Genomic DNA, 109,563 nt, shown 5'->3' on the forward strand with positions numbered 1-109,563 from the left:
TCTTGGTGAAGGCGGCGAGCCCTGCGCGGAACACCGCCGAGGTCGGGAACATCGCGCTGGGCTCGAACGCCCAGGCGGTCGAGATGTTGATGATGGCGCCGCCCTTCTGCGCCTGCATCAGCGGCGTTACCAGCCGGGTCGGACGGATCACATTCAAGAGGTAAGTGTCGAGGCCGGTGTGCCATTGCTCGTCGGTGATCTCGGTGATGGGGGCACGCGGCCCGTGCCCGGCGCTGTTGACGAGAACGTCGATCCGTCCCCACTTCGCCATCGCAGCCTCGACGAGGCGCTTCAGGTCGTCGTTCGACTGGTTCGAGCCGGTAACGCCGAGCCCGCCGAGCTCGGCCGCCAGCGCCTCGCCTTTGCCCGAGGACGACAGGATCGCGACGCCAAACCCGTCCGCCGCCAGCCGCCGCGCAGCCCCCGCCCCCATGCCGCTGCCGCCGGCGGTGACGAGCGCAACCTTCTCTACTGCCATGATCCGATGATCCCTTCAGTTGAGGCGAGCCGCAGGCTCGGCCTATCATGAGGCCTTCTACAGCCAGACCCGTCGGCAGGTCCATGGCCCAAGGCATCCATCATCCAGCCACCATCATGAGCGGCTTGAAAATGAGTGATTTGCAGATCCGCAATTTGCGTCCCGACGAAATCGCCCTCGCCGTCGACTGGGCCGCGGCGGAGGGCTGGAATCCGGGGCTGGCGGATGCCGCCTGCTTCGCGATCCCCGACGCCCGAGGCTTCTTCGTCGGCGAGATCGAGGGCGAGCCGGTCGCGACCGTCTCCTGCGTCAATTACGACGACCGCTTCGCCTTCCTTGGCTTCTACATCGTGCGCGAGCGCTTTCGCGGCGCGGGCCATGGCCTGCGCATCTGGAATGCCGCGATCGCGCATGCAGGCGCGCGCGTGATCGGCCTCGACGGCGTGGTGGCGCAGCAGGAGAATTACAAGAAGTCGGGTTTCCAGCTCGCTTACGCCAATATCCGCTATGGCGGCACCGTCGCGGGATCGGTGAAGCCGCCCGCCGATGTCGTTGCGCTCGACAAGGTCCCGTTTGCGCTGGTGGAAGCCGATGACGCCCGTGTATTCCCCGCCGCGCGCAGCGCCTTCCTGCGCGCCTGGATCAACACGCGAGGTCATGTCGGCCGCGCGTTGCTGCGCGAGGGCAGGCTCGCTGCATGGGGCGTGATCCGCCCCTGCCGGACGGGCTACAAGATCGGCCCGCTCGTAGCCGACGATCGCGCCGCCGCGGATGACGTCGTGCAGGCCCTAATGGGAAGCGCGGGCGCCGGCGAGGTCTTCCTCGACGTCCCCGCCGTCAATCCCGCCGCGATCGCGCTCGCCGAGGCGCTCGGCCTCGAGCCGGTGTTCGAGACGGCGCGGATGTATACGGGGCCGATCCCGCCGCTGCGGCTCGACCGCGTCTTCGGCGTCACCAGCTTCGAGCTGGGTTAGCTCAGTAGCACCGCATGATGTTGACGGTGTGCTCGCTGCCGCCGCGGCCGGGCACCGTCACCTGCTCGGTCGGGCAGCTCGGCACGTAGGGCCGATTGGACGGCACGACGTTCGGCGGATAGCGATGCGTCCAGTCCCAGGGCACATCATACGTGTAGGTGTAGCGCACATCGGCGGAGAGCGACTGGTTCACATCGGCGAAGGGCTGGCTGTAGCCGGCGCCGTCGTAGAAGTAGCTGCCGCCGCCCGGCCAATAGACCCAGGGAGCGCTGCGGCGGTGGAACCTGGCGCCCGGCCCAACGTGCGGACGTGCCGCAGCCGGCGGGGCAGCAACGGCGGCGACGCCGGACGCCGTGGCGCCAGCAGCTCTGGCAGGATTGTCACTGGAGCTAAGCAGCAGCGCAGCTGCGCTGAGCGAGGCGAACAACGCCCCATATGATCTGGCAATCATGATACGCACCACACTCGTTTGGCTTCGCGATAGCGGCTCCCCGGAAGGAGGCTAGGCCGGGCTGTCGCCCACCCGCAAACGTATAATTAATTATTGGTTAAGGCACGCGAATAACCGGGAACAAGAGTGCGGCAGAACGCCCGGAATTCCCCTCTCATTTCAATGGCTTCGTGCGTCAGTGGCCCTGCAGCTTGCGAAGCCAGTCGAGCATGTCCTGCGGGCTTGCGCTGCCCTGTGTCACGATCGCGGTGTTGCCGCCGCTGCGGCGAGTGACCGTCGTGCGCCCGGGCTCCTTCTCGATCTTGACCTCGGCCTCCGCCGGATCACCGCTCTGCGTGATCACCGAGGTGCCGTTCTCGTCCTGGACCACGGTGGTGTGACCGTCGCCGGCGCCGGCCGGCGCCATTGCAACCACGGTCATGAATCCCAGTCCGGATGCGAGCAGAAGCAGCTTCATCTTACACCTCCATCATCGGCCGAACTGGAACATCGCCAGCCAGTTGAAACGCCCGAACTGCCTCACCGCTCCCGTGTTCATGTCGCCGATCTGGAGCAGGAGCGCATTGGTGGAATTGCCGATCTGGGTGATCTCGGCGGTGTTGCTCACCCCGGATTGACCGATCGCCGCATTGGTGGTGCCGCCGACCTGGATCACATTGGCATAGTTGTGCGTGCCGTTCTGGATGATGGTCGCGTCCACCGTGCCGGTCCCGCCGATCTGGATCACCCGCGCGATGTTGATGCGGCTGTTCTCCTCGATCGTGACAGGCTGAACATTGTCGCCGAACTGCACGACCGTTTGGATGCTTACGTTCCGGTTGGTCACGCTGCGCTGGACGGTCCCGGCGCATGCCTGCGTTGCCGCACCGACGGCGGCGAGCATCGCCGCCAGGACCAAAGCCCGCCTCAGCACCTGTCTGCCGCCTCGCATCGCGCTTCCTCGTTCGCTGTCGACACTGGCGAGATCGCTCGCGCATCAGGGACCGGTCTGGACGATGGTCGAGGCGTTGACGGTGCCGAACTGCGCCACCGTGCCCGCATTCATCGTGCCGAGCTGCGATATCAGGCTGGTCGCCGACTGACCGGCCTGGCCGACATAGGCGAAGTTGTTGACGCCGGCCTGCCCGATCGATGCGGAATTCGTTCCGCCGAACTGCAGCACGCCGGTGGCGTTGTTGGTGCCGTTCTGGGTGACCGTCGCGCTGGTCGTGCCCCCGATCATGAACACGCCCGCCATGTTGAGCTGGCTGTTCTGGTTCAGCACGACGGGCGGCCCGCCGACCGACACGATGGTCTTGATGTCGGCCGTCTGCGCTTGCGCCGAAAGGGCGCCGGCCAGGTACAGAGCGAGCGTTGCGGCACATGCGCCGCCAAAATGACGTTTCATGACATGCCTCACCACTTCGGATCAGCTCACGGAGCCTGCTGGAGGACAGTCGATCCGTTCAGGATCCCGAGCTGTCCGACGCCGGCGGTGTTGTTCGCGCCGATCTGGCCGATCAGGCTCGAATTGGAGCCGCCAACCTGGCCGGCCAGTGCGGTATTGGTTGCGGTCGCAGTGGTGCCGCCCTGCCCGATCACGGAGGTGTTGACGGTGAGCAGCGAGCCCGTCTGCAAGGTCGTCGCGGCATTGGTGGCGCCGAACTGCATCGTGGTGGCGTTGTTGCTGGTGCCGCCGCTCTGCGAAATGAACGAAGAGTTGGTCGTGCCGAATTGCAGCACGCTGGCCGAGTTGCCGGCCCGGGCATCGGCTGCCGTCAGTGCACCGAATGCTGCGAGAGTTGCAATGAAATAGGTGATCCGCATGTCCTGTCCTCCGCGAGAATGAGCCGGCGTCGCAATTGACCGTCCTGCCCGGTAGCGGTGCTCTAGAGAGTGGCCCGGACGCACCAACCTGGTGCGTCCGACCCAAACCAACCGTGGCTCAGTTCGCCGTCTGCGAGACGGTGCTGCCGTTGATGCCGAACACGCTGAGCTGGCCGACGGCGGCGGAGTTGTTCTGGAGCGCGGCCGGCCCGAACGAGTTCTGGGTGATCGCGCTGCCGTTGTTGCCGAGCGCCACCTGGCCGGTGGCCGCCGTGTTCTGCACGCCGATCTGGTTCACGGTGCTGCCGTTGTTGAGCGAGGCAGCACTGGTGCCCTGCATCGTCGTCGCACCGTTGATGATGCCGAGCTGGCTGGTCGACGAGGTCGAGTTGGTGAGTCCCTGCTGCGAAACGCTCGAAGAGTTCACGACGCCGACCTGCACGGTGGTGGAGGTGTTGGCGGCCTGAGCTGCGGAGGACAGAGCGAACACGGCAACGGAAGCAAAAAACAATTTACGCATGGAGTATCCCTTTCTGGCCAAGTTGTCTGACTGGTTTCGGATGCCTTCCCGGAAACAGGCCGACATCGTAGGGGTGAGACTGAACCGATCGCGGCCGGCGCGACAGACTGCAGTTCATGCTAGTCGCTACGGACTAGACGCTGCGTGTCGTCTCGGCTTGGCGCCCCATGCTGTCGACCAGCCGCACCACCTCGATCGGCGTACGCAGCTGCAGCTTTCGCATCATCCTGGCACGATGAACCTTCGCCGTCACTTCGCTCACGCCGAGTCTCGCGGCGATCTGCTTGGCGACGAGCCCTTCCGCCATCAGCAGCATGATCTCGCGCTCTCTGGCCGTCAGCGTCTCGACGCGCTGGCGGGCTTCACGGACGCTATCCTCGCGTTGCAGCCGCCTGCGGTCGCGCTCGATGCCGTGCCTGATCGCATCGAGGATCTCCTGCTCGCGAAACGGCTTTGGCAGAAACTCGACCGCGCCGCGCTTCATCGCCTCGACCGAGACGCGGACGTCGGAGTAGCCGCTGATGAAGACGATCGGAATGGATACGCCCGTCTCGGCCAGCCGGCGCTGAAGCTCGAGCCCGGTCGGCGACGTGCCGGGAAACCTCACGTCGAGCACGAGGCATGACGGCCCTTGCGAAACGGTCTCGGTGAGGAACTCGTCGGTCGAGGCGAACAACTTCACCTGATGCCCGGTCTCCTCGCAGAGACTTCCGATCGCGGCTCGAATCTGGGCTTCGTCGTCAACGACATAAACTGTGGCTTGGTCCGAACTCATGGCAATGGGCTCCCCGGCTTGGGGCTCGATGAAAAGGCAGCGAGCTATCCATTCTTCTTGCAAGCGAGATCAAGGTGCTTGGATGATTCGCGCAGATCGAGCGAAGCGCGTCGGTCCGCCGGTTCGAAGTCATAGGGCCAACGCGCGCCGGAGGCGAGTGAAGGCGTTCACATATCGGGCTTCGTGATGGAAGGGCGTCCATCTTGCCGCCGGCGGCATCGGGGAGCAACGACATCGAGAATGCGGCAATGCTGCGTCGTGGTCTCGCCGGCTGCATCATGGCACGCCACCCATGTGACGACTCGACGCCAGCTGCTGCCGCTCCGGCCGGATCAGACGGGACGTTCAGTCAGCTTATCGAGTTCGATACCGCGCGCCTCATATCGATACGCTCCGTATGCATCCTGATCAAATCACGAAAAGTAGCACCCCACCTGCTTTACCACTGGATGATGCGCCACGCCCGACCGTCAGCCCGGCGAGGACGACATACTGACATTCGATACAACCTTAGACGTTTTACAACCATAGCGAGTTTGCCACTTCTTCCCGATTACCCGAAGTCAATTCAATCGGCGAGTTTTGATATGCGATTTGTGCCAGCATTTGCCTTGCTCGGAGCTTCATGCGGCCTCGCTGCGATCCTCTACGCCGCTCCGGGCACGATCGCCGGCGCTGCCGGGAGCGCGGCGGACACGGCGACTCGCGCCTATGAGCAGACCAGGCGGCTGCTCGTGCCCGGCGGCCGCGAAGCGCCGACCTTCGGATCGGATGCCCCCTTGTTCCGCTATGCCTCGATCCAGCGCGGCAGCATCGAGCAGACCGTCACCGTCACCGGCGCCCTGCAGCCGGTCAAGACGATCGAGGTGGGATCGCAACTGTCGGGGCAGCTCGCCCGCGTCTATGTCGACTTCAACGACGCCGTCGCCAAGGATCAGCCGCTCGCTCTGATCGATCCGCGCAGCTTCGCGGCCAAGGTCGACGAGGCCCGGGCGTCGCTGGCCGTCGCCAATGCCCTGGTCGACATCGCCAGGGCCAAGCTCGACCGGGCCAGGATCGATCTGCAGAACGCGAGGGGCAGCCGCGACGTGCTCGCGGCCAAGCTCGAGAGCGCGCAGGCGGTGAAGTCCTCGGCTCAGAAGACGCTGCAGCGCAAGCTGGCGCTGCAGTCGCAGAACGTGGTGGCGACGACCGCGGTCGACGACGCGCAGACTGAGTTCACCGCGCGCCTCGCCCAGGAACGTGAAGCCGAGATCCTGATGTCCCTCAACTCCTATTCGGTGGAGGGTGCACAGGCCGACGTCCGCCGCATCGAGGCGGAGTTGCAGCAAGCGCGCATGGCGGTGCCGGAGAAAGCCGCCGTTCTCGCGGCAGCCCAGGCCGATCTCGACCGCACCATGATCCGTTCACCGATCGACGGCGTCGTGGTCGGCAGGTTCGTCAACGAGGGGCAGACGCTCGCGGTCGGACTTGAAGCGCGCACCACCTTCATGGTGGCGCACCGCCTGGAGGACATGGAGATTCACGCGCAGGTCGATGAAGCCGATATCGGCCGCATCGCACCCGGGCAGCGCGCGCATTTCACCGTCGACGCCTACCCGGACCGCCGCTTCGAGGCCGTGGTGCGCCAGGTGCGCAAGGCGCCGCAGACCCAGCAGAACGTCGTCACCTACACCGTGGTGCTGGCGACCGCCAACCTCGACGGCGCGCTGCTGCCGGGAATGACTGCCCTGGTGAAGATCGTCATCGAACGCCAGGACGACGTGCTGAAAGTGCCGCTTGCAGCGCTGCGATTCCAGCCGACCGGCACGCGGCCGGACGCCGGACGCAGCGGCGTGTGGGTGCGCACCGCCAGCGGCGCGCTGCAGCGCGTCGCCGTCACGGTCGGCGCCGCCGGCACCGAGCAGGTCGCGCTCCGGAGCGGAGACCTCGTCGAGGGCAGCGAGGTCGCGGTCGGCCAGGCCATTCGCCCGGCGGGCATGGAAATTCTCGGAATCAGGTTTGGGTCATGACCGCCGCTGCGCCCCTCATCAGCCTCCAGTCGGTCAGCAGGACCTATCGCACCGAGGGCGTCGCGGTGGCCGCGGTGCGCAATGTCAGCTTCGACATCGCGCAAGGCGAGATCGTCGCCGTGATGGGACCGTCCGGCTCCGGTAAGTCGACGCTGATGAACATGATCGGATTGCTCGACCTGCCGAGCGCGGGCGCGGTCTATCTTCAGGGCGCCAACGTTGCCGATCTCACGGAAGATCGCCGGTCGTCCCTGCGCGCTCGCAGCATCGGCTTCGTGTTCCAATCCTACAATCTGCTCGCCCGCCACGATGCCATCGAGAACGTCGCATTGCCGCTGGTCTATTGCGGCATCGCGCGCAAGGAACGCATGGCGCGCGCGGAAGCGAGCCTTCAGGCGGTCGGCATGCTGCACCGGGCCCATCACTTCCCGCGGCAACTCTCCGGCGGCGAGCAGCAGCGCGTCGCGATCGCGCGCGCACTGATCGCCTCCCCCCTGATCGTGCTCGCCGACGAGCCGACCGGCGCGCTCGACAGCCGCACCGGTGCCGAGATCCTGTCCCTGTTCGCCGCGCTCAACCGGATCGGCCAGACCATCGTCATGATCACCCACGATCCCGGCATCGCGGCCCAGTGCCGGCGCACGATCCACCTGCATGACGGCGAGCTCGTCGGCGACGAAACGCAGGCCCCTGCTCTGCCGAAACAGAGCGCTGTGTCATGACGATGCTGCAGGGCTTCCAGATCGCATTGCACGCCCTGCGCCTCAATCCGCTGCGCAGCTTCCTCACCATGCTCGGCATCGTGATCGGCGTCGCCTCGATCGTGACGGTGTTCGCGATCGGGGCCGGCGCGCAGCTCCGCCTCCAGGAGCAGATCCGTTCGATCGGGGCCAACGTGCTAATGATCACCCCCGGCGCGGTCTACCAGGGCGGCGTGCGTCTCAAGGACGGCAGCAAGCTGACGATGACCGAGAGCGACGTGCAGGCCATTCTCGAGCAGATCCCGGAAATCCAGGCCGCAGCCGGCTCCATCGCGGGAACGGCGCAGGTCATCCACGAGGGCAAGAACTGGAACACGACGATCAACGGCACGACCACCGGCCACTTCATGGTGCGCGACTGGCAGCTCGCGGCCGGGCGCTATTTCTCCGCCACCGAGGAAGCCGGCGCCGGCAAGGTCGTGATCCTCGGAAGCACGGTCGCGCGCGAGCTGTTCGCACCCGGCGACGATCCGATCGGCGCGCAGATCAGGATCATGAAGGTCCCGCTCGAGGTGGTCGGCGTGCTCGACCGCAAGGGACCGGCTCAGGACGACGTCGCCTTCGTGCCGCTCACCACGGCCAAGCTGCGCTTCCTCGGCAGCGCCAGCAAGATCAACCGCGACGCGGTCGCCTACATCATCGCCAAGGTGGCCGCAGACGGTCAGATGGCGGGCGCGCGCGCGGAGATCGCGAACCTGCTGCGGCAGCGCCACCGCATCCCCGCCGGCCAGGACGACGACTTCAAGGTCCAGGATCCCGCCGCCGCCATGGAGGCGCAGCAGGGCGCGATCCGCACCGTCGCGCTGCTGCTCGTCGCCATCGCCTCGGTTTCGCTGCTCGTCGGCGGCATCAGCATCATGAACGTCATGATCGTGTCGGTCACCGAGCGCACGCGGGAGATCGGCATCCGCCGGGCGCTCGGCGGGCGAATGCGCGACATCCGTCTGCAGTTTCTCTGCGAAGCGCTCGTCCTCTGCCTGCTCGGCGGCGCCATCGGCGTCACCGGCGGCATCACGCTCTCGATGACGGTCGCCCGCATGGCCGGTTGGGTCACCTCGATCGACGGCCAGGCGATCGGCCTGTCTCTCGTCTTCTCGATCGCGACCGGCCTCGTCTTTGGCTTCTATCCAGCCCACAAGGCGTCCAAGCTGAGCCCGATCCAGGCGCTCAAGACGGAGTGAGAGCATGCCGGGATGTTCGCAAAGGCCAGGGAGGCATCAGCCATGAGCTCGGATCCGAAGGACTTGATCGCACCGACGCCGCGCGAACGGGAGCTGATGACGCTGATCGCGCGGGGGATGCAGAACAAGAACATCGCCTACGAGCTCAACATCTCGGAGAACACGGTGCGGGCGCATATCGGCAACATCATGCGCAAGTACCGGCTTCAGAACAGAACGCAGATCGCGATCGCCTTTGCCCTGCACACCGCACCATCGTCGCTCCGCCGTGATCTCGCCAAGACCGAACTCTATCCGGCCGCGACGAAGCCGGCGCAGGCGCTTGCACCGAATCCACCGGCGGCGCAGACCGCGCCGGATTGAATGGTTGCAGCTACCATCCCTTGCGTTGCCCGACGGGCAAAACATTCAATCTATGGGTCAACGCGCGCGGCCTAAAATATTCCACTTTACCGAAATTCGGAAATCACATATGTGTCGCGCAACCCGGCCCAAGGAAGAGGGGCGTATCGCGATCGTCACGAACGCGGGCCGGGGGGCGGTGGACGCTGATGGCGTTGGCGCGAAAGGGTTTGCAGGGCGGAGAGCCGTGAGCAAAGACCTCGCGCATACGACCGGTGTCATCGGCGTACGGCAAAATCGTGTGGTCCTGGCGCCCGGGGTCTGTGCGCCAAGTCTTGCGGTGATGTGAGCGGCCCAACCGGGCCCACGCATCAGCCATCCGCAAGGCGACGGGGGCAATAGTGCATCGCTCCCCGGGGAGAGCACGACATAAGCCGTAAAGCCACTGCGCAGGGAAGGCCGGATGTTTGGCTTCACCTGTATGCCGCTGTGCAAATTCTTCGTTGCCACTTTCGCACAGTGGACCGTGGGTGCCCGGCCGGCACCCGGTCTTCCCTGCGCCCTCTTTCAATTATGAGGGTGAGCAAGAAGCAAAGCTCGGGCGAGTCCGCCGCGAGGATGCGAAGGCGTGTCCGCGACCGAAATGCGAATTGAAGAACGCGCTGCCCACCACACACTCCGTCATTGCGAGCGCAGCGAAGCAATCCAGAGTCTTTCCGCGGAGGGATTCTGGATTGCTTCGCTGCGCTCGCAATGACGGTGTTGAGACAGCGGTGTCACAATGCAGTAGTCTCGTGCGCTGGACACGAGCGTGAAACGAAGCTGCGAGCCGCGACCGCGGCCCATTTGCCTTACATCCCGATGTCGAACACGTTCGGCAATTGGCCCGCCAGAGGCAGTGCGGTGGCGCCGAGGAAGGTCGCCACCATCGCCATCAGGCGACGGTTGTTCTGGCGCTTGCCGCGCATCTGGCCGGCGATCCACTCCAGCATCTCGCTGTTGACCTTGGAAGCATAGGACGGCGCCCAGCTCTCGATCTCGGTGTCGGCCGACAGCGCGACGCTGCGCGGCGGCACCTTCAGGCCCGAGGCGCTCGCGGCATAATGGGCGACCGCCTTGGCAAGCAGGTCGTCGAACCGGCCGCCATCGGTGCGCTCGGTCGCGGCCTCGTTGATCTCGAACAGAACTTCGGCCTCGGCGCGGCTGACCGGCTGGTCGTTGACGGCGGTGGCGGTGAGGATGCGCATGCACCAGGCGGTGTCATCGGCGTCGAGCGAGCGGGAGAAATGCACCCGTCCCTTGGTGGTCGGGCCTTCGCCCGTGATCACACCGTCGCGCACGACGGAAAGGGCATGAGCTGCAGTATCGCGGCAGGACGGCACGAGGGACGACGGCTCGGTAGGCTTAGGCGCAGCGGCGGACATAGTTCACTTCCAGACTTCTTCTGATCGACCAGCATTTCCATGCCGGCGTAAAGGGGTGGTTAACGATTCGATACGGGGATCGCGACTTTTCTAGATGGTTGCCAATTGGTCGCTATCAGGACCAATCTGGTTCTAGAACGCGCCGGGCGAGCGTGATGAAAGTCATAAAAGGCATTATCGGGGCGAGCGAGACCGTGTGACCCCGGGTGGAGCTGTTTCGCCGCAGCTGCCGCTGTAACAATAAGGTTGCTAGAAAATCGGCCCTTCAAAGAAGGAATTCACATTTTGCTTGAGCCGGTTCAGTTGGCGTTCACTTAGGCCGGCGAAGCCCTTATAATGGATGTGACGGCCGGAGACGAATTCTCGATTAGATTCAATGAGATGAGGTAAGATCATGACACTTCCGATCGGCGCCACCGCCCCTGACTTCGAAGCCGAAACCACCGAAGGGAAGATCAAATTCCACGACTGGATCGGCGACAGCTGGGCCCTCTTGTTCTCACACCCGAAGGATTTCACGCCGGTTTGCACCACCGAGCTCGGCGCCCTCGCCAAGCTGAAGCCGGAATTCGACAAGCGCGGGGTGAAGCTGATGGGCCTCTCGGTCGATCCGGTCGACCGTCATGCCAAATGGTCGGAAGACATCATGGAGACCCAAGGCGCCGCGCCAAACTACCCGATGATCGGCGACACCGATTTCAACGTCTCCAAGCTCTACGGCATGCTGCCGGCCTCGACCTCTGGCGATCCCCTCACCCGCACGCCGGCCGACAACCAAACCGTCCGCAACGTCTTCATCATCGGCCCGGACAAGAAGATCAAGCTGGTGCTGGTCTATCCGATGACGACGGGCCGGAACTTCCAGGAGATCCTGCGCGTCATCGACTCGCTCCAGCTGACCGCCAAGCATCGCGTCGCCACCCCGGCCGACTGGTCGCAGGGCGACGACGTCATCATCGCGGGCTCGGTCTCCAACGACGAGGCCAAGACGATCTATCCGCAGGGGTGGAAGGAGCCGAAGCCCTACATCCGCATCGTCCCGCAGCCCAGATGACTTTTGGCGGTCGCGGATAGCGGCCGCAAAAATCATCCCGGGGCGATGCGTCAGCATCGAACCCGGGATCTCGAGATCCCGGGGGTGGTCCTTAGGACCATCCCGGGATGACGACCCAGAATCACGCCGCGTGCACGCGGTCGAGGAAGCTCTCGACCTCGGCCTTCAGATGCAGGCTCTCGCCCGACAGCGCCTGGGCGGAAGCAAACATCCGGCTCGACGTTTCACCCGTCTCGCTGGCGCCCTTGGCGGCGTGACGGACATTGACCGCGACATCGGCCGTGCCTGACACCGCGGCGCGCACGCTGGCCACGATGTTGTGCGTCGCGCTTTTCTGTTGCTCGACCGCCGCCGAGATCGAGCCTGCGATGCCGCTGATGCGCTCGATGGTCTGGCTGATCGCCTTGATGGCTGCAACCGATTCCTCGGTCGCAAGCTGCATGCTCTCGATCTGGTTCGAGATCTCGTCGGTCGCCTTCGCGGTCTGGCCGGCGAGCGTCTTGACCTCCTGAGCCACCACCGCGAAGCCGCGGCCGGCATCGCCCGCGCGCGCAGCCTCGATGGTCGCATTCAGCGCCAGCAGATTGGTCTGCTCGGCGATCGAGGTGATCAGCTTGACGACGTCGCCGATGCGCGAGCCGGCCTCCGAGAGCTGCGCGATGCGCTGGTCCGTCGCTTCGGCCTGCCGCACCGCCTCGGCGGAGATCTCGTTCGATTCCTGCACCCGGCGGGTGATCTCGGAGATGGATTGAGACAGCTCGTCGGAAGCGGACGCGGCCGAACGCACATGCTCGGAGGCGCTTTCGGAAGCTCCCGCCGACTGCGCCGACAGATCTGCCGTGGAGCGCGCGGCGTCGGTCAGTTGTCGCGCGGCGCGCTCGAACTCGCCGGACGATGCCAGCACCTTGTCGAGAATGCCGCCGACGCTGCCGCGGAACCCCTCGACGAAGTTGCGCAGCTCGGCCTTGCGCTGCTCGGCTGCGGCAGCGGTTGCCGCCGCCTGCTCGGTGCGTAGGCGCGCCCGCTCCTGCGAGTTGCTCTTGAACACCGCGAGCGTGCGGGCGATCTCGCCGATCTCGTCGGCACGGTCCTCGCATTCGATCGCGACGTCGCCCTGGCCGTTGGCAAGCGCGGTGAGCGAATGCGTCACCGAGGTCAGCGGCCGCGTGATGCGGCGGACGACCAGCAGGGTCAGGACCAGCACCAGAAGCGCGGCAAGGCCGGCAGCGGCAGCCATGCTCTCCATCGCCTGGGACAGCATGCCCTCGAACTGCGTCATGGGGATGCCGACATAGAGAATGCCGGCGACCTTGCCGGTGCCATCGGCGATCGGGAAATAGGCCGTCATGAACGTCTTGCCGAACAGCGTCGCCGGCCCCTTATAGGCCTCGCCACGGCGCAGCGGGGCCTGCCCCGGATGATCGGCGGCAAGCTGGGTCCCGACGGCGCGGTCGCCGTTTTCCTTTTTCACGTTGGTCGAGCGGCGGATGAACTGTCCGCTCGCCGCGTCGAACACGAACAGCGTCGCGTTGCCGCCGACATAGGACACCGCCCTGTCGACGATGGCGTGATCCCTGAAGTCGGGCATTTTGGGGATCTCGGCGCGGACCACCGCGCCGTCCCGGATCGTGATCTTGGCCTCGGGAACGGTCTCCGCAAAGGCCTGCGCCAGCGTGCGCAGATTGACCTCGATGTCGCGCAGGGCGCGGTCGTTGAAGGCGGATGTCAGCGACCAATAGCCGGCGCCGACAACGAGCGCCGTGTTCATTGCGATCAGCAGCACCGCGCACAGGACCGCCTTGGTGCCGAGCTTGAAACGCGGCAGGAACTTCGCCGTTAGAAGATTGGACATGGATGGAATGACCCCCGTAATTCCTGCATATTGGTGCAATTGACTTACAGCCGCATTAACGACGGGTTCCCACCGCGGCGAGCGGCATGGTTTGCAATTGGTAAACGAGGCCTTCCCTGACCCGGCCCCAGTCAGCCGTCCATCATCGTCTGGTTTCGCGACGATCTCCGCCTGTCCGACCAACACGCCCTCCACGCCGCCACGTCCGGAGCGCCGGTGCTTTGCCTCTACGTACTGGACGAGGCGGCGGGGCGAGCGCCGGGCGGCGCGGCACGCTGGTGGCTGGCGCAGTCGCTGCGGGCGCTCGGCGCCGAGATCGGCGCGCGCGGCGGCTCGCTTGTCCTGCGCAGAGGACCGGCGGCCAAGGTGATCCCTGAGGTGGTGCGACAGAGCGGGTGCCCGCGCCGTCTATTGGAACGAGATCGCGCAGGCGCCTCATCAGGCGGTTAATCCAGGGCGAGAAGTTCGATCCTGACGGAGCCTATGTTCGACGCTGGGTTCCGGAACTGAAGGCCCTGCCGGCCAAGCTGATCCACCGGCCCTGGCAGGCAACGCCGATCGAGCTTGCGAGTGCGGGCATCATCGGCAAGACCTATCCGCAGCCGATCGTCGATCATGCCGAGGCACGCGAACGCGCGCTGGCCGCCTACGCAGAAATTCGCAAAGGTTGAGCGTCGCTTTGACACAATTTCGAAACCCGCTATCGTCATCGCTCCATACAAACCGTGGGGGACGATATGGACGACGAGAAGCCGATCACCGAACAGGCGATGGAGACGATCACCACTGCCGTGGAAACGACGAAGGACGCGGCAGTCACCGCAGTCAAGCAGGTGAAGAAAGCCGCCAAGAAGGTCGCGAAGAAAGTAGCGCCGAAGAAGGCGGCCAAGAAGAAAGCCAAGAAGGCTGCGAAGAAGACGACGAAGAAGGCCGCAAAGAAGTCGTCCAAGAAGGCCGCGAAAAAGTCTGCGAAAAAGGTAGCCAAGAAGGCCGGCAAGTCGAAGAAGAAGGCCAAGAAGGCCAAGCGCTGATCGCACCGGAAGACGTCTCCGGGTGCGGGCGCGCCCGGAGACAGCCCGCACCTATCCTCGCCGCTTGCTCGGCGTTGAAGCACTTCCGCGTTTCCGGCGAGCCGAACTGCGTGCCGTCAGGACCGCCAATTGACCACAAAGACCGCCGCGGCGCAGAGCGCCATGCCTGCAATGGCAATCGCGTCCAGCGTTTCTCCGAACAGCAGATAGGCCATCAGGGCCGTGACGGCCGGAACCAAATAGAACAGGCTTGCGACCGAGGTCGCCGCGGCGTGGCGGATCAGCCAGTACAACAGCCCGATCGATCCGATCGAGAGCGCGACGGCGAGCCAGGCGAGTGCAAGCACGAACTCCCGCGTCCAGTGCACCACGCGATCCTCGAACAGGAAGGCGCCGACCGCGAAGAAGATGGTGACTGCCACATACTGCACGAGATTGCCGGACCGCCAGTCGATGTGATTGCAGTAGCGGCGCTGATAGAGCGTGCCGAGCGTGATGCTGACCAGCGAGACCACCGAGGCGAGCCAGCCGAGCCCGGCTTCGCCGGTCATCGGGCGGTTGTGCAGGATCAGCACCACCCCACCGAGGCCGAGCACGAGCCCGGCCCATTGCAGCGGCGTGACCCGTTCGCCGAGCCAGCGATTGGCGATGGTCGAGGTCAGAATCGGCTGCAGACCTGGAATCAGCGCCGACAGGCCGGCCGGAATCGAATGCGCGATCGCAATCGCGGTGCCGCCGAGATAGAAGCCGTGGACGAGGATGCCAGCGACCGCGCTGTGCGCGATGCCGGCGCTATCAGGCCATTTCGGCCGCGCGATGCCTGCGATGATTGCCATCAGCCCCACCACGATCGCCATGCGAATGGCGAGATAGGTCAAGGGATCGGCATTGTTGACGACGTATTTGGTCCCGATGAATCCGGTGCTCCAGAGCAGCACGAACAGGATCGGCGCGGCGTGGGCGGCCAGGGTTTCTTGATTATGGTTCATTGCCGCCCTCATTGCCCGACCCTCGGCCATGCGGCAATGCGAATTTCGTGGTGACGATATGCTGCGCTGCGACGGAGGATCGCGGTGCGTCTCAGCCGCTCACCATTCTTCCGGGCAGGGATTGACGATCTTCCAGAGCTCGACGCCGTTCTTGATCTTCTTCATGTCGGTGGTGAGCCCGCCATTGCGGCGAATCCAGTCCTTCACCGTGTCGGGGTAGTAGGACATGAGATCGGAGGTACCCTCGGCGCTGGTGACCTTGATGCCGAAGGTGAACGCCTTGTCGTAATAGGCCTGGTGGAAGCCGAGGCTCGCGCGCGGCGTCACGCAGATCTTGTTCATCGGCACGATGCCAAGCACGAGCGTGCAGGCCGAATTGCAGATGCCGTCGATGATGACCCGCTCGCCCTTTTCGCGCACCCGCTTGTACTTGGCCTTGTACTCCTCGACATAGCCGCCGTGGTCGCGCGTGATGTGCAGCTCGGCGCGCGCGGGCGTGGCGGCGGCGAAGCAGAGCAACAGCAGACTCGGAAGCGTGATGCGCATGGCGAGATGACGACGAAGGCCTTCAGGAATGTACCGGACTCGAGGGGCCCGCAAATGATCCCCCGGGGCCGGCGGCAGAATTCTTAACCGAATAGTCTTTGGTCATACTTGTGTGGGGAATTCGTTAAGCATCCCGAAAAGGCCAAAAATGGGCAGCTTTGGCCGCATGTCCGGCAATTCTGTCACACCCACCCGGAAATCTGCGGGATTGGCCGTGATTTCGGGCCTCCGGAGCGATGCTTGGCCGCTCGAAATTGCTATAACAGGCTGACCTATTCGAGCGGGTTCCGGAGAATCGAGATGAGCAAGTTGACGCGTGTCGCCGCGGTTGCGGCCTTGACGGCTGCGGTCTTGGCCCCCGCCCTCGCGGAGGCGAACGGCCGCCACCGCTACCACCGCTCCTACGCCAACCCGCTGCCCTACCCGATCAGCTACCTGCACAATTACGGCCCGGGTATCACCCCCGGCACCTTCGCCTACTATGACGGCCCGGCGACCAACCACTGCTACCGCAGCGCGGCCGCCTATATCGGTCAGGACGGCCGGCGGCACCCCTGCTACTGAGGGGCCGCGGCCGCTGCTGCTCCTCTGTTTGGCCAGCGGCAAATTCGCCGGGATGATGGAAGCCTTGGGCACGTGCGCAGGATGTTCGTCGGATCATGGCCGGCTCGAGATGTTTGCACTTTCATGTTGATGGTACCGGTCAAGTCACGACAAGTGGCCTTATCCGCTGACCTCATCTTTTGATGCTGCAGGCCAGTGATCATTGCGCAAGACATGACCTCGCAAAAGCGAAGGGGCCTCGAGGGGCCCCTTCAAACGTTACCAGCGGCGATAGCCGTAGTACCCATAAGGGCGCGGACCGTAATAGCGCGGCGCGTAATACCGCGGGCCGTAATATGGCCGCGGCCTGTAGTAGCCATAGTAGCTTGGCCGCCACCAGCACCGTCCCCAGGCGTCGCAAACCATGCGGACCTGCTCGATGCCGGAGACCTGCGGTGTCGCAGGCGCAGGCGCGATGGGCATGGCGGATGCCGTCGATGACGCAACGAGAGCGCCGAATAGGGACGTAGCCAATCGGCCAGTATTGAGTTTCATGATGTCTTCCTCCGCTTGCGCGATGCAGGATATCGAGGTCGTTCTGATCAAATTGTGGCCGAACCGAAATGTAATACAGATGAACAAACCTTCGGCGAGCTGACCGGGACATCACGGCTCGGCAGCCGCTGAATGCCAGTCATCCATATCTGTCGATCTCGCCGGAGAAGGTCTTCTTCATCATCTCGAAATCGAGTGATCCCACCGCGAAGCGGGGGGAGTGGCGTCGTTCTGGACATCGGTGACGACGACTTGAGCTGCGGCGGCGGTGGGCGCGGCGAAACCACCGTGCGGAGTTCGCGGGCTTCATCCACACGCTCTCAATGTTGAGATCAATCTGGGTGGCGCTGACCCGGATTGGCCACGGCGACGGTGATCTCTCCGATTGGCGTCGACTGCGCGCTCAGGCCGCGCAGACGCACAACCAGGGGGACCGCCTCTCACCGAACTACGAGATCGAGAAGCAATTGCTGCGGTCGGGCGCGCGGCGGCAAACCGGCGTCCCGGCAACCTGATGCACGCGCCGCCGGCCCATCGTCGGCGATCCGCCGCCCGCGCCGCTTTAGAACATATATGGAACAAAGAAGACTGGCGCGCTCGGAAGGATTCGAACCTCCGACCCTCGGAATCGAAATCCGATGCTCTATCCAGCTGAGCTACGAGCGCCCTGGCCCGAGTAGCGGGCCACCGAGATCCGCCGGCCGGCGCTGGCGAGGAGCCAGCACACCCGACGGCGGTCGGATTGGTTTGAATTAGCAGAGAGGCCGGCCAATAAAAAGCCCTTGCCACCTCGATCGAGGCAGCCGAAGGCGCTGTTACCAGGTCGTGTTGAAGAGGCCGAAATGCGGCTGCTGAGCGACCAGCATCATGGGGCGGCCCGGCTGATGCGCCGGATAGGTCCTGACGATCTTACGCTTGGGCTGGGCCTGGACCGGAGAAGTTTGAGCTTGGGGCGTCTGCGGCTGGATGGCCTCGGACTTCCTGGCTGCGGCGGTCCCGGCCCTCGGCTCTGGCGTGAACTGGGCGAAGGTCTCGCGCACCCGCGTCTTGGCCGACATTTCGGCAAAAGCCGGCGACAGGCTCTCCTGTACCGGCGGCTGGGGAGCCGCAACTGCGGCAGTCTGAACCGCGGGTGCGGCAATCGTCGGCTGGCTCGTGTCGAGGACGACGCGCTCAGGCAGATGACGATCGGACCGGATTCGGATCAGCGGCTGGTCGTTGCTTGCGGTCGCAACGGCCTGCGCTACGGGCGCCGCCGGGAAAACGAAATCCGCCGCGAACAGCAGTGTGAGCAAAGCTCCACCGACAAAGATGAGATACCTAAAGATGGGCATTGGCCGCGCTCCGCCCCCCGCATCCCCGCGTGGGCTCTGCTCGCCTCAACAGGCGATCTTCCAATTGGTTCCTGGCCCAGCCGTTCGGTTCAAATGGTGATGCATGGTTTTCGGCCAAGGACCGCAGAAGGTAACTTTTCAGCTACCGGGACAGGCCGCCTTCAAGCGCGGCGTGCTGCAACCGGGGAACATTTTGCCTGATCGGCATTCACGTTAACGAAGCCGATTGGGATACGCACGAAGGTCTTGCGGCTCTTCATGCTGACCGGATCCGCCAGCACGCGGCTGCGGTCGGTCAGATGACTTCCGTCGCGCCGCGTGAAGGCACAGACGATCTCGACATCTTTTACGGCATAGTCGTTGTCGTTTCGCAGCGTGAACGTCACCAGGGCTTTGGAGCCGAGGCCGCCGCGACGCCAGGTCTGTGATGAAATCCTGAGACGACCAAGTCCTGCTGTCGCCGGCACCTGAGCTTCGGACACAGGCGAGGCCACTTTGGACGCATCGCCGGAGGGAGGCGCTTCAACAGCCGCCAGCTCAGGCCTCACCGGCTCAGCACTGTTGCCCTTGGAGAGAGGTAGCAGCATCCAAATGCCGCAACCGACGATGATTGCCGCCAGCAGCCATAGAAGGCTTCGGCCAAATGAGACGCTCGCAATCGTCACGGCCCGCGCCAGTCGTTCGCCGGTGCCGGCCAAGCGCCCCAATCCGAGTCGGTCGAGCCTCGCATTCATGGTTGCACACCGATCGCGACCGCAAGCAGCATCGAAGATGGATTTAGTCACAGCTTACCTTAATTCGGGCGACGAACTAAGGTTCCCCCAACGTCATGCGAGTCGGCAACGGCGGTGGTGACCACCGGCGATACTGCTAGCATGCGCCGTAGCATCGAATAGACCCGTTGGGAGATTATGAAATGCCGTTCGCCGTCGCTTGGGATCACGTCCATCTGCGCAGCCCCGATCCGGAGGCCACCGCGGCCTGGCTGCGGGACATCCTTGGTGGCGAGATCGTGCACGCGCCAGGACGAATCGACGTGAACCTCGGCGGAGCCAGCATCTTCATCGCGCCGCTCGAGGGCGACAGCGCCGTCAGCCCGCCACCTCCGCACCCACATCAGGGCCTTGACCATTTCGGCTTGACGGTGAAGGACATCGACGCGGTCGCCACCGAGATCAAGGCCAAGGGTGTCACGTTCACGCGCGAGCCGACGACCATTCGTCCCGGCGTACGCATCTGCTTCATCCGCGGGCCCGAAGGCATCTCGATCGAGCTGCTCGAGCGCGACAAGAAATATACCTGACGCGACGGGGCGCCCCGCCGTCCAGGCACCGAGCCGGGGACGACGTCACGCCCGAAGGCTAAGTCATGCTACCGGGCATAAAGCAGCGGATGGTGACACCCATGTAGCCGTAGATCGGCCAGACCATGGTGCGTCCCACCCGGTTCGGCTCCGAGATCACGGCCTCCGCGGGCACGTCGACCCAGACGAGCTCCTGCTGCTGGCCATCGAGCGCATAGCCATAGCGCGGGACGCGGACGCGATAATGCCCGTCCTTGCTGTCCCAGTCAGAGTCCGAGAGCGCCGAACCGTCGGCATCGGAGCAGCAAGGCCCCTTGCCGCTGCGCAGACTGTCGAACCAAGCCTTCAATTCGGGATTGGTGTTGGCGAACTGCCCGCGGTCGCGCGCGTGCCCCGAGGGGGCTGCGAGCGCGATCAAAGCCAACGCCGGCGCCAGCCTCGTCAGGTTTGCCCGGCGTATCGCATCGCCAATCCGCCGTTGTTCGCTTTTGCAATTCGTGGGACGCGCACTGTACAGACGCGGCTCATTGCCGCCGGAATCGATCCAGTTGGTCACGTTCGTCTTGCTCCAGCACCCAGCGGCCAGTGCAGCAATGGTTATGCATTTCGCGGGCCAACTCTGATTCGCAACGTCGGGCCTCGCCTCACCATCAGAGCGTCACGACGGTGTCATGGACAAATTGGAACAACTACGGCTCGCAGGCCGCCGCGACCGGCAAACTGCCTCGTTGCGCGCAGGGATGGGCTTTGGCATAAAAGCGGGACCGGTTGCGCCATTGGGCGATGGCGGCCGGCCTACGGGACGTTATGAAAAACGGCCTCTATTCAATTCATGTCACCCTGCTCGATGGTCGAGTCGGCAAGGGCAGCGGCGTGATTCTCTTCCGCGACGGCAAGATTCTCGGCGGCGATGCCTACCTCTATTACACCGGCAGCTACACGGTGAAGGACAACAACAGCTTCAAGGGCGAGGTGCTGGTGCAGCGGCACACCTCGCCTCGAGGCGATGACAATCCGCTGTTCGGCGGCCCTGCCCCGGTCGGCATCGGCGTCACCGGCACGTTCACGGACACGCGCGGACAGATGACCGGCACCGCGCTGGTCGGCAAGGCCAGCCAGATCTTCGGCGCGACGCTGCACAAGCTTGCAGACGTCGATTAGCTATTCCGCGGCCTGTTCGAGCGGCGCCACACGCGGCAGGATCATCTGGATGCGCGTACCGCCACCCGGTTCGGAATCGAGATCGAGCCGGCCACCGAGCCGGTTGGTGACGATGCTGTAGACGATGTGCAGCCCGAGGCCGGTGCCGCCTTGGTCGCGCCGCGTGGTGAAAAACGGATCGAAGGCGCGGCGACGGACGTCGAGCGACATGCCGCAGCCATTGTCGGAGAAGATGATCTCGACGTTGTCCTTGCCGGACTCGCGCACCTGGATCTCGATCGTCCCGGGCCGGCCGTCCGGGAAGGCGTGCGCCACCGAGTTCAGAAACAGATTGGTCAGCACCTGGCCGTACGGGCCGGGATAGCTGTTCATGGTCAGGTCCGGCTGACACTCGACGTTGAGCGTCAGATTGTGCTTACGCAGGCCCGGCCGCAGGCTCATCACCACCTGCTCGGTGAGGTCACCGAGATCGAAAGTACGCTGATCCGAATAGTTGCGGTCGGCGGCGACCTGCTTGAACGACTGGATCAGCTCGGCGGCGCGGTTGAGATTGGAGACGAGCTGCGAGGACGCATCGCGGCTGGTGCTGAGGAAGTCGTTGAGCGTGGAGCGGCGCAGCTCGCCGCGCTCGACTTCGGCGGTGAACATGGCGGTCTTGCGCTCCAGCGCGGAGGCAACCGTGAGGCTGATGCCGACGGGATTGTTGACCTCGTGGGCGACGCCGGCGACGAGGCGCCCGAGCGCGGCCAGCTTCTCGGCCTCGATCAGGGAGGCCTGGGTCTCGCGGAGATTGCGCAGCGCGGTTTCGGCGGCTTCCTTGGCCTTGCGCATCTCCTGCTCGCCGCGCTTGCGCTCGCCGATATCGAGCGCAACGGTCACGATCCGCTCGATCTCGCCCTCGGCGTCGAGCAGCGGCAACTTGTTGACCAGCCATTGCCGCATGTTGCCGGAGGCGTCCTGATACTCCTCCTCATAGAAACCGAGACCTTTTCGAAGCTTGAGCACCCGCTTGTCGCTCTCGTCGGACTTGGATGCGCCGTAGCGCGACATCAGGTCGGCCGTGGTGCGGCCGAGCGCCTCGCCGGGCTCGATGCCGAAGATGCCGGCCATGTAGCGGTTCATCAGCACGTAGCGCAGATTGCGATCCTTGACGTTGATCACCGCCGGCACGGTGTCGATGACCTGCTGGAGCAGGCGCCGGCCTTCGGCGATGGCTTCCTCCGCCCGCTTCTGGTCGGTGATGTCGCGTAGCGTGCCCTCGTAGCGGATGATGTTGCCCGCTTCGTCTCGCACGCCCGTGGCGCTGTCGGAGAGCCAGAGGACGTCGCCGCTGCGCTGGCGCACCTGATACTCGAACTCGCGCACCATGCCGTCGCGCGCCATCAGCCGCTGGTATTCGGCGCGCGCCTCGGGGTGGACGTAGATCGTGTGGGCGATGTCGCTGATGCTGTCGATCAGCTGCTGCGGGCTGTCGTAGCCCATCATGCGCGCCAGCGCGGGATTGGCGTTGAGGAGGTCACCGGCCGGCGTCGTCACGTAGATGCCGTCGATAGAGCCTTCGAACAATTTTCGATAGCTCTCCTCGGCGAGCCGCTGCTCGGTGAGCGCGCGCACCGCCGCCTCGCGCGCGGTGTCGGCCTCCTCCAGCGCGCGGCGAAACACTTCGGCCGCCCGCGCAATGTCGCCGATCTCGTTGCCGAGGTCGGCGGACGGAATTGAGACGTCTTTCCGCCCGGCGGCAAGCGCGCGAATGGATCGCGCGATCTGGGCGAGCGGACGCACCGTCCTGCGCACCACGAACCAGGCAGCGCCGATGCCGATGAGCACGCCGACCGTGCCGAGCACGATGCTTTGCCATCGCGCCTCGGTCAGTGTCCGGGCGAAGTCGCGCGACAGCACGTGGCCGCGCCGGGAGCTGACCTCGCGCAGCAATTCGGTGACGCGGCCGATCAACCGGCCTTCGGTTCCCAGCACCTCGCGATCGATGTCGGCGATCTGCCGCTCGCGGACGGCGACGGCCATGATCGCCTCTGCATAGTCGTTCACCGCCGACTTCAGCTTGGCATCGGCAATATCGAGCCCCCGCATTCCCTGTGCAGCCTGCTCGGCTGCGGACGGGTTGCGCGCGAGCAGCCCGATCGCGATCCGGCCCTGTGCCTCGGACAAGCGGGACGCCAGCTCGCGGTCCGCGGTGCCTTCAACCGCTGCGTCGAATTGTTCGCGCAGCGGCGGCAGTCCGGCGAGCAGCTGGGCGCGGCGGTCGATCAGCGTGGAGATCCGCTCCAGGCCGGAGCGATAGGTTGCGAGCCGCTCGGTGACCCCGTCGAGCATGTCCTGCTGCTCGGGCGCGAGCTCGATGCGGGTCTTCTTCAGGATGTCGCTGAGCGTTGAGGCCGCCTCGCCGACCTGCTGGAACTGGATGCCGGCACCGGGATCCGTGACGAAGTCGCGCGCGGCAAGACGCAGTTCGTTCATGCGGCGATCGATGTCCTCGGCGAGGTCGCCGACGCTCTGCAGCCGCTGCAGCTCCGCGAATGTAGTATCGATGTGCCGGATCGCGATCACGCTCGCCGTCGAGGTGACTATGATCACCGCCAGCACCAACAGGAAGCTACCGAAGGTGAGCTGGCCGATGGAGAGCGAGAAGGTTCGCCTTTTCTCAGGGGACGGCGTCAATTCGGCGGACATTGGTGGTTTGAGGACCGGACTGCTGGAGGTCCAATATACGACGTATTCCTGCCCGGGGGGAACATGCCTCGGGACGCGGAATATCGTTAATATCAGGACCTGCCGCCCGCTTCAGGTTTACGACAGTTTGACGCTGGCTGCCCTGCGGGCCGGGATTCGTCGATACTTCGTTGCGTGTCGAAGTGTATTAGCCGACGGCCCCGACCTCGAACACCTCGCCGTCATAGCCGGCCTCGCTGGGGATGCGGAGCTGACGGCCGGTTTCGGTCTTGGTCATCACCGGCATCACCGTGACGATCGAGAGGCCGCGGGCGTGCTCCAGCGCCGCGCTCACGCTTCCCTGCTTGGCGAGGCGGATCAGGTTGCGTGTGGTCGGGAACGGCAGCTTGAAGCGGCCGCTCTCCCCGCCCTCCACCGCCTCGCGCGGCGAGACCCAGATCGAATCGGTGGATTCCCGTCCGTCATGGGCACCGAGCTGGTCGGGCGGTGCCGCGGCCAGGAAGAACCAGGTGTCGAACCGCTTCGGCATGCCCTCCGGCGTGATCCAGTGCGCATAGGGCACGAGCGTGTCGAGCGCGAGCTGGAGGCCGTTGTCGTCGAGGATCTTCAGGAAACTGATCTTGTGCTCGTTGAGGGCGACGCGGTGAGCGTCCGCGATCTCGCCGGCGCGCTTGGCGTCGATTGGCGCGCCGGTGTCCTTCGACCGCGCCAGCAGGATGCCGCTTTCCTCAAAGGTCTCGCGGATCGCGGCGATCCGGAAGCCGCGGTCCGCTTCGCTGAGGCTTTCGCCGCCCGAATAGAGGTCGGCGCGAGCAACGATCTCGTTGTCGCCGGCATCGACGCTGCCACCGGGAAACACCAGCGCGCCCGAGTTGAACTCGATCTGATGATGGCGGACCATCATGAAGACTTCGATTTCGCCGCGGCTCTTGCCATCGGCCTTCGCGCCGTCGCGCAGCAGGAGGATCGTCGAGGCCGGGCGTGATGCTGATGATTCGGCCATGCAACTAGCCTGCGGCGCTGGATTGCGGGCCGAGATTGGCGCGCTTGTCGAAACGGGCGACGCGCGACAAGAGATAATCGACCTCGGCCTTCGCCGTCGCCGTCATGGTCGCACCGGGCTTGCGCTGCGCACTGGAAGCGATGATGCCACGCTTCTGCAGCACGTATTTGCGCACTGTGAGGCCGACGCCGGGCTGCTGCTCGTAGCGAATCAGCGGCAGATGCGCGTCGAAGATGTCATGCGCGGCGTCGCGCTTGCCGGCCTTGGAGAGGTTCACGACATCGATCAGGAGCTCCGGGAAGGCGTAGCCGGTCATGGCGCCGTCGGCGCCCCGCTCCATTTCGAAGTCCAGGAAGGTGCCGCCATTGCCGCAGAGGATCGAGAGCGGACGGAGCGAGCCGTCCTTCTGGAAGCCGCGCAGCGTCGAGATCTTCTCCAGGCCCGGCCAGTCCTCGTGCTTGAGCATCACGCAGTTCGGATTGTCCATGACGATCTTGCGGATCACGGCGGGGGTGAACACGACCTGCAAGGTCAGCGGATAGTCCTGGAGCACCCAGGGCACATCAGGGCCGATGGCTTCCGCCGCCTGCTTGAAATAGCCGATGATCTGGTCGTCGGTGCGAAGCGAGGGCGGCGGCGCGATCATGACGCCGGCCGCGCCCGCATCCATCGAGGCCTTGGCCAGCGAGCGCATGGTGGCAAAGCCCGGCGCGGAGACGCCGACGATCACCTGCATCTTCTTGGCACGCTTGACGTAGCGCACCGCCACCTGCTCGGCCTCGGCGGCGTCGAGCTTGGGGGCCTCGCCCAGGATGCCCAGCACCGTGACGCCGTCGCAGCCGACCTCCTCGTAGAAATCGGTCAGGCGGTCGATCGAGCGCTCGTCGATCCGGCCGTCGTCATGGAACGGCGTCGGCGCGATTGCGAAGGTGCCCTTGGCATCGGCGGTGAGTTTCATTGGGTCTCTCTGTCCTATCAATTGTCGTCATTCCGGGATGGCCCGAAGGGCCAGGCCCGGAATCCATAACCCCGGCTAGTGGTTATGGATTCCGGGTTCGCGACTTCGTCGCGCCCCGGAATGACAGTTTTGGCTAAAACCGCCGCGCCCCCATCTTGATCTGCTCCTCGGAGAAGAAGATCTCCTTGGCGTGATCGACGATGTCCTGGGCCTTCCAGCCCGAGTGCGGCGGCTTCCAGCCTTCCATTTCCATCATCCGCATCTCGCGCACGCCGCGGGGCCCGGACACGCCCAGCACCTTGCCGGTCTGGTCGCCCGACAAGTCGCTGACCATGTATAGCACGGCCGGCGCGATGCCGTCCGGCCCGAGCGCGGCGCCGGGGTTCTCCTTATAGCGGGGCAGGTCTGCGGTCATGCGGGTCAGGGCGCCCGGGGCCAGCGTCCAGATCCGGATGTTGTACTTGCGGCCCTCGATCGCGAGCACGTTGGACAGGCCCCAGATGCCGCCCTTGGCCGCGCCGTAATTTGTCTGGCCGAAATTGCCGATCAGCCCCGACGTCGAGGAGGTGTTGACGATGACGCCGCCGCCGTTTTCCCGCATCCAGCGAAACACCGGCAGGGTGCAACAAAAGGTGCCCTTCAGATGGACCTTGATGACCTTGTCCCAGTCGGCTTCCGAGGCTTTTGCGAAGGTCTGGTCGCGCAAAATGCCGGCATTGTTGACCAGGATGTCGGCGCGGCCAAAGTGCTTGATGGCATCGTCGAACACCGATTGGCCGCCCTCCATGGTGGAGATGTCGGCGCCGTTGGCGACCGCCTTGCCGCCCTCGGCCTTGATCGCATCCACCACCTGCTGCGCCATGGACTTGTCGGCGCCGGAGCCGTCGCGGGGACCGCCGAGATCGTTGACGACGACCGAGGCCCCTTCCCGCGCAAACAGCTTTGCGTAGGCCTCACCGAGCCCGCCGCCCGCGCCGGTGATCAGCGCGACCTTGCCGTCGAGTAGTCCCATGGTGGCGTCTCCCTGTTTTTGTTTCTTGCTCCGTCATGGCCGGGCTTGTCCCGGCCATCCACGAACTTGAGCGCCAACTGCACGAAAGAACGTGGATGCCCGGGACAAGCCCGGGCATGACGAAATAACTCAGAGCCGCGCAAGCGGCCCTATCACCCCAGCACCGTCTTGCCGTTCTTGATCACGGTGACCCCGCGCGACTTCACCTTGGCTTCGAACGAGATCACGTTGCCGTCCTTCCAGAGGTCCATGGTCACGGTCTCGCCGGGATAGACCGGCGAGGAGAACCGCGCGACGTGCTGACGGAAGGCGCTCGCATCGTAGTCGGCATAGGTCTGGAGCACGCCGCGGCAGGTGATGCCGTAGGTGCACATGCCGTGCAGGATCGGACGCGGGAAGCCGGCTTTCTTGGCGAACTCGGGATCGGAGTGCAGCGGGTTGCGGTCACCGCAGAGGCGATAGACCAGCGCCTGGTCGGGGCGCGTGGTGATGTCGATGGTCATGTCCGGCTCGCGCGATGGGATCTTGTGCGGATCCGGCTGGGTCAGGTTCGGCCCGCCGAAGCCGCCGTCGCCGCGGGCAAAGCGCGAGGCGACCAGGGTTGCGAGCTTCTCGCCCTTCTCGTTCTTCAGCACGGTCTGGTGAACGATGACCACGCCCTTGTCCTTGCCCTTGTCGTAGACTTCGAGCACCGAGGAGTCGGCAGTGATGTTGGCGGCGACCGGCAGCGGCTGGTGGAAGGTGATGTCGCGCTCGCCGTCGACCACCATGACGCGGTTGAGGTTCATCTCGCCGGGCCCCGAGCCCCAGGCAGCGACAGAGGCGAAAGTCGGCACCACCTTCAGCGGCCGCGGCGTGAACGCGCCCTCGTTGACGAAAGCGAGCTCCTTCTCGTCCATGGGATCGGCGCCGAGGCCGATGCCGTAGGCGTAGAGCATGACTTCGCGATCGGTGTAGGCGTATTTCTGGCCGAGATTTTTCAGGCCTTTGAGCTCTTCGTATCTGGCGGACATTCTTCTGGTTTCCTCTCCGGATTCTTGTGCGCCGCTGCCAGTCGAAGTGCCCTCTCCCCTTGTGGGAGAGGGCTGCGAGAGCCGTGCGGCAAACTCGTTTGGGTGAGGGGTTGGCTCCGCAGTGACACTTCTCGTGTGGAGAGAGACCCCTCACCCGGCAGCCTTCGGCTGCCACCCTCTTCCACAAGGGGAGAGGGTCACATCTTGCTTCGCGTCAGGCGATCGTGAAGAACGGCAGCGGGGCGCCGTCGGTCGGCTTGAACACCACCTTCACCTTCAGGCCGATCTTGAGCTTCTCCAGATCGCAGTCGACGAAATTGGTCTGCACCGACGGCCCCTCCTTCAGCGTGACGTAGCCGATGGCGTAAGGGCCGGTCGGCGATTTCCGCATCAGGCTGTAAGTGTAGATCGTGCCCTCGCCCGATGCCTGTTCCCACACCGTCTTGTCGGAGTAGCAGAACGGGCAGATCGAGCGCGGGAAGTAATGCGCTTCGCCGCAGGCGGTGCAGCGCTTGATCATGAACTTGCCCTCTTTCGCGGCGTCCCAGAACGCTGATGTCTCGGGATTCGTCACCGGGGCCGGATACTTTTTCACTTCGCTCATCACACGCGCTCCAGAATGGCGGTCGAGGCGGCGTGGCGAACACCCAAGAGGCCGCCGGTGCCGTGGGCGATGGCAAGATCGCAGTTCTTGACCTGCACCTTCGGATGCGCCTCGCCGCGCAGCTGCCTGACGGCCTCGAGGATCTTGGTCATGCCGCCGCGGTTGACCGGATGGTTGCTGCACAGGCCGCCGCCGTCGGTGTTGAACGGCAGCTTGCCGACGCCCGAGATCAGATTGCCGTCGGCGACGAACTTGCCGCCCTCACCCTTCTTGCAGAAGCCGAGGTCTTCGAGCTGCATCAGCACCGTGATGGTGAAGCTGTCATAGATCGAGGCATATTTGATGTCCTTCGGCGTGATGCCGGCTTCCTCGAACGCACGCGGGCCGGACCACACGCCGGCGGAGTACGTGAGATCGAGATCCTTGCCGCCGCGCGGGCCCTTCATGGCCTCGCCATGGCCGATCAGGCGCACCAGCGGCTTCTTCAGGCTCTTGGCGATCTCCGGCGTCGTCACGATCAGCGCGCCGCCGCCGTCGGAGACGACGCAGCAATCCATGCGATGCAGGGGATCGGAGATCATCGGCGAGTTCAGGACGTCCTCGACGGTGACGACGTCCTTGAGCATCGCATGCGGATTGTACTGCGCGTGATGCGAGGCCGCGACCTTGATCCAGGCGAGTTGCTCGCTTGTGGTACCGTAGTCGTGCATGTGGCGCATGGCACACATGCCGTAGGCATTGTGCGTGGTCGCCCCGTAAGCGGTTTCGAAATCGACCTCGGCGCCGGCGGCGCGCGGCGGCATCGCGCCGGTGCGCGGCTTGCCAGCGAGCGTCACGAGCGCGATCGAGCATTTGCCCGCGGCGATCGCCTCGGCGGCATGGCCGAGATGGATGATGTAGGAGCAGCCACCGGTCTCGGTGGAATCAATGTGGCGAAGCTTCTTGGTGTTCAGGCCGAGATAGTCGACCATCGGCCAGGCGCCGCCGGGCGCGTCGCCCGCGCAAAAATAGCCGTCGATATCGTCCTTGCTGATCCCGGCATCCTCGATCGCGCCCTTGGCGACCTCGGCATGGAGCTGGGCGGTGGATTTGTCCGGCGCATGCCGGGTCGGGTGTTCGTAGATCCCGGCAATGTAGGCCTTGCCCTTGATGGTCAAACTTCAGTCTCCGCTCGCGTCTCGTCGTGGCTCTTTTTTTGGCTCTTTTTTCTGAACCGCACCGGGCTGATTGGCAAGCGCGGAAATATTCCGCCGGGCGAGAGGGTGGCGGGTTGGTGCCAGGGAAGGATACTCTCGTGTCCCGGACGCGCTGCAACGCTTAAGCGTTGCTGCGTAGAGCCGGGACCCAGGAGGCCGCGGACTCAGTGCGACATGGGCCCCGGCTCCGCAGCGCATCACTTCGTGCTGCGCAGCGTCCGGGGCACGAGGCTTTAACTTGCAGCCACAGCGCCGCGTCCCCGCGGCGTATCTCGCCCGAGCTTTGCGTCCGTCTTGCTACCCTCCCAAACAGAGGGCGCAGGGAAGACCGGGTGCCGGCTGGCACCCACGGTCCGCTGTGCGCGAATTGCGCGAAGAACAGATGCACAGCGGCATACAGGTGAAGCCAAACATCCGGCCTTCCCTGCGCAGTGGCTTTACGGCTTATGTCGCGCTCTCCCCGGGGAGCGATGCACTATTGCCCCCGTCGCCTTGCGAGCGACCCGCAAGACTTGACGCACAGACCCCGGGCGTCAGGACCACACGATTTTGCCGTACGCGAGACCGCGCCCGTCGTGCACGAGACAACCGCTCGCGCGACGCAGCCCGCGTCCACCGCCGCTCACCCCGCGTTTCGTGACGATCGCGATACGCCCCTCTGAGAGGGATGAGGTGGCGGACAGATACGATAATTCCGAATTTCGGTAAAGCGGAATGTTTCTGCCCGGCCGGATTGACCATGGCGTGGGTGTTTCGCCCGACGGGTAGCGCAAGCGGTGGTGTCGTAGGGTGGGCAAAGCGAAGCGTGCCCACGTCTTCTGGCTCGACTTGGAGAGATGGTGGGCACGGCGCAAGCGCGCCTTTGCCCACCCTACGAGACCTCCCTACTCCGCCGCGATCTGCCTTGGCGCGGGCGGCGGATTGGCGAGGTCGGCGGCGAGCTGGGCGTGTCGGGCCTTGGCGTCGTGCACCGCCTTCTCCTTCACCGGGCCGTAGCCGCGAATGCGGTCGGGCAGCGAGAGCAATTCGACCGCGGTGTCGATCGTGAGCGGCGACAACAGGCCGAGCACGGTGGCGACGTCCTTCTCGTAGCCGGCGATGAGATCGCGCTCGAGCTTGCGGTCGGCGCTGCGGCCGAAGATGTCGAACGGCGTGCCGCGCAGGAACTTGAACTTGGCCAGGACGCGGAAGACCTTCAGCATCCACGGGCCGAAGGCGCGCTTCTTGGGACGGCCCATGGCATCGACACCGCTGCTGAGGATCGGCGGCGCGAGATTGAAGTTGAACTTGAAGTCGCCCTCGAACTGGTCGCGGAGCTGCTGCTCGAAGGCGCCGTCGGTGTAGAGGCGCGCGACTTCGTATTCGTCCTTGTAGGCCAGGAGCTTTGCATAATTCACGGCGACCGCGCGCGGCAGTGCGTCGCCATAGCCGCCCTTCGCGGCGGCATCGCGGACCTGGTCGACCAGCTTGCGATAGCGCTTGGCGAGACGAGCGTTCTGGTAGGCGGTCAGATGCTTGGCGCGGTGCTCGATGACCTCGTCCAGCGTCATGGCATCCAGCGCCTTCGGCGCGACCACTTCGTCCCCGCCCTTCAGCATGTCGGCCAGCCGCTTGGGATCGGCGACTGCGAGGCGGCCGAGACGGAAAGCTTCCTTGTTCATCTTGATCGAGACGCCATTGACCTCGATGGCCTGCTCGATCGCTTCCGCAGAGAGCGGCAACAGACCCTTCTGATAGGCATAGCCCATCATCATCATGTTGGTGGCGATGGCGTCGCCGAGCAGCTGCTCGGCAGGCTTGGTGAAGTCGAAGAACACCGAATCCTTGTGCAGCGCGGTTTCCAACAGTCCGTTCAGCTTGCGGGTCTGGAAATTGAAATCGCGATTGAGGATGAAATCGGCGGTGGGAATGACGTGGCTGTTGATGATGCCGTGGGTGCGGCTGCTGTCACAAAGGGTGATCGTGTCCTTGGCGACTGCGACGACTTCGTCGGCGGCGAGCACGAGATCGGCCGTGCCGGTGACGATGCGCGAGCAGGTCACCTCGGCCGGATGATCGGAGAGGCGGACGTGGCTGAGCACCGCCCCACCCTTTTGCGCGAGGCCCGACATATCCAGGATCATCGAGGCCTTGCCCTCGATGTGGGCGGCCATGCCGAGCAGCGCGCCGATGGTGAGCACGCCGGTGCCGCCGACGCCGCCGACGGCGATGTTATAGGGTTTGTCGAGCGTCGGGCGCGAGGCCGGCTCGGGCAGCGCGCCGATTTCGGCGAGCTCGGCTGGCGCGCGGTGGCGCGGAGCGCCGCCGTCGATGGTGACGAAGGACGGACAGAATCCCTTCAGGCAGGAATAGTCCTTGTTGCAGGACGACTGGTTGATGGCGCGCTTGCGGCCGAACTCGGTCTCCAGCGGCTCGACCGAGATGCAGTTCGACTGCACCGAGCAATCGCCGCAGCCTTCGCAGACGGCCGGATTGATCATGACGCGGCGCGCCGGGTCCTCCATCAGGCCGCGCTTGCGGCGACGGCGCTTCTCGGCGGCGCAGGTCTGCACGAACACGATTGCCGAGGTGCCCTTGAACTCGCGGCACATCTTCATGACGTTGTCGAGTTCGTCGCGGTGATACTTCTTCACGCCGGGCGCGATGGTATCGGCGGGGTAAGCGTCGGGGTTTTCCGAGACCAGATAGAGCTCGCGGATGCCTTCGGCGTACAGCTGCTGGGTGATCTGCTGCGGCGAGAGATCGCCGTCGTGACGCTGGCCGCCGGTCATGGCCACCGCGTCGTTGTAGAGGATCTTGTAGGTGATGTTGGCCTTGGAGGCGATCGCCTGGCGGATGGCGAGAATGCCGGAGTGGAAGTAGGTGCCGTCGCCGAGATTGGCGAAGATGTGGTTCTCGTTGGTGAAGGGCGCGATGCCGACCCAGGGCACGCCCTCGCCGCCCATATGCGTGAACGTCTCGGTCGAGCGGTCCATCCACAGCGCCATGAAGTGGCAGCCGATGCCGGCAAGCGCGCGGCTGCCTTCGGGGACTTTCGTCGACGTGTTGTGGGGGCAGCCGGAGCAGAAATACGGGGTTCGGGAGACAGGAGCGACCGCCTGCATCTGGGTCGCCTGGCGGCCGTTGAACCAGTCGGCCTTGGCGCGGAGCATCTCCGCGATTTCAGGGTTGAGATCAAGTCGAAGCAGCCGCTCGGTGAGAGAGGTCGCGAGCGAGGCGACGGTGAGCTCGGCGGCGAAGGTCAGGAAGCGCTTGTCGTGCTCGTCCATCTTGCCGACGATGCGCGGGCGCACGTCGTCGCGCCAGTTGAACAACACCTGCTTGACCTGGTTCTCGACGATCTCGCGCCGCTCCTCGACGATGAAGATCTCTTCCAGGCCGACGGCGAATTCATGCACGCCTTCCGGCTCGAGCGGCCAGGGCATGCCGATCTTGTAGAGACGAAGGCCGATTCGAGCGGCGACCTCCTCGGTGATGCCGAGCTCGCGCAGCGCCTGGCGCACGTCCTCGTAGCTCTTGCCCGAGGCCATGATGCCGAAACGCGCATTCGGCGAATCCATGGTGACGCGATTGACCTTGTTGGCGCGGGCAAAGGCGATGGCGGCAAAGCCCTTGTAGTCCTGCAAGCGGCGGTCCTGCTCGAAGCGGTCGTCGGGCCAGCGCAGGTTGAGGCCGCCGGGGGGCAGCTCGAAATCGGTGGGGATGATGAAAGGCTTCATCTCGTCGGTGAGGTCGATCTCGGCGGTGGTCTCCACCGTCTCCGTGATCACCTTCATGCCGACCCAGCAGCCGGAATAGCGCGACATCGCGATGCCGAGCAGGCCCATCTCGATCATCTCGTGGATGCTCGAGGGATAGAGATACGGCATCAGCGCGGACATGAAGGCATGGTCGGACTGATGCGGGACGGTGGAGGATTTTGCGCCGTGGTCGTCGCCGGCAAGGCAGAGCACGCCGCCGTTCTTGGCCGAGCCCGCGGCATTGCCGTGACGGAACACGTCGCCGCAGCGGTCGACGCCCGGGCCCTTGCCGTACCAGATGCCGACCACGCCGTCGTATTTGGCGCCGGGCGAGAGGTTGAGCTGCTGCGAGCCCCACACCGCGGTCGCGGCGAGGTCCTCGTTCACCCCGGGCTGGAACTTGATGTTGTACTGCTCGAGGTGCTTGCGGGCGGCGAAGAGCTGCTGGTCGTAGCCGCCGAGCGGCGAGCCGCGATAACCGGAGATGAAGCCCGCGGTGTTGAGGCCGTTGGCGCGGTCGCGCCGGATCTGGGCCATCGGCAAGCGGACCAGAGCCTGGATGCCCGTGGTGAAGACGTGTCCGGTCTGCTGGGTGTACTTTTGATCGAGACTGATCGGACCCTGGTTGATGCCCATGCTGTCCTCGCTTCGCGCCCTGTTCAGGTCTTGCTGACTTAAGTCGTTGCCTGCCCGTTGTTTTTAGCTAGGGCGCGCCGACCACCTCCGCCACTCTATGTCGGATATTTCATGATCCGCATCACAATTCTGGACCAAAGGAGGCCTCGGGTAAAAATCGCAATTTCGTGGCCTGAAACACGTTGGCGATTTTCAGTTTGTGTCACCATACCCCCATCGTTGCGAAATGAATCGACGCTTCCCTTCACGCAGGTAGGGTCGATGGGTCGCAGGAGAGGCTGTCGATGCGGACGATTCTGACGGGCCTGGCGCTTGTGGGCCTGGCATTGTGCAGTGCGGTTGCAAGTACGGTCACAAGCGCGGCCGGCGCCGCCGGACCATCGCCCGAGCTGATCGCCTATGGCAAGGCGCTGGCCGAGGCCGGCGACTGCGCGGGCTGCCACACCGCCGATCCGGCAAAACCGTTCGCGGGTGGCAAGCGCATCGACACGCCCTTTGGCGCGATCTATGCGCCGAACCTGACGCCGGACCGTGACACTGGCATCGGCGGCTGGACGGATGCCGATTTCACCCGCGCCCTGCGCTATGGCATCGCGCCCGACGGCTCAAACTATTACCCGGCGTTTCCCTACCCCTACTTCACGAAGATGACGAAGGACGACACGCTGGCGATCCGCGCCTATCTCGGCACGCTGGCGCCCGTCACCAGCCGCAACAAACCGCCGGAGCTGCGCTGGCCGTTCGGCTATCGCGGCCTGATGCGGATCTGGAACGCGATGTATTTCCAGCCCGGCCTGTTCGCGCCGGACCAGACCAAGAGCGCGGCCTGGAACAGAGGCGGCTACCTCGTCACCGGGCTCGGCCATTGCGGCGCCTGCCATACCCCGAAGAATTATTTCGGCGCCGACCGGGATGCACAGGCGCTGTCCGGCAACGCGGTCGGCGGCTGGTTTGCCCCGCGGCTCGATGGCGCCCCCCGCACCGGGCTGAAATCCTGGAGCGAGGCCGATATCACGGAGTACCTGCAAACCGGGCGCAATGCCAAAAGCCACGCCGGCGGGCCGATGGCGGAGGTCGTCGTCAACTCGACCTCGAAGATGAGCGATGCCGACGTGCGCGCGATCGCGACCTATCTGAAGAGCCTGCCGCCGGCCCGGCGCGAGACGATCGTAACGCCGCCGGACGCAGCCGAGATGAAGGCCGGCCAGGCGGTCTACGCAAAGCTCTGCATCGCCTGCCACGAGGCCGACGGCACGGGAGCGCCACGGATTTATCCGCCGCTGCCGGGCAATGCGCTGCTGCAATCGAACAATCCGTCCTCGACCTTGCGCATCATCCTCGACGGTGCTCACACCGTGACGACGCCGCGCGCGCCGAACACCGGCGAGATGCCGGCTTACGCCAAGCAGCTGTCCGACGCCGAGATCGCCGCGGTGACGAACTACATCCGCAATTCCTGGGGCAATGCAGGCCCGCTGGTGACACCGGCCCAGGTGGCGAAGGCGAGGAAGCGGGAGGCGAATGGGGAATAGCGAGTGGCGAATGGCCCAGAACCATTCGCTAAATCGCCATTCGCGCGCGACAGCGCTACCGCTCTTCATCCCCCGTGAACACGAATTTCGGCATCTCCCATTTGTAGCGCACCGCAAGCAGGCGGAAGCTGATGCCGAGGACGAAGGTCAAAATGGTCCAGAGCTCCGCGTTGAGCTTGAGACCGAATGCGGTCGCATAGAACAGTCCCGTCACCACCGAGACGCTGGCATAGAGCTCGGAGCGAAACAGCAGCGGCACGTCGTTGCAGAGCACGTCGCGCAGCACGCCGCCGGCGCAGCCCGTCACCATACCCGAGACGATGACGATCGGCAGCGAGGCACCCATCTGCCAGGCCACGTCGCAGCCGGTCATGGTGAAAACGACAAGACCGATGGCATCGAGCACGATGAAGGCGACCTTCAGCCGGTGCACGAGGCGCGCAAACAGGATGGTGAGGAGGGCGGCGCCGCCGGAGAGCGCGAGATAGATCGGGTTCTGCACCCAGGCCAGCGGATAATGTCCGAGGAAGAGATCGCGTAGCGTGCCGCCGCCGAGCGCGGTGATGCAGCCGAGGAAGCAGACGCCCAGCCAATCCATGCTGCGGCGTCCCGCGGCGAGCGCAGCCGTCATGCCCTGCGCGGCCACCGCGACCAGGGACAGGAAATGCAGCACGCTATCTGTAGGCGGCAGGCTCCACATCGCCGAGTTCCCTCCTCCGCGTTCCTCGAACTCAGGCGCGGGTTCCCATGGAACAGGTTCCCGATTCCCCACACGGAGGCAACATGCGACGAAAGCATTAAGGAGGCGGAACAGAATCTCGCACCTGAGGGTTGTCCCGGGGTCACAACCGAGGAGACCAATCGATGGCAGACGACCGTCTTCCCAACGATCCGTACCGCCCGAACCTCGCCGACGATGAGTATTCTCGCGCGGCGCGCCGGGATGCCGACCTACAGGCCGATCCCGAGCTCGGGGAAGGCCCCGCTTCCAGCGGCAAGATCGCGATGTTCGCGGTCGCAGTCGCCCTGGTGCTGGGCGCGGTGTTCTACGGCTTGAATAATTCCAGCACCACCAACGAGGCCAGCAACACTCCGGCCTCACAGACTGCGCAGACGCAGCCAACCAATCCGGCCGCACCTCCCGGCATGCGTGACGTGACGCCGCGTAGCAACACCGAGCCGGGCGTGACCACGGGTGCAGCGCCGAGCAGGCCGGCCCCGAATACGCCAGCTCCCTCTGACGGCGCGAAGTAACATTGCGCAATGAAGCGCGAGAGCGGCGGGATGCAACATCCCGCCGCTTTTCGTTTGGCTAGCGCGCGATGGGATTAGGATGAATCGTCATCGCGCGCTAGGTTATTGTTTGAGCATGATCTTTTCGGAAAACCGCTACGCACTTTGCGCTAACGCGGCCCTTCGGATCCGGATCATGCTCTAGCCGAACATCTTGTTGAGCTCGCCGCCGGGATAGCCGCCGCCGAGCTCGGTGAAGGTGCCCTTCTCCGCCATCTCCTTGGCCGCGCGCATGAAGCCGCCCCAGGCGGCGCGGGCGAGCGAGCCGCCGACGCTGATGCGGCGCACGCCGAGATCCTGGGCTTCCTGCAGCGACAGGCCGGAGCCGCCGATCAGAAGATTGAACGGCTTCGGTGCGACCGCCTTGACCACCGCCGCGATGTCCTCGCGGCTCTTCAGACCCGGCGCATAGAGGCAGTCGGCGCCGGCATCGGCGTAAGCGGTGAGCCGGTCGATGACGAGCTTGAGATCTGTCACGCCCCACAGATACGCCTCGCAGCGGCCGACCAGCAGCGTGCCGCTGTCGCCGATCGCCTTGCGCGAGGCCTTGATGCGCTCGACGGCGAGGGCACGATCGTAGAGCGGCTTGTCCTTGTCGCCGGTGGAATCCTCGATCGAGAGGCCCGCAACGCCGGTGCGCACACCGCGCTCGACATTGTCCGCAACCTTGTCGGGCTCGACCGCAAAGCCACCCTCGAAATCGGCGTTCACGGGAATGTCGACAGCCGAGCTCAATGCTGCCAGATGCTGACAGACGTCCTCGACGGTGACCTGATTGTCGGCCTTGCCGATGGTCCAGGCAAAGCCGGCACTCGATGACGCGATCGCCTTGAAACCGAGATGCTGCAAGGCTTTCGCACTGCCGACATCGACCGGATTGGGCAGAATGAAGCAGCCGCTCTCGTGCATCTTCTTGAACGTCGCGCGCTTGTCAGCGGTCGTCACGTGCATGTTTCTCTCCCTTGTTGGCCGCGCAGAGATAAGGCTGCGTTTTCGAGTCCGCTAGTGCGCGTCGTGCACGACGCGGCTGTCCTTCGGCGCCTGCTCGCGGTCGGCCATGCTGTAGTCCCGGATCACAGTGGCGATGCGCAGGTGATAATCGGCGAAGATCTGCGCCCTGCCCCTGGCCTGGGTGCGGCGGTGCTCCATCGTATTGCGCCAGGCGGCGACCGCCGCCTCATCGCGCCAGAACGACACCGACAGGATCTTGCCCTTATCGGTCAGGCTCTCGAAGCGCTCGACCGAGATGAAGCCGTCGATGGTCTGCAGCAGCGGCTTCAGGTCGGCTGCGAGGTCGAAATAGGTCTGGCGGTGTTCCGGCTTGGGCCAGACCTCGAAGATCACGGCGATCATGGGCGTCTCCTGCTGTTGGTGGGCCTACAATACCACCTTGCGCAGGAAGGTGCGTTCTTCGGCGAGGATGAATTTCTCCGCCTCGGCAAAGTTGAAGTTTGCCATGCCGTCGAGATCGGCGCGCAGCCGTTTGCGATAGGCTTCATAGGCGGCCAGGCTATCGAACGAGATCAGGGCGGACGCGATGTTGTTGGTACCCTCATGCGGCATGAAGTAGCCAATCAACTCGCCGCCACATCTCGGGATGATGGTGAGCCAGCGCTTCGAATATTCCTCGAACTGCGCGCGCTTGAAGGGATCGAGCTGGTAGCGGATGAAGACGGTGACGGACATGATGGGCTCCCTTGTTTTCGCCGTCATTGCGAGCGTAGCGAAGCAATCCAGGAGTCCCTCCGCGGACGCAGTCTGGATTGCTTCGCTACGCTCGCAATGACGACTTGGTGACACGCTACGCCCTTGCCCGACACCAACGCTTCGGTTACCATCGAAGCATGAAATCAGGACCCGACATCGCCATGGTCGCCTCGCTGGTCGGCGATCCCGCCCGCGCAAACATGCTCACGGCGCTGCTGAACGGCCGTGCGCTCACGGCGAGCGAGCTGGCTCAGGAGGCCGGCATCACGCCGCAGACCGCGAGCTCGCATCTGTCGAAGCTCGAGGCCGGCGGCCTGATCGAGCCGGAGAAACAGGGCCGCCATCGCTATTACCGCCTCACCGACGACGACGTCGCCGGCGTGCTCGAGGGGCTCGCCGGCCTTGCCGCGCGGACCGGCCATATGCGCGTGCGCACCGGTCCGAAGGATCCGGCGCTGCGGCGCGCGCGGATCTGCTACGACCATCTTGCCGGCGATCTCGGCGTGCAGATGCTGGACTCCTTGCGCGAGCGGCATCTGGTCAGGCAGAGGAAGCAGGAGATCGAGCTGACGGCCGAGGGCGAGCGCTTTCTCGCCAAGCACTTGCAGATCTCGCCCGACATGCTCAGCCATCCGCGCCGCCCGGTGTGCAAGGCCTGCCTCGACTGGAGCGAACGGCGGCACCATCTCGCCGGCACTTTGGGGGCCGCCATGATGCAGCGCTTCGCCGAGCTGAAATGGGCCGCGCGCGATCCCACGCCCGGCAGCCGTATCGTGAATTTCACCCGTACCGGCGAGAAGCAGTTCGCTGCGCTGTTCGGCGGTGGGAAGGACTGATCACACAAGCTGCGTGAGATCGCACGTTTGCGTGTGAATGCGCACTCTCGTCATGGCCGGGCTTGACCCGGCCATCCACGTCTTTATTGCGGCTGGCACGTGGATGCCCTGGACAAGCCCGGGCATGACGGAGACTGTGATGAACCGCATCTTCCTGGCCGCGCTCGCCGCCGCCCTTCTTACTTCCCAACTCACATCGACCCACGCCGCCGATGCCGCGCCCCGCGAGCCCTACGGCATCGCGCTCGAAGGCTTTGCCTATCCCTACCCCGTGCACATGCTCCCCATCGTCAACGACGGCGAGCAGCTCAGCATGGCCTATATGGATGTCGCCGCGGCGCGGCCGAACGGTCGCACCGTCGTGCTGCTGCACGGGCGCAATTTTCCGTCGAGCTATTGGGCGCCCGTGATCAAGATGCTGAGCGAGGCCGGCTTTCGTGTCGTGGTGCCGGACCAGGTCGGTTTCGGCAAGTCTTCCAAGCCGGCGGGCGAGCTGCATTTCGACAATCTGGCGCGCAACACCATTGCGCTGCTCGATCACCTCAAAATCGACAAGGCCGAGATCGTCGCGCATTCGCTCGGCGGCATGCTCGGCGTGCGCATCGCTCGCGCCTATCCGGACCGCCTCGCCCATCTGGTGCTGACCGCGCCGATCGGGCTCGAGGACTACCGCCTCTACGTGCCGCCGACGCCGACCGAGAAGATGATCGAGACCGAGGACAAGCTCACCGCCGACGGCTATCGCAAGCAGCTCCAGACCAATTACGCAATCAAGCTGCCGGCCGAGGCGATCACGCCGTTCATCGAGGCCCGCTTCAATATCAAGGGCAGCCCGGACTATCCGCGCTGGCTGCGCGCCTTCGTCTCTTCCGGCCAAATGATCTATCGTGAACCGGTGGCGCACGAGATCCCGCTGATCGCGACACCGACTCTGTTCATCATGGGTACGGACGACCACAACGCGCCGGGCCGGCCGCTCGCGCCGGAGGCGCTGCGGGCCAAGATGGGGCAGAACGCGGAGCTTGCGAAGCAGCTCGCCGCGAAGATGCCGAACGCGCGGGCCGAGGTGATCCCCGACACCGGCCACCTCGTCTTCCTGGAGGCGCCGGAGACGTACAGGGAACTGGTGCTGAACTTTCTCGGCCGCTAGCGACACCTGCGTGTCGTCCGAGGCAGGACGCGGGGAACGTTCATGCCGCATTCAGGTCATGATTGGCAGGTTTGGATCGCGACGTATCGGCACGAGTCTCCCAGATTTAACGTGTCGAATCGTGTCTGTTGATTCATTGTGCGTCTCAAGCGCCGTGCCCCAAGAATCTGCCCCAAGGACGAGAAGGAAGATCAAATGAAATATCTCTTCGCTGCCGTGATGCTCGCGAGCGCGGTCGTCGGTTTCAGCGAGGTGGCAAGCGCCGCCGGCGGTTGCGGCCCGGGCTGGTATCGCGGCCCCTACGGCAGCTGCCGCCCGATGCGCGCCCCTGTCGTCGTTCGCCCCGCCCCGGTGGTGGTCGCGCCGGCGCCGGTCGTCGTCGTACCCCGTGCGCGCGTATGCCCCTACGGCTTTCGCTGGTACGCCGGCCGCTGCCGCCCGTACTGATCTCCTCCATTCCGTTGCAAATGGCCGCGCGGCGAAAGCCTGCGCGGCCGTTTTTTATTGCTGATGATCCATCCGCCGCGGAACCCGAGCGCTCCCCAAAATCGAAACGGGGATCGGCAGTGGCGATCCCCGTCGAGTCCGCGAATGGTCGCGAGCTTACCAATAATGACGGCGGTGCCAGCGCCGGCGATGCCGGCGCCAATGACGGCGGTGCCAGCCCCAATGGCGGCCACGCCCACGCCAGTGGACCTGCTCGGGAGCGAGCTGCGCAGCTTCCTCGCTGGTGGTGACGGCGGGATGAGCGTCGGGATTGCCTTGCGGCGTGCGGGCGGGATCAGCGAGCGGCTGCGGTGACAGCGGCGCGGCCTGCGCGGCAGTCGCAGCGAAAGCGGCGGCGCCCGCCGTCAATCCCAAAGCAAGTTTCAAAAAGTTCCGGCGCTCCATCGTTTCTTCCTTCTTGGATCATCGTGCACGTGATGCAGAAGGAATGTCGCCGCAACGCCATGAACCGAAGCTGAAGCTGGCGTTCAGATTCATGCGAGCCCGGATGAGGATTTCGTAGCCTGGATGGAGAGCAGCGCAATCCAGGATTCGTGCGCGAAGACCCCGGATTACGCTTGCGCTCCATTCGGGCTACAGGACCTCGCTACGTCGCGAACTCCTGCGCCAGCACCAGCGTCTCGCGCGAGCGCTTCACGTCGGGCCAGTCGCGGTTGAAATCGGCGACGAGCTTTTTCAGCGCGTCACCTTTCAGCATCGCGTTCAGCTTGGCCTCGTCGTCGAACTGATACATCGCCTGATGCAGCGAGGGATCGTCGAGACTCCAGAACCGCCACGCCTTGCTCACGCCGAAGGCCTTCACCGCGTCAGGCAAGTGTTCCGTCTCGTACCACCGGTCGAACGCAGCGCGCTTTTCGGCGTCGGAGACGACGGCGCGAACGACGAAGAAGGCTGCTGGCATCGGATTTCCTCCTGTTGTTTGGGGCGAGCCTAGCCGGTTAAGCCGCCGGCGACAAAAGAGTTGGCCTGGATGTCGGAATGAACGACCTTCGTTCGTCCTTTGCATCGAACCAGGACGGAGACAGCAAATGGCCAACCTGACCCTGACCACCTTCGATTGGGTTCCCGAACCGCCGCGAGGCTTCGTGCGTGACTTCCGCGTGCGCTGGGCCCTCGAAGAAGCCGCCTTGCCCTATCGCGTCGCCAGCGTGCCGTTCGACGACCGCGGGCCTGCGCACTTCGCCCACCAGCCGTTCGGCCAGGTGCCGTGGCTGACTGATGGCGAGCTCTCGATCTTCGAGACCGGCGCGATCCTGCTGCATCTCGGCGGCCTCAGCGAGAGGCTGATGCCAAAGGACCAGCGCGGCCGCACTGAAGCGGCGGAATGGGTGTTCGCGGCGCTCAATTCGGTGGAGATGGCCAGCCTGCCATGGGGCATGTCGAAATTCATGGGACATCCGACCGACACGGCAGCATGGAAGTTCGTGAATGACTTCCTCAAGCTGCGCCTGAAGCACCTCGAGCCGGTGCTGGCCAGCCGCGAATGGCTGGTGGGCTCCTTCTCCGTCGCCGACATCCTGATGGCGGACGTGCTGCGCGTCGTCGATAGTTTCAACGGGCTGACGGACAGTCCTGCCTGCCGCGCCTACGTCGCGCGTGCCACCGGACGTCCGGCGTTCGCCAAAGCCCACGCCGACCAGCTGGCGCATTTCGCCGCGGCGGATAAGGCGCGTGGGACGTGATGTGGCTCACATAACCGGTCCTGTGCTTGGCATAGAGTCGCCGGCACCGGAACGATTCAATTCGACAGGTGACCCATGGTCCGCATCGAATATCTCAAGCGACAGATCGCCCGCGCCGAGCGGCTGGCCAAGGCCATCCTCGACCGGCAGACCGCCGACCGGCTCCAGGCCTACGCCGCCGAATGCCGCGCCGAATTGTCGGAGCTGACGGTCAAGCAGGCCGCGTGAGGCTTGCTGGCGCTGGAGGCGTCCGATGTGTAGGGCGGATTAGCGATAGCGTAATCCGCCACTTCTCTATCCGGTGACGCAAACCTTGGTGGATTACGCTGTCGCTAATCCACCCTACACCTCACATCAGTTTCAGCGGCGCATCGGCGACGAGGCGCAGATCGATGCTGCCGATCAACGCCGCCCGCCGCGCCTCCGCAGCACTGATGGCCTCCTCCGTCTGCCGCAGCGTGCTGATGTTCGAGCCGAGCGAGACGATCCCGCCCAGCACCAGGGCGATTGATCCGAGCGCTGCGGTCTGACCGAATCCGAACACACCGAGGATCGTCACGAGCAGCAGCGCCGCCCCGCCTCCGACGGCGATCTTGGACGCCAGGATGTACTTGCGGCACCGCTCGGCGGTCTCGGCGAGCGCCTCAATTCGATCTTCGATATCGGAGATTTCGTCGGTCGGATCGTCTTCGGTCATCGTGTCTCAACCGGGACGCTAGCGGCGATAGGGTAAAGGCTTGGCCATGCCAGCGTCGACCAACTGCAAATACTCTCGCTGCAGAATTGGACCCAGCAACTCCCATGCCCATTGCGCGTTTTGCAAGTTCAGGTGCTCGAGGAAGGAAACGCCGATGGCATTTTGCAAATGATCATTCCCATCCCTGAAGTACTTCTCGGCAAGCTTGAAGCACGAGGCGACTTCCTTTGCATTTCTCGCGGCGATGCCTCGCTGCACGAGGTCGGTAAACACGTGCATCTCTAGATTCAGCAGGCCGTGCTGCGCGTCAATCTCGGGCCTTAAGTCCGGAAAGGAGTCCTTCAGCTCCTTCAGGAAGACACTTCGATGAAGATCGCCCACTTGGTATCCTTAGCGAGTAGCCCGCATGAGCGAAGCGACATGCGGGACCTGGGCAAATACCCGGATGTCGCTGCGCTTATCCGGGCTACACTTCGCTCACAACGGCAAATTGTCGTGCTTCTTCGCCGGCATTTCCGTCTTCTTGTCCTTCAGCATCGCCAGCGCCCGCGCGATGCGCTTCCGGGTCGAGTGCGGCATGATGACGTCATCGATATAGCCGCGCTCGGCGGCGATGAAGGGGGACAGGAAGCGGTCTTCGTATTCCTTGGTGCGGGCGGCGATCTTGTCGGGGTCGCCGATGTCGCTGCGGAAGATGATCTCGACCGCGCCCTTGGCGCCCATCACCGCGATCTGGGCGGTCGGCCAGGCGTAGTTCATGTCGGCGCCGATCTCCTTGGAGGCCATGACGTCGAAGGCGCCGCCATAGGCCTTGCGGGTGATGATGGTGACGAGCGGCACGGTGCATTGCGAGTAGGCGAACAAAAGCTTGGCGCCGTGCTTGATCAGGCCGCCATATTCCTGCGCGGTGCCCGGCAGGAAGCCGGGCACGTCGACGAAGGTGACGATCGGGATGTTGAAGGCGTCGCAGAAGCGGACGAAGCGTGCCGCCTTGCGCGATGCGTCGCTGTCGAGCACGCCGGCCAGCACCATCGGCTGGTTGGCGACGAAGCCAACGGTGCGGCCCGCAATGCGGCCAAAGCCGGTGACGATGTTCTTGGCGAAGGCTTCCGCAATCTCGAAGAAGTCGCCCTCGTCCACGACCTTCAGGATCAGCTCCTTCATGTCGTAGGGCTTGTTCGGATTGTCGGGGATCAGCGTGTCGAGCGACATGTCGACCCGCTCGATGTCATCGAAGCTCGGCCATTCCGGCACGCCGTCGGTGTTGTTGGAGGGCAGGAAGTCGATCAGGCGGCGCATCTGCAGGAGCGTCTCGACGTCGTTCTCGAAGGCGCCGTCGGCGATCGAGGAACGCGTCGCATGCACCGAGGCGCCGCCGAGCTCCTCGGCGGTGACGACCTCGTTGGTCACGGTCTTCACCACGTCGGGGCCCGTGACGAACATGTAGCTGGTGTTCTTCACCATGAAGATGAAGTCGGTCATGGCAGGCGAATAGACGTCGCCGCCGGCGCAGGGGCCCATGATCACGGAGATCTGCGGGATCACGCCCGAGGCGAGCACGTTGCGGCGAAACACGTAGGAATAGCCGGCGAGTGCGGCGACGCCTTCCTGGATGCGGGCGCCGCCGGCGTCATAGAGGCCGATGATGGGCGCCCTCGCCTTCATCGCCATGTCCTGGAGCTTGGTGATCTTCAGCGCATGCGTTTCCGAGAGCGAGCCGCCGAACACCGTGAAGTCTTTGGCAAACACAAAAGTCTTGCGGCCGTTGACGGTGCCCCAGCCGGTGACGACGCCGTCGCCCGGCACCTTGGTCTTCTCCATGCCGAACTCGGTGGAGCGGTGCTCGACGAACATGTCGAACTCCTCGAACGATCCCTTGTCGAGCAGCAGCTCGATGCGCTCGCGCGCCGTCAGCTTGCCGCGGGCGTGCTGCGCCTCGATGCGCTTCTCCCCGCCGCCGAGCTTTGCGCCGGCACGACGATCTTCAAGGGCGTCCAGGATGTGTTTCATTTGCTCCCGCCAGTTCTTAAGTGATGGGCGGGTTCTAACACGGCATTTTGCGGCCCGGAAAGCCGGTTTCGCGGTCGCAGGGCTGCCCTGCCGTAGCGGGAAAGCGCAAGGAATTACAAAGTTTTGCCCGGGAGGCAAGCGTGAGCGAAGGAACGGCCGAGACGGGCGCTGCGACAGGCGGCGTCAACATCCTGCTGCGGCTGGAGGGCCTCACCCTGTTTGCTGGGATGGTGACGCTCTATGCGGCCTGGGACGGGTCGTGGCTGGTGTTTGCGCTGCTGTTCTTCGTACCCGATCTGAGCTTCCTGGCCTACCTGTCCGACACCAGGTTCGGTGCGATGGTCTACAACGCCGCCCACAGCTACATGGCGCCGGTGGCGCTGCTGACGCTGGGCTTCGCCCTCGCCTCGCCCCTCACCCTCTCCATCGCCTTGATCTGGCTTGCCCATATCGGCATCGACCGGGCGCTCGGCTACGGCCTGAAATATTCCGCCGGATTCGGCTTTACCCACCTGGGGCGGATCGGGCGGCAGAAGGACTCCTGACCTCAAATTTGGCAGCCCGGCAGGTTGACCGGGCCGACCGATTCAGGCTTGCTCCGAGTCAGATCAGGCGCCGAATGTTGCGTGAACCCAATCGGTACGGCGGTGATCATCATGCCCTGGCTCCAGCATCTACCTACTGGCATCACGCAAGATGTCCGCGACGGTCGTCCCCTTGCCGCCGAACCCAGCGTCCGAAACCATCGACTTCCTGCGCCGCATGGCCGGCATGGTGTCAGGACGGAACGGCGAGATGCTGCTGCGCGCGGCCGGCATGATCGAGCAGCTCGGCCAGCGGGCGATGTCGGCCGAGCGGCTCTATCATCAGGCGCAGGAAGAGAGCACGCGCAACGCCGAGCTGCGCGAGTCCGCCGAACTCGCCTCCGACGCCATGGTCGGCCAGATCGCGGCGCTGCGGGCACAGCTCGCCGAGCTCACCGCCGCGACCGCAGCCGAGCGCGCCGCCTTCGATGCCGAGCGCGGCAAGCTGCTTGAGCTGATGCAGCATGCCGAGAGACATATCGGCAAGCTCACGACGGAGCTCGACAGCTTGCGCGCCTCCGTCGACAGCTTCAACGAGAGCGCGGTCTCGGTGCCGATCGAGGTGCTGCGGCTGGCGCGAACGCAATTCGATTATCTCTCCAGCGGCTTTGCCCGGCGTGGCGATCCGATCTCGCAGGCCATGAGCGAGATCGGCGGCTTTGCGATTGACCGGGCGCTCACGGCAAAACCCGACAACGCCTGAACTCCGTCCCCGAAATCGTCGACTTTCAGCTCGAGCTGGACCGCCGGGTTGGCGCTCAGAATTGCCGAGGAGTTGCCGATGGCCGCTTGGTGTTGCCATGACGTCATCATAGCGGTGACACCGAAACCACTACAACGCCGGCCGTTCGAAAGCGATATCAGCACAGCAAGAACCCACGACCGGAGAGAACAATGTTCGTCGATATCGATCATGCATCACTCGACATGGCAGCCTCGAGTTTGCCCGGAGATCAACCCATCTTCATGCTCAATCTTCTACGCTATCGGGATGAGGCCTTGTACCCAGACAAATCCGAGCTTCCGGCCTGTAGCGGCCGCGACGCCTATTACACGCGCTATGTCCCCACATTTCGCAAGGTCGCGATTCCGCAAGGGGTGACGCCAACTTGGCTTGGCTCTGTCGGAGCTCTGCTGGTGGCAGCACAAGGCGAAGCCTGGCACGACGCCGCAATCGTTCGCTACCCGGACTTCGCGACCTTTCGAGTCATCGTCTTGAGCTCCGATTACCGGCGTGAGGCCGAACCCCACCGCTTGGCCGCGCTCGCCGATTGGCGTCTGATTGCGACGACCGAGGTTCAGGTGCCGGCTTGACGTGCACACGGTCGCGCTAGAGCGCGCCGATCTCGGCAAGGCAGGCTTGGGTCAGCGTCATGCGAGCCTCGATGTGGCGCGGCTCCTTGCAATCCATGTTGAGCGCGAACACTGTATGTGCCTCGCCCTTCTCGGCCCAACCGACCATCCAACCGAGCGACGGCTCGCCGCGCTCGGCGCCCAGGAGACCAGACTTGGCGCGAATGACGGCGTCGCCGACCTTCGTCGCCGGCAGGATATCGGCAACGAGATCCTGGCTGCGCTTTGAGATCGGCAGCGTACGGCGGCGCAGCCGGTCGACGAAATCGATCTGCTCGACCGGATCGATCCGCAAGGCCCCGGTGAGCCAGAACTGGTCGATGCCGCCGCCGATGTCGCGATTGCCGTAGTCGAACGCGTCGACATATTGCTGCATGCGCACCTCGCCGATGCGGCGCGCGATCTCCTGATAGACCGGCACCGCGCTCACCGCGATTGCGCTGCGCAGCGTGTGATCCTTGTTCCAGGCCTCGATCGGGCGCTTGACGCCGTCCCAGGCAAACACGTCCTTGTCGGGGTCAGTGATAACACCGGTCTCGAGCGCAATCAGCGAGTTGGGAATCTTGAAGGTCGAGGCCGGCAATTTGCCCGCGCCCGAGCGCTCCTTGTCGCTGGCGACGATCAGATAGTCCTCGACCTTGTAGCCGACGAAGGTGCCCGACGTGCCGAGATCGGTGAAGCGCTTTGCAAGAGCGTCGCGGATTTCATTGCGCGGCGGCGCGACATGGGCGCGCGCGCGTCCAGGCAGGATCGCGGTTGCGGCGAGGAGGCCGAGGGTGGAACGGCGGGTCAGCAAGGGCGGTGTCCGTTAGACGATGAAAGCGACGGCTACAATGCCGACGATATCTGGTCAAACGATGACAGCGCTCAGTGCCCCCGGCCCGACAGCCGCAGCACGAACACCAGCACCTCGGCGACGGCCTTGTAGAGATCCGGCGGGATCTCGTCGCCGAGTTCGACCTTCGACAGCGCGCCGGCCAGGACCTCGTTCTCCTCGATCGGAATATCGTGGGCCTTGGCGATCTCGACGATCTTTTCGCCGATCGTGCCCTTGCCTTTGGCGACGACGACGGGCGCGCCGGATCCCTTCTCGTAATGCAGCGCGATCGCGAGCTTGGAGGGATCGCTCATGTGGCGCGATCCAGGAAGTGGCCGGCGCGGGCCGGCGCCGGTGGCGGCGGCATGCCGTCGCGGACCACGATATCGCCGGGCTTGAGCTCGGCCTTCGTCAAGGCCTGGCTGAGCTCACCGATGCCGGCGCGGAGCTGCTGCGCCGTGGCCGGCCGCTCCGCCCACATCCGAACGAAGGTCTTGTCGCCGTTCAGCGTGATCAGCGCATGCACGGGTCCGGCCGGCTCGACATCAAGAGAGAAGCGTGCGCGCCAGGCGCGCTTGGCGAAATCGGCCGATTCGTTGCCGCCATCGCGCGAGATCTCGAACTGCGCCATCGCGGTGCCTTGCGGCGTCGCGAACGGAATCTCGAAATTCCACTGCGGCGCGGCCGGATCGATGCGGTGGCCGCTGGCGTCGCTGCGATCGGGAAGCGATGCGATTTGCAGCAAAGTCTGCCGCGCGATCGCCGCATCGGTGTCGTCGAGCAGACGATGCACGGTCGCAGCCAGCGGCGCGTCCGGCGCGAGCGCCGGTGCGGCGATGGACTGAGGCGCCGGCAGCGCACCGCGGATCGGCGGAGGTGTCGGATGTGCGGCCGCCTCGAAGAGATGGGCGTCCGGCACGGACTTGTTGGAGCCCGGCACGTTGCCGGTCAGGCGCGGCAGATTTTCCGTGACCTCCTGCAGCAGGCTCGCGGCAAGACCCGCGGACATGGTGCGCGACGTCAAAGCTTGCGGATTGTTGCCCGCCACATCGGCCAGCAGAGCGGCAGCAAGTGCACCGCGCGACGCTTGCGCCGGCCGGGCCAGTTCCGGCAACGCCGCTTGGGCCGTTTCGCCCGCCAGCGCGGAGGCTGCGGTCTGCGTCGTGGCCGCAGCACTCGCCGGCAGCGCCACACCTTGCGCAGTTGCCTGCGGCGCGCCGGAGGTCGATGCCAGAGTCTGGCGCAACACCAGCAGTGCGGCCTTCAAGTCCGGGATCGCGCCGGAGGACGGCGTTGTGCCTGCGGCCAACGAGGCCTCGAGAAACAGTCCGGACTTCTGGAACGCGGATTCGATATCGCCGCCGTCGAGGGCTGCGTTGAGCGGCGTCTGCTGCGCCAGCACAGCGAGCACGGCCTGCTTCAGCCCAGCGGGCAGATTGCTACTCGTCACGACGGAGGCCAGGTTGGCGAACAGCGGCGCCTGGCTGCCCTGCTTGGTCGCGGCCTCGGCGGAGGCCGTTGCAACGGCGACCTGCTCGGACGGAGTGAGGGTGTTCCGTGCCGTGGCCACCGGCGGCGCCAGCGGCGGGCTCTCCACCAGCGAGGCCGCCCGCGGCGTCAGCGTGACCTGATCTCCCGCCGCCTCGCCTGCCCCGCCCATGACCGCGAGGCGAATGGTGCCGTTGCTCTGCGAGACCGCGAGCTGGAGATTCTGCCCCGGCGTCAGCGCCACCTCCGACATCACGTCCATCGAGAGGTTGGCGATCGCGATCCGCACCAGATTGTCGGCGAGCACGCTGACCACCCTGGCATCGACCACACTGCCGGCCTGAAGCATGAGATCCGGCGTCGCCGCATCAGCCGGGCGGCCGGCAGCGTTGACGGGAGCAATGGAGGTGACCGGCGTCGGCATCTCGGCAGCCTTAGGGAATGCCGGCCACCGTAACCGCTGCGTCGTAAACCTCTCGTTAAGGACCTCAGATGGCCGGCTGCTTCACCGCCGCCAGAACCGTCACGGCGGCCTGGAAATCCTTCAAGCGGGCGGCACGGCGGGCGGCCGCCTCCTCGTCCACGCCCCATTGCTCCACGTTCCAGTCCTCGTCGACATGGGCGGCGGCCCAGACCTGATCGGCATCGCGCACGCCCTGGTCCAGCGCCAGCGCGAGCAGCGCCGAGCCGGTCAGGGTGGTCACCATGTGGAGCGCGGCGACCGACCAAGGGTTGCCGGGCAGCGCGGCCCGTGCGGCCTTCACCGCCTCGTCCGGCTGCTTCACGTGCATCACACCCTCCGACAGGATGAAATGCGCACCCAGCGTCTGCGCCGCCCAGAACAGCACGGGATCCCAATGCGCGGCCTCGCGGGCGACCAGTCCCTCGGGATGGCCGGCGCGATAGAATAGCAGGTCAGATTCGAAATATTTGGCGAGGTCGTCGCTGACGTCGTCGACGCGGTCGATGACGCCCTCGACCACGCTGTTGGCGATGCGCGTCAACGGCATGGTCATGGGATCGATCGTGTCACCTTGGGCGGCCCATTCCGCGGCGACGCAATCTGCGAGCGCGCGCGTCGGGATCACCACCTGGCGGCCGGAGGGCGTGCGGATCGGCTTGCCGTCGAGAGTGATGGCGAAGCCGCCCTCGGCATCGGCGACGCCGGCTTCCTTATAAAAGCGCTTGCGCAGCGGCGTGCGGGTGGACGCGCGCGCCGATTCCTGGGGATCCGGCGCGGGCTGACTTGCTGCTTCTTCGAACAATTCGCGCATGTCGGTTTTTGGTTCCTGTCGTCAGTCGAATTACCAGTGTCGTCACGGCCTCGCCAGTAGGACCAGGAGTGCTGCTAGCTAGTTCGCACACATGCGCGCGTACGTGCCGCGATCGGCCGGGCCCAGTCCTGCGGCTGCGCCGTCGTGGAGACATTTCGTGACGCGATCGCTGAACGAATTGCGCGGGAGCGGCTGGTAGTTGTAGCGCGGCGGCGCGTCGAATTGCGGAACCTTGGGCACCTCGATCTTCGGCGGCGGTGGCGGCGCAGGCAGCGGCGGAGCAAGCCGCGAGGCGCCGGGCGAGACATATTGCGCGTGGGCAGCCTGCCCTACGAACAGCGCCGCCAACAGCGCAAAGCAGGTCGATGCTCGTCTCATGGGGGACATTTCGTGCGCCTGCCGCCCCCATTCAACCTCGCTATTCTTCCGGCGCGTTCTCGATCGGATCAAATCTGGTTGCGTCCAGCCCCAGCAGGTTCCACGACTGCTGCATGTGCGGTGGCAACGGCGCGGTGGCGTCGATCACGCCGCCGCGCGGATGCGGGATGACGATGCGCCGTGCGAGCAGATGCAACCGGTTCTGCAGGCCGCCTGGCAACTGCCAGTTCTCGATGTTGAAATATTTGGGATCGCCGACGATGGGATGGCCGATATGGGCCATGTGGGCGCGCAGCTGGTGGGTGCGGCCCGTCACCGGCTTCAGCGACACCCAGGTCAGCTTGTTGCCGGCGGTCTCGACCACGGCGTAGTACGTCACCGCGTGACTGGCGCCCTCATCGCCATGCTGGGCGATGCGCATGATGGTGTCGTCCTCGCCCTCCTCCTTCGCAAGGAAGGTCGAGATGCGGCCCTGCTTCGGCTTCGGCAGGCCCGGCACCAGGGCCCAATAGACCTTTCGCGCCGAGCGCGAGCGGAACGCGCCGGTCAGGTGTGAGGCAGCGAAGCGCGTCTTGGCGATCAGCAGACACCCCGAGGTCTCGCGATCGATGCGGTGCACGAGGCGCGGCTTCTGGCCCTTGGCATCGCGCATCACCTCAAGCATCTGGTCGATGTGCCGCGTCATGCCCGAGCCGCCCTGCACGGCAAGGCCGGCAGGCTTGTTCAGGACGAGAACGTCGTCGTCCTCCCAGATCGTCATCTCCTTCAGCGCCTTCAGCGTCTTCTGCGCGGCCTCCGAGAGCGGGCCTGCCGCCTTCGGCGCGTCGAGCTTCAGCGGCGGAATGCGGACGCTCTGTCCCTCCTCCAGCCGGTCTTTGCTGTCGACGCGCTTGCCGTCGACACGCAGCTCGCCTTTGCGCACGACACGCTGGATGTGGGAGAACGACAGGCCGGGAAAGCGCGCTTCCAAGAAACGGTCAACGCGCATGTTGTTCTCGTCCGCCGTGACCGTGACGGTCTGCACCTTGGTCGGCAGCAGCGCCTCGACGGACTTTTCAGGCGCAGGCCTCTCCTGGACCGCTTTGGGCGGACGCCGCTCGGCGCGCTCGCCGACAAAGCGCTGCGGCTTCCCGCCGGGCTTGCCGCCCGGACGCGGCCCGGCCCTCTTCGCGCTACGCGCCTGATGCGCCTGCGAGTCGTCGCGTTCGTCACGCGACCGCGGCTTTGGGTTCATTCTCTTGATGCGGCGGCTCATGGTTGCCTGCGTACCCTAAAAGCGGCCTTCCGTCACGACGAAATGGCCGCTTCTAGCGCGAGTCGCCCCGCTCCTTGCGCAGCTTGGCCCAGTAATCCAGCCGCTTCCTGATCTCGCGCTCAAAACCGCGCTCGGGCGGGTCGTAGAAGGTTTGGCGGCCGAGCGCTTCCGGGAAGTAGTCCTGGCCGGAGAAGGCGTCCGGCGCATCATGGTCGTATTCGTAGCCGGAGCCGTAGCCTTCGGACTTCATCAGCTTGGTCGGGGAATTGAGGATGTGCTTTGGCGGCAGCAGCGAGCCGGCCTGCTTAGCGACCTGCATCGCGGTGCCGAAGGCGGTGTAGACCGCGTTCGATTTCGGCGCGGTGGCGAGATAGACCACGGCCTGGGCGATGGCGAGCTCGCCCTCGGGATGGCCGAGGAAGTCGAAGGCGTCCTTGGCGGCATTGGCGATGACGAGCGCCTGCGGATCGGCCAGCCCGATGTCCTCGACCGCCATGCGCACAACGCGGCGGGCCAGGAACAGCGGGTCCTCGCCGGCGTCCAACATGCGCGCGAGGTAATACAGCGCGGCATCGGGATCGGAGCCGCGCACCGATTTATGCAGCGCCGAGATCAAATTGTAGTGGCCGTCGGCCGATTTGTCGTAGATCGGCGCGCGGCGCTGCAGGATCTCCTGCAGCTGCACGGCATTGAAAATCTCGTCCGCCCGCGCCGAACGCCAGACCTCTTCGGCGAGCGTCAACGACGCACGGCCATCGCCGTCGGCCATGCGCACCAGCACCGCGCGCGCCTCCGCATCGAGCGGCAGCTTCCTGCCCTCGACGGCTTCGGCATGCAGGAACAGCTTTTCGATCGCGGCGGCATCGAGCGAGCGAAACACCAGCACGCGCGCACGCGAGAGCAACGCCGCATTGAGCTCGAAGGACGGGTTCTCGGTGGTGGCGCCGACCATGACGACGGTGCCATCTTCCATCACGGGCAGAAAAGAGTCCTGCTGGGCGCGGTTGAATCTGTGCACCTCATCGACGAACAGCAGCGTGCCCTTGCCCATCTCGCGGCGGGCGCGCGCGGCATCGAACGCCTTCTTGAGGTCGGCGACGCCGGAGAACACCGCCGAGATCTGCTCGAAATGCAGATCCGTCGCGTCAGCCAGGAGCCGTGCCACCGTGGTCTTGCCGGTGCCGGGCGGGCCCCAGAACACCAGCGAGCCGAGCGTGCGCGTCTCCAGCATGCGCGTCAGCGCACCGTCCGGGCCGAGGATGTGATCCTGGCCGACGACCTCTGACAGCGCGCGCGGGCGCAGCCGGTCCGGCAGCGGATGCGGAGCATCGTGATCGAGCCCCGCCGCGGCAAAGAGAGTCGGTGTCTCCGTTGGTCGCTTCGGACTCATCCGCCCAGCGTGACGTTGATCTGCTGGCCGCCGCGCACCAGCGTAATGCGCCAGATCCGTGCCCGTTCACCTGCGGCCTTCTCGAGGTCACCGGTCTTGCTGATCTTCTGGTTGTTGACGGCCAGGATGATGTCGCCCTTCTGGAAGCCGACACTCGCAGCCGCCGTATCGCCGCCGATATCGGTGATCACGACGCCTTCGGTGTCGGCATCCAGACGCAGCTCATCGGCGACGGCCGGCGTGATGGTCGAAACCTTCGCGCCCTGGAACGGCGAGCGCGCGGTGACGACGAGCTCGTTGCGCCCGGTGTCGGGCGCGGTCTCCAGCGCTACCGTGAGCTTCACCGACTTGCCGCCGCGCTGCACGTCGAGCTGCGCGGTGCCGCCGAGCGGACGGGTTGCGAAGCGATAGTCGAACGCGTTGGGATCATCCACGATCTGGCCGTCGATCCCGGTGATGAGGTCGGAGGATTTCAGGCCGGCTTTCGCCGCCGGACCGTTCGACACCACGCTCGCGACCAGCGCACCGGTCGGCGAGCGCAAGCCGAGGCTCTCGGCGATGTCGGGCGTCACCGCCTGCAATTTCGCACCGAGCCAGGGCCGCTTCACAGCCTTGCCGCCGCTCTTGGCGGAGGCGACGACGACGCGCACCATGTTGGCGGGAATCGCAAAGCCGATGCCTTGCGAGCCGCCGGAGCGCGAATAGATCGCGGTGTTGATGCCGGCGAGCTTGCCGCCCATGTCGACCAGCGCGCCGCCGGAATTGCCGGGATTGATCGCCGCATCGGTCTGAATGAAGAACTGATAGTCGGTGATGCCGACTTGCGTGCGCGCCAGCGCTGAAATGATACCCTGGGTCACGGTCTGGCCGACGCCGAACGGATTGCCGATCGCGAGCACGACGTCGCCGACCAAGAGCTCATCGGAATTGGTGAAGTCCAGCGTCGGGAACTTCTCCTTGCTGTCCTTCAGGCGCAGCACGGCAAGATCGGTCCGGGAATCCTTGAGCAGGATCTCGGCCTCGAACTCGCGCTTGTCCGACAGCGACACCTTCACCTGGTCGGCGCCCTCGATGACGTGGACGTTGGTGACGACGAGGCCGGAGGCATCGACGATGACGCCGGAGCCGAGCGAGCGCTGCATCTGCTCGGGCTGCTGGCCCGGCACACCGAAGAAGCGGCGGAAGATCGGATCGTCCAGTAGCGGATTGCGGTTCTGCACCACCTTTGCGGCATAGACGTTGACGACCGCCGGCTGCACCCGCTGCACGATCGGCGCATAGGACATCCGCAGCTCGGCCGGCGACGACGGGACCCGACGGTCCTGCGCAGCAGTCGGATTGAGGGTGGCCGAAAAGGCTACGCACAGCGCCGTGAGGGCCGCAGTCCAGGTCGCTCGAAACATTCCTACCTCTTGGAAATGACGCCGGAATATAGGCGCGTTCGCCTCCCAATAGAAGAGCGCCGGAGGGCAATATTCGGCCGCCTCGAAGCCGTGTCCGGGATGCAAGGGTGCCGTGCGAATCGGCAATTTGCCCAGCGGCGGATTGGCATGATGTGCGTCATCTTGCATGGTGGTGTGAGGCGGATTCGGTTGCGGCGAATTTGCATCAGTAGGAACCGACGCAACCGCTCGCAGCGTCGCGGGGCAGTCATCGATCACACCTAGGCTCTCCGTTCGCGACTTGGGGAAAACAGTCAAACGATGGAGGCGTAACGTGAGCAAAAAAAGAACTGCGGCCGCAGCGATTGGTCTCGCCGGCGCGCTGGCGGCCTCGCAGGCCCAGGCCCAGTCGGCAAGCAGCAGCGAGCAGGAGATCGCGCTGTTGAAGCAGCAGTTGAAGATGCTCGAACAGAAGCTCGACAAGCTGCAGAGCCAGACCGCGGCGAACACGGCCGCCGCGGCAAAGGCGAAAGCCGAAACCAAGGCAGAGGCCAAGGCCGAGGCGCGCGCGGAGGCAAAGGCCGCGGTGGCCAATGCCAACGCGGCAATCCCCGTCAAGGGGCCCGCGCTGGCATCCGGCGTCGTCGTGACGATGCCGAACAACCGGCCGACGATCTGCACCGCCGACCAGGCCAACTGCGTCGCCATCACCAGCCGCCTGCATTGGGATGTCGGCGGCTACGACTATCGTCCCAACACCGCGGCGACGGTGCCGCAGAAGCTTGACAGCGGCCAGAACGTCCGCCGCGCGCGCATCGGTGTCACCGGCAAGTTCTTCCACGATTGGAACTTCGCCCTCGTCTACGATTTCGGCGGCTCGTCCGACGGATTTGGCGGCGCCGCGCCGGGATCGCTGCCCGGCGGCGGCGTCTCCGGCGTCGAAAACGCCTATATCAGCTATACCGGCCTGAAACCGTTCGGCGGCAAGATGGCGATCGAGGCCGGCATCATGGATCTGCCATACACGCTCGACGAAGCGACGAGCTCGAACGACATCATGTTCATGGAGCGCGCCTCGCCCGGCGTGATCGCGACCAACATCGCTGCCGGTGACTTCCGTTCCGCGGCCGGTGCGCGCTGGTTCAACGACCAGCTCTGGATCGGCGGCTATGTCACGGGACCGACGACCGGTGCGATCCATTCCGCCTCAAGCGCGGCGCCGCCCGGCACCAGCGAGCAATATGGTGCCGTGGCGCGCGTGGCCGGCAATCCGATCAGCACCAAGGACTACTCGGTGCATATCGGCGCCAATGCGCAATGGCTGATCCAGCCGCCGCGCAATCTGATCGCCAACACCCAGACGGTCACGCTCAGCGATCGTCCGGAATTGCGGCTCGACCCGACCACGCTGATCTCGACCGGCGCTATCGCCAATGCCTCGGGCGCGCAGGTCTACAGCGTCGAGGCGGCGGCGACCTACGGTCCGTTCATCGTCCAGGGCGAGTATTTCTGGTACAATGTCGATCGCACCGCCAACACAGCCGTGCCGCTGACGGGTGCACCGAGCCTGAAATTCCAAGGCGGCTACGCGCAGGCCGGCTATGTGCTGACCGGCGAAGGCCGGTCCTACAATGCGGCGAACGCGGCCTATAGCGGCGTCAAGCCGGCGCATCCGTTCTCGCTCGACGGCGGCGGCTGGGGCGCGTGGGAGATCGCAGGACGGTTCTCGACGATCGACCTCAACGATCAGCTCGCGACGGCGAGCGGCGTCGCAGGCGGCCGGCAGACCGTCTATACGCTCGCGCTCAACTGGTACGTCAACGGCAACGTGCGCGTCATGCTCGACTATCTGCACGGCACGGTATCGCGACAGGCCTCGCCGATCTCGACCGCCGACGTCGGCTCGAAGTTCGACGCGGTCGCGATGCGCACGCAATTCGCGTTCTAAATTTACACCCTCTCCCTCAGGGAGAGGTCGCGCCGAAGGCGCGGGTGAGGGGTTACGCTCCATTGAGGATGCCGCGCCCCCTCACCCGAATTGCTCCGCAATTCGACCTCTCCCCGTCGGGGAGAGGTGACGGCACCGCCCCCTCACCTTCATCACGCCGCGCGCTTCTTCTTCACGACCATGGGCGGCGGCGCGCAGGACAACCGCTCCTGGTGGCTCTCGCCCCAGGCCTTCAGGATGTCGATCACGGGCCTCAGGCTCTCGCCCAGCTCGGACAGGCAATACTCCACGCGCGGCGGCACCTCGGCATAGACCTTGCGGATGACGAGTTGGTCTTCCTCCAGCGCGCGCAGCTGCTTCGTCAACATGCGCTGGGTGATGCCGGGCATCCGGCGGCGCAATTCGCCGAAGCGCTGGGTGCCGCTCTGCAGGTGGTAAAGGATCACGCCCTTCCACTTGCCGTCGATCAGGTCCAGCGTCGCTTCGACCGAGCAGCCCGGGCGCCGGGCAAAATCGCGCCGTTTCATGCGTGTTTTCCCAATAGTATCCAAACAGGGACTATATCCCCGAATTTACAGTACTTGCCAATTTGAAGCCAGGGCGACAGTTAGAGCGGCAGGCGAACAGCCCATCTGATGGAGACAAGCCATGAAGGCCGTCGGCTACAAGAAATCGCTTCCGATTGAGGATGCGGATTCACTGATCGATTTCGAGACCGCCAAGCCCGAGCCCAAGGGGCGCGACATCCGCGTCGCCGTGAAGGCGATCTCGGCCAATCCGGTCGACTACAAAGTGCGCAAGCGCGCCGCCCCGCCCGAGGGCGAGACGAAAATCCTCGGCTACGACGCGGCCGGCGTGGTCGATGCCGTCGGTCCCGACGTGACGCTGTTCAAGCCGGGCGACGAGGTGTTCTACGCCGGCTCGATCCTGCGTCAGGGCACCAACGCCGAATTCCACCTGGTCGACGAGCGCATCGTCGGCAACAAGCCGAAGAGCCTGTCGTTCGCGCAAGCCGCCGCTCTTCCCCTCACCTCCATCACCGCCTGGGAGCTGCTGTTCGACCGGCTCGGCGCAGTGCCGGGCAAGAGCGTCGATCCGCGCACCCTCTTGATCACCGGCGGCGCCGGCGGCGTCGGCTCGATCCTGATCCAGCTCGCCCGCCGCCTCACCGGGCTGACGGTGCTTGCCACCGCCACGCGGCGGGAATCGCAGAAATGGTGTCTCGACCTCGGCGCGCATGCGGTGATCGACCATGGCAAGCCGATGAAGGAGCAGATCGAGAAACTGAAGCTGCCGCCGGTCGCACTCGTGGCCAGCCTCACCTTTACCGACCAGCACTACAAGGCGATTGCGGAATTCATGGCACCGCAGGGCAAGTTCGGCCTGATCGACGATCCTCCGGAGTTCACGATTGCCGCATTCAAGGGCAAGGCGATCTCGGTGCATTGGGAATCGATGTTCACGCGCTCCTCGTTCCAGACCCCTGACATGATCGCGCAGCATCATCTGCTCAATGATGTGGCAGACCTTATCGATAAAGGCGTGTTGCGCACCACACTCGACCAAACTTTCGGCACGATCAACGCCGCCAACCTCAAGCGCGCGCACGCGCTGCTGGAGAGCGGCAAGTCGCGCGGCAAGATCGTGCTGGAGGGGTGGTAGGCTTGGCACTCCGCGTCAATTGAGGCATCATGCATCTGCGGTCCCGGAAAAGAGGGTCGCCCCCGCCCTCCGGGACCAGCAACAAGCAGATTGATGATGACCGAACCATGCGACCTTTCGGCGGTCGCGGCACGCGCGCTGATCGGCCAACGCAAGCTATCCCCCGTCGAGCTCACGGATAGCTGCATCCGCCGCATCGAAGCGGTCGATCCGGCGGTCAACGCCGTCGTTGCGCGCTCGTTCGAAACCGCGCGCAAGTCGGCGCGCGAGCGCGAGGCCGCCGTGATGCGCGGTGACACCCTCGGCGCCGTGCACGGGTTGCCGCTCGGTGTCAAAGACCTGATCGACGCCGAAGAATTGCCGACCAGCTTCGGCAGCGTGCTGTTCGCGGACAATGTCGCCTCGCAGGACGAGGCCATCGTCGCGATGCTCAAGCGCGAGGGCGCGATCGTCATCGGCAAGACGAACGTGCCGGAATGGGGCGCCGGAGGCAATACGCGCAACGCCGTCTATGGCGCGACCGGCAATCCCTTCGATCCCAATCGATCCGCCGCCGGTTCGTCGGGTGGATCGGCCGTCGCACTCGCCACTGGGATGGTGTCGCTCGCGACCGGATCCGATACCGGCGGCTCGGTACGGAATCCGGCATCCTTTTGCGGCGTGGTCGGATTCCGGCCCTCGCCAGGACTGATCGCCAGCAACAGCCGCAACATGGCCTGGCTGCAGATCTCGCAACTCGGACCGATGGCGAGAACCGTGTCGGACGCTTGCCTCATGCTGTCCTGCATGCTGGATCGTGACGCCCGCGATCCATTATCGGCGATCCTTCATGCCGGCGGTGCGCCTTCGCCAGTGCTCTATCGCAATCCGCTGCGCGTCGATCTCTCCGCGCTCCGCATTGCTGCGACCACCGATTTCGGCTTTGCGCCGACCGAGGGGGCGGTCGCCCGCGCCTTCGCGCAGAAGCTCACTTCGTTCGAAACTGTATTTCGCGGAGTCGAATGGACCCATCCTGATTGCACCGGCGCCGACGAGGTGTTCAGCATCCTGCGCGCCGTCGCATTCCTCGGCCGCCACCGCGAGCTCGTGGAGAAGTTTCCGGACAAGGTCGGGCCCAACGTTCGCGACAATGTTGCGGAGGGGCTCGGCTATTCCGCTGCCGACGTGGCGCGTGCGCTCTCGATGCAGACCGACCTTTACCGGCGCTGGCAGACCTTCTTCGCGGATCACGATTTCATTCTCGCGCCTGCGGTCACCATCAGCCCACGGCCGTGGTCGGAGCTCTATCCAGCCGAGATCGACGGCCGGCCGACCAAGAGCTATTTCCACTGGCTCGCGCTCGCCTATGCCGTCACCAATGTCGGCCATCCCACCGTCGCAATCCCGGCCGGACGGGACGAGGCCGGCCTGCCGTTCGGCATCCAGGTGATCGGCCCGCGCGGCGGCGATCTCTTAACGCTCGCGGTCGCGCGCGAAATCGAAGCGGTGCTTGCCGCCAATCCGGACACCGCCCGCCCCGTTCCCGACATTGCATGGCTTGCCAAACAGCCGCCAATTGCGGGCAAGCCGGGATTTCTCGCCTTCGATTGAACCTCACCTGCGGAAAAACGACACGATGAAAACAACCTTCCTGACGCTCGCGCTCGCCGCCATCGGCTCGATCAGCGTCAACTCGCTAGCAACCGCGCAATCGACCTATCCCGAGAAATCCCTGCAATTGATCGTCCCGTTTCCGCCGGGCGGAGCCTCCGACGTGGTGGCCCGCATCATCGGCGGCGAGCTCGAAGCGCGGCTCGGCAAGCCCGTGATCATCATGAACCGTCCCGGCGGCGGCACCACGATCGCCGCCAAGGAGGTCGCGCGCGCGGCGCCCGATGGATACACGCTGTTCTTCAGCTCGAATTCGAGCTTCACTTTGCCGGCCGCCGTGAAGGAGAGCGTTCCTTACGACGCGGCCAAGGATTTTGAACCGCTCGGCCGGGTCGGCAAGATCACCCTGGCGCTGGTCACCTACAAGGACAATCCGGTCAAGGATCTGCCCGCGCTGGTCGCGGAGGCAAAGGCCAATCCGGACAAGCTGTCGCTGGCCTCCTTCGGCGTCGCCACGGTGTCGCATTTCGCCGGCGAGTTGTTCAAGTCGAATGCCGGAATCAAGATGGTCCACCTGCCCTACAAGGGCAGCGCGCCGGCCATGAACGATCTCATCGGCAAGCACATTCAATACCATGTCGACACCGTGATCGCCGTTAAACCGCAAATCGAGGCCGGCGCCGTCAAGGTGATGGCCGTGTTCTCGAGCCAGCGCACACCATTCCTGCCCGAGGTACCGACATTGGCAGAGCTCGGCTATCCCGCCATCGACTTCTCGTCATGGGGCGCGGTGGTCGCACCCAAGGGGCTGCCGCCACCGGTTCGCGACAAGCTCACGGCGACGCTGGAGGAGATCATCAACAGCCCCTCGGTTGCCGAGCGCTTCGTCAAGGTCGGTTTCGAGCCCGGCTTCGCACGCTTCGACGACTGGGCCGGTGCGGTGACCAAGGAGACGGCCAAGATGAAGGAGATCGCGCAGAAGGCAGGGATCAAGGACGAGTAGCCGATCGCCTACGGCGTCAATACGCCTTCGACAAGCAGCAGCCTGCGCTCCAGTGCGCTCGCGCGCAGCTTCAGGGCTTCGGCATACTCGGAGGAGGCGTACCACTCCTTCAGCCGCGCCATCGTCGGGAACTCCGCGATGACGATGGCGTTGGGTGGTGGACCGCCCTCCAGCAGCTCGGCCTGACCGCCGCGGACGAGATAACGCCCGCCATACTGCGTGATCGTCTTGGCAGCCAGCGCGCGATAGGCTTCGAATGCGGCGGGATCGCGCACCTCGACCTCCGAGATCACATAGGCGGCCATGCGCATCTCTCAGGCGATCGTGTTGACGATGCCGCCTTCCGCGCGCAGCGCTGCGCCGTTTGTGGCGGATGCCTCCTTCGAGGCGACATAGACCACCATGTTGGCGATCTCGTCGACGCTGGCGAAGCGCTGCAGCAGCGAGCTCGGGCGATGCTGCTTGACGAAGTTGGCGGCGGCTTCATCCACGGACTGGCCGTTCTGCCTGGCGAGATCCTTGACGAACGTCTCGACGCCCTCCGACATGGTCGGGCCTGGCAGCACGGAATTGACGGTGACGCCGGTGCCAGCGGTGAGCTGCGCCAGGCCGCGCGCGACCGAAAGCTGGGCCGTCTTGGTCATGCCGTAGTGGATCATCTCGACGGGAATGTTGAGCCCGGATTCCGAGGAGATGAAGACGATGCGGCCCCAATTGCGCGCGAGCATGCCCTTCATGTACGCGCGCGACAGGCGCACGCCGCTCATCACATTCACCTCGAAGAATCGGCTCCAGTCCTCGTCGGGGATGTCGAAGAAATCCTTGGGCTCGAAGATGCCGGCATTGTTGATGAGGATGTCGACCTCGGGCAGCGCCGCTACGAGTGCCTTACAGCCTGCCGCGGTCGAGACGTCGGCCGCGATGCCGCGGACCTTGGCGCCCGTCCCTTCCAGCCTGCGCACCGCCGCATCGACCTTGTCCTGGCTGCGGCCGTTGATCACGACGCTGGCGCCGGAGTCTGCGAGGCCCTTGGCGATGGCGTGGCCGATGCCGGCCGTCGAGCCGGTGACGAGGGCGGTCTTGCCGGAAAGGTCGATCTTCATGCGTTATCTCCATGGATGTGGATGGAGATATCGGAAGCGGCTCCTTCAGCCGCAATCAGGGCTCACCGACGCGTGAGGAGCGTGAATGCCGGGCACGGCGCGCGAAGAGCGCGCCTTTGCCAACCCGACCGTTCCAACAAAAAAGCGGCGTCGAAGACGCCGCTTTTGAAACTTCACGCCGGTCGGGCTTACGCCGCCTCGGCTTCCTTCTCCTGCACCGGGCCGGAATCCTGGCCCTTGGCATCGACATCGCGATCGACGAACTCGATCACGGCCATCGCGGCGTTGTCGCCGTAGCGGAAGCCGGCCTTGATGATGCGGGTGTAGCCGCCCTGGCGGTCCTTGTAGCGGGTCGCGAGCGTATCGAAGAGCTTCTTGACCATGTCGACGTCGCGCAGCTCGGAGATGGCCTGACGGCGCAGCGACAGGCCGCCCTTCTTGCCGAGAGTGACGAGCTTCTCGACGATCGGGCGAAGCTCCTTGGCCTTGGGCAGCGTGGTGACGATCTGCTCGTGCTTGATCAGCGCGGCCGCCATGTTGGCGAACATCGCCTTGCGGTGCTCGGCCGTGCGGTTGAGCTTCCGATGAACCTTGCCGTGACGCATGTGTGTAGTCCTTCTTCGATTGTGTCGCGGTGGTTCAGCGACTGGTTTTCAGGTGGGCTTCCTGCGTTCGCCCTAGGCTGCGAGTGGCGAATGGTGAGTAGCGAATAGATCTTCTTCCCCTATTCGCCACTCCCACCTCGCCATTCGCTCAGTAATGATCCTCGAAGCGCTTGGCGAGCTCGTCGATGTTCTCCGGCGGCCAGCCCGGCACTTCCATGCCGAGGTGCAGACCCATCTGAGCCAGCACTTCCTTGATCTCGTTCAGCGACTTGCGGCCGAAGTTCGGGGTGCGGAGCATTTCCGCTTCGCTCTTCTGCACGAGGTCGCCGATGTAGACGATGTTGTCGTTCTTCAGGCAGTTGGCCGAACGCACCGACAGCTCGAGCTCGTCCACCTTCTTGAGGAAGGCCGGGTTGAAGGCGAGGTCCGGGATGATCTCCTGGGCGACTTCCTTGCGCGGCTCTTCGAAGTTGACGAACACGTTGAGCTGATCCTGCAGGATGCGGGCGGCGTAGGCCACCGAATCATCCGGCGTGATCGCGCCGTTGGTCTCGATCGTCATGGTCAGCTTGTCGTAGTCGAGGATCTGGCCCTCGCGGGTGTTCTCGACCTTGTAGGAGACCTTGCGGACCGGCGAGTACAGGCTGTCGACCGGGATCAGGCCGATCGGCGCGTCCTCGGGACGGTTGCGCTCGGCGGGCACGTAGCCCTTGCCGGTCGAGACCGTGAACTCCATGCGGATCTCGGCGCCCTCGTCGAGCGTGCAGATCTGCAGATCGGGGTTGAGCACGACCACATCGCCGACGGTCTGGATGTCGCCGGCGGTGACGACACCCGGGCCCTGCTTCTTCACGACCATGCGCTTGGGGCCTTCGCCCTGCATCTTGATCGAGATGTCCTTGATGTTGAGCACGATGTCGGTGACGTCCTCACGGACGCCCGCGATGGAGGAGAACTCGTGCAGCACGCCGTCGATGTGCACCGACTGCACCGCCGCACCCTGGAGCGAGGAGAGCAGGATGCGGCGCAGCGCATTGCCGAGGGTCTGGCCGAAGCCACGCTCGAGCGGCTCGGCGACGATGGTCGCGAAACGCGAGGGATCGCTGCCGGGCGTGACCTGGAGCTTGTTCGGCCGAATCAGTTCTTGCCAATTTTTCTGGATCGTCACTGTTTCACCCATACAGGCCAGTCAATTTGACGGTGCAAATACTGGCGTTGGAGAAAGGCCGCAGATCATTCCCGCGGCTTCTTGCAAAGTCGCCGCGGGCGCCGACGCGCCCGCAGCTCGTCAAAATCAAACGCGCCGACGCTTGCGGGGACGGCAACCGTTGTGCGGGATCGTGGTCACGTCGCGGATCGAGGTGACGGTGAAGCCGGCGGCCTGGAGCGCGCGGAGCGCCGATTCGCGGCCCGAACCGGGACCGGCGACCTCGACTTCCAGCGTGCGCATGCCGTGCTCCTGCGCCTTCTTGGAGACGTCCTCGGCGGCGACCTGCGCGGCATACGGGGTCGACTTGCGCGAGCCCTTGAAGCCCATCGTGCCGGCCGAAGACCAGGCGATCGTGTTGCCCTGCGCGTCGGTGATGGTGATGGTCGTGTTGTTGAACGACGAGTTCACATGCGCGACGCCGGAGGCGATGTTCTTGCGCTCACGACGACGAACGCGGGTGGCTTCCTTGCCCATTGAGTCCCTTTCCTGAAGATCTCAAACGCCGCCGTAATGCCAGCGGCTACACCTATGGAAGCGAATAGCGAGTAGCGAGTGGCGAACAGGGAAGCCCCCTACTCGCCACTCGCCACGTCCAATTCGCCAGTTTACTTCTTCTTGCCGGCGATGGCCTTGGCCGGGCCCTTGCGCGTGCGCGCATTGGTGTGGGTCCGCTGACCGCGCACCGGCAGACCGCGACGATGACGCAGGCCGCGATAACAGCCGAGGTCCATCAGACGCTTGATGTTGATGCCGACCTCACGACGCAGGTCGCCCTCGACGAGATAGTCGCGGTCGATCACTTCGCGGATCTGGAGCACTTCGGCGTCGCTGAGCTGATTGACGCGACGATCCACGGGGATCTTCACCTTCTCGAGGATCTCACCAGCGATCTTCTGGCCGATGCCATGGATGTACTGGAGCGCGATCAGCACGCGCTTGTTGGTGGGAATGTTCACGCCGGCAATACGGGCCACGGCCTTCTCTCCTGTTGCCGATCCCTCGTCAGGAATCGGGCTTTAAGTGCTTGCTTTCTCGGGCAGGTGTTCACAAACGCGAACACGACGCCCACCCCCGGTCTTCCTGGGGCCCGGCATCGTCTGAAACTATCCGACTTGGATGCGGGGCTTATTAGGGGATTCCGGGGGCTTTCGTCAACCGCTGCTAGCGCTTGGCTCGCTTTTTCGTGACCTTTTTTGCGGCCTTTTTGGCACCCTTTTTGACCGTCTTCTTGGCTGCTTTCTTGACGGTTTTCTTGGTGGCTTTCTTGGCCGCCTTCTTTGGGCCTTTCACCGCCGATTTCGTGGCCTTTTTTACCGATTTTGCGCCCTTTTTGGCCGTTTTTGCCGGCCTTGCCGCCGCCTTCTTCCCCGCCTTGGCCTTTTTGGCCGGCGCCGCCTTGGCGGCGCTCCTAGCATGCGTCTTGGGCTCGACCGCCCCCAGAGCCAGCAGCTGGCGGTGGATGGCGCGGGTGACCTCGTCGATCGTCATCATGCCGTCGATGGTCGAGAGCTTCCGCCGCTCGGAATAGTAGTGAATCAGCGGTTCCGTCTGGCTGCGATAGCTGGCCAGCCGCTTGGTCAGGACCTCCGGCGTATCGTCGAGCCGGACCTCCTCGCCGCGCTCCCGCATCTGGGCGACGCGGGTCTCGACGCGGCTCAGAAGCGCGCTCTCATTGACCCGGAGCTCGATCACGGCGTCCAGCTTGAGGTGCTTGCGCTTGAGCAGTTCGTCCAGCGCCTCGGCCTGCGGCACGGTGCGGGGGAAACCGTCGAGGATGAAACCGCTCTTGGCGTCCGGTTGCTCGATGCGATCGGAAATGATTCCCACCACGACGTCATCGGGCACGAGGCCGCCGCTCGCCATGATCTCCTTGGCCTTCAACCCGACCGGGGTGCCGGCCGCAACCGCGGCACGCAGCATCTCGCCAGTCGAGAGCTGGACGATGCCATAGCGCTGCACCAGGAGCTGGGCCTGGGTCCCCTTGCCCGACCCCGGCGGTCCCAGAAGTATAATTCTCATCGGCGTACGCCCCCCGGATTGGTGAGCGACACCTCGCGCACCTGCGTTTTGATATCAAGAACGGTGCAAACCACAACCAGCACTGCACCACCATTGACGACCATACTATAAGGCAGCCCGATCCCGTAAAGCTCGAACACCTCCGGAATCAACTGCAACGCCGTCAGGTAGACGGCTCCGACGACTGTCGTCAATGACACGACGCGATCGAGATAGTCCGCGGTGGCCTCGCCGGGAGCGACACCGGGAATTGCGCCCTCGTGGCGGCTCAGGGATTTGGCGGTGTATTCGGGATCGATCACATAAGCAGTGTAGACGAAGGCGAGCACGAACACGGCGATCGACACGAGGATGAGGTACGCCGGCTGCCCCAGCTGGAGATGCCGGTAGGTTGCGGCAACCAGGGGATGATCGCCTCCCAGGATGAAGCCCGCAAAGGCAAGCGGCAGATAGAATATCCACGGCGCTACGGTGACGGGAATCACGAACCCGGCGCTGTTGAGCTTGATCGGCAGCATTGCATCGCGCACAGGCAGTTGCCGCGTACCGACACTTTGTGCTGCGAACTGGACCCGGATATCTCGCCGCGCACCTTCGACAAGCACGATCACGACGACGATCGCGATCCAGAACACGACATGGCCGAGCACAAGATTGCCCGAGATCGTCCCGCTCCGCACGAGATCCGCGATACCGCCAATGTTTTGCGGAATGGCGACGATGAAGCCGGCACTCAAGATCAGCGCCAAGCCATTGCCAATGCCGTAGCGGGTCATCTGTTCGCTGAGCCACACCAGCACGAAGACGCCGCCGACCATCGAGGCCGTAGCCGTCGTCACGAACCAGCCGTCGGGATTTTTGACGAGGCCCGGGATCGACGTCAGTGCCGAGGCGATGCCGTAGGCCTGGAAGGCCGCAATTCCGAGTGTAAGCCCGAGCGTGGCACGCGCGACCTTACGCCGTCCGCCCTCGCCGGACCGTTCGAGCGAATTCGGGCCGCGCCACACCACGGCCAGCAGCCGGATGAGGATTGCCGCAGTCAGATAGGGAATGAGGCCGAGCGCAAAGATCGAAAGCCGGGAGACGATATCCAGCGTCGGCGAGACGGCGGGGAGATTCAGTCCCGCAATCGGGATCTGCGTACCGAGCCTGAAAAGGAGCAGCGCGCCGATCGTGAAAGCGATACGGCGCGCGAGCTCCCTGCTCATCTACGGCGGCCTCGCAGCTTGGACTTGCGGATCAGACCTTCATACTGGTGCGCCAGCAGATAGCCTTGCACCTGCGCCACCGTGTCCATGGTGACGCTGACGACGATCAGCAGCGAGGTGCCGCCGAAATAGAACGGCACCGAGGCGTAGGAGATCAGGATTTCCGGGATCAAGCAGACGATGGCGAGATAAATCGCACCCAGCACGGTGATGCGCGACAGCACGTAGTCGATGTATTCCGCGGTGCGTTCGCCCGGGCGAATGCCGGGAATGAAGCCGCCATGCTTCTTCAGATTGTCCGCGGTCTCGGTCGGGTTGAACACGATCGCGGTGTAGAAGAAGGCGAAGAACACGATCAGCGCCAGATACATGATCAGGAACAGCGGACGGCCATGGCCGAGCTGGGTGGTGATCCACTGGAACCATTCCGGCCCGCTGCCCGTGTTGAAGTTCGCAACCGTCGTCGGCAAGAGGAGCAGCGAGGATGCGAAGATCGGCGGGATCACGCCGGACGTGTTGAGCTTGAGCGGCAGATGCGAGGACTGGCCCTCGAACATCTTGTTGCCGACCTGGCGCTTCGGATACTGGATCAAGAGGCGGCGCTGGGCGCGCTCCATGAAGACGATGAAGGCGATCACGACGACGGCCATGATGATGACGACCAGGATCAGGCCGGTCGACATCGCGCCCTGACGGCCAAGCTCGAGCATGCCGGCGAGCGCCGCGGGCAACTCGGCGACGATGCCGGCGAGAATGATCAGCGAGATGCCGTTGCCGATGCCGCGCGAGGTGATCTGCTCGCCGAGCCACATCAGGAACATGGTGCCGCCGGTCAGCGTGATCGCCGTGGACAGGCGGAAGAACATGCCGGGCTCGCTGACGACGTTGCCGGCACCTTCGAGGCCGACGGCGATGCCGTAGGACTGGAATGCGGCCAGGATGACGGTCAGATAGCGCGTGTACTGGTTGAGCGTCTTGCGGCCCGCCTCGCCTTCCTTCTTCAGCGCCTCGAGCTGCGGCGAGACGGTGGTGAGGAGCTGGATGATGATCGAGGCCGAGATGTACGGCATGATGTTCAGCGCGAAGATCGCCATGCGGTGGATGCCGCCGCCGGCGAACATGTTGAACATGCCGAGGATGCCGCCCGCCTGGGAGCGGAACACCTGCTCCCAGATGTTGGGATCGATGCCCGGCAGCGGGATATAGGTCCCGAGCCGATAAACGAGCAGCGCACCCAGGGTGAACCAGATGCGCTTCTTCAGTTCGTCGGCCTTGGCAAACGCGCCGAAATTGAGATTGGCTGCCAGTTGTTCCGCTGCAGAGACCATCTTGGACTTTCTCCCGCCGCCTGTTGCGCCGTCATGCCCGCGGCCGGGCTAGTTTAGCGGACGCCGGACATTATCTGGGGCTCGGCTTCGATAAGTCCACGTCCCGCATGCGTAAAGGCCCGCGCGCCGCGGGCCAATGACGCAGTTGTTACGCCGCCTCGCCTTCTTCCTTGGGCTGGGCGAGGATCTTCACCGAGCCGCCGGCCTTCTCGACCGCCGCGATCGCGGTCTTGCTGGCGCCGTGCACTTCGATGTTGAGCTTGGACTTGAGCTCGCCTCGGCCGAGCAGCCGCAGGCCGCCCTTGGCGCGGCGCAGCACGCCGCCCTTCACCAGGGCCTCGACGTTGACGACGCTGCCGGCGTCGATCTTCTTGGCGTCGACCGCTTCCTGGAGCCGGTCGAGATTGATCTCGGCGAACTCGACGCGGAAGATGTTGTTGAAGCCGCGCTTGGGCAGACGGCGATGCATCGGCATCTGGCCGCCTTCGAAACCCTTGATGCGCACGCCCGAGCGCGCGGTCTGGCCCTTGCCGCCGCGGCCGGACTGCTTGCCCTTGCCGGAACCGATGCCGCGGCCGACGCGCATACGCTTCTTGCGCGAGCCGGCGTTGTCGGCGATATCGCTGAGCTTCATCGCCCTTCTCCTTGTGTCTTGCGCACGATCTTCACCGAAAACCGCTTCCCGCTCTCCGGGACCGTGCGCCTTTGCTTACTTCTCGTCGATGATGCGGACGAGATGGTGAACCTTCTCGATCATGCCGCGGACCGCCGGGGTATCCGGCAGTTCGCTGGTGCGGCCGATCTTGTTGAGCTTGAGCCCGATCAGGGTCGAACGCTGCGAGTGATGGCGGCGGATCGCGCTGCCGGTCTGCTCGACCTTGATCGTCTTTGCGGCCTTGGCCATGGGAGTCTACTCCGAAAAGCTTCCGTTAGTCGGCGGCCGCCTCGGCATCGCCGCCGATACGACGGGACTGGAGGGTGGACACCTTGATGTTGCGGCGGGCTGCGACCGAACGCGGCGAATCCTGGTGCTTGAGCGCGTCGAAAGTCGCGCGCACCATGTTGTACGGGTTCGACGAGCCGATCGACTTCGCCACCACGTCCTGGACGCCGAGCGTCTCGAACACGGCGCGCATCGGGCCACCGGCGATGATGCCGGTACCGGCGGGAGCTGCACGCAGATAGACACGGCCCGCGCCATGACGGCCGGCGATGTCGTGATGGAGCGTGCGGCCCTCGCGCAGCGACACCCGCGTCAGGTTGCGCTTGGCGGACTCGGTCGCCTTGCGGATCGCCTCAGGCACTTCGCGCGCCTTGCCGTGACCGAAGCCGGCGCGGCCCTTCTGGTCGCCGATCACGACCAGCGCTGCGAAACCGAAGCGCTTGCCGCCCTTGACGACCTTGGCCACGCGGTTGATGTGGACGAGCTTGTCGACGAACTCGCTGTCGCGCTCCTCGCGCTCCCTGCGTTCACGTCCGCCGCCGCGTTGATCGCGTCCACCACGTTGTTCGCGTTCAGCTGCCATGGTTTTTCCAATCCTTCAGAGGCTTACGCCCCAATCCTCAAATTCTGTTAGAAGCTCAGCCCACTCTCACGCGCTGCATCGGCAAGAGCCTTGACGCGCCCGTGATAGAGATAGCTGCCGCGATCGAACACGACTTCCTTGACACCCTTCTCTGCAGCGCGCTCAGCCAGCAGCTTGCCGACCGCCTTCGCCGCATCGATGTCGGCGCCGGTCTTGCCGCCGTCGCGCATCGACTTCTCGAGCGATGAGGCAGAGGCCAGCGTCTCGCCCTTCAGGTCGTCGATGACCTGGGCGTAGATGTGCTTGGACGAGCGGAACACCGACAGGCGCGGACGGCCGCCGGCGGAACGGCGCAGCTTCAGCCGCACACTCCGCTTGCGCCGGGCATTCGTAACCTTGGCTTTCGACATGACCGGCTCCGTTACTTCTTCTTGCCTTCCTTGCGGAAGATGAATTCGCCCACATACTTCACGCCCTTGCCCTTGTAGGGCTCCGGCGGACGATAGGAGCGGATCTCGGCGGCGACCTGGCCGACGCGCTGGACGTCGCTGCCAGCCACCGTGATCTCGGTCGGCTTCGGGACGGTGATCGTGATCCCCTCGGGGATCGGATAGATCACGTCATGGCTGTAGCCGAGCGCGAGCTGCAGGTTCTTGCCCTGCATCGCGGCGCGATAGCCGACGCCGGTGATCTCGAGCTTCTTCTCGAAGCCCTTGGTGACGCCTTCGACCAGATTCGCGACCTGGGCGCGAGCGGTGCCGTACAGCGCCCGCGCGCGGTTGGTCTCGGTCCGCGGCTTGACCTTGACCTGGCCGTTCTCGAGCTTCACCTCGACGTCGTCGTGGACGATGAACTGAAGCTGGCCCTTCGGCCCCTTCATCTTGACGGTCTGGCCGTCGACGGTCGCGGTAACGCCCGACGGCACCGTCACAGGCTTTTTGCCAACACGTGACATGGATCGAAAATCCTTCTCAGAACACCGTGAAGAGGACTTCACCGCCCACATTCGCGTCGCGCGCGCTGTGGTCGGCCATGATCCCCTTCGGCGTCGACAACACCGAAATGCCGAGACCGTTGTTCACCCGCGGCAGGTTCTTCACCGAGGCGTAGACTCTGCGCCCGGGCTTGGAAACGCGCTCAATCTCGCGGATGACGGGCTCGCCGTCGAAATACTTCAGCTCGATCTCGATCTCGCTGCGGCCCGAGGAGTGCTCGAGCGTGGCGTAACCGCGGATGTAGCCCTCGGCCTTCAGAACCTCGAGCACGTTCTCGCGCATCTTCGAGCCGGGCGTGGAGACCTTGGTCTTCGAACGCATCTGCGCGTTGCGGATACGGGTGATCAGATCGCTGATTGGATCGTGCGTAGACATCTAAACGACCCTCCTTACCAGCTGGACTTCACGAGGCCCGGGACCATGCCCTTGGAGCCAAGTTCGCGCAGCGCGATACGGGACAGCTTGTTCTTGCGATAGTTCGAGCGCGGGCGGCCCGACAGCTCGCAACGCAGGCGGATGCGGGTCGCCGACGAGTTGCGCGGCATTTCCGCCAGCTTCAGGGTCGCGGCGAACCGCTCCTCCATCGGCAGCGTCTTGTCGGCGATGATCGCCTTCAACCGCTCGCGCTTGGCGGCGGCGTTCTTCACCATCCGCTTGCGCCGGTTGTTCTTCTCGACTGAACTCTTCTTTGCCATGCTTGGCTCCTGGGTATCCGCGTTTGAGAGGCTCTAAGTCAGCGTCTCACTGCCGGAACGGGAAATTGAAAGCGGTCAACAAGGCCCTCGCCTCTTCGTCGGTCTTGGCCGTGGTGCAGACGGTGATGTCCATACCGCGGGCTTCCGTGACCTTGTCGAAGTCGATCTCGGGGAAAATGATGTGCTCCTTGATGCCGAGCGAGTAGTTGCCGCGGCCGTCGAAGCTCTTCGGGTTCAGACCGCGGAAGTCGCGCACGCGCGGCAACGCGACGTTCACCAGGCGATCGATGAACTCGTACATGCGGGCCTTGCGCAGCGTGACCTTGCAGCCGATCGGCTGGTTCTCACGCAGCTTGAAGGTCGCGATCGCAATGCGCGAATAGGTCACGATCGCCTTCTGGCCGGCGATCTGGGTCAATTCGGCGGCGGCGGTCTCGGCCTTCTTGCGGTCGTTGACGGAATCGCCAACGCCCATGTTCAGCACGACCTTGTCCAGGCGCGGAACCTGCATGACGTTCTCGTAACCGAACTTCTCGGTCAGAGCCGTGCGGATCTTCGCGTCATATTCCGCGCGCAGGCGCGGCGTGTAAGCGGCCTCAGCCATCGATCTCAGCTCCCGAGCTCTTGGCGATGCGGACCTTCTTGCCGTCCGCCAGAATCTTGAATCCGACGCGGGTCGGCTTCCCGTCCTTACCGACATACGCGATGTTGGACAGTTGGATCGGCGCCTCTTTCGAGATGATGCCGCTCTCCTGGGCCTGCGTCTGCTTCTGGTGACGCTTGACCATGTTGATGCCACGCACCAGCGCAGTGCCGGCGTCGGGGCGAACCTCGAACACTTCGCCGGTGCGGCCCTTGTCGCGGCCGGTCAGCACGACGACCTTGTCGCCCTTGCGGATCTTCGCAGCCATCACAGCACCTCCGGCGCGAGCGAGATGATCTTCATGTGGTTCTTGGCGCGCAGCTCGCGCGGCACCGGCCCGAAGATACGGGTGCCGACCGGCTCGGACTGGTTGTTGATCAGCACGGCGGCGTTGCGGTCGAAACGGATGACCGAGCCGTCGGCGCGGCGGATGTCCTTGCGGACGCGCACCACGACGGCCTTCATCACGTCGCCCTTCTTCACCTTGCCACGCGGAATGGCTTCCTTGATCGACACGACGATGATGTCGCCGATCGTGGCGTAGCGGCGCTTGGAGCCTCCGAGCACCTTGATACACATGACACGGCGTGCGCCAGAATTGTCGGCCACGTCGAGGTTGGTCTGCATCTGAATCATTGATGCACCTCGTCCTCTTTCTCTTTGCGCCAGCCCAGCCGGCGCTCAACATTTCCCTGAAGTCAGTCGGCTAAAGCCAACAGATCAGGCGCTTTTCTTGTGTTCGCCCCGGATCACGACCCAGCGCTTCAACTTCGAAATCGGCTTCGTTTCCTCGATCCACACCATGTCGCCCGGCTTGAACTGGTTGCTCTCGTCGTGCGCGTGGTAGTTCTTCGAACGGCGGATCGTCTTCTTGTAGATCGGGTGCGTGAAGCGGCGGTCGACGCGCACCACGATGGTCTTGGCTTGCTTGTCGCTGACGACCACGCCCTGCAAAGTACGTTTCGGCATCTTCGTAAGCCTCTTACTTCTTCTTCGCGCGCGTCTGCGCGGCGATGGTCTTGATCCGGGCGATGTCACGGCGGGCCTCGCGCAGGCGCGAGGTGTTCTCGAGCTGCCCGGTGGCGCGCTGGAAGCGCAGGTTGAAGCGCTCCTTCTTCAGGTTCAGGATGGCCTCATCCTGCTGGTCGGGGCTCATCGCGCGGATGTCTTCGATCTTCATCTGTGCCATGGCCATTACTCCGCAATGCGCTCGACGAAGCGCGTCTTGATCGGCAGCTTGGCGGCCGCCAGGGTCAGCGCCTCACGCGCCGTCTGGGTGTTGACGCCGTCGATCTCGAACAGCACCCGGCCCGGCTTGACGCGCGCGACCCACAATTCCGGCGAACCCTTGCCGGAGCCCATGCGAACTTCGGCCGGCTTCTTCGACACCGGAACGTCGGGGAACACGCGGATCCAGACGCGGCCGGCGCGCTTCATGTGGCGGGTCAGCGCGCGGCGGGCGGCTTCGATCTGGCGCGCGGTGACGCGCTCAGGCTCGGTCGCCTTCAGGCCGAACTGGCCGAACGCCAACGTCGCGCCCGAAGACGCAACGCCGTGGATGCGGCCCTTATGCGCCTTCCGGAACTTCGTTTTCTTAGGTTGCATCATGGCTTTAAGCCCTCAAATTCCTGTCTGGCCTTAGGCAGCGGCCGTCTCGCGGCGCTGACGGCCACCGCGATCGCCACTGCCGCCGGTCTCGCCTTCGGCCATTCTCTTGTCCTGGGCCATCGGATCGTGCTCGAGGATCTCGCCCTTGAAGATCCAGACCTTGACGCCGCAGGTGCCGAAGGTCGTGAACGCGGTCGCAACGCCGTAGTCGATGTCGGCACGCAGCGTGTGCAGCGGCACGCGGCCTTCGCGGTACCACTCCATGCGCGCGATTTCCGCACCGCCCAGACGTCCCGAGCAGTTGATGCGGATGCCCTCCGCGCCGAGACGCATCGCCGACTGCACGGCGCGCTTCATGGCACGGCGGAACGCCACGCGGCGCTCGAGCTGCTGCGCGATCGATTCGGCCACCAGCGTCGCATCGAGCTCCGGCTTGCGGATCTCGACGATGTTGATGACGACGTCGGACGAGGTGATGTCCGCGACCCTCTTGCGCAGCTTGTCGATGTCGGCGCCCTTCTTGCCGATCACCACGCCCGGACGGGCCGAGTGGATCGTGACGCGGCACTTCTTGTGCGGACGCTCGATCACGATGCGGGCGACGGCCGCCTGCTTGAGCTCCTTATGCAGGATCTCGCGGATCTTGACGTCCTCGTGCAGCAGCTTGCCGTATTCCTGCTTGCCGGCGAACCAGCGGGAATCCCAGGTCCGGTTGATGCCGAGACGCAGACCGATCGGATTGATCTTTTGACCCATCGTGTTCTCCTGCGCCCTTAAGCGGCGGCTTCAGCTTCGACCTGACGAACGATGATCGTCAGCTGCGAAAACGGTTTGTAGACACGGCCCGAGCGGCCGCGGCCGCGGGCGGCGAAGCGCTTCATCACGAGGCCGTTGCCGACAAAGGCCTGCGCCACGACGAGATCGTCGACGTCGAGGTCGTGGTTGTTCTCGGCGTTGGCGATCGCCGATTCCAGGCACTTCTTCACGTCGACCGCGATCCGCTTGCGCGAAAACTGCAGGTCGGCGAGCGCGGCAGACGCCTTCCGGCCGCGAATGAGCTGGGCGACCAGGTTGAGCTTCTGCGGGCTCACCCGCAGCATCCGGGCGACCGCCTTGGCCTCGTTGTCGGCGAGGCTCCGTTCGCGCTTAGGTTTGCTCATCGTTTAATCCTCAAGCCTTCTTGGCTTTCTTGTCGCCGGAGTGGCCATGGAAGGTCCGGGTCGGCGAGAACTCGCCGAACTTGTGACCGACCATTTCCTCATTCACGGCCACCGGCACGTGCTTCTGACCGTTGTAGACGCCGAAGGTCAGGCCGACGAATTGCGGCAGGATCGTCGAGCGACGGCTCCAGATCTTGATGACGTCGTGACGGCCGGACGCGCGCGCGGCATCTGCCTTCTTGAGCAGAGAACCCTCGACGAACGGGCCTTTCCAGACTGAACGAACCATGTCCGGCGTTCCTTACTTCTTCCGCTTGTGGCGGCTTAGGAGAATGAATTTGTTGGTCGACTTGTTGGTGCGGGTCTTCTTGCCCTTGGTCGGCTTGCCCCACGGGGTGACCGGGTGGCGGCCGCCCGAGGTACGACCTTCACCACCGCCGTGCGGATGGTCGATCGGGTTCATCGCAACACCGCGGTTGTGCGGCCTGCGGCCCATCCAACGCTTGCGACCGGCCTTGCCGATCGAGGTGTTCATGTGATCCGGGTTCGACACCGCGCCGATCGTGCCGCGGCAACGACCGTGCACCAGGCGCTGCTCGCCCGAGTTCAGGCGGATGATGACGTAGTCCTGGTCACGGCCAACGAGCTGGGCGTAGGTACCGGCAGAGCGCGCCAGCTGGCCGCCCTTGCCGATCTTGACCTCGATGTTGTGGATGATCGTGCCGACCGGCATGTTGCCGAGCGGCATGACGTTGCCCGGCTTCACGTCGACGTAATTGCCGGCGATGATCGTGTCGCCCACCGCCAGGCGCTGCGGCGCCAGGATGTAGGCCTGCTCGCCGTCCTGATACTTGATCAGGGCGATGAAACCGGTGCGATTGGGATCATACTCGAGACGCTCGACGGTCGCGGGCACGTCGATCTTCTCACGCTTGAAGTCGACGGTACGCAGCGTCTGCTTGTGACCACCGCCGCGGAAGCGCACGGTGATGCGGCCGGTGTTGTTGCGGCCGCCCGAGGACTTCTTGCCCTCGGTGAGCGCCTTGACCGGCTTGCCCTTGTAGAGAGCCGAACGATCGACCATGACCAGCTGGCGCTGGCCCGGCGTCGTGGGATTGAATGTCTTCAGTGCCATCGTCGTACGACCTTACAGACCGGTGGTGACGTCGATCCGGTGACCCTCTTCGAGGGTCACGATCGCGCGTTTGCTGTTCGACTGCGAGCCGATGGTGCCGCGGAAGGCCTTGACCTTGCCCTTGCGGACCAGCGTGTTGACGCTCTTGACCTTGACGTCGAACAGCTTCTCGATCGCTTCCTTGATCTGCGGCTTGGTCGCCTTGGCGGCCACCTTGAACAGCACCTTGTTGTGCTCCGAGGCGATCGTCGCCTTTTCGGTCACGACCGGCGACAGGATCACGTCGTAGTGGCGAGGCTCGATGTTCTTGCTCATTTGAAGCGCGCCTCCAGCGCATCGATGGCGGCCTTGGTCAGAACGAGCTTCTGACGGCGCAGGATGTCATAGACGTTGATGCCCTGGATCGGCAGCACGTCCATGTTCGGGATGTTGCGAGCCGCAGCGGCGAAGCCGTTGTTGAGCTCGGCACCGTCGATGATCAGCGCGTTGGTGAGGCCGAGGCCCGAGAAGTGGCCGAGCAGCGCCTTGGTCTTGGCGGCTTCCAGCGCGGCCTTCTCGATCACGACGAGATCGCCGTCCTTGGCCTTGGCCGAGAGCGCGTGCTTCAGAGCGAGCGCACGAACCTTCTTCGGCAGGTCGGTCGCGTGCGAACGCACCACCGGACCGAAGGCACGACCGCCTCCGCGGAACTGCGGCACGCGGGCCGAGCCGTGACGAGCACCGCCGGTGCCCTTCTGCTTGTACATCTTCTTGCCGGTGCGCCAGATCTCGGCGCGGCCCTTGGCCTTGTGCGTGCCGGCCTGGCGCTTGTTGAGCTGCCACTGCACGCAGCGCGCGATGATGTCCTCGCGCGGCTCGAGGCCGAAAATGGCGTCGGACAGCTGGACGGAGCCGGCTTCCTTACCTTCGAGGGTGGTGACCTTCAATTCCATCTCACGCCTCCTGCGCAGCCGGAGCGGCTTCCGCGTCGCCAGCAACCTTGAACTTGCCGGGCTTCGGGGCTTCCTTCGGCAGCGGCTTCTTGACGGCGTCGCGCACGCGGATCCAGCCGCCCTTGGAGCCTGGAACGGCGCCTTCGACGAGGATCAGGCCGCGCTCGACATCGGTCTGGACGACGCGAAGGTTGAGCGTGGTGATGCGGTCGACACCCATGTGGCCGGGCATCTTCTTGTTCTTCCAGGTCTTGCCGGGGTCCTGGCGGCCACCGGTCGAACCGATCGAGCGGTGCGAGATCGACACACCGTGCGTGGCGCGCAGACCGCCGAAGTTCCAGCGCTTCATGCCGCCGGCGAAGCCCTTACCGACCGAGGTGCCGGTGACGTCGACGAACTGGCCGACGACGAAGTGGTCGGCCAGGATCTCGGCGCCGACCGGGATCATGGCGTCCGCGGTGACGCGGAATTCCTCGACCCGGCGCTTCGGCTCGACCTTGGCGACCGCGAACTGGCCGCGCTCGGCCTTCGGCATGTAAACGGTCTTGCGGCTGCCAGAACCGAGCTGGAGCGCGACGTAACCGTTCTTCTCTTCGGTGCGGTGGCCTACGACCTGGCAATTGCCGAGCTTCAGCACGGTCACGGGGATATGTTCGCCGGCCTCCGTGAAGACCCGCGTCATCCCGACCTTTTGTGCGATCACTCCGGAGCGCATCGGCTTGCTTCCTGTTCTCTTTGTCCGCTTTTGGCGAACGGGATCCAAAATCTTAGAGCTTGATCTCGACGTCGACACCGGCGGCCAAGTCGAGCTTCATCAAAGCGTCGACGGTCTGCGGGGTCGGATCGACGATGTCGAGCAGGCGCTTGTGAGTGCGCATCTCGAACTGTTCGCGGCTCTTCTTGTCGACGTGGGGCGAACGGTTGACGGTGAACTTCTCGATGCGGGTGGGCAGCGGAATGGGTCCGCGGACCTGCGCGCCGGTGCGCTTCGCCGTGTTCACGATCTCACGGGTCGACGTATCGAGGATACGATGGTCGAACGCCTTGAGACGGATACGAATGTTTTGGCCGTTCATTGCCGAATCTTTCTTAGTGAGTGGCGAGTAGCGAATAGCGAATAGAAACTATTCGCCACTCGCCATTCCCTATTCGCGTTGTTACTCGATGATCGAGGCGACGACGCCGGCGCCGACGGTGCGGCCGCCTTCGCGGATCGCGAAGCGGAGCTTCTCTTCCATCGCGATCGGCACAATCAGGTGCACTTCCATCGCGATGTTGTCGCCCGGCATCACCATCTCGGTGCCTTCCGGCAGGTGCACGACACCGGTCACGTCGGTGGTGCGGAAGTAGAACTGCGGACGGTAGTTGGTGAAGAACGGGGTGTGGCGACCGCCCTCTTCCTTGGTGAGGATGTAGGCCTCAGCCTTGAACTTGGTGTGCGGCTTGACCGAACCGGGCTTGGCCAGAACCTGGCCGCGCTCGACGTCCTCGCGCTTGGTGCCGCGGAGCAGCGCGCCGATGTTGTCGCCGGCCTGGCCCTGATCGAGCAGCTTGCGGAACATTTCGACGCCGGTGACGGTGGTCTTCTGGGTGGCGCGGAGACCGACGATCTCGATTTCCTCGCCGACCTTGACGACGCCGCGCTCGACACGGCCGGTCACGACGGTGCCGCGGCCCGAGATCGAGAACACGTCTTCAACCGGCATCAGGAACGGCTGGTCGATCGGACGCTCCGGCTGCGGGATGTACTCGTCGACGTTCTTCATCAGCTCGAGGATGGCGTCGTGGCCGAGCTTCTTGTCGGAGTCTTCGAGAGCGGCGAGCGCCGAACCCTTGATAATCGGGATCTTGTCGCCGGGGAATTCGTACTTGGAGAGCAGCTCGCGGACTTCGAGCTCGACGAGCTCGAGCAGCTCCGGATCGTCGACCATGTCGCACTTGTTGAGGAACACGACGAGCGCGGGCACGCCGACCTGGCGGGCGAGCAGGATGTGCTCGCGGGTCTGCGGCATCGGGCCGTCAGCGGCCGACACAACCAGGATCGCGCCGTCCATCTGGGCAGCGCCGGTGATCATGTTCTTGACGTAGTCGGCGTGGCCGGGGCAGTCGACGTGGGCGTAGTGGCGGTTCGGCGTCTCGTACTCGACGTGCGCGGTCGAGATGGTGATGCCGCGGGCCTTCTCTTCCGGCGCCTTGTCGATCTGGTCGTACGCGGTGAACGTCGCACCGCCGGCTTCGGCGAGAACCTTGGTGATCGCCGCGGTCAGCGACGTCTTGCCATGGTCGACGTGACCGATGGTGCCGATGTTGCAGTGCGGCTTGGTACGTTCAAACTTTGCTTTGGCCATTTGACTCTCCGTTCAATCGTCAGCTTTCAACCGACGACAATCAGGCAAACTTCTTCTGGACTTCTGCCGACACGTTGGCCGGCGCTTCTGCGTAGTGATCGAACTGCATGGTGAAGGTCGCGCGACCCTGGCTCATCGAGCGCAGATTGTTCACGTAACCGAACATGTTCATGAGCGGCACCATCGCGTTGATGACGTTGGCGTTGCCGCGCATGTCCTGACCCTGGATCTGACCGCGCCGGGAATTCAGGTCGCCGATGACCGAGCCGGTGTAGTCTTCCGGGGTCACCACCTCGACCTTCATGATCGGCTCGAGCAGGACCGACTTGCCCATCTGCAGCGCTTCGCGGAAGCAGGCGCGCGAGGCGATTTCGAAGGCGAGCGCCGACGAGTCGACGTCGTGATACTTGCCGTCGACGAGCTGCACCTTGACGTCGACCACGGGGAAGCCCGCGACCACGCCGGACGACAGCACGCTCTCCAGGCCCTTCTCGACGCCCGGGATGTATTCCTTCGGCACCGCGCCACCGACGATCTTCGATTCGAACTCGAAGCCCTTGCCGGCTTCGTTCGGCTCGACGATGAACGACACGGCCGCAAACTGGCCAGTACCGCCGGTCTGCTTCTTGTGGGTGTAGCTGTGCTCGACCCGCTTGGTGATGCGCTCACGGAACGCCACCTGCGGCGCGCCGATGTTGGCGTCGACCTTGTAGGTGCGCTTGAGGATGTCGACCTTGATGTCGAGGTGGAGTTCGCCCATGCCCTTGAGGATGGTCTGGCCGGACTCGTGGTCGGTCGACACGCGGAAGGACGGATCCTCCGCGGCGAGCTTGGCCAGCGCCACGCCCAGCTTCTCCTGGTCGGCCTTGGACTTCGGCTCGATCGCGATCTCGATGACCGGCTCGGGGAATTCCATCTTCTCCAGGATCACCTGCTTGTCGGGATCGCACAGCGTGTCACCGGTGCGCGCTTCCTTCAGGCCGGCCAACGCGACGATGTCGCCAGCATAGGCTTCCTTGATGTCCTCGCGGTTGTTCGCATGCATCAACAGCATGCGCCCGATCCGCTCCTTCTTCTCGCGGGTCGAGTTCACGACGCCGGTGCCGCTCTGCAGAATGCCGGAATAGATGCGGCAGAAGGTGATGGTGCCGACGAACGGGTCGTCCATGATTTTGAACGCGAGCAGCGCCAGCGGCTCCTTGTCGTCCGCCTTGCGCACGACCTCGTTGCCCTTGTCGTCGGTGCCCTTGATCGCGGGCACGTCGAGCGGCGACGGCAGATAGTCGACCACGGCGTCGAGCAGCGGCTGCACACCCTTGTTCTTGAAGGCCGAGCCGCACAGCACGGGATAAAACGCGCCAGTCAGCACCGCCTTGCGGATCAGGCGCTTCAGGGTCGCCTCGTCCGGCTCCTTGCCGTCGAGATAGGCGGCCATGGCATCGTCGTCGAGCTCGACGGCGGCTTCCACCATCTTCTCGCGGTATTCCTTGGCCTGGTCGGCAAGGTCTTCCGGAATATCGACATAATCGAACTTGGCGCCGAGCGATTCATCGTTCCAGACGACGCCCTTCATCTTCACGAGGTCGACGAGACCCTTGAAGTTGTTCTCGGCACCGATCGGAAGCTGGATCGCGACGGGCTTGGCGCCCAGACGGTCGACGATGTCCGCCAGACACTTGAAGAAGTCGGCACCGATCTTGTCCATCTTGTTGGCGAAGACGATGCGCGGAACCTTGTACTTGTCGCCCTGGCGCCAGACGGTCTCGGTCTGAGGCTCGACGCCCTGGTTGGAGTCGAGCACGCAGACGGCGCCGTCGAGCACGCGGAGCGAACGCTCGACTTCGATGGTGAAGTCGACGTGACCGGGAGTGTCGATGATGTTCAGGCGCTTGCCGTTCCAGAACGCGGTGGTCGCAGCCGAGGTGATCGTGATGCCACGCTCCTGCTCCTGCTCCATCCAGTCCATCGTCGCGGCACCTTCGTGCACTTCGCCGATCTTGTGGCTCTTGCCGGTGTAATAGAGGATGCGCTCGGTCGTCGTGGTCTTGCCGGCGTCGATATGCGCCATGATACCGAAGTTACGGTAGTCCTCGATGGCATGTTGGCGGGGCATAGGGTGTTCCTTGCGAGTCCGTTTGTTTCGCCGTTACCAGCGATAGTGCGAGAAGGCGCGGTTGGCTTCCGCCATCCGGTGCACGTCTTCGCGCTTCTTGACGGCGTTCCCCCGGTTGTTCGATGCGTCCAAAAGCTCCGCCGAGAGCCGCTCGGTCATCGTCTTCTCGTTGCGCTCGCGCGCAGCCGCGATCAGCCAGCGAATGCCGAGCGCCTGCCGGCGGGTCGAGCGGACCTCGACCGGAACCTGGTAAGTCGCGCCGCCGACGCGGCGGGAGCGAACCTCGATGGTCGGCATGACGTTCTCGAGCGCCTGCTCGAACACGCCGAGCGGGTTCTGCTTGGTCTTGGATTCGATGATGCCGAACGCACCATAGACGATGCCTTCCGCAACCGACTTCTTGCCGGCGTACATCACCGAGTTCATGAACTTCGTGACGATGATGTTCCCGAACTTCGGATCCGGAAGAACTTCGCGCTTTTCCGCAGAGTGGCGACGAGACATAGGCTTGGTTCCCGCTTACTTCGGACGCTTGGCGCCGTACTTCGAACGACGCTGCTTACGGTTCTTGACGCCCTGGGTGTCCAGAACGCCGCGGAGGATGTGATAGCGCACGCCCGGCAAGTCCTTGACGCGGCCGCCGCGGATCATGACCACCGAGTGCTCCTGGAGGTTATGGCCCTCGCCGGGGATGTAGCCGATCACCTCAAAGCCGTTGGTCAGGCGCACCTTGGCAACCTTACGAAGCGCCGAGTTCGGCTTCTTCGGGGTCGTGGTGTAGACGCGCGTGCAAACACCACGCTTCTGCGGCGACTGCTGCAGCGCCGGCACCTTCTTGCGCGACTTCTGCACTTCCCGCGGTTGAGCGATCAGCTGGTTGATCGTCGGCATTCTGGCCTTCACCCTTTTTCTGCCGCGGCCCCTCGCGGGTCCGCTGTCTTGCCGCGGCCCGTCACCGGGTCCGCAAATTCTGCTCGAGCTACCCGCCCGAACGGGCCGCCTGGCGCGAATGATCCGCGCAAAGCGAAATTGCGCCAACCGCTCCATCAACGAGCGGAAAGCGCTTCGACGCCACAGAGGACCGCAGTCTCGAAGCCGTTCCAGCGTAACGCCGCGGCCCGCGCACTGAGGTCATGCATCCGAATTCGATCTCAAGAGAACGTGCTCGAGAGAACTAAAGTCGCACTGGCATTGCCTAGCTATGATCGACAGCGTTTGAGCGGCATTCGTCGAGGTTGGTGCCCGTCTTTGCGACCCCTGGCAGATCTAGTCTTTGGGGATCAACGGGTGGCCCGTTCCGACGCTGGCGATGCTCACCGCCTGTCGTTAAGTGAGGCGCTTTCTATAAGTGAGAATCGGTCAAGTCAAGGTGAAACGACAGTCACAAAGCGCTTCATGCGCCTGCAAAAAATAGCCTCTTGGCCGACTCCCCGCACCTGCCTGATATGGGATCGAGGCGATTGACCTGCCAGATCTGAAAACAATTATACCCGGGCTTAATGTAGTTTTATTACCAGGCTCAGGGGTGTTTCTCCTGCCTGCGCTCAGTTTGCTGGCTGGTGGCCGGTCAACCAGGCGCCCGCCGCGATGCCCGGTGTGACGGGGCTTCAGCCCGGACTGGTCGATCCGCGAATGGCTCTTGCCCCAAACCATGCGTGCGAAAAAAAAACGCGGCGTCGCGGCGGCCGAACGCCTTGCATCAGAGAATCGACGAGTCGGCGCTGAACCGCGCGTTGCCTGTGAGACGAGGCGATCAGACGCGGCCCCTCGAAGCTGACCGCCCGCGGTTACTCCTCCTCGTCGTCCTCATCGTCATCGAGGTCTTCGTCCTCGTCGTCATCATCGCGGTCGGCGTCGGCGTGAGCTGCCGCGGCATGGGACTGGTGGATCTGGTCGTTCCACAGCTTGCGATAGGTGCCATTCTTGGCGAGCAGCTCGGCATGGGAACCGCGCTCGATCGCCCTGCCCCCTGAAATCACGATGATCTCGTCCATCTCGACCACCGAGGTCAGGCGGTGGGTCGACCAGATCATGGTGCGACCCTTGGCGACCCTGAGCAGCGTACGGTTGATCGCAGCCTCGGTGGTCTGGTCCAGCGCCGAGGTGGCTTCGTCCAGCAGCAGCACGGAGGGGTTACGGATGATCGCGCGCGCGATCGCGATGCGCTGGCGCTGGCCGCCCGACAGTGTGTCGCCGCGCTCGCCGACCGGCGTGTCGTAGCGCTGCGGCAGGCTCATGATGTAGCGGTGGATCTCGGCCTTCTTGGCCGCCTCCTCCACCTCCTCGTCGGTTGCGCCCTCCTTGCCGAGCCGGATGTTCTCGCGGATCGACATGTTGAACAGCATGTTCTCCTGGAACACCACCGCCATGCTCCGGCGCAGCGAGTCCAGCGTCACCTTGCGGACGTCGACGCCGTCGATGGTGACGCGGCCTTCGTCGGGCACGTAGAGCCGCAGGATCAGATTGAGCAGCGTGCTCTTACCGGAGCCGCTCGGACCGACGATCGCGATGCGCTTGCCGGCATCGAGCTTGAGGCTGAGATTGTCCAGCACCGGCGTCTGACTGCCCTCGTACTGGAAGGTGACGTGATCGAAGGTAATGTCGTGGGTGATGCGCGGCAGATCTGGCGCGCCCGGCCGATCGGCGCTGCGGGTCGGCTCGTCGAGCAATTCCTGGATGTGGCGGATCGCAGCGGCCGAGGAGATCGACACCGGGATGAAATGCATCACATGGGCGATGTTGTAGGAGACCTCCCAGAACGCGCTCTCGAAGGTGACGAAGGTGCCGATGGTGATATGGCCCTTGGTCGCCAGATACGCGCCGATCGCGAGCACCACAAGGTGCAGGAGGAGCACCGAGATGGTGACGGTCCGCTCCACCATGGTCGAGAGGAATGTGGCCGAGGCCATCTTGTTGCGGGTCTCGTCGTTGCGCAACCGGAAGAAGCCGAACATCTTGCGTTGCAGGCTGAACGCCTTGATGACCGCCTGGGCGGCCACGTTCTCCTGGACTTGGCCCAGCAACGCCGATTCATTGAGCTTCTGTTCGTAATTGGCCTGCACCGCCTTCGGCGTCAGGATCCGCGGGCCGATCAGCGTGATCGGGAACACCAGCAGCGCGACGACGGCGAGCTGCCAGTTGAGGAACAGCATCAGGATGATGCCGGCGATCAGCTCCAGGAACGGCAGCGCGGCACTGTTGGCGAACGTCTTGACCGAGCCTTCGAAGGCCGAGAGATCGACCGAGAAGCGCGATAGGATCTCGCCGCGCCTGGTGCGGCCGAAATAGGCGGCGGGCAGGTCCTGGACGTGCTCGAACAGGCGTTTGCGAACATCGGAGATGACGCAAGCGGCGAGTCGCGCGTCCCAGCGTTCGTACCAGACCGCAACGATCGAGGTGAAGATGCCGGCGACGGCGAGCACGCCGAGGATCTTGTAGAGCGCTTGAAAATCCTCCTCGCCGAGCGCATCGTCGATCAGGAACTTGAGGCTGAGCGGCATGATGACGTTGAACAACGTCTCGACCACGACGCCGAATGCCACGAATGACAGCATCCGCTTGTAGTTGGAGAGATAGGGCTTGACGAACCCGACAATGGTCGCAAGGGCCCCGGCGGCTTCGCGCGCGGTAAAGACGACGAGGTCCTCGTCCTCATCGTCCTCGTCGAGCTCCAGCTCGTCATCCCCCTCGTCTTCGGCGTCCTCGTCGTCCTTGAGATCCGGCTTGGCAGCGTCGGCGAGCTTGCCATCGAGCCCGGCCGCCTCCTCCGCGGCGAGCTTCTGTTGATCGGGAGATAGAGGCTTGTCGCCAGGCAAGAAAGGCTTGGATGCCATGAAACCAACCGATGCTGACGGCCGGCATGACCGCAGAGAACGCAGGAAATAGCGGCAACCGCTATTGCACCGATTTTATGCGATCAAGATGAATTCGGCAAAACAATTGGCGAATTCGGTTGGCGTCCCCCAGGCTAGTCCTCGTCCTCGACCTTGTCGAAGAAGGAATAGCGCAAGCTGTCCGCGTCGGCGTACCACTGCCCCGGCCCCTTGTTGGCGGCGAGCGTCGCCTCCCACAGCGCATCGGTGCAATCCTTGCGGTGCATCGACAGGTCGAAGCCGTTGCCGAAAAACAGTTCGGACCATTCCCACCAGGTGCCGAGCTTCTTGACTCCGCGCAAGAGGTCGTAGCGGTCGATCAATGCCGGCGCCATGTCCGAGGTGATGGAGCCGAACACGAGGCCGGTCTTGACCACGCGGTTGAGCTCGCGGATCGCGCGGACCACTTGCTTCGGGGAAACGTGGCAGAGGCTGGTCTCGAACACGAAGTCGAACGTGCCGTCCTTGAACGGCATCTCGGTGATCGTGCCGAGCTTGTTGTACTTCTTCAGCGATTTCGGCGTCCTGGCGTGGATCGCGGGGTTGTTCTCGATTCCCCATGCATCGATGCCGCGATCGCGCAGGGCGCCGACCAGTTCGCCGCTGGCGGAGCCCGCGACCAGCAGCTTGGCGCCCGCCGCCCTGCCCCAGACAATGCCAATCAGCGTCGTCAGGTAGTCGGGATCGGTGAAGTGCCGCCACGCCTGGTGATAGGGGCCGAGACCGCGATAATTCTCGAAATATTTGCGATCGATCTTGTCCGAGAGCGGCTTGTCGTCCTGCGCGCGCTGGCGGCGCAGGCGCATCATCTCGGTCAGGATGATGTCGGTCGCCGCGTCCGAGGAATCGAGCAGGCCGTTGAGCGTCGAATCGAACAGATAGTCGCCAACCACCACGATGCCGGGGTGCTCCTTCGGCTCGGGCCGGTGATTGGTCATGACGTCGCGCGCGGGCAAACCACCAGGCAGCGCGTTCACCGAGGACAGCCAGCGGTGGATCTTGCCTTCCATGAAGTGCAGACGCGCATCGCCGAGAGAAGCCGGCAGCGATTTCAGGGCGGCATCGATCAGCTCCTGGTCCGACAGATTGGCAAAAGCCAGCGCATCGGAGCCGGGAATGAGCCAGTTCAGAACACCATGCTTGCCGACGTCGTGACGTGCGCCCTCGTTGTAGACGCAGCAGCCGCCGAAGGCTTCCGACATGAACCAGGCGCCCGGAATCTTGTCGCCCCAGAACGGCTCGTCGAACAGGATCGAGACGCGCAGATAGTGCGCGGGCCGGTCGAAATAGGCGACGTGCTTGACCATCGACCTGCGCAGCTGCTCGCCCTCCCAGCCGAGAGTGGCGAGCCAGGAATGCGGCAGGCAGACCAGCACGAGATCGAAGTCACGGGTCTCCGGCCCCTTGCCGTTCATCATCTTGAGCTGATACCGGCCGGTCGGCGCCTTGCCGACGGTGAGCACGCGGTGATTGAGCTGGATGTCGGCATTGACCTTCGACTGCAGGCACTCGATCAGCTGCTCGTTGCCGTTCTGGATGGAATAGAGGCCGATATAGCCGTCGACGTCCATCAGATAGTTCTTGAGCGCGTTGAGGCCGTTGGTGTTGTGGCTCTCGGTCGCGATGTCGGAACGCGCCATTACCTTGAAGAAGCGCTTTGCGGTGACGTCCTCGACCTCCTCGTCGAGCACCTGCTCGGCGGTCTTGTAGGCCCAGGGATGTTCGTTGTCGTGCGCGCCGACACCCTCGTAATATTCCACCGGCGACATCACCTCGGCGCAGCGCTTGCGGAAGGCTTCGATCGCGGCGGCAGTCTTGGCGCCGTATTTGCGGCGCATGCCGGGAACGTCGTTGAGCAGCTCACCGCCGAACTGCACCTGCTCGGCATCCATCGGAATGGTCTGAAGGCCGAAATGCTGGATCAGCTCGCGCAGAGGATCCGGGCCTGTCATGGAGTAGTCGTAGATCTCGGCAACGCCGGCCTCGTACATCGCGGGCGCCGAATCGAACTTGCGGGTGACGATCTTGCCGCCGAGCCTGTCGGAGGCCTCGTAGATGGTGACGCGGCAGAGGTCGCCGAGCTTGCGCTTCAGGTACCAGGCGCTCATCAGCCCGCCGGGGCCGCCGCCTACGATTGCGAGATCAAGCATGAGAGTTCCGTGGTCTTCCGGCCCTGCCCCCTTGGCGGGACCACCGGTCTAAGGCGCCATAGCACAAGCGCTTTTGCGGCTGAAGGAAAGATGAACAAAGGTTGATCCCGCATCGCAACAAGCAAACAAAGCAGCAAAAAGGCCGGCGAAAGCCGGCCTTTTCATTGTCCTCGGTATTCCTACGGATGAACGATCATTCCGCGGGCGGCAGCGCAGGAAGCTCGGCTTCCGGCGCCGGCGACACGACGGCGGCCTGCTTCTCGCGCTCGTCCAGGATCAGCTTGTCGCGCTTCATGGCGACTTCGCGGATCTTGGCCATGGAGGCGCCGGTGCCCGCCGGGATCAGCCGGCCGACGATGACGTTCTCCTTGAGGCCTTCGAGCGGGTCGATCTTGCCGTTGACCGCCGCCTCGGTGAGGACGCGGGTGGTCTCCTGGAACGATGCCGCCGAGAAGAAGGAGCGGGTCTGGAGGCTCGCCTTGGTGATGCCGAGCAGAACCGGCGTTCCCGTGGCGGGCTTCTTGCCCTCTTCCTTGGCCTTCACGTTGAGCGCGTCGAACTCGATCTTGTCGACCTGCTCGCCGGAGATCATGTCCGTGTCGCCCTGGTCGGTGATTTCCACCTTCTGGAGCATCTGACGGACAATCACCTCGATGTGCTTGTCGTTGATGAGCACGCCCTGAAGCCGGTAGACCTCCTGGATCTCGTTGACCAGATAGGCAGCGAGCTCCTCGATGCCCTTGACCGCGAGGATGTCGTGCGGCGCCGGGTTGCCTTCCACGATGAAGTCGCCCTTTTCGACGACGTCGCCGTCCTGAAGGTGGATGTGCTTGCCCTTCGGGATCAGGTACTCGCGCGGCTCGTCGGTCTTGTCCATCGGCTCGATCGAGATGCGACGCTTGTTCTTGTAGTCGCGCCCGAACCGGATGGTGCCCGCGATTTCGGCGATGATCGCCGCATCCTTCGGGCGCCGAGCCTCGAACAGTTCCGCCACCCGCGGCAGACCGCCGGTGATGTCACGCGTCTTGGCGCTTTCGGTCGAGACACGGGCGAGGATGTCGCCCGGCTGGACCTTGGCTCCGATGTCGACCGAGAGAATGGCGTCGACCGACAGCATGTAGCGGGCATCGCCGCCACGGGCGAGCTTGAGCACCTTGCCGTCCTTGCCCTTGACCACGATGGCCGGACGCAGGTCCGAGCCGCCGCGCGTCGAGCGCCAGTCGATGACCACACGCTTGGCGATACCGGTGGCCTCGTCGAGCGTTTCCGAGATCGACTGCCCCTCGACCAGATCCTCGAAGCCAATGGTTCCTTCGACCTCGGTGAGCAGCGGACGGGTGTAGGGATCCCACTCGACGATGCGCTGGCCGCGCTTGACCATGTCGCCCTCGTCGACGTGCAGACGCGAACCGTACTGGATCCGGTGCGTCGCACGCTCGGTGCCGTCGGCATCGACGATCGCGACAACCATGTTGCGCACCATCGCGATAAGGTGACCTTCGCTGTTGCGGGCGATGGCCTTGTTCCTGATCACGATCTTGCCGTCGAAGTTGGCTTCGACGAAGGACTGCTCGTTGAGCTGCGCCGCACCGCCGATGTGGAAGGTGCGCATGGTGAGCTGGGTGCCCGGCTCGCCGATCGACTGCGCCGCGATGACGCCAACCGCTTCGCCGTGGTTGACCGGCGTGCCGCGGGCGAGGTCGCGGCCGTAGCACTTGCCGCAGATGCCGTTGACGAGCTCGCAGGTCAGTGCCGAGCGGATCTTCACCTCCTGGATGCCGGCCTGGTGGATGGCATCCACGTGGCTCTCTTCCATCAGCGTATCGCGCTTGACGATCACCTGGCCCGAGCTGTCACGCACGTCTTCGCAGGCCGTGCGTCCGAGGATGCGCGAGCCGAGCGAGGCGACCACAGTACCGGCGTCGACGATGGCGCGCATCTTGATGCCGAGCTTGGTGCCGCAGTCGCTCTGCGTGATGATGCAGTCCTGCGCCACGTCGACGAGACGACGGGTCAGGTAGCCGGAGTTCGCGGTCTTCAACGCGGTGTCCGCGAGGCCCTTGCGGGCGCCGTGGGTCGAGTTGAAGTACTCGAGCACCGAGAGGCCTTCCTTGAAGTTCGAGATGATCGGCGTCTCAATGATCTCGCCCGACGGCTTGGCCATCAGGCCGCGCATGCCGGCGAGCTGGCGCATCTGGGCCGGCGAACCGCGGGCACCGGAGTGAGCCATCATGTAGATCGAGTTGATGTCGGCGTCGGCTCCGCTCGCCGTCTTCTTGGTGGCGGAGATCTCCTTCATCATCGCCTTGGCGATTTCTTCCGTGGCCTTCGACCAGGCGTCGACGACCTTGTTGTACTTCTCGCCATGGGTGATCAGGCCGTCGTTGTACTGCTGCTCGAAATCCTTCGCCAGCGTACGGGTGGTGTCGACGATCTTCCACTTGCCGTGCGGCACGACCATGTCGTCCTTGCCGAACGAGATGCCGGCCTTGAACGCGTTGTAGAAGCCGAGCGCCATGATGCGGTCGCAGAAGATCACCGTCTCCTTCTGGCCGCAGTGGCGGTAGACCTGGTCGATGACGCCGGAGATCTCGCGCTTGGTCATCAGCTTGTTGATGATCTCGTAGGAGATGCGCGGGTTCTTCGGCAGCAGATTGCCGAGCATGACGCGGCCCGCCGTGGTCTCGATCCAGCGCTTGGAGACCTTGCCGGTCTCGTCCATGCCTTCCCACCGGTACTTGATCTTGGTGTGGAGGTGGATGACCTTCGCGTGCAGCGCATGCTCGAGCTCGGCCATGTCGCCGAATACCTTGCCCTCGCCGGGCAGGCCTTCGCGCATGATCGAGACGTAGTACAGACCGAGCACGATGTCCTGCGACGGCACGATGATCGGCTGGCCGTTCGCCGGATGCAGGATGTTGTTGGTCGACATCATCAGGACGCGCGCTTCCAGCTGCGCTTCGAGCGACAGCGGAACGTGCACGGCCATCTGGTCGCCGTCGAAGTCGGCGTTGAACGCGGAGCAGACCAGCGGGTGAAGCTGGATCGCCTTGCCCTCGATCAGCACGGGCTCGAATGCCTGAATGCCGAGGCGGTGCAGCGTCGGGGCGCGGTTGAGCAGCACCGGATGCTCGCGGATCACCTCGTCCAGGATGTCCCAGACCTCGGGCCGCTCCTTCTCGACCAGCTTCTTGGCCTGCTTCACGGTGGTGGACAGGCCCTTGGCGTCGAGCCGCGAATAGATGAACGGCTTGAACAGCTCGAGCGCCATCTTCTTCGGCAGGCCGCACTGATGCAGGCGCAGCTCGGGACCGACCACGATCACCGAACGGCCTGAATAGTCGACGCGCTTGCCGAGCAGGTTCTGGCGGAAGCGGCCCTGCTTGCCCTTGAGCATGTCGGCGAGCGACTTCAGCGGACGCTTGTTGGCGCCGGTGATGACGCGGCCGCGGCGGCCGTTGTCGAACAGCGCATCGACCGCTTCCTGAAGCATGCGCTTCTCGTTGCGGATGATGATGTCGGGCGCGCGCAGCTCCATCAGCCGCTTCAAGCGGTTGTTGCGGTTGATGACGCGGCGATAGAGGTCGTTGAGATCAGAGGTCGCGAAACGGCCGCCGTCCAGCGGCACCAGCGGACGCAGGTCCGGCGGAATCACCGGGATCACGGTCATGATCATCCATTCCGGCTTGTTGCCGGAATGGCGGAACGCTTCCACGATCTTCAGACGCTTGGCGAGCTTCTTGTGCTTGATGTCGGAGTCGGTCTCCTGCATCTCGGCACGCAGCGAGGCCTCGAGCTTCTCGAGGTCCATGCCCTTGAGCAGCTCGCGGATCGCCTCGGCGCCGATCATGGCGGTGAAGCTGTCCTGGCCGTACTCGTCCTGCGCCTTCAGATACTCGTCTTCCGACAGCAGCTGACGGTCCTTCAGCGCGGTGAGGCCCGGCTCGAGCACGACGTAATATTCGAAGTAGAGGATCCGCTCGAGATCCTTCAGCGTCATGTCGAGCAGGAGGCCGATGCGCGAGGGCAGCGACTTCAGGAACCAGATGTGCGCGACGGGAGCTGCGAGCTCGATATGGCCCATGCGCTCGCGCCGGACGCGCGACAGCGTGACCTCGACCGAGCACTTCTCGCAGATGATGCCCTTGTACTTCATGCGCTTGTACTTGCCGCACAAGCACTCGTAGTCCTTGATCGGCCCGAAGATGCGGGCGCAGAACAGGCCGTCGCGCTCGGGCTTGAAGGTACGATAGTTGATGGTCTCCGGCTTCTTGATCTCGCCGTAGGACCAGGACAGAATCTTCTCTGGAGACGCGATCGAGATCCGGATCTGGTCGAAGACCTGAGCCGGCGTCGTCGGGTTGAAGAGATTCATAATTTCTTGGTTCATCGTCTTCTCCTCGCGTGCCGGTCGCCTCCGGCCGCAAATTCGAAAATCACTTCTGCATGGCGCCCTGCCCTCAAGGCCTCGGGCGGGGCGCCGATGCCCGGCCGCGAAGGCCGGGCATGACAGGTCGAGTTACTCGGCCGCTTCCGACGTCGGCGCCGGTCCCATCTTGGAGTTGTGCAGGTCGACGTTGAGGCCGAGCGAGCGCATTTCCTTGACCAGCACGTTGAACGATTCCGGAATACCGGCCTCGAACGTGTCGTCGCCGCGCACGATCGCCTCGTACACCTTGGTACGGCCGGCGACGTCGTCCGACTTCACCGTCAGCATCTCCTGGAGCGTGTACGCCGCGCCGTAAGCCTCGAGCGCCCAAACCTCCATTTCGCCGAAGCGCTGGCCGCCGAACTGCGCCTTGCCGCCCAGCGGCTGCTGGGTGACGAGCGAGTACGGACCGATCGAACGCGCATGGATCTTGTCGTCGACCAGATGGTGCAGCTTGAGCATGTAGATGTAGCCCACCGTCACCTTGCGATCGAACGGATCGCCGGTGCGGCCGTCATAGACGGTCGACTGACCCGAAGCGTCGAGACCGGCGAGCTTCAGCATCTCCTCGATATCGGCTTCCTTGGCACCGTCGAACACCGGGGTTGCGATCGGCACGCCGCGGCTGAGGTTATGGCCGAGTTCGAGCAGCTCGTTGTCGTTGAGTGACTTGATCGTCTCGTCCTCGCCGTAGACCTTCTTCAAGGTCTCCTTCAGCGGCTTGATGTCCTGCTTCGACAGGTACGCATCGACAGTCTGGCCGATACGCTTGCCGAGGCCGGCGCAGGCCCAGCCGAGATGGGTCTCGAGGATCTGTCCGACGTTCATGCGCGAAGGCACGCCGAGCGGATTGAGCACGATGTCGGCATGCGTGCCGTCTTCGAGGAACGGCATGTCCTCGATCGGCACGATCTTCGACACCACGCCCTTGTTGCCGTGGCGGCCGGCCATCTTGTCGCCGGGCTGGATCTTGCGCTTCACCGCGACGAAGACCTTGACCATCTTCATCACGCCGGGCGGCAATTCGTCACCGCGCTGAAGCTTCTCGACCTTGTCGAGGAAGCGCTGTTCGAGCCCCTTCTTCGACTCGTCGTACTGCTTCCGCATGGCCTCGATCTCGGCCATCAGCTTGTCGTTCGGCGAAGCGAACAGCCACCATTGCGACTTCGGATACTCCTCGAGCACCGCACGGGTGATCTTGGTGTCCTTCTTGAAGCCCTTGGGACCTGCAATGCCCTGCCGCCCCTCGAGCAGCTCGGCAAGACGGTTGTAGACGTTACGGTCCAGGATCGCCTGCTCGTCGTCGCGGTCCTTGGCGAGGCGCTCGATCTCCTCCCGCTCGATCGCCAGCGCACGCTCGTCCTTGTCGACGCCGTGGCGGTTGAACACGCGGACTTCGACGATGGTGCCCTGCACGCCCGGGGGAACGCGCAGCGAGGTGTCGCGGACGTCGGACGCCTTCTCGCCGAAAATGGCGCGCAGCAGCTTCTCTTCCGGCGTCATCGGGCTTTCGCCCTTCGGCGTGATCTTGCCGACCAGGATGTCGCCGGCGCGCACTTCCGCGCCGATGTAGACGATACCGGCTTCGTCGAGGTTCTTCAGCGCTTCTTCCGAGACGTTCGGAATGTCGCGGGTGATTTCCTCAGGTCCGAGCTTGGTGTCGCGGGCCATCACCTCGAACTCCTCGATGTGGATCGAGGTGAAGACGTCCTCCTTCACGATCCGCTCGGAGAGCAGAATCGAGTCTTCGAAGTTGTAGCCGTTCCACGGCATGAACGCGACCAGCACGTTGCGGCCGAGCGCGAGCTCGCCGAGATCGGTCGAGGGACCGTCGGCGATGATGTCGCCCTTCTTGACGACGTCGCCGACCTTCACCAGCGGACGCTGGTTGATGCAGGTCGACTGGTTGGAGCGCTGGTACTTCATGAGGCGGTAGATATCGACGCCCGACTTGGTCGGATCGAGATCTTCCGTGGCGCGGATGACGACGCGGGTCGCATCGATCTGGTCGATCACGCCCGAACGGCGCGCCGCGATCGCAGCGCCCGAGTCGCGGGCAACCACGCCCTCCATGCCGGTGCCGACGAACGGCGCCTCGGCGCGAACCAGCGGCACCGCCTGGCGCTGCATGTTCGAGCCCATCAGCGCGCGGTTGGCGTCGTCGTTCTCGAGGAACGGGATCAGCGCCGCGGCGACCGAAACGAGCTGCTTCGGCGACACGTCCATGTAGTCGACCTTGTCGGGCGTCATCGGCACGACGTCGCGGGTGCCACTCGAGCGGCAGACCACGAGGTCTTCGGTGAAGCGGCCCTTGGCGTCGACCGGCACGTTGGCCTGGGCCACGGAATAGCGCCCTTCCTCCATCGCCGACAGGTACACGACCTCGTCGGTGACACGGCCATCCTTGACCTTGCGATACGGCGTCTCGACGAAGCCGTACTTGTTCACGCGCGCGAAGGTCGCGAGCGAGTTGATCAGGCCGATGTTCGGACCTTCTGGCGTCTCGATCGGGCAGATGCGGCCGTAATGCGTCGGATGCACGTCGCGCACCTCGAAGCCGGCGCGCTCGCGGGTGAGACCGCCCGGTCCGAGCGCCGAGAGGCGGCGCTTGTGGGTGATCTCGCTGAGCGGGTTGGTCTGGTCCATGAACTGCGACAGCTGCGAGGAGCCGAAGAACTCGCGCACCGCGGCGGCCGCCGGCTTGGCGTTGATCAGGTCCTGCGGCATGACCGTGTCGATGTCGACAGAGGACATGCGCTCCTTGATCGCGCGCTCCATGCGCAACAGGCCGATGCGATACTGGTTCTCCATGAGCTCGCCGACCGAACGCACGCGGCGGTTGCCGAGATGGTCGATGTCGTCGATCTCGCCCTTGCCGTCGCGCAGATCCACCAGCGTCTTGATGACGGAGAGGATGTCCTCCTTGCGCAGCGTGCGCTGGGTATCGGGCGCATCGAGGTCGAGGCGCATGTTCATTTTGACGCGGCCGACCGCGGAGAGGTCGTAGCGCTCGGCGTCGAAGAACAGCGACTGGAACATGGCCTGCGCCGATTCCAGCGTCGGCGGCTCGCCCGGACGCATCACGCGGTAGATGTCGAACAGCGCGTCCTCGCGCGTCATGTTCTTGTCGGCCGAGAGCGTGTTGCGGATGTAGGGGCCGACATTGACGTGGTCGATGTCGAGCAGCGGCAGCTCTTTGTAGCCCTGCTCGTTGAGCGCCTTCATCAGCTTGTCGGTGATCTCCTCACCGGCCTCGGCGTGGATCTCACCGGTCTTGGGGTTGACGAGATCCTCGGCGACGTAATTGCCGACCAGCTCCTCGTCGGCCATGCGCAGCGCCTTCAGCCCCTTCTCCTGGAGCTGGCGGGCGGCGCGGACGGTGAGCTTCTTGCCGGCCTCGAGCACGACCTTGCCGGTGTCGGCATCGATCAGGTCGTTGACCGTGGAGTAGCCGCGGAAGCGGTTGGCGTCGAACGGAACGCGCCAGCCTTCCTTGGTCCGCTTGTAGAGAATCTTCTTGTAGAACGTGGACAGGATCGCCTCGCCGTCGAGGCCGAGGGCGAACATCAGCGACGTCACCGGAATCTTGCGGCGACGGTCGATACGCGCATAGACGATGTCCTTGGCGTCGAACTCGATGTCGAGCCAGGAGCCGCGGTACGGGATGACGCGGGCGGCGAACAGCAGCTTGCCCGAGGAATGGGTCTTGCCCTTGTCGTGGTCGAAGAACACGCCGGGCGAACGGTGCATCTGCGAGACGATGACGCGCTCGGTGCCGTTGACGATGAAGGTGCCGTTCATCGTCATGAGCGGGATGTCGCCCATGTAGACGTCCTGCTCCTTGATGTCCTTCACCGACTTCGCGCCGGTTTCCTCGTCGATATCGAACACGATGAGGCGCAGCGTCACCTTGAGGGGCGCAGCGAAGGTCATGCCGCGCTGGCGGCACTCGTCGACGTCGTATTTCGGCTGCTCGAACTCGTAGCGGACGAATTCCAGCATCGAGGTGCCGGAGAAGTCGGAGATCGGAAACACCGAGCGGAACACCGCCTGCAGACCCTCGTCGAGACGTCCGCCCTGGGGTTCGTCCACCATCAGGAACTGGTCATAGGACGCCTTCTGAACCTCGATGAGGTTCGGCATCTCGGCGACTTCCTTGATGTGTCCGAAGAACTTGCGAACGCGTTTGCGACCGGTGAATGTCTGCTGCGCCATCGTGGCCTCTCATTTTCGTCGCCCGCCCTGGGCGCACCGTCCGGACCGCGGCTGCCACCGCTTTCCGGGTTGAATTTTCGAACCCGTCTTGGGGGGCCGGAGACGCAGTTTCAGGCGCCGATGTCCTGAATCTGTTCTTCAGACCTTCAAAACGCAAAACGACGCGCGGGGCGCAGATGCGCGCCCGCCCGTCACAACGATCATCTTCACGGACTGCAAAAGCCCGAAATAGCCTGCTCTCCCAACGGCTTACAGGGAAATCCGGCATCCCTGCCCACCGCGCTTTCGTGCTGCCGACCCGATATGGGGCGACAATAGTGCAGATTCGAGGGTCAAACCCTCAAATCCCCACACTTTTTCGTGTTTGGCCTGCGTCGGATCGTTCCGTCGCACGCCTTTTGCATTCCGGTCCACCCTCTCGAAGGGGGACTAGGATCCCGGGCAGAGCTGTTGCCTGCCCGGGATCCCGCCAGTAAGCAGTGCTTACTTGAGCTCGACCTTGGCGCCAGCCTTCTCGAGCTGGGCCTTGATCTTGTCGGCTTCGTCCTTGTTCACGCCTTCCTTCAGCGGCTTCGGAGCACCCTCGACGAGGTCCTTTGCTTCCTTCAGGCCGAGACCGGTGATGGCGCGGACTTCCTTGATGACCTCGATCTTCTTGTCGCCGGCGCTGGCGAGAACGACCGTGAACTCGGTCTTCTCTTCCGCCGGAGCGGCAGCACCGCCGCCGCCAGCAGCCGGGCCGGCCACGGCGACAGCCGCGGCAGCCGAAACGCCCCACTTCTCTTCGAGGAGCTTCGCGAGTTCGGCAGCTTCGAGCACGGTCAGGCTCGAGAGGTCGTCAACGATCTTCTGCAGGTCAGCCATTGTTCAGTTTCCTTAACTGTAAGTCTGGTTCGGGTTTGAGTTTTGCGAAGGGCGTCAGGCCGCTTCGCCCTTTGAGGCATGAGCCTGGATGACGCGCGCGAGCTTGCCCGCGGGCGCGTTGGCGAGCTGGGCCAGCTTGGTCGCCGGGGCCACGATGAGGCCGACGATCTTGCCGCGCAGTTCGTCAAGCGACGGCAGCGAGGCAAGCGCCTTCACGCCGTCGACATTCAGGACGGTCTTCCCCATCGATCCGCCGACGATGACGAACTTTTCGTTCGCCTTGGCGAATTCGATGGCGACCTTTGGCGCCGCTACCGGATCGTTCGAAGTCGCGATCACGGTCGGCCCCTTCAGCATGGGGCCGATGGCAACGACGTCAGTGCCTTCAAGAGCAATTTTGGCGAGACGGTTCTTCGAGACCTTCACCGCGGCACCCGCCTGCTTCATCTGCTGGCGCAGCTTCTGCATCTGGGCGACGGTGAGGCCGGAATATTGAGCAACGATCGCGACGCTCGTGGTCTTGAAGACCTCGTTGAGCTGTTCGACCGCTTCTTTTTTTGCCGCTCGTTCCACAGCAAGCTCTCTCCGGTTGGCGGTCATCGCGAGAAGCGGGACCGCCGGGTTGCACCCATCGTCCCGCCCAAACCTGAACCTCCGGGCCAAAAACCCATCGGACACGCCGGGCAAGACGACAATTCAAAGCCTGCCCTCCGGGAGCCCAAGGGCCCACGGCGTGTCGAGGTCCGAACCAGACCCGTTTCGCAAAACCAGCCCTTAAAGCTGGATGCGAAGTGAAATCCGGTCTTCACCCGTCTATGCAGGCCATGCGATTAAGCCGTTGAGGAATCGAAATTCCCCGCGGGCGCCTGCAGTCTTGGACAGGACGAGGTCAGCCGGCGAACCGCCCGACCTCTGCTCGCATCCCTGCCAAAAGACGGATCTTCCTTCCTTTTCGGGCAAATCCTCACGGACGTCCTGAAAAGGAATGATCTCCTGTCGTGTCGGTTTTCGGAATGCGTGCACGAACGCGCCAGCCGAGGCCGGCACGTCCGGAGGCGGTTCTTTAACCGCTCGGAGCCTGCTTGCCAAGAGCAAAATTCACACCAGTTCCAATCGATTGGCGGTTGGGCTTGAGATGGCCCAACAAGGGCCGATTCAGGCTGATTTGACCCGATACGGCAGCGGTTTGCCCTCGAAGAACGCGGTCAGGTTGGCCAGCACGCAGTTCTGCATGGCGATGTGCGAATCCAGGGTGTGGCCGCCGATATGCGGGGCGAACACTACGTTGGGGAGTTCGGTCAGGGCGTCAGGCGCGTGCGGTTCCTTCTCGAAGACGTCGAGGCCCGCCCCCGCGATGGTCTTGTCGGTGAGCGCCGCGACCAGCGCCTTCTCGTCGATGACGGAGCCGCGGGAGATGTTGACGACGTAGCCCTCCGCCCCGAGGCGCCTGAGGATATCGGCGTTGACGACATGCTGGGTCTCGGCCCCTGCCCGCACCGCGATCATCAGGACGCCGCACCAATCGGCGAGCGCCTCCAGAGTCGGAAAGTACTGATAGGGCAGATCGTACCGAGTGCGGCTGAAATAGCCGACCTCGCTCTCGAAAGCAGCACAGCGCGCGGCGATCTTGCGGCCGATCTCACCCATGCCGTAGATGCCGATGCGGCGGCCGGGGATGCCGGCCTGGGGACGCATCATCGGCGACTGTTTCGAGGCCGCCCAATCGCCGCTGCGGACATATTGGTCGGCCACCAAAATCCGCCGGGTCGTCGCCAGCATCAAGGTCATCGCGATGTCGGCGACGGAAGCCGCATTGGCACCGGGGCTGTGACCGACCGCGATGTTCCGGCTGGCCGCCGCCTTCAGGTCGACGCCATCATAGCCAGTCCCATAGCAGACGATGGCGCCGAGATTCGGAAACAGGTCCATCGCCTCCGCACCGAGTGGCGAGCCGCCAGCAGTCAGCAGTGCGCGGATGCCGCCCAGCTCCTCCGCCGGAAACACCTCCCGCACGGGCTTGCCGCCGGTGTCGAGCAGCTCGAACCGCTCGGCGAAGCGCGCCATCATCGACTTGGGAAAGCGCGAGTAGATCAGGACCTTGTCAGCCATTGTTGTTGTTTCCGAAGAGCGCCGCCACAAACGACGAGGGGCGGAATCGGTCACCCGATCCCGCCCCTCGCCTCATGCAATTTCCAAACCTCAGCCGAGAATGGTGCCCGGCTCGACCTTCACGCCCGGGCCCATCGTCGAGGACACCGCAACGCGCTGGATGTAGGTGCCCTTGGAACCGGCCGGCTTCGCCTTGGAGACAGCGTCAGCCAGAGCCTTGATGTTCTCGACCAGCTTCTCCTCGGAGAACGAGGCCTTGCCAACGCCGGCCTGCAGGATGCCGGCCTTCTCGACGCGGAACTCGACCGAGCCGCCCTTGGCGCCCTTCACCGCACCGGTGACGTCCATGGTCACGGTACCGATCTTCGGGTTCGGCATCAGACCGCGCGGGCCCAGCACCTTACCGAGGCGGCCGACCAGCGGCATCATGTCGGGGGTGGCGATACAGCGGTCGAAATCGATCGTGCCGTTCTGCACCTTCTCGACCAGGTCCTCGGCGCCGACGACGTCGGCACCGGCGGCCTTGGCTTCATCGGCCTTGGCGCCGCGGGCGAACACGCCGACGCGGAGCGTACGGCCGGTGCCGTTCGGCAGGGTCACGACACCGCGGACCATCTGGTCGGCGTGACGCGGATCGACCCCGAGATTGATCGCGACCTCGATGGTCTCGTCGAACTTCGCTTTCGCGCGTTCCTTGACCATCTTGATGGCGTCCGCGAGCGGGTAAAGCTTTTCGCGGTCAATGCCTTCGCGGGCTTTGTTCAAACGCTTTCCGATTGCCATGGCCGCTTACCCCGCAACTTCCAGACCCATCGAACGGGCCGAGCCCTCGACCATCTTCATGGCCGATTCGATGGTGTCGCAATTCAAGTCCTTCATCTTCTTTTCGGCGATCTCGCGCACCTGGGCCTTGGTCACCTTGCCGGCCTTGTCACGGCCCGGCGCCTTCGAGCCGGACTGGATCTTTGCAGCCTGCTTGAGGAAGTAGGACATCGGCGGCGTCTTCATCTCGAAGGTGAAGGAACGGTCCGCATAGATGGTGATGATCACCGGGATCGGGGTGTTCTTCTCTTCCTTCTGGGTCTGGGCGTTGAACGCCTTGCAGAACTCCATGATGTTGAGACCGCGCTGACCGAGCGCGGGACCGATCGGGGGCGAGGGATTCGCCGCACCGGCCGGGACCTGAAGCTTCAGGTATCCGGTCACTTTCTTTGCCATGTATCACTCCTGTTGTGCCGGCAGGACCGGCGGTTTCAGGTTCGTGGTCTGGGTGGGATGCGGCTGGCAACCGCCCCTCCCTCCCACGGCCTCTTGTTGCGCGAGACCGAAGCCTCCCGCGTTACCCGATCAGACCTTCTCGACCTGACCGAATTCCAGCTCGACCGGCGTCGCGCGGCCGAAGATCGACACGGCGACCTTCACACGCGAGCGCGCCTCGTCGATTTCCTCGACCACACCCGAGAACGAGGCGAACGGGCCATCGGCCACGCGCACGTTCTCGCCGATCTCGAACGACACCGACGCCTTCGGCCGTTCCACGCCCTCCTGCACCTGGTGCAGGATGCGCATGGCCTCGGCTTCCGAGATCGGCATCGGCTTGTTCTCGGCGCCGAGGAAGCCCGTGACCTTCGGCGTGTTCTTGATCAGATGGAACGCCTCGTCGGTCAGCTTCATCTTCACCAGCACGTAGCCGGGGAAGAACTTGCGCTCGGCGTCGATCTTGCGGCCGCGGCGCACTTCCGTGACCTTCTCGGTTGGAACCAGCACCAGCTCGAACAGCTCCTCGAGCCCGCGCTGCTTGGCCTGCTCGCGGATCGATTCGGCGACCTTCTTCTCGAAGTTCGAATAGGCGTGGACGATGTACCAGCGCTTGTCGGACACTTGAGCGGTTGCTGTTGCCATCAGTGAATGCCCAGGAGGAAGGTGATGAGGTAGCGGATGATCTGATCGGCGGCGAAGAAGAAGATCGAGGCCACGGCGACCATCACGAACACCATGATGGTGGTGATCGTGGTCTCACGGCGGGTCGGCCAGGTGACCTTGGCAGTCTCCGAGCGCACTTCCTGCAAGAACTTGAACGGGCTGACTGCCATCGCTTGAGGTCCAACGTCCGTCGACAGACGCAAATGAATTTCAGGGATCCGAACAGCCGCCGTTGGCTCAGCCCTCTGTCTCGAAGGATGAGCCGGAAACCGGGCTCGATTGTTCGGGGATTTCAAGGCCGCGCCGGAAATCCGCGTCTAACGGGCCGGCTGCGAGTGCGGGGTATCTACTGCGGATGCGGCCAAAGGTCAAGGTATAGAGAGGTCGCGCCAGCAGGCCGCCCTTCCCCGGACGCCCGTGCAGAAGCCATGCGGATCAAGGACTTGTCGACCGCCCGGAACGCGCCATCCCCGGCAAGGCTATCGGGAGCCGGCAGCCGTCAGTCGGCCCGGTCGACCATGGAAATCCCCGGCAGCGGCACCACGAACTTCCCGCCTTCGGCGAAATAGCGGGCGTGCTTGGCCCGGATCGGGTCGACATAGCGCCAGGCGAAGACCACGACGAACGCCGGCTTGCGCTCGTAGAGGGCGGCGGCAGGCGGCAGGATCGGGATGTCATAGCCGGGGCCGGCCATCACCTTCCCCTTGTTGGGATCGTCGTCCACGAGGAAGTCGATCTTGTTCTCCAGGCCGAACTGCGGCAGCAGGGTCGTGGTGCCCACGGAGACGCCATAGCCGGCGACCAGCTGACCGCGCGCATGGGCGGCATCGGCCATCGCGACCAATTCGTCGCGGATGGCGGCGATCCTCTTCACATAGGGCGCGTAATAAGCCGGCTGATCGACACCGAGCCGCTCCTCTTCGGCAACGAAACGCGCGACCTCTGCCGACGGTTTCTTGGCGCCGCCGGCGCGCTGCACGGTCACGCGGATCGAACCGCCCTTGGTCCAGATGTGCTGGACGTCGATCAGCTCCATGCCCAGCCGGGCGAAGAAACGGATCAGCGGCTTGATGTTAAAATACGACAGATGCTCGTGATAGACGGTATCGAGCAGGTTCTTCTCGGTGACGTCGACGCCGTATTGCGTTTCGAAGACGAACAATCCGTCCGGTGCGAGCACGTCGCGAACCCCGATCACCAGCGGATCCAGATTGTCGACATTGGCGATCATGTTGTTGGCGATCACGACGCTCGCCGCGCCATGGCTCTGCAGGATGCGGCGACCAACGGCATCGGTGAAGAAATCGCCGATGGTCTCGATGCCCGCCTCCGTGGCGCGCCGCGCGATGTCGACGGCGGGATCAACACCCAGCACCCGCATCCCCCGCTCCTTGAAGAAGCCGAGCAGCGATCCGTCATTGCTGCCGAGTTCGACCACCAGCGAACCCGGCGCAATGCCGAAACGGCTGACGACGTCGTCGGCATAGGTAGCGAAATGCTCGCGCAAGCCGAGCGAGAGCGAGGTGGTATAGACGTAGTTTCGGTACTGGATCTCCGGATTGCCGACATGGAGGATCTGGAGGTGGCCGCAGTCCCGGCACAGATGCAGCGCCATCGGCACCGCAGCGCGGAAAACGGGATCGTCGACGCTGGCGTTCGGCACCTGGAAGTTCGGCGTGCCGATCGGCATGCCTGCCATCGGGACGACCAGCTCTTGCTTGTCGGAATGACAGAGGCGGCAAGTATTGCGGACGTAGAACAGGTTTTTCATCGTGCAACCGAAGAATGAGATACGCGCGCGAGTGGGATAATCCCACCCTGTGAAGACCAGATCGGCAACGGGCTCAAGCGGGTCATGGGTGGCTCGAGGCCTCGTTGCCCAGCCCGTAGCTGGGCGCGTCCTCCGCTGCCTTGGCCACCTTGTCGGCCGAATACGAGCCGCGCTCCGGACTTGCCAGCCAGATTACGCCACCGACGAGCCCGATGATCACGCTGATGGCGCCCAGCAGGAGCGATACCGACAGCGCCTGCTCGGACGACACACCCGCCAGACCCAGGCAGGCGACCATCGCTCCCTCGCGAACGCCCCAGCCGCTGATCGAGATGGGGACCGCCGTCAACAGCACCACCGGCGGAATCAGGATGCCGGCATCGAGGACAGAGAGCTGCGCTCCGACACCGCGCGCCAAGGTGTAGCAGGCCGCGGCGGTGACGAGATGGATGAGGAGCGCCGATCCGAACAGCAGCGCACGGCGCTCGGACTGCAGGAGCAAAAACCTGACCAGCGTTCCGAACCGCACGAAGCTCGCGATCGCGGGAAGCGCGATGAAGCGTTTCGGCAGACGGTCCAGCGTCAACAGGACCAGCGTACCGGCGACGCCGGCCACCGTCAGTCCGCCGATCGCCAGGATCGCAGCGTGATTCGACACGCGCGACAGCAGAAACGGCAATCCGGCCACCATCAGCACGACCAGTCCGATCAATGCCGTGAAGCGGTCGGCTGCAACGCCCTTGACCGCCTCCGGCCACTGCACGCCGCGTTGGCGCAGTAGCCAGATCCGCACCGCGTCACCGCCGACCGATGACGGCAACACCTGATTGAACCAGAGGCTGGTCATCAGTATCCGCCAGCCGGCGAGCCAATCCAGCGACACGCCGAGCGCGCGCATGATCAGCTCCCACCGGCCGTTGAGCACGAAGGTCTGGACGAAGATCAGCGCAAGCGCGACGACGAACAGGACCGGATCGACCGAGACGAGATGGTCGCGCAGCTGGCGCAGGTCGAGGCCACGCGCGATGTAGACCAGCACGGCGATCGACAGCAGCAGCTTCACCGAAAACAGGGCCGCATGCTTGAATCGCGACTGCATCGGATGCCCGCCTCAGGACGCCGGATATTCCGCGCGACCGATGACGAGGTCGATTGCGGCCATCATCCAGAACTGGTGCGTGGTCTCGACAATGTTGTAGCTGCGGCTGTCGACCCAGAAATTGACGTCGCCGAGATTGCGCAGCGGATTGTCCGCGTTCATGCCCGACAACGTGATCACGTCGAGCTTCATCTTGCGCGCCCGCGCGACCGCGTTGAGGATGTTCTTCGAACGCCCCGACGAGCTGATCGCGACGAGGCAATCGCCGGCGCGCGCGTTCAGCCGCACGGCGTGCGCGATCCAGTCCTCGAACCCATAATCGTTGGCAAGGCACGACATCATGCTCGCATCGCTGAAGCAGAGAGCGGGCACCGACGCATTCTTCGCCAGATCGATCGCCAGATGCGAAGCGATGCCGGCCGACCCGCCGTTGCCGATGAAGATGACGCGACCGCCCTGCTCGCGCGTGCGCAACCAGGACGCGCGCGTCGCGGAGATCCTCGCAAAAATACCGTCGTCGACCGCCGTCGCGCGATGCAGGCGCCCCACGTAATCGTCGAGGAAAGCCTTGTGATCGGGATCGACGGATTCGGCAGGCATGGGCTGACGGCTCGATTGCAACATTACCGGGTGATACCGGCTATTACCAAGGATTGCAAAGGTATAATACTTGCAAAGTTTGCGGGCGGCTGATAGTCGGCTTTTCGGGTTTCACTCAACATTGGCGGGCCTATTGCGCTGGGCATTCGCGTCACGGATGTTCCCCATGAAATGCATTGTTACTGGCGGCGCCGGGTTCATTGGAAGTCACCTCGTCGATCGCCTGCTCGATGACGGCCATGAGGTCATTGCGCTCGATAATTTCGTGATCGGACGCGCTGAAAACCTCGCCGCACGCGCCGGTTCGAGCCAGTTGAAGGTCGTGCGGGCTGACGTCACCGACCTCGACGCGATCAAACCGTATTTCCACGGGGTGGATTGGGTCTTCCATCTCGCCGCGCTGGCGGACATCGTACCCTCGATCGAATCACCGATCCCCTATCATCGCGCCAATGTCGATGGCACGGTCAACGTTCTCGAAGCGGCGCGGCACGCGGGCGCCAGCCGCTTCATCTATGCGGCTTCCTCCTCCTGCTACGGCATTCCGGATGTCTATCCCACGCCGGAGAGTGCCGAGATCCGGCCGATGTATCCCTACGCGCTCACCAAGAATCTCGGCGAGCAATGCGTCATGCACTGGTGCCAGGTCTACAAGCTGCCTGCCGTGGCGCTGCGCCTGTTCAACGTGTTCGGACCGCGCCATCGCACCACCGGCACCTACGGGGCCGTGTTCGGCGTGTTCATGGCACAGAAGCTCGCGGGCAAGCCCTTCACGGTGGTCGGCGACGGCGAGCAGACGCGCGACTTCACCTTCGTCAGCGACGTCGCCGACGCCTTCGTGACCGCTGCGCGCTCCGACGTCTCGCACGAGATCTTCAATGTCGGCTCGGACAACACCTACAGCGTGAACCGCCTGGTCGAGCTTCTCGGCGGCGACAAGGTCCACATTCCCAAGCGCCCGGGCGAGCCCGACTGCACCTACGCCGACATCAGCAAGATCAAGCGGGTCCTGAAATGGGCGCCGAAGGTGAAGTTCGAGGACGGCGTCGCGACGATGTTGAAGTCGATGGACCAGTACAAGGACGCTCCGCTCTGGACGGTGGACAAGATCGCCGACGCCACCAAGGACTGGTTCAAATATCTCGGTGACGACAAGGTCGCCCCGCAGAAGGCAAGCCGTTGAGCAGATTCGTTCACCCCCCAATTTTGCCGCCAGCCGATCACGTCCGGGCCGGCCAACTGAGACCGTCCGGCGCCTTGGGTCATTCACATGGGTAATGCTGCGACAGACAGGCCGGCCGGCCATCCGGCACCGCACGAGAAGATCAAGACGATCGAGGAGCTCGGCGAGATTGTGCGCGCCGCGCAGGCTGAGGGCCTGACCGTTGCGCTCTGCCACGGCGTGTTCGATCTGGTGCATCTCGGTCACGTCCGGCACATCCTGGCAGCCCGCAACGAGGCCGACGTCGTCGTGGTGACCATCACTGCGGACCGTTACGTCAACAAGGGCCCGGGACGGCCGATCTTTCCGGAGAACATGCGCGCCGAGATGCTGGCCGCGCTCGGCACGGTCGACTGGGTCGGCATCAATCAGACCTCCAGCGCCGAGCCGGTCCTCGATACCGTGCGCCCCGACATCTACGTGAAGGGCTCGGACTACGAGAATCCCGAGGATGACGTGACCGGCAAGATCGCGGTGGAGCGCGAGGCGGTCGAGCGTCACGGCGGGCGCATCGTCTTCACGCGGGACGTGACGTTCAGCTCGTCGTCGCTGCTGAACCGCTATTTCGACATCTACGATCCCCCGCTGCGCGACTACCTCCAGAAGGTGCGCGATGGAGGCGGCGCCGAACGGCTGCTGAAGCTGATCGACAAGATCCAGGACATGCACGTCGTGCTGGTCGGCGACACCATCATCGACGAATACCAATACGTCACGGCGCTCGGGAAGGCCTCCAAGGAGAACATCGTCGCGACCCTGCTCAAGAACGGCGAGCAGTTTGCCGGCGGCGTCATTGCCGCGGCCAATCACGTCGCAAGCTTCTGCAAATCTGTCGAGATCGTCACGACGCTGGGTGGCAACGACTACCCCGAAGAGTTCATCCGCGCGCATATCCGCCCGAACGTCACGCTCACGCCGATCCGCGTTCAGAGCCGTCCGACCACCCGCAAGCTGCGGTACGTCGAGATGGGCTACCTGCACAAGCTGTTCGAAGTCTACACGATGGACGACACGCCGCTCGACGAGGCCGCGCGCACGGAGATCGACCGCGTCACCGCCGAGCGCGTCCGCGGGGCCGACGTCGTCATCGTCACCGATTTCGGTCACGGCATGATCGCATCCAGCACGATCGACGCCTTGATCGCGAATTCCAAGTTCCTGGCCGTCAACGCCCAGAGCAACAGCGGCAACCACGGCTACAACCTGATCACGAAGTATCCGCGGGCCGACTACATCTGCATCGACGCACCGGAAGCGCGCCTGGCCGCCACCGACAAGTTCAACGACATCGCATCGGTGATCGAGGGCGGCCTGCATCGCAAGATCGATTGCGATAACATGATCATCACGCACGGCTCCTTCGGCTGCTACCCCTTCTCGTCGAAGACCGGCGTTGCGCGCGTCCCTGCTTTCACCAAGACCGTCGTCGACACCGTCGGTGCGGGCGATGCCTTCCTGACAATCACGGCGCCGCTGGTGGCGGCCGGCGGCAACATCGAGGACGTCGCCTTCATCGGCAATGCGGCGGGCGCGATCAAGGTTGGCATCGTCGGTCACCGCAACTCGGTCGAGAAGGCGCCGCTGGTCAAGTTCGTCACCGCGTTGTTGAAGTAGCGCGATCGAAGAATCCGGAGAACGACAGTGATTGATCGGAAATGGAATGTGATGGTTACCGGTGGCGCCGGCTACGTCGGCAGCGTGCTGGTTCCGCAATTGCTTGCCGCGGGCCACAAGGTCACCGTGCTCGACTTGTTCATGTATGGCCAGGACGTCTTCGATGCCGTTCGTGACAATCCGAACCTCCGCCTGATCAAGGGCGACATCCGCGATGAGGCCGCGGTCAACGAGGCCCTGCGCGGCAACAACGCGGTGATCCACCTCGCCTGCATCTCCAACGATCCCTCGTTCGAGCTGGACCCGGCACTCGGCAAGTCCATCAACTACGACTGCTTCCGTCCGATGGTGCGCGCCGCGAAGAAGGCGGGTATCAAGCGCTTCATCTACGCCTCCTCCTCGAGCGTCTACGGCATCAAGGATGAGGCCGAGGTGACCGAGGAGCTGTCCTGCGAGCCGCTCACCGACTACTCCAAGTTCAAGGCGATGTGCGAGACCGATCTTGCCGACGAGGCCGCGTCCGGCTTCGTCACCTGCACGGTTCGCCCCGCCACCGTCTGCGGCTACGCTCCGCGGCAGCGGCTCGACGTCGTCGTCAACATCCTGACCAATCTGGCCGTCAACACCGGCCGCATCCGCGTGTTCGGCGGAACGCAGAAGCGGCCCAATCTGCACATCCAGGACATGACGGCGGCCTATCTGTTTCTGCTGCAGCAGGATGATGCGAAGATCGACGGCAAGACCTACAACATCGGCTACGAAAACCACTCGCTGATGAAGATCGCCGACATCGTCAAATCGGTGGTCGGCAACAATGTCGACGTGGCCGTCGAGCCGACCGACGATCTCCGCTCCTACCACGTCTCGTCGGAGAAGATCCGCCGCGAGCTCGGCTTTGCGCCGACGCACACGATCGAGCAGGCCGTGTCCGGCCTCGTGGACGCCTTCAGGGCGGGCCGCCTGCCGAACTCGCTCAACGATCCCAGGTATTTCAACATCAAGATGATGCAGAACATCAGCCTGAAGTGAGCGGCGTGCGGATCGGCATCGATTTCGACAACACGATCATCTGCTACGACAAGGTCTTTGCCGCCGCCGCGCGCCAGCGCGGGCTGGTGCCGGAGGGCTGGGACGGGCTGAAGACCGACGTGCGGGATTTCTTGCGATCCCGCGCCGGCGGCGAGCTTGCCTGGCAGGGGCTGCAGGGCTTCGTCTACGGCAAGGGAATCGGCGGCGCCGAGATCAACCCTGGCGTCCGCGAGTTCCTTGCCGCGTGCCGAAAGGCCGGCGCGAGCGTCCATATCGTCAGCCACAAGACGCAGTTCGGCCATCAGGATCCCGATCGGGTCGACTTGCGCGAGGCTGCGCGTGGCTGGCTGAAGAGCGCGGGCCTCATCGACACCGCCGACGCGGCGATCTCGGCGGGCAATGTCCATTTCGAGGACACGCTGGCGGCCAAGGTCGAGCGGCTGGCAAGCCTACAGCTCGACATCTTTATTGACGATCTCGTCGACGTCTTCGAGCAGCCGCATTTTCCGAAGGCGACGCGATCGATCCTGTTCACGCAGTCGCAGCCGCCGTATCCGG

At 64.3% G+C, this 109,563-nt stretch carries 120 protein-coding genes, 1 tRNA gene and 1 pseudogene (2 of these 122 cut by a window edge); 31 read left to right on the top strand and 91 right to left on the bottom strand.

The genetic code is table 11. The annotated features are described in order from the left end of the window. A protein-coding gene (locus ACVWYQ_RS08100) for an SDR family oxidoreductase (RefSeq protein WP_157280473.1) crosses the window boundary here: on the bottom strand, window positions 1-478 show its 5' portion. Its footprint begins 227 nt before the window's first position; 478 of the gene's 705 nt are visible here — the first part of the coding sequence; it begins with the start codon at window positions 476-478; its stop codon lies off the left edge, out of view. A gap of 131 nt (window positions 479-609) precedes the next feature. On the opposite strand from ACVWYQ_RS08100, the gene ACVWYQ_RS08105 reads away from it, so the two are divergent. After that, window positions 610-1,452 carry a GNAT family N-acetyltransferase gene (locus tag ACVWYQ_RS08105; RefSeq protein WP_404540425.1) on the top strand — a complete coding sequence of 281 codons (843 nt, stop codon included), beginning with the start codon at window positions 610-612 and terminating at the stop codon, window positions 1,450-1,452. A gap of 1 nt (window position 1,453) precedes the next feature. On the opposite strand, the gene ACVWYQ_RS08110 is transcribed toward ACVWYQ_RS08105, so the two are convergent. The 7 genes from ACVWYQ_RS08110 to ACVWYQ_RS08140 form a co-directional block, all read right to left on the bottom strand. Then, the gene (locus tag ACVWYQ_RS08110) at window positions 1,454-1,903 is read right to left on the bottom strand and encodes a hypothetical protein (protein ID WP_404540422.1); all 450 of its coding nucleotides are present in this window, start codon (window positions 1,901-1,903) and stop codon (window positions 1,454-1,456) included. A gap of 175 nt (window positions 1,904-2,078) precedes the next feature. Then, on the bottom strand, window positions 2,079-2,360 hold the full coding sequence (locus ACVWYQ_RS08115) for a hypothetical protein (RefSeq protein WP_271544409.1): 282 nt from the start codon (window positions 2,358-2,360) through the stop codon (window positions 2,079-2,081). A gap of 12 nt (window positions 2,361-2,372) precedes the next feature. Then, window positions 2,373-2,834: a curlin gene (locus tag ACVWYQ_RS08120; RefSeq protein WP_404540419.1), complete on the bottom strand. Its 462-nt coding sequence runs from the start codon at window positions 2,832-2,834 to the stop codon at window positions 2,373-2,375. A 45-nt stretch (window positions 2,835-2,879) separates the two neighbouring features. After that, a complete protein-coding gene (locus tag ACVWYQ_RS08125) occupies window positions 2,880-3,290 on the bottom strand; it encodes a curlin (RefSeq protein WP_157280482.1) in 411 nt (136 codons plus the stop codon). Window positions 3,291-3,316: 26 nt separating this feature from the next. Then, window positions 3,317-3,709 carry a curlin gene (locus tag ACVWYQ_RS08130; protein WP_271544414.1) on the bottom strand — a complete coding sequence of 131 codons (393 nt, stop codon included), beginning with the start codon at window positions 3,707-3,709 and terminating at the stop codon, window positions 3,317-3,319. 118 nt (window positions 3,710-3,827) lie between these two features. Then, complete coding sequence (locus ACVWYQ_RS08135; protein WP_036029057.1) at window positions 3,828-4,229, bottom strand: hypothetical protein; 402 nt, start codon at window positions 4,227-4,229, stop codon at window positions 3,828-3,830. Window positions 4,230-4,362: 133 nt separating this feature from the next. Further along, window positions 4,363-5,004: a response regulator transcription factor gene (locus ACVWYQ_RS08140; protein ID WP_271544417.1), complete on the bottom strand. Its 642-nt coding sequence runs from the start codon at window positions 5,002-5,004 to the stop codon at window positions 4,363-4,365. A gap of 587 nt (window positions 5,005-5,591) precedes the next feature. On the opposite strand from ACVWYQ_RS08140, the gene ACVWYQ_RS08145 reads away from it, so the two are divergent. The 4 genes from ACVWYQ_RS08145 to ACVWYQ_RS08160 are packed head-to-tail and all read left to right on the top strand — an operon-like array spanning window position 5,592 to window position 9,321. Continuing rightward, window positions 5,592-7,016: an efflux RND transporter periplasmic adaptor subunit gene (locus tag ACVWYQ_RS08145; protein WP_404540416.1), complete on the top strand. Its 1,425-nt coding sequence runs from the start codon at window positions 5,592-5,594 to the stop codon at window positions 7,014-7,016. Continuing rightward, window positions 7,013-7,738 (top strand): ABC transporter ATP-binding protein, encoded by a 726-nt coding sequence (locus ACVWYQ_RS08150; RefSeq protein ID WP_404540414.1) that lies wholly within the window; start codon window positions 7,013-7,015, stop codon window positions 7,736-7,738. Before ACVWYQ_RS08145 ends, ACVWYQ_RS08150 begins: the two co-directional genes overlap by 4 nt. Continuing rightward, window positions 7,735-8,958 carry an ABC transporter permease gene (locus ACVWYQ_RS08155; RefSeq protein WP_404540411.1) on the top strand — a complete coding sequence of 408 codons (1,224 nt, stop codon included), beginning with the start codon at window positions 7,735-7,737 and terminating at the stop codon, window positions 8,956-8,958. Before ACVWYQ_RS08150 ends, ACVWYQ_RS08155 begins: the two co-directional genes overlap by 4 nt. Window positions 8,959-9,000: 42 nt before the next feature. Next, window positions 9,001-9,321 carry a response regulator transcription factor gene (locus tag ACVWYQ_RS08160; protein ID WP_198399585.1) on the top strand — a complete coding sequence of 107 codons (321 nt, stop codon included), beginning with the start codon at window positions 9,001-9,003 and terminating at the stop codon, window positions 9,319-9,321. A gap of 830 nt (window positions 9,322-10,151) precedes the next feature. Here ACVWYQ_RS08160 and ACVWYQ_RS08165 read toward each other — a convergent pair. After that, complete coding sequence (locus tag ACVWYQ_RS08165; protein ID WP_198399586.1) at window positions 10,152-10,724, bottom strand: hypothetical protein; 573 nt, start codon at window positions 10,722-10,724, stop codon at window positions 10,152-10,154. Window positions 10,725-11,118: 394 nt separating this feature from the next. Here ACVWYQ_RS08165 and ACVWYQ_RS08170 point away from each other — a divergent pair, with 394 nt between their 5' ends. Beyond that, entirely contained in the window at window positions 11,119-11,778 is a 660-nt protein-coding gene (locus ACVWYQ_RS08170) for a peroxiredoxin (protein WP_157280498.1), read from the top strand. A gap of 121 nt (window positions 11,779-11,899) precedes the next feature. Here the strand turns inward: ACVWYQ_RS08170 and ACVWYQ_RS08175 are convergent, their stop codons facing one another. Then, a complete protein-coding gene (locus ACVWYQ_RS08175; protein WP_404540407.1) occupies window positions 11,900-13,630 on the bottom strand; it encodes a methyl-accepting chemotaxis protein in 1,731 nt (576 codons plus the stop codon). A 171-nt stretch (window positions 13,631-13,801) separates the two neighbouring features. Here ACVWYQ_RS08175 and ACVWYQ_RS08180 point away from each other — a divergent pair, with 171 nt between their 5' ends. The 3 genes and pseudogenes from ACVWYQ_RS08180 (at window position 13,802) to ACVWYQ_RS08190 (ending at window position 14,661) form a co-directional block, all read left to right on the top strand. Continuing rightward, the gene (locus tag ACVWYQ_RS08180) at window positions 13,802-14,080 is read left to right on the top strand and encodes a deoxyribodipyrimidine photo-lyase (protein ID WP_456727131.1); all 279 of its coding nucleotides are present in this window, start codon (window positions 13,802-13,804) and stop codon (window positions 14,078-14,080) included. After that, window positions 14,080-14,301: pseudogene (locus tag ACVWYQ_RS08185) on the top strand (FAD-binding domain-containing protein); the annotation flags it as partial. The gene ACVWYQ_RS08180 and the pseudogene ACVWYQ_RS08185, both read left to right, overlap by 1 nt. Before the next feature lie 66 nt (window positions 14,302-14,367). Beyond that, window positions 14,368-14,661, top strand: a complete 294-nt coding sequence (locus tag ACVWYQ_RS08190) for a histone (protein WP_404540404.1) — start codon at window positions 14,368-14,370, stop codon at window positions 14,659-14,661. A 116-nt stretch (window positions 14,662-14,777) separates the two neighbouring features. On the opposite strand, the gene ACVWYQ_RS08195 is transcribed toward ACVWYQ_RS08190, so the two are convergent. Then, window positions 14,778-15,650 carry a DMT family transporter gene (locus tag ACVWYQ_RS08195; RefSeq protein WP_404540401.1) on the bottom strand — a complete coding sequence of 291 codons (873 nt, stop codon included), beginning with the start codon at window positions 15,648-15,650 and terminating at the stop codon, window positions 14,778-14,780. A gap of 99 nt (window positions 15,651-15,749) precedes the next feature. Beyond that, the gene (locus ACVWYQ_RS08200; protein ID WP_404540398.1) at window positions 15,750-16,196 is read right to left on the bottom strand and encodes a hypothetical protein; all 447 of its coding nucleotides are present in this window, start codon (window positions 16,194-16,196) and stop codon (window positions 15,750-15,752) included. Window positions 16,197-16,496: 300 nt separating this feature from the next. Here ACVWYQ_RS08200 and ACVWYQ_RS08205 point away from each other — a divergent pair, with 300 nt between their 5' ends. Then, a complete protein-coding gene (locus tag ACVWYQ_RS08205; RefSeq protein ID WP_036041425.1) occupies window positions 16,497-16,760 on the top strand; it encodes a hypothetical protein in 264 nt (87 codons plus the stop codon). A gap of 258 nt (window positions 16,761-17,018) precedes the next feature. Here the strand turns inward: ACVWYQ_RS08205 and ACVWYQ_RS08210 are convergent, their stop codons facing one another. Beyond that, complete coding sequence (locus ACVWYQ_RS08210) at window positions 17,019-17,294, bottom strand: hypothetical protein (protein WP_271544435.1); 276 nt, start codon at window positions 17,292-17,294, stop codon at window positions 17,019-17,021. Window positions 17,295-17,635: 341 nt separating this feature from the next. On the opposite strand from ACVWYQ_RS08210, the gene ACVWYQ_RS08215 reads away from it, so the two are divergent. After that, window positions 17,636-17,809: a hypothetical protein gene (locus ACVWYQ_RS08215; RefSeq protein WP_404540394.1), complete on the top strand. Its 174-nt coding sequence runs from the start codon at window positions 17,636-17,638 to the stop codon at window positions 17,807-17,809. Between the two features lie 74 nt (window positions 17,810-17,883). On the opposite strand, the gene ACVWYQ_RS08220 is transcribed toward ACVWYQ_RS08215, so the two are convergent. The 3 genes from ACVWYQ_RS08220 to ACVWYQ_RS08230 form a co-directional block, all read right to left on the bottom strand. Further along, a tRNA-Arg gene (locus ACVWYQ_RS08220) sits at window positions 17,884-17,960 on the bottom strand. 149 nt (window positions 17,961-18,109) lie between these two features. Further along, complete coding sequence (locus ACVWYQ_RS08225) at window positions 18,110-18,628, bottom strand: hypothetical protein (RefSeq protein ID WP_404540391.1); 519 nt, start codon at window positions 18,626-18,628, stop codon at window positions 18,110-18,112. A gap of 161 nt (window positions 18,629-18,789) precedes the next feature. Beyond that, window positions 18,790-19,362 carry a hypothetical protein gene (locus ACVWYQ_RS08230; protein ID WP_404540388.1) on the bottom strand — a complete coding sequence of 191 codons (573 nt, stop codon included), beginning with the start codon at window positions 19,360-19,362 and terminating at the stop codon, window positions 18,790-18,792. Window positions 19,363-19,544: 182 nt separating this feature from the next. Here ACVWYQ_RS08230 and ACVWYQ_RS08235 point away from each other — a divergent pair, with 182 nt between their 5' ends. Beyond that, window positions 19,545-19,931, top strand: a complete 387-nt coding sequence (locus ACVWYQ_RS08235; protein ID WP_404540386.1) for a VOC family protein — start codon at window positions 19,545-19,547, stop codon at window positions 19,929-19,931. Between the two features lie 58 nt (window positions 19,932-19,989). Here the strand turns inward: ACVWYQ_RS08235 and ACVWYQ_RS08240 are convergent, their stop codons facing one another. Next, window positions 19,990-20,487, bottom strand: coding sequence for a hypothetical protein (locus tag ACVWYQ_RS08240; protein WP_109143382.1), 498 nt, complete (start codon window positions 20,485-20,487; stop codon window positions 19,990-19,992). A 251-nt stretch (window positions 20,488-20,738) separates the two neighbouring features. Here ACVWYQ_RS08240 and ACVWYQ_RS08245 point away from each other — a divergent pair, with 251 nt between their 5' ends. Beyond that, on the top strand, window positions 20,739-21,092 hold the full coding sequence (locus ACVWYQ_RS08245) for a GrlR family regulatory protein (protein ID WP_036011154.1): 354 nt from the start codon (window positions 20,739-20,741) through the stop codon (window positions 21,090-21,092). On the opposite strand, the gene ACVWYQ_RS08250 is transcribed toward ACVWYQ_RS08245, so the two are convergent. From ACVWYQ_RS08250 to ACVWYQ_RS08285, 8 genes are all read right to left on the bottom strand, one after another. Next, window positions 21,093-23,780, bottom strand: a complete 2,688-nt coding sequence (locus ACVWYQ_RS08250) for a PAS domain S-box protein (protein ID WP_404540382.1) — start codon at window positions 23,778-23,780, stop codon at window positions 21,093-21,095. A 187-nt stretch (window positions 23,781-23,967) separates the two neighbouring features. Continuing rightward, window positions 23,968-24,783, bottom strand: coding sequence for an NUDIX hydrolase (locus ACVWYQ_RS08255; protein WP_271544447.1), 816 nt, complete (start codon window positions 24,781-24,783; stop codon window positions 23,968-23,970). 4 nt (window positions 24,784-24,787) lie between these two features. Next, window positions 24,788-25,741: a dihydrodipicolinate synthase family protein gene (locus ACVWYQ_RS08260; RefSeq protein ID WP_036011146.1), complete on the bottom strand. Its 954-nt coding sequence runs from the start codon at window positions 25,739-25,741 to the stop codon at window positions 24,788-24,790. A 133-nt stretch (window positions 25,742-25,874) separates the two neighbouring features. Beyond that, window positions 25,875-26,753, bottom strand: coding sequence for an SDR family oxidoreductase (locus ACVWYQ_RS08265; protein WP_271544449.1), 879 nt, complete (start codon window positions 26,751-26,753; stop codon window positions 25,875-25,877). A gap of 152 nt (window positions 26,754-26,905) precedes the next feature. Continuing rightward, window positions 26,906-27,766 (bottom strand): MaoC family dehydratase, encoded by an 861-nt coding sequence (locus tag ACVWYQ_RS08270; protein ID WP_404540377.1) that lies wholly within the window; start codon window positions 27,764-27,766, stop codon window positions 26,906-26,908. A gap of 214 nt (window positions 27,767-27,980) precedes the next feature. Further along, window positions 27,981-28,370 (bottom strand): Zn-ribbon domain-containing OB-fold protein, encoded by a 390-nt coding sequence (locus ACVWYQ_RS08275; protein ID WP_157280525.1) that lies wholly within the window; start codon window positions 28,368-28,370, stop codon window positions 27,981-27,983. Beyond that, window positions 28,370-29,527, bottom strand: a complete 1,158-nt coding sequence (locus ACVWYQ_RS08280) for a thiolase domain-containing protein (RefSeq protein WP_057029662.1) — start codon at window positions 29,525-29,527, stop codon at window positions 28,370-28,372. Before ACVWYQ_RS08280 ends, ACVWYQ_RS08275 begins: the two co-directional genes overlap by 1 nt. Window positions 29,528-30,450: 923 nt before the next feature. Further along, window positions 30,451-33,942 carry an indolepyruvate ferredoxin oxidoreductase family protein gene (locus ACVWYQ_RS08285; protein ID WP_404540373.1) on the bottom strand — a complete coding sequence of 1,164 codons (3,492 nt, stop codon included), beginning with the start codon at window positions 33,940-33,942 and terminating at the stop codon, window positions 30,451-30,453. Between the two features lie 284 nt (window positions 33,943-34,226). On the opposite strand from ACVWYQ_RS08285, the gene ACVWYQ_RS08290 reads away from it, so the two are divergent. Beyond that, window positions 34,227-35,474, top strand: coding sequence for a c-type cytochrome (locus tag ACVWYQ_RS08290; protein ID WP_404540370.1), 1,248 nt, complete (start codon window positions 34,227-34,229; stop codon window positions 35,472-35,474). A 55-nt stretch (window positions 35,475-35,529) separates the two neighbouring features. Here the strand turns inward: ACVWYQ_RS08290 and ACVWYQ_RS08295 are convergent, their stop codons facing one another. Continuing rightward, window positions 35,530-36,174, bottom strand: a complete 645-nt coding sequence (locus tag ACVWYQ_RS08295) for a trimeric intracellular cation channel family protein (protein ID WP_157280528.1) — start codon at window positions 36,172-36,174, stop codon at window positions 35,530-35,532. A gap of 164 nt (window positions 36,175-36,338) precedes the next feature. Between ACVWYQ_RS08295 and ACVWYQ_RS08300 the strand changes: the two genes are divergently transcribed. Beyond that, window positions 36,339-36,728, top strand: coding sequence for a hypothetical protein (locus ACVWYQ_RS08300; protein ID WP_404540367.1), 390 nt, complete (start codon window positions 36,339-36,341; stop codon window positions 36,726-36,728). 180 nt (window positions 36,729-36,908) lie between these two features. Here the strand turns inward: ACVWYQ_RS08300 and ACVWYQ_RS08305 are convergent, their stop codons facing one another. Genes ACVWYQ_RS08305 through ACVWYQ_RS08315 form a run of 3 tightly spaced genes read right to left on the bottom strand, consistent with a single transcriptional unit; the run spans window position 36,909 to window position 38,453 of the window. After that, window positions 36,909-37,718 carry an isocitrate lyase/PEP mutase family protein gene (locus tag ACVWYQ_RS08305; RefSeq protein ID WP_404540364.1) on the bottom strand — a complete coding sequence of 270 codons (810 nt, stop codon included), beginning with the start codon at window positions 37,716-37,718 and terminating at the stop codon, window positions 36,909-36,911. A gap of 51 nt (window positions 37,719-37,769) precedes the next feature. Continuing rightward, complete coding sequence (locus ACVWYQ_RS08310) at window positions 37,770-38,120, bottom strand: antibiotic biosynthesis monooxygenase family protein (RefSeq protein WP_404540361.1); 351 nt, start codon at window positions 38,118-38,120, stop codon at window positions 37,770-37,772. 24 nt (window positions 38,121-38,144) lie between these two features. After that, the gene (locus tag ACVWYQ_RS08315; protein WP_404540358.1) at window positions 38,145-38,453 is read right to left on the bottom strand and encodes an NIPSNAP family protein; all 309 of its coding nucleotides are present in this window, start codon (window positions 38,451-38,453) and stop codon (window positions 38,145-38,147) included. 158 nt (window positions 38,454-38,611) lie between these two features. Here ACVWYQ_RS08315 and ACVWYQ_RS08320 point away from each other — a divergent pair, with 158 nt between their 5' ends. The 3 genes from ACVWYQ_RS08320 (at window position 38,612) to ACVWYQ_RS08330 (ending at window position 40,907) form a co-directional block, all read left to right on the top strand. After that, complete coding sequence (locus ACVWYQ_RS08320) at window positions 38,612-39,310, top strand: metalloregulator ArsR/SmtB family transcription factor (protein ID WP_404540355.1); 699 nt, start codon at window positions 38,612-38,614, stop codon at window positions 39,308-39,310. Window positions 39,311-39,449: 139 nt separating this feature from the next. Beyond that, window positions 39,450-40,460, top strand: a complete 1,011-nt coding sequence (locus tag ACVWYQ_RS08325) for an alpha/beta fold hydrolase (protein ID WP_404540352.1) — start codon at window positions 39,450-39,452, stop codon at window positions 40,458-40,460. A 195-nt stretch (window positions 40,461-40,655) separates the two neighbouring features. After that, window positions 40,656-40,907 carry a GCG_CRPN prefix-to-repeats domain-containing protein gene (locus ACVWYQ_RS08330; protein WP_157280534.1) on the top strand — a complete coding sequence of 84 codons (252 nt, stop codon included), beginning with the start codon at window positions 40,656-40,658 and terminating at the stop codon, window positions 40,905-40,907. A gap of 156 nt (window positions 40,908-41,063) precedes the next feature. Here ACVWYQ_RS08330 and ACVWYQ_RS08335 read toward each other — a convergent pair whose 3' ends face one another. After that, complete coding sequence (locus tag ACVWYQ_RS08335; RefSeq protein ID WP_109143375.1) at window positions 41,064-41,351, bottom strand: twin-arginine translocation (Tat); 288 nt, start codon at window positions 41,349-41,351, stop codon at window positions 41,064-41,066. A gap of 202 nt (window positions 41,352-41,553) precedes the next feature. Then, the gene (locus tag ACVWYQ_RS08340; RefSeq protein WP_157280536.1) at window positions 41,554-41,868 is read right to left on the bottom strand and encodes a hypothetical protein; all 315 of its coding nucleotides are present in this window, start codon (window positions 41,866-41,868) and stop codon (window positions 41,554-41,556) included. Between the two features lie 127 nt (window positions 41,869-41,995). Between ACVWYQ_RS08340 and ACVWYQ_RS08345 the strand changes: the two genes are divergently transcribed. Further along, window positions 41,996-42,649, top strand: coding sequence for a glutathione S-transferase family protein (locus ACVWYQ_RS08345; RefSeq protein WP_404540347.1), 654 nt, complete (start codon window positions 41,996-41,998; stop codon window positions 42,647-42,649). A gap of 75 nt (window positions 42,650-42,724) precedes the next feature. Continuing rightward, on the top strand, window positions 42,725-42,877 hold the full coding sequence (locus ACVWYQ_RS08350; RefSeq protein WP_193374987.1) for a hypothetical protein: 153 nt from the start codon (window positions 42,725-42,727) through the stop codon (window positions 42,875-42,877). 121 nt (window positions 42,878-42,998) lie between these two features. Here ACVWYQ_RS08350 and ACVWYQ_RS08355 read toward each other — a convergent pair whose 3' ends face one another. From ACVWYQ_RS08355 to ACVWYQ_RS08365, 3 genes are all read right to left on the bottom strand, one after another. After that, entirely contained in the window at window positions 42,999-43,346 is a 348-nt protein-coding gene (locus tag ACVWYQ_RS08355) for a hypothetical protein (RefSeq protein WP_404540344.1), read from the bottom strand. Between the two features lie 18 nt (window positions 43,347-43,364). Then, window positions 43,365-43,727: a DUF7674 family protein gene (locus tag ACVWYQ_RS08360; RefSeq protein ID WP_275498917.1), complete on the bottom strand. Its 363-nt coding sequence runs from the start codon at window positions 43,725-43,727 to the stop codon at window positions 43,365-43,367. Window positions 43,728-43,823: 96 nt separating this feature from the next. Beyond that, window positions 43,824-45,356, bottom strand: coding sequence for an acyl-CoA carboxylase subunit beta (locus tag ACVWYQ_RS08365; protein WP_025036964.1), 1,533 nt, complete (start codon window positions 45,354-45,356; stop codon window positions 43,824-43,826). A 140-nt stretch (window positions 45,357-45,496) separates the two neighbouring features. On the opposite strand from ACVWYQ_RS08365, the gene ACVWYQ_RS08370 reads away from it, so the two are divergent. The 3 genes from ACVWYQ_RS08370 (at window position 45,497) to ACVWYQ_RS08380 (ending at window position 47,254) form a co-directional block, all read left to right on the top strand. Next, window positions 45,497-45,901, top strand: coding sequence for a DUF4260 domain-containing protein (locus ACVWYQ_RS08370; RefSeq protein WP_271544468.1), 405 nt, complete (start codon window positions 45,497-45,499; stop codon window positions 45,899-45,901). A 151-nt stretch (window positions 45,902-46,052) separates the two neighbouring features. After that, the gene (locus ACVWYQ_RS08375; protein WP_271544470.1) at window positions 46,053-46,643 is read left to right on the top strand and encodes a hypothetical protein; all 591 of its coding nucleotides are present in this window, start codon (window positions 46,053-46,055) and stop codon (window positions 46,641-46,643) included. Window positions 46,644-46,834: 191 nt separating this feature from the next. After that, complete coding sequence (locus ACVWYQ_RS08380) at window positions 46,835-47,254, top strand: hypothetical protein (RefSeq protein ID WP_456725572.1); 420 nt, start codon at window positions 46,835-46,837, stop codon at window positions 47,252-47,254. Window positions 47,255-47,270: 16 nt separating this feature from the next. Here the strand turns inward: ACVWYQ_RS08380 and blaOXA are convergent, their stop codons facing one another. The 8 genes from blaOXA to ACVWYQ_RS08420 form a co-directional block, all read right to left on the bottom strand. Further along, on the bottom strand, window positions 47,271-48,089 hold the full coding sequence (gene blaOXA / locus ACVWYQ_RS08385) for a class D beta-lactamase (protein WP_271544475.1): 819 nt from the start codon (window positions 48,087-48,089) through the stop codon (window positions 47,271-47,273). Between the two features lie 71 nt (window positions 48,090-48,160). Continuing rightward, the gene (locus tag ACVWYQ_RS08390) at window positions 48,161-48,424 is read right to left on the bottom strand and encodes an EscU/YscU/HrcU family type III secretion system export apparatus switch protein (protein WP_271544477.1); all 264 of its coding nucleotides are present in this window, start codon (window positions 48,422-48,424) and stop codon (window positions 48,161-48,163) included. Next, window positions 48,421-50,022, bottom strand: a complete 1,602-nt coding sequence (gene fliK, locus ACVWYQ_RS08395) for a flagellar hook-length control protein FliK (RefSeq protein WP_404540337.1) — start codon at window positions 50,020-50,022, stop codon at window positions 48,421-48,423. Before fliK ends, ACVWYQ_RS08390 begins: the two co-directional genes overlap by 4 nt. Window positions 50,023-50,086: 64 nt before the next feature. Then, window positions 50,087-50,872, bottom strand: a complete 786-nt coding sequence (locus tag ACVWYQ_RS08400; protein ID WP_404540334.1) for an ATP12 family chaperone protein — start codon at window positions 50,870-50,872, stop codon at window positions 50,087-50,089. A gap of 78 nt (window positions 50,873-50,950) precedes the next feature. After that, window positions 50,951-51,250 (bottom strand): hypothetical protein, encoded by a 300-nt coding sequence (locus tag ACVWYQ_RS08405; RefSeq protein ID WP_404540331.1) that lies wholly within the window; start codon window positions 51,248-51,250, stop codon window positions 50,951-50,953. 40 nt (window positions 51,251-51,290) lie between these two features. After that, window positions 51,291-52,505 carry an RluA family pseudouridine synthase gene (locus tag ACVWYQ_RS08410; RefSeq protein ID WP_157280545.1) on the bottom strand — a complete coding sequence of 405 codons (1,215 nt, stop codon included), beginning with the start codon at window positions 52,503-52,505 and terminating at the stop codon, window positions 51,291-51,293. 52 nt (window positions 52,506-52,557) lie between these two features. Beyond that, entirely contained in the window at window positions 52,558-53,895 is a 1,338-nt protein-coding gene (locus ACVWYQ_RS08415) for a replication-associated recombination protein A (protein WP_404540328.1), read from the bottom strand. Further along, a complete protein-coding gene (locus ACVWYQ_RS08420) occupies window positions 53,892-55,298 on the bottom strand; it encodes a DegQ family serine endoprotease (RefSeq protein ID WP_271544488.1) in 1,407 nt (468 codons plus the stop codon). Before ACVWYQ_RS08420 ends, ACVWYQ_RS08415 begins: the two co-directional genes overlap by 4 nt. A gap of 313 nt (window positions 55,299-55,611) precedes the next feature. Here ACVWYQ_RS08420 and ACVWYQ_RS08425 point away from each other — a divergent pair, with 313 nt between their 5' ends. Further along, complete coding sequence (locus ACVWYQ_RS08425; protein ID WP_404540325.1) at window positions 55,612-57,225, top strand: OprO/OprP family phosphate-selective porin; 1,614 nt, start codon at window positions 55,612-55,614, stop codon at window positions 57,223-57,225. 152 nt (window positions 57,226-57,377) lie between these two features. Here ACVWYQ_RS08425 and ACVWYQ_RS08430 read toward each other — a convergent pair whose 3' ends face one another. Continuing rightward, window positions 57,378-57,752, bottom strand: a complete 375-nt coding sequence (locus ACVWYQ_RS08430; protein WP_404540322.1) for a winged helix-turn-helix transcriptional regulator — start codon at window positions 57,750-57,752, stop codon at window positions 57,378-57,380. A 121-nt stretch (window positions 57,753-57,873) separates the two neighbouring features. On the opposite strand from ACVWYQ_RS08430, the gene ACVWYQ_RS08435 reads away from it, so the two are divergent. From ACVWYQ_RS08435 to ACVWYQ_RS08445, 3 genes are all read left to right on the top strand, one after another. Continuing rightward, window positions 57,874-58,887, top strand: a complete 1,014-nt coding sequence (locus tag ACVWYQ_RS08435; RefSeq protein WP_404540319.1) for a zinc-binding alcohol dehydrogenase family protein — start codon at window positions 57,874-57,876, stop codon at window positions 58,885-58,887. A gap of 96 nt (window positions 58,888-58,983) precedes the next feature. Further along, window positions 58,984-60,477, top strand: coding sequence for an amidase (locus tag ACVWYQ_RS08440; RefSeq protein WP_404540316.1), 1,494 nt, complete (start codon window positions 58,984-58,986; stop codon window positions 60,475-60,477). 25 nt (window positions 60,478-60,502) lie between these two features. Continuing rightward, window positions 60,503-61,480, top strand: coding sequence for a Bug family tripartite tricarboxylate transporter substrate binding protein (locus tag ACVWYQ_RS08445; RefSeq protein ID WP_404540313.1), 978 nt, complete (start codon window positions 60,503-60,505; stop codon window positions 61,478-61,480). A gap of 8 nt (window positions 61,481-61,488) precedes the next feature. On the opposite strand, the gene ACVWYQ_RS08450 is transcribed toward ACVWYQ_RS08445, so the two are convergent. The 48 genes from ACVWYQ_RS08450 to ACVWYQ_RS08685 form a co-directional block, all read right to left on the bottom strand. After that, window positions 61,489-61,785, bottom strand: a complete 297-nt coding sequence (locus ACVWYQ_RS08450) for a DUF1330 domain-containing protein (RefSeq protein ID WP_157280550.1) — start codon at window positions 61,783-61,785, stop codon at window positions 61,489-61,491. Between the two features lie 9 nt (window positions 61,786-61,794). Beyond that, window positions 61,795-62,583, bottom strand: coding sequence for an SDR family NAD(P)-dependent oxidoreductase (locus ACVWYQ_RS08455; RefSeq protein WP_157280551.1), 789 nt, complete (start codon window positions 62,581-62,583; stop codon window positions 61,795-61,797). A 188-nt stretch (window positions 62,584-62,771) separates the two neighbouring features. After that, on the bottom strand, window positions 62,772-63,188 hold the full coding sequence (gene rplQ / locus ACVWYQ_RS08460; RefSeq protein ID WP_025036979.1) for a 50S ribosomal protein L17: 417 nt from the start codon (window positions 63,186-63,188) through the stop codon (window positions 62,772-62,774). 148 nt (window positions 63,189-63,336) lie between these two features. Then, the gene (locus ACVWYQ_RS08465) at window positions 63,337-64,368 is read right to left on the bottom strand and encodes a DNA-directed RNA polymerase subunit alpha (protein ID WP_029674561.1); all 1,032 of its coding nucleotides are present in this window, start codon (window positions 64,366-64,368) and stop codon (window positions 63,337-63,339) included. A gap of 114 nt (window positions 64,369-64,482) precedes the next feature. After that, a complete protein-coding gene (gene rpsK, locus ACVWYQ_RS08470) occupies window positions 64,483-64,872 on the bottom strand; it encodes a 30S ribosomal protein S11 (RefSeq protein WP_007603045.1) in 390 nt (129 codons plus the stop codon). A gap of 131 nt (window positions 64,873-65,003) precedes the next feature. Continuing rightward, window positions 65,004-65,372 (bottom strand): 30S ribosomal protein S13, encoded by a 369-nt coding sequence (gene rpsM / locus ACVWYQ_RS08475; protein ID WP_008549231.1) that lies wholly within the window; start codon window positions 65,370-65,372, stop codon window positions 65,004-65,006. Window positions 65,373-65,559: 187 nt separating this feature from the next. Beyond that, a complete protein-coding gene (locus tag ACVWYQ_RS08480) occupies window positions 65,560-66,417 on the bottom strand; it encodes an adenylate kinase (protein ID WP_275498945.1) in 858 nt (285 codons plus the stop codon). Beyond that, window positions 66,414-67,625: a preprotein translocase subunit SecY gene (locus tag ACVWYQ_RS08485; protein ID WP_404540308.1), complete on the bottom strand. Its 1,212-nt coding sequence runs from the start codon at window positions 67,623-67,625 to the stop codon at window positions 66,414-66,416. The genes ACVWYQ_RS08480 and ACVWYQ_RS08485 overlap by 4 nt, the downstream gene beginning before the upstream one ends. Further along, window positions 67,622-68,953 carry a preprotein translocase subunit SecY gene (gene secY / locus ACVWYQ_RS08490; RefSeq protein ID WP_157280554.1) on the bottom strand — a complete coding sequence of 444 codons (1,332 nt, stop codon included), beginning with the start codon at window positions 68,951-68,953 and terminating at the stop codon, window positions 67,622-67,624. Before secY ends, ACVWYQ_RS08485 begins: the two co-directional genes overlap by 4 nt. 148 nt (window positions 68,954-69,101) lie before the next feature. Next, window positions 69,102-69,587 (bottom strand): 50S ribosomal protein L15, encoded by a 486-nt coding sequence (rplO, locus tag ACVWYQ_RS08495; RefSeq protein WP_036011044.1) that lies wholly within the window; start codon window positions 69,585-69,587, stop codon window positions 69,102-69,104. Window positions 69,588-69,662: 75 nt separating this feature from the next. Then, the gene (gene rpmD / locus ACVWYQ_RS08500; RefSeq protein WP_025036984.1) at window positions 69,663-69,857 is read right to left on the bottom strand and encodes a 50S ribosomal protein L30; all 195 of its coding nucleotides are present in this window, start codon (window positions 69,855-69,857) and stop codon (window positions 69,663-69,665) included. Between the two features lie 25 nt (window positions 69,858-69,882). Beyond that, window positions 69,883-70,479 (bottom strand): 30S ribosomal protein S5, encoded by a 597-nt coding sequence (rpsE, locus tag ACVWYQ_RS08505; protein WP_014494507.1) that lies wholly within the window; start codon window positions 70,477-70,479, stop codon window positions 69,883-69,885. Window positions 70,480-70,526: 47 nt separating this feature from the next. Continuing rightward, complete coding sequence (rplR, locus tag ACVWYQ_RS08510; protein WP_024342458.1) at window positions 70,527-70,889, bottom strand: 50S ribosomal protein L18; 363 nt, start codon at window positions 70,887-70,889, stop codon at window positions 70,527-70,529. A gap of 11 nt (window positions 70,890-70,900) precedes the next feature. Next, window positions 70,901-71,434, bottom strand: coding sequence for a 50S ribosomal protein L6 (gene rplF / locus ACVWYQ_RS08515; protein WP_028177973.1), 534 nt, complete (start codon window positions 71,432-71,434; stop codon window positions 70,901-70,903). 16 nt (window positions 71,435-71,450) lie between these two features. Next, a complete protein-coding gene (gene rpsH, locus ACVWYQ_RS08520) occupies window positions 71,451-71,849 on the bottom strand; it encodes a 30S ribosomal protein S8 (RefSeq protein ID WP_024342456.1) in 399 nt (132 codons plus the stop codon). Between the two features lie 14 nt (window positions 71,850-71,863). Further along, a complete protein-coding gene (gene rpsN, locus ACVWYQ_RS08525) occupies window positions 71,864-72,169 on the bottom strand; it encodes a 30S ribosomal protein S14 (protein ID WP_028137018.1) in 306 nt (101 codons plus the stop codon). Between the two features lie 46 nt (window positions 72,170-72,215). Next, window positions 72,216-72,773, bottom strand: a complete 558-nt coding sequence (gene rplE / locus ACVWYQ_RS08530; RefSeq protein ID WP_025036988.1) for a 50S ribosomal protein L5 — start codon at window positions 72,771-72,773, stop codon at window positions 72,216-72,218. Continuing rightward, window positions 72,766-73,080, bottom strand: a complete 315-nt coding sequence (gene rplX / locus ACVWYQ_RS08535; protein ID WP_456725573.1) for a 50S ribosomal protein L24 — start codon at window positions 73,078-73,080, stop codon at window positions 72,766-72,768. The genes rplE and rplX overlap by 8 nt, the downstream gene beginning before the upstream one ends. Continuing rightward, window positions 73,080-73,448 (bottom strand): 50S ribosomal protein L14, encoded by a 369-nt coding sequence (gene rplN, locus ACVWYQ_RS08540; RefSeq protein WP_007603030.1) that lies wholly within the window; start codon window positions 73,446-73,448, stop codon window positions 73,080-73,082. Before rplN ends, rplX begins: the two co-directional genes overlap by 1 nt. A gap of 84 nt (window positions 73,449-73,532) precedes the next feature. Then, window positions 73,533-73,781 (bottom strand): 30S ribosomal protein S17, encoded by a 249-nt coding sequence (gene rpsQ, locus ACVWYQ_RS08545; RefSeq protein WP_024342452.1) that lies wholly within the window; start codon window positions 73,779-73,781, stop codon window positions 73,533-73,535. A 13-nt stretch (window positions 73,782-73,794) separates the two neighbouring features. Continuing rightward, complete coding sequence (gene rpmC / locus ACVWYQ_RS08550) at window positions 73,795-74,001, bottom strand: 50S ribosomal protein L29 (RefSeq protein ID WP_025036989.1); 207 nt, start codon at window positions 73,999-74,001, stop codon at window positions 73,795-73,797. Between the two features lie 5 nt (window positions 74,002-74,006). Then, window positions 74,007-74,420, bottom strand: coding sequence for a 50S ribosomal protein L16 (rplP, locus tag ACVWYQ_RS08555; RefSeq protein ID WP_008136349.1), 414 nt, complete (start codon window positions 74,418-74,420; stop codon window positions 74,007-74,009). 30 nt (window positions 74,421-74,450) lie between these two features. Continuing rightward, the gene (gene rpsC, locus ACVWYQ_RS08560) at window positions 74,451-75,176 is read right to left on the bottom strand and encodes a 30S ribosomal protein S3 (RefSeq protein WP_036011029.1); all 726 of its coding nucleotides are present in this window, start codon (window positions 75,174-75,176) and stop codon (window positions 74,451-74,453) included. 17 nt (window positions 75,177-75,193) lie between these two features. Further along, window positions 75,194-75,580 carry a 50S ribosomal protein L22 gene (gene rplV, locus ACVWYQ_RS08565; RefSeq protein ID WP_008549264.1) on the bottom strand — a complete coding sequence of 129 codons (387 nt, stop codon included), beginning with the start codon at window positions 75,578-75,580 and terminating at the stop codon, window positions 75,194-75,196. 10 nt (window positions 75,581-75,590) lie between these two features. Further along, complete coding sequence (gene rpsS / locus ACVWYQ_RS08570) at window positions 75,591-75,869, bottom strand: 30S ribosomal protein S19 (protein ID WP_008136357.1); 279 nt, start codon at window positions 75,867-75,869, stop codon at window positions 75,591-75,593. Window positions 75,870-75,881: 12 nt separating this feature from the next. Continuing rightward, window positions 75,882-76,715 carry a 50S ribosomal protein L2 gene (rplB, locus tag ACVWYQ_RS08575; RefSeq protein WP_024342450.1) on the bottom strand — a complete coding sequence of 278 codons (834 nt, stop codon included), beginning with the start codon at window positions 76,713-76,715 and terminating at the stop codon, window positions 75,882-75,884. Window positions 76,716-76,727: 12 nt separating this feature from the next. Next, a complete protein-coding gene (locus ACVWYQ_RS08580; RefSeq protein WP_025036992.1) occupies window positions 76,728-77,030 on the bottom strand; it encodes a 50S ribosomal protein L23 in 303 nt (100 codons plus the stop codon). Beyond that, window positions 77,027-77,647, bottom strand: a complete 621-nt coding sequence (rplD, locus tag ACVWYQ_RS08585; RefSeq protein WP_018647243.1) for a 50S ribosomal protein L4 — start codon at window positions 77,645-77,647, stop codon at window positions 77,027-77,029. Before rplD ends, ACVWYQ_RS08580 begins: the two co-directional genes overlap by 4 nt. A 1-nt stretch (window position 77,648) precedes the next feature. After that, window positions 77,649-78,362 (bottom strand): 50S ribosomal protein L3, encoded by a 714-nt coding sequence (rplC, locus tag ACVWYQ_RS08590; protein ID WP_271544514.1) that lies wholly within the window; start codon window positions 78,360-78,362, stop codon window positions 77,649-77,651. A 52-nt stretch (window positions 78,363-78,414) separates the two neighbouring features. After that, window positions 78,415-78,723 (bottom strand): 30S ribosomal protein S10, encoded by a 309-nt coding sequence (gene rpsJ / locus ACVWYQ_RS08595; protein WP_002712302.1) that lies wholly within the window; start codon window positions 78,721-78,723, stop codon window positions 78,415-78,417. Window positions 78,724-78,804: 81 nt separating this feature from the next. Beyond that, window positions 78,805-79,995 carry an elongation factor Tu gene (tuf, locus tag ACVWYQ_RS08600; protein ID WP_025036994.1) on the bottom strand — a complete coding sequence of 397 codons (1,191 nt, stop codon included), beginning with the start codon at window positions 79,993-79,995 and terminating at the stop codon, window positions 78,805-78,807. Window positions 79,996-80,035: 40 nt separating this feature from the next. Then, a complete protein-coding gene (gene fusA, locus ACVWYQ_RS08605) occupies window positions 80,036-82,108 on the bottom strand; it encodes an elongation factor G (RefSeq protein WP_036027596.1) in 2,073 nt (690 codons plus the stop codon). A 33-nt stretch (window positions 82,109-82,141) separates the two neighbouring features. Further along, a complete protein-coding gene (gene rpsG / locus ACVWYQ_RS08610) occupies window positions 82,142-82,612 on the bottom strand; it encodes a 30S ribosomal protein S7 (protein ID WP_018647239.1) in 471 nt (156 codons plus the stop codon). A gap of 15 nt (window positions 82,613-82,627) precedes the next feature. Further along, window positions 82,628-82,999 carry a 30S ribosomal protein S12 gene (rpsL, locus tag ACVWYQ_RS08615; RefSeq protein WP_007603006.1) on the bottom strand — a complete coding sequence of 124 codons (372 nt, stop codon included), beginning with the start codon at window positions 82,997-82,999 and terminating at the stop codon, window positions 82,628-82,630. An 896-nt stretch (window positions 83,000-83,895) separates the two neighbouring features. Continuing rightward, entirely contained in the window at window positions 83,896-85,941 is a 2,046-nt protein-coding gene (locus tag ACVWYQ_RS08620; protein ID WP_271544517.1) for an ABC transporter ATP-binding protein, read from the bottom strand. 134 nt (window positions 85,942-86,075) lie between these two features. Then, window positions 86,076-88,130 (bottom strand): FAD-dependent oxidoreductase, encoded by a 2,055-nt coding sequence (locus ACVWYQ_RS08625; protein WP_404540298.1) that lies wholly within the window; start codon window positions 88,128-88,130, stop codon window positions 86,076-86,078. 193 nt (window positions 88,131-88,323) lie between these two features. After that, window positions 88,324-92,520: a DNA-directed RNA polymerase subunit beta' gene (rpoC, locus tag ACVWYQ_RS08630; protein WP_036011015.1), complete on the bottom strand. Its 4,197-nt coding sequence runs from the start codon at window positions 92,518-92,520 to the stop codon at window positions 88,324-88,326. A gap of 129 nt (window positions 92,521-92,649) precedes the next feature. Beyond that, window positions 92,650-96,774: a DNA-directed RNA polymerase subunit beta gene (gene rpoB, locus ACVWYQ_RS08635; RefSeq protein ID WP_158668572.1), complete on the bottom strand. Its 4,125-nt coding sequence runs from the start codon at window positions 96,772-96,774 to the stop codon at window positions 92,650-92,652. 483 nt (window positions 96,775-97,257) lie between these two features. After that, window positions 97,258-97,638: a 50S ribosomal protein L7/L12 gene (gene rplL, locus ACVWYQ_RS08640; protein ID WP_036027614.1), complete on the bottom strand. Its 381-nt coding sequence runs from the start codon at window positions 97,636-97,638 to the stop codon at window positions 97,258-97,260. Between the two features lie 54 nt (window positions 97,639-97,692). Further along, complete coding sequence (gene rplJ / locus ACVWYQ_RS08645) at window positions 97,693-98,211, bottom strand: 50S ribosomal protein L10 (RefSeq protein WP_036010998.1); 519 nt, start codon at window positions 98,209-98,211, stop codon at window positions 97,693-97,695. Between the two features lie 582 nt (window positions 98,212-98,793). Then, a complete protein-coding gene (locus tag ACVWYQ_RS08650) occupies window positions 98,794-99,747 on the bottom strand; it encodes a 2-hydroxyacid dehydrogenase (RefSeq protein ID WP_456725574.1) in 954 nt (317 codons plus the stop codon). A 90-nt stretch (window positions 99,748-99,837) separates the two neighbouring features. Continuing rightward, window positions 99,838-100,530 (bottom strand): 50S ribosomal protein L1, encoded by a 693-nt coding sequence (gene rplA / locus ACVWYQ_RS08655; RefSeq protein ID WP_025037003.1) that lies wholly within the window; start codon window positions 100,528-100,530, stop codon window positions 99,838-99,840. Window positions 100,531-100,536: 6 nt separating this feature from the next. Continuing rightward, a complete protein-coding gene (gene rplK / locus ACVWYQ_RS08660; protein WP_011088164.1) occupies window positions 100,537-100,965 on the bottom strand; it encodes a 50S ribosomal protein L11 in 429 nt (142 codons plus the stop codon). Window positions 100,966-101,094: 129 nt separating this feature from the next. After that, window positions 101,095-101,649 carry a transcription termination/antitermination protein NusG gene (gene nusG, locus ACVWYQ_RS08665; protein WP_018647229.1) on the bottom strand — a complete coding sequence of 185 codons (555 nt, stop codon included), beginning with the start codon at window positions 101,647-101,649 and terminating at the stop codon, window positions 101,095-101,097. Next, window positions 101,649-101,840: a preprotein translocase subunit SecE gene (secE, locus tag ACVWYQ_RS08670; RefSeq protein WP_007611620.1), complete on the bottom strand. Its 192-nt coding sequence runs from the start codon at window positions 101,838-101,840 to the stop codon at window positions 101,649-101,651. Before secE ends, nusG begins: the two co-directional genes overlap by 1 nt. A 329-nt stretch (window positions 101,841-102,169) precedes the next feature. Next, a complete protein-coding gene (locus tag ACVWYQ_RS08675; protein ID WP_456725575.1) occupies window positions 102,170-103,441 on the bottom strand; it encodes a methyltransferase domain-containing protein in 1,272 nt (423 codons plus the stop codon). Between the two features lie 82 nt (window positions 103,442-103,523). Beyond that, window positions 103,524-104,540, bottom strand: coding sequence for a lysylphosphatidylglycerol synthase transmembrane domain-containing protein (locus ACVWYQ_RS08680; protein WP_157280564.1), 1,017 nt, complete (start codon window positions 104,538-104,540; stop codon window positions 103,524-103,526). Window positions 104,541-104,552: 12 nt separating this feature from the next. Next, window positions 104,553-105,140, bottom strand: coding sequence for an SIS domain-containing protein (locus ACVWYQ_RS08685; RefSeq protein ID WP_246732087.1), 588 nt, complete (start codon window positions 105,138-105,140; stop codon window positions 104,553-104,555). Window positions 105,141-105,306: 166 nt separating this feature from the next. Here ACVWYQ_RS08685 and ACVWYQ_RS08690 point away from each other — a divergent pair, with 166 nt between their 5' ends. The 4 genes from ACVWYQ_RS08690 to ACVWYQ_RS08705 all read left to right on the top strand — a co-directional run. After that, entirely contained in the window at window positions 105,307-106,323 is a 1,017-nt protein-coding gene (locus ACVWYQ_RS08690) for an SDR family oxidoreductase (RefSeq protein ID WP_271544530.1), read from the top strand. An 87-nt stretch (window positions 106,324-106,410) separates the two neighbouring features. Further along, window positions 106,411-107,976 (top strand): PfkB family carbohydrate kinase, encoded by a 1,566-nt coding sequence (locus tag ACVWYQ_RS08695; protein ID WP_157280567.1) that lies wholly within the window; start codon window positions 106,411-106,413, stop codon window positions 107,974-107,976. 27 nt (window positions 107,977-108,003) lie between these two features. After that, on the top strand, window positions 108,004-109,005 hold the full coding sequence (locus ACVWYQ_RS08700; protein WP_271544532.1) for an NAD-dependent epimerase/dehydratase family protein: 1,002 nt from the start codon (window positions 108,004-108,006) through the stop codon (window positions 109,003-109,005). Between the two features lie 5 nt (window positions 109,006-109,010). Further along, a protein-coding gene (locus tag ACVWYQ_RS08705; protein ID WP_271544535.1) for an HAD family hydrolase crosses the window boundary here: on the top strand, window positions 109,011-109,563 show its 5' portion. 59 nt of this gene lie beyond the right edge of the window; 553 of the gene's 612 nt are visible here — the first part of the coding sequence; it begins with the start codon at window positions 109,011-109,013; its stop codon lies off the right edge, out of view.

Source organism: Bradyrhizobium sp. USDA 3397, assembly GCF_054060965.1.

Bases quoted from the DNA above. Each gene is read 5' to 3' on its own strand.
- ACVWYQ_RS08680 (WP_157280564.1), bottom strand. From the start codon at position 104,540: ATGCAGTCGCGATTCAAGCATGCGGCCCTGTTTTCGGTGAAGCTGCTG.
- ACVWYQ_RS08120 (WP_404540419.1), bottom strand. From the start codon at position 2,834: ATGCGAGGCGGCAGACAGGTGCTGAGGCGGGCTTTGGTCCTGGCGGCG.
- ACVWYQ_RS08380 (WP_456725572.1), top strand. From the start codon at position 46,835: ATGTTCGTCGATATCGATCATGCATCACTCGACATGGCAGCCTCGAGT.
- rplV (WP_008549264.1), bottom strand. From the start codon at position 75,580: ATGAGCAAACCTAAGCGCGAACGGAGCCTCGCCGACAACGAGGCCAAG.
- ACVWYQ_RS08295 (WP_157280528.1), bottom strand. From the start codon at position 36,174: ATGTGGAGCCTGCCGCCTACAGATAGCGTGCTGCATTTCCTGTCCCTG.
- ACVWYQ_RS08275 (WP_157280525.1), bottom strand. From the start codon at position 28,370: ATGAGCGAAGTGAAAAAGTATCCGGCCCCGGTGACGAATCCCGAGACA.
- ACVWYQ_RS08465 (WP_029674561.1), bottom strand. From the start codon at position 64,368: ATGGGTGAAACAGTGACGATCCAGAAAAATTGGCAAGAACTGATTCGG.
- rpsN (WP_028137018.1), bottom strand. From the start codon at position 72,169: ATGGCAAAGAAGAGTTCAGTCGAGAAGAACAACCGGCGCAAGCGGATG.
- rplA (WP_025037003.1), bottom strand. From the start codon at position 100,530: ATGGCAATCGGAAAGCGTTTGAACAAAGCCCGCGAAGGCATTGACCGC.
- rplO (WP_036011044.1), bottom strand. From the start codon at position 69,587: ATGAAGCTCAGCGATATCGCCGACAACGCCGGCTCGCGCAAGAAGCGT.
- rpmC (WP_025036989.1), bottom strand. From the start codon at position 74,001: ATGGCACAGATGAAGATCGAAGACATCCGCGCGATGAGCCCCGACCAG.
- ACVWYQ_RS08290 (WP_404540370.1), top strand. From the start codon at position 34,227: ATGCGGACGATTCTGACGGGCCTGGCGCTTGTGGGCCTGGCATTGTGC.
- rpsL (WP_007603006.1), bottom strand. From the start codon at position 82,999: ATGCCGACGATCAACCAGCTGATCGCTCAACCGCGGGAAGTGCAGAAG.
- ACVWYQ_RS08195 (WP_404540401.1), bottom strand. From the start codon at position 15,650: ATGAACCATAATCAAGAAACCCTGGCCGCCCACGCCGCGCCGATCCTG.
- ACVWYQ_RS08200 (WP_404540398.1), bottom strand. From the start codon at position 16,196: ATGCGCATCACGCTTCCGAGTCTGCTGTTGCTCTGCTTCGCCGCCGCC.
- ACVWYQ_RS08115 (WP_271544409.1), bottom strand. From the start codon at position 2,360: ATGAAGCTGCTTCTGCTCGCATCCGGACTGGGATTCATGACCGTGGTT.
- ACVWYQ_RS08350 (WP_193374987.1), top strand. From the start codon at position 42,725: ATGGTCCGCATCGAATATCTCAAGCGACAGATCGCCCGCGCCGAGCGG.
- rpsG (WP_018647239.1), bottom strand. From the start codon at position 82,612: ATGTCTCGTCGCCACTCTGCGGAAAAGCGCGAAGTTCTTCCGGATCCG.
- ACVWYQ_RS08210 (WP_271544435.1), bottom strand. From the start codon at position 17,294: ATGAAACTCAATACTGGCCGATTGGCTACGTCCCTATTCGGCGCTCTC.
- ACVWYQ_RS08485 (WP_404540308.1), bottom strand. From the start codon at position 67,625: ATGAGCAGGGAGCTCGCGCGCCGTATCGCTTTCACGATCGGCGCGCTG.
- rplP (WP_008136349.1), bottom strand. From the start codon at position 74,420: ATGATGCAACCTAAGAAAACGAAGTTCCGGAAGGCGCATAAGGGCCGC.
- ACVWYQ_RS08270 (WP_404540377.1), bottom strand. From the start codon at position 27,766: ATGTCCGCCAGATACGAAGAGCTCAAAGGCCTGAAAAATCTCGGCCAG.
- secY (WP_157280554.1), bottom strand. From the start codon at position 68,953: ATGGTCTCTGCAGCGGAACAACTGGCAGCCAATCTCAATTTCGGCGCG.
- ACVWYQ_RS08450 (WP_157280550.1), bottom strand. From the start codon at position 61,785: ATGGCCGCCTATGTGATCTCGGAGGTCGAGGTGCGCGATCCCGCCGCA.
- ACVWYQ_RS08305 (WP_404540364.1), bottom strand. From the start codon at position 37,718: ATGCACGTGACGACCGCTGACAAGCGCGCGACGTTCAAGAAGATGCAC.
- ACVWYQ_RS08265 (WP_271544449.1), bottom strand. From the start codon at position 26,753: ATGGGACTACTCGACGGCAAGGTCGCGCTGATCACCGGCGCGGGCGGC.
- ACVWYQ_RS08405 (WP_404540331.1), bottom strand. From the start codon at position 51,250: ATGAGACGAGCATCGACCTGCTTTGCGCTGTTGGCGGCGCTGTTCGTA.
- ACVWYQ_RS08150 (WP_404540414.1), top strand. From the start codon at position 7,013: ATGACCGCCGCTGCGCCCCTCATCAGCCTCCAGTCGGTCAGCAGGACC.
- rplX (WP_456725573.1), bottom strand. From the start codon at position 73,080: ATGGCTGCGAAGATCCGCAAGGGCGACAAGGTCGTCGTGCTGACCGGC.
- rpmD (WP_025036984.1), bottom strand. From the start codon at position 69,857: ATGGCCAAGGCCGCAAAGACGATCAAGGTCGAGCAGACCGGCAGCGCG.
- ACVWYQ_RS08430 (WP_404540322.1), bottom strand. From the start codon at position 57,752: ATGAAACGGCGCGATTTTGCCCGGCGCCCGGGCTGCTCGGTCGAAGCG.
- rpsK (WP_007603045.1), bottom strand. From the start codon at position 64,872: ATGGGCAAGGAAGCCACCCGCGTTCGTCGTCGTGAGCGCAAGAACATC.
- ACVWYQ_RS08335 (WP_109143375.1), bottom strand. From the start codon at position 41,351: ATGGAGCGCCGGAACTTTTTGAAACTTGCTTTGGGATTGACGGCGGGC.
- ACVWYQ_RS08690 (WP_271544530.1), top strand. From the start codon at position 105,307: ATGAAATGCATTGTTACTGGCGGCGCCGGGTTCATTGGAAGTCACCTC.
- ACVWYQ_RS08455 (WP_157280551.1), bottom strand. From the start codon at position 62,583: ATGAAGATCGACCTTTCCGGCAAGACCGCCCTCGTCACCGGCTCGACG.
- rplK (WP_011088164.1), bottom strand. From the start codon at position 100,965: ATGGCAAAGAAAGTGACCGGATACCTGAAGCTTCAGGTCCCGGCCGGT.
- ACVWYQ_RS08480 (WP_275498945.1), bottom strand. From the start codon at position 66,417: ATGAGAATTATACTTCTGGGACCGCCGGGGTCGGGCAAGGGGACCCAG.
- ACVWYQ_RS08415 (WP_404540328.1), bottom strand. From the start codon at position 53,895: ATGAGTCCGAAGCGACCAACGGAGACACCGACTCTCTTTGCCGCGGCG.
- ACVWYQ_RS08130 (WP_271544414.1), bottom strand. From the start codon at position 3,709: ATGCGGATCACCTATTTCATTGCAACTCTCGCAGCATTCGGTGCACTG.
- rpsE (WP_014494507.1), bottom strand. From the start codon at position 70,479: ATGGCAGCTGAACGCGAACAACGTGGTGGACGCGATCAACGCGGCGGC.
- rplD (WP_018647243.1), bottom strand. From the start codon at position 77,647: ATGGAATTGAAGGTCACCACCCTCGAAGGTAAGGAAGCCGGCTCCGTC.
- nusG (WP_018647229.1), bottom strand. From the start codon at position 101,649: ATGGCAACAGCAACCGCTCAAGTGTCCGACAAGCGCTGGTACATCGTC.
- rpsC (WP_036011029.1), bottom strand. From the start codon at position 75,176: ATGGGTCAAAAGATCAATCCGATCGGTCTGCGTCTCGGCATCAACCGG.
- rpsS (WP_008136357.1), bottom strand. From the start codon at position 75,869: ATGGTTCGTTCAGTCTGGAAAGGCCCGTTCGTCGAGGGTTCTCTGCTC.
- ACVWYQ_RS08400 (WP_404540334.1), bottom strand. From the start codon at position 50,872: ATGCGCGAATTGTTCGAAGAAGCAGCAAGTCAGCCCGCGCCGGATCCC.
- ACVWYQ_RS08315 (WP_404540358.1), bottom strand. From the start codon at position 38,453: ATGTCCGTCACCGTCTTCATCCGCTACCAGCTCGATCCCTTCAAGCGC.
- ACVWYQ_RS08435 (WP_404540319.1), top strand. From the start codon at position 57,874: ATGAAGGCCGTCGGCTACAAGAAATCGCTTCCGATTGAGGATGCGGAT.
- ACVWYQ_RS08250 (WP_404540382.1), bottom strand. From the start codon at position 23,780: ATGTCCGCCGAATTGACGCCGTCCCCTGAGAAAAGGCGAACCTTCTCG.
- ACVWYQ_RS08205 (WP_036041425.1), top strand. From the start codon at position 16,497: ATGAGCAAGTTGACGCGTGTCGCCGCGGTTGCGGCCTTGACGGCTGCG.
- fliK (WP_404540337.1), bottom strand. From the start codon at position 50,022: ATGCCGACGCCGGTCACCTCCATTGCTCCCGTCAACGCTGCCGGCCGC.
- ACVWYQ_RS08145 (WP_404540416.1), top strand. From the start codon at position 5,592: ATGCGATTTGTGCCAGCATTTGCCTTGCTCGGAGCTTCATGCGGCCTC.
- rpsQ (WP_024342452.1), bottom strand. From the start codon at position 73,781: ATGCCGAAACGTACTTTGCAGGGCGTGGTCGTCAGCGACAAGCAAGCC.
- fusA (WP_036027596.1), bottom strand. From the start codon at position 82,108: ATGCCCCGCCAACATGCCATCGAGGACTACCGTAACTTCGGTATCATG.
- ACVWYQ_RS08650 (WP_456725574.1), bottom strand. From the start codon at position 99,747: ATGGCTGACAAGGTCCTGATCTACTCGCGCTTTCCCAAGTCGATGATG.
- rplC (WP_271544514.1), bottom strand. From the start codon at position 78,362: ATGCGCTCCGGAGTGATCGCACAAAAGGTCGGGATGACGCGGGTCTTC.
- ACVWYQ_RS08160 (WP_198399585.1), top strand. From the start codon at position 9,001: ATGAGCTCGGATCCGAAGGACTTGATCGCACCGACGCCGCGCGAACGG.
- ACVWYQ_RS08170 (WP_157280498.1), top strand. From the start codon at position 11,119: ATGACACTTCCGATCGGCGCCACCGCCCCTGACTTCGAAGCCGAAACC.
- ACVWYQ_RS08165 (WP_198399586.1), bottom strand. From the start codon at position 10,724: ATGTCCGCCGCTGCGCCTAAGCCTACCGAGCCGTCGTCCCTCGTGCCG.
- ACVWYQ_RS08320 (WP_404540355.1), top strand. From the start codon at position 38,612: ATGAAATCAGGACCCGACATCGCCATGGTCGCCTCGCTGGTCGGCGAT.
- ACVWYQ_RS08580 (WP_025036992.1), bottom strand. From the start codon at position 77,030: ATGAGCAAGAACATCGAGCCTCGCCACTACGACGTGATCCTGTCGCCG.
- ACVWYQ_RS08620 (WP_271544517.1), bottom strand. From the start codon at position 85,941: ATGGCATCCAAGCCTTTCTTGCCTGGCGACAAGCCTCTATCTCCCGAT.
- ACVWYQ_RS08445 (WP_404540313.1), top strand. From the start codon at position 60,503: ATGAAAACAACCTTCCTGACGCTCGCGCTCGCCGCCATCGGCTCGATC.
- rplL (WP_036027614.1), bottom strand. From the start codon at position 97,638: ATGGCTGACCTGCAGAAGATCGTTGACGACCTCTCGAGCCTGACCGTG.
- ACVWYQ_RS08125 (WP_157280482.1), bottom strand. From the start codon at position 3,290: ATGAAACGTCATTTTGGCGGCGCATGTGCCGCAACGCTCGCTCTGTAC.
- rplE (WP_025036988.1), bottom strand. From the start codon at position 72,773: ATGGCTGAGGCCGCTTACACGCCGCGCCTGCGCGCGGAATATGACGCG.
- ACVWYQ_RS08105 (WP_404540425.1), top strand. From the start codon at position 610: ATGAGTGATTTGCAGATCCGCAATTTGCGTCCCGACGAAATCGCCCTC.
- rplB (WP_024342450.1), bottom strand. From the start codon at position 76,715: ATGGCACTGAAGACATTCAATCCCACGACGCCGGGCCAGCGCCAGCTG.
- ACVWYQ_RS08255 (WP_271544447.1), bottom strand. From the start codon at position 24,783: ATGGCCGAATCATCAGCATCACGCCCGGCCTCGACGATCCTCCTGCTG.
- ACVWYQ_RS08355 (WP_404540344.1), bottom strand. From the start codon at position 43,346: ATGACCGAAGACGATCCGACCGACGAAATCTCCGATATCGAAGATCGA.
- ACVWYQ_RS08685 (WP_246732087.1), bottom strand. From the start codon at position 105,140: ATGCCTGCCGAATCCGTCGATCCCGATCACAAGGCTTTCCTCGACGAT.
- ACVWYQ_RS08675 (WP_456725575.1), bottom strand. From the start codon at position 103,441: ATGAAAAACCTGTTCTACGTCCGCAATACTTGCCGCCTCTGTCATTCC.
- rpoB (WP_158668572.1), bottom strand. From the start codon at position 96,774: ATGGCGCAGCAGACATTCACCGGTCGCAAACGCGTTCGCAAGTTCTTC.
- ACVWYQ_RS08420 (WP_271544488.1), bottom strand. From the start codon at position 55,298: ATGTTTCGAGCGACCTGGACTGCGGCCCTCACGGCGCTGTGCGTAGCC.
- ACVWYQ_RS08235 (WP_404540386.1), top strand. From the start codon at position 19,545: ATGCCGTTCGCCGTCGCTTGGGATCACGTCCATCTGCGCAGCCCCGAT.
- ACVWYQ_RS08440 (WP_404540316.1), top strand. From the start codon at position 58,984: ATGACCGAACCATGCGACCTTTCGGCGGTCGCGGCACGCGCGCTGATC.
- ACVWYQ_RS08365 (WP_025036964.1), bottom strand. From the start codon at position 45,356: ATGAAACACATCCTGGACGCCCTTGAAGATCGTCGTGCCGGCGCAAAG.
- ACVWYQ_RS08340 (WP_157280536.1), bottom strand. From the start codon at position 41,868: ATGCCAGCAGCCTTCTTCGTCGTTCGCGCCGTCGTCTCCGACGCCGAA.
- ACVWYQ_RS08300 (WP_404540367.1), top strand. From the start codon at position 36,339: ATGGCAGACGACCGTCTTCCCAACGATCCGTACCGCCCGAACCTCGCC.
- ACVWYQ_RS08625 (WP_404540298.1), bottom strand. From the start codon at position 88,130: ATGCTTGATCTCGCAATCGTAGGCGGCGGCCCCGGCGGGCTGATGAGC.
- ACVWYQ_RS08155 (WP_404540411.1), top strand. From the start codon at position 7,735: ATGACGATGCTGCAGGGCTTCCAGATCGCATTGCACGCCCTGCGCCTC.
- ACVWYQ_RS08260 (WP_036011146.1), bottom strand. From the start codon at position 25,741: ATGAAACTCACCGCCGATGCCAAGGGCACCTTCGCAATCGCGCCGACG.
- ACVWYQ_RS08230 (WP_404540388.1), bottom strand. From the start codon at position 19,362: ATGAATGCGAGGCTCGACCGACTCGGATTGGGGCGCTTGGCCGGCACC.
- ACVWYQ_RS08135 (WP_036029057.1), bottom strand. From the start codon at position 4,229: ATGCGTAAATTGTTTTTTGCTTCCGTTGCCGTGTTCGCTCTGTCCTCC.
- rpsH (WP_024342456.1), bottom strand. From the start codon at position 71,849: ATGTCTACGCACGATCCAATCAGCGATCTGATCACCCGTATCCGCAAC.
- ACVWYQ_RS08285 (WP_404540373.1), bottom strand. From the start codon at position 33,942: ATGGGCATCAACCAGGGTCCGATCAGTCTCGATCAAAAGTACACCCAG.
- ACVWYQ_RS08410 (WP_157280545.1), bottom strand. From the start codon at position 52,505: ATGAGCCGCCGCATCAAGAGAATGAACCCAAAGCCGCGGTCGCGTGAC.
- ACVWYQ_RS08245 (WP_036011154.1), top strand. From the start codon at position 20,739: ATGAAAAACGGCCTCTATTCAATTCATGTCACCCTGCTCGATGGTCGA.
- rplN (WP_007603030.1), bottom strand. From the start codon at position 73,448: ATGATTCAGATGCAGACCAACCTCGACGTGGCCGACAATTCTGGCGCA.
- secE (WP_007611620.1), bottom strand. From the start codon at position 101,840: ATGGCAGTCAGCCCGTTCAAGTTCTTGCAGGAAGTGCGCTCGGAGACT.
- rplR (WP_024342458.1), bottom strand. From the start codon at position 70,889: ATGTCGAAAGCCAAGGTTACGAATGCCCGGCGCAAGCGGAGTGTGCGG.
- ACVWYQ_RS08110 (WP_404540422.1), bottom strand. From the start codon at position 1,903: ATGATTGCCAGATCATATGGGGCGTTGTTCGCCTCGCTCAGCGCAGCT.
- rplF (WP_028177973.1), bottom strand. From the start codon at position 71,434: ATGTCACGTGTTGGCAAAAAGCCTGTGACGGTGCCGTCGGGCGTTACC.
- ACVWYQ_RS08190 (WP_404540404.1), top strand. From the start codon at position 14,368: ATGGACGACGAGAAGCCGATCACCGAACAGGCGATGGAGACGATCACC.
- ACVWYQ_RS08695 (WP_157280567.1), top strand. From the start codon at position 106,411: ATGGGTAATGCTGCGACAGACAGGCCGGCCGGCCATCCGGCACCGCAC.
- rpoC (WP_036011015.1), bottom strand. From the start codon at position 92,520: ATGAACCAAGAAATTATGAATCTCTTCAACCCGACGACGCCGGCTCAG.
- ACVWYQ_RS08310 (WP_404540361.1), bottom strand. From the start codon at position 38,120: ATGATCGCCGTGATCTTCGAGGTCTGGCCCAAGCCGGAACACCGCCAG.
- ACVWYQ_RS08175 (WP_404540407.1), bottom strand. From the start codon at position 13,630: ATGTCCAATCTTCTAACGGCGAAGTTCCTGCCGCGTTTCAAGCTCGGC.
- ACVWYQ_RS08325 (WP_404540352.1), top strand. From the start codon at position 39,450: ATGAACCGCATCTTCCTGGCCGCGCTCGCCGCCGCCCTTCTTACTTCC.
- ACVWYQ_RS08390 (WP_271544477.1), bottom strand. From the start codon at position 48,424: ATGAGCGATCCCTCCAAGCTCGCGATCGCGCTGCATTACGAGAAGGGA.
- ACVWYQ_RS08140 (WP_271544417.1), bottom strand. From the start codon at position 5,004: ATGAGTTCGGACCAAGCCACAGTTTATGTCGTTGACGACGAAGCCCAG.
- rplQ (WP_025036979.1), bottom strand. From the start codon at position 63,188: ATGCGTCACGGCAAGGTTCATCGGAAGCTCAACCGCACGGCCGAGCAC.
- ACVWYQ_RS08330 (WP_157280534.1), top strand. From the start codon at position 40,656: ATGAAATATCTCTTCGCTGCCGTGATGCTCGCGAGCGCGGTCGTCGGT.
- ACVWYQ_RS08345 (WP_404540347.1), top strand. From the start codon at position 41,996: ATGGCCAACCTGACCCTGACCACCTTCGATTGGGTTCCCGAACCGCCG.
- rpsJ (WP_002712302.1), bottom strand. From the start codon at position 78,723: ATGAACGGCCAAAACATTCGTATCCGTCTCAAGGCGTTCGACCATCGT.
- ACVWYQ_RS08225 (WP_404540391.1), bottom strand. From the start codon at position 18,628: ATGCCCATCTTTAGGTATCTCATCTTTGTCGGTGGAGCTTTGCTCACA.
- ACVWYQ_RS08375 (WP_271544470.1), top strand. From the start codon at position 46,053: ATGTCCGCGACGGTCGTCCCCTTGCCGCCGAACCCAGCGTCCGAAACC.
- tuf (WP_025036994.1), bottom strand. From the start codon at position 79,995: ATGGCCAAAGCAAAGTTTGAACGTACCAAGCCGCACTGCAACATCGGC.